This window comes from Paenibacillus sp. FSL H7-0942, assembly GCF_045040715.1.
Taxonomy (GTDB): domain Bacteria; phylum Bacillota; class Bacilli; order Paenibacillales; family Paenibacillaceae; genus Paenibacillus; species Paenibacillus amylolyticus.
In genome coordinates this window covers 1441782-1557124 of sequence record NZ_CP150279.1, presented here as the reverse complement: position 1 = coordinate 1557124, position 115343 = coordinate 1441782, and the positions used below count along the sequence as shown (strand labels likewise).

Here is a 115343-nt window from a genome sequence, read left to right as displayed (position 1 = left end):
CACTCTGCCAGGCACATGATGCTTTAAAGGTTTTTACACCTTTATTACATCATGCCGCCCATTCCACCCATACCGCCCATGTCAGGCATTCCGCCACCAGCACCTGCTGGTTCTGGTTTGTCAGCGATAACTGCTTCAGTAGTCAAGAACATTGCTGCTACGGAAGCCGCGTTTTGCAATGCATAACGAGTTACTTTCGCAGGGTCAACGATACCAGCTTCGATCATGTTAACCCACTCGCCAGTTGCAGCGTTGAAGCCTACGCCAGTTTGTTCTTTTTTCAGACGTTCCACGATTACGGAACCTTCTTCGCCAGCGTTAGCTGCGATTGTACGGATTGGTGCTTCCAGAGCACGTAGGACGATGTTTACGCCTGTTTGCTCGTCACCGGACAGAGCTACAGCCGCAACCGCGCTATATACGTTCATGAGCGCTGTACCACCACCGGATACGATACCTTCTTCAACCGCAGCGCGAGTTGCGTTCAGGGCATCTTCGATGCGAAGTTTGCGTTCTTTCAATTCTGTTTCAGTAGCCGCACCAACTTTGATTACTGCTACACCGCCGGACAATTTAGCCAGACGCTCTTGCAGTTTCTCTTTGTCGAACTCGGAAGTTGTTTCTTCCAATTGTGTACGGATTTGGCTAACACGTGCATCGATATCGGATTTGTTACCAGCACCGTCAACGATGATTGTGTTTTCTTTTGTTACACGGATTTGACGAGCTGTACCCAGTTGTTCCACAACAGCGGATTTCAGATCCAGACCCAGTTCTTCCGTGATCAATTGGCCACCAGTGAGGGCAGCGATGTCTTGCAGCATTGCTTTACGACGGTCACCGAATCCTGGAGCTTTAACAGCTACAGCATTGAATGTACCACGCAATTTGTTCACAACCAGCATAGCCAGTGCTTCGCCTTCGATATCTTCAGCGATCAATACCAGCGGTTTGCCTTGTTGAACGATTTTCTCAAGCAATGGCAAGATGTCTTGCGTGCTGGAGATTTTTTTGTCTGTGATCAAGATGTACGGATTGTCCAAAACAGCTTCCATTTTGTCCGTATCAGTGATCATGTAAGGAGAGATGTATCCACGGTCGAATTGCATACCTTCAACCACTTCAAGCTCTGTAGCGAATCCTTTGGATTCTTCTACAGTGATAACGCCATCTTTACCCACTTTTTCCATAGCTTCAGCGATCAGTTCGCCTACTTCTTCGTCAGCTGCAGAGATTGCTGCAACTTGTGCGATGGATTGTTTGGAATCAATTGGTTTGGAGATGGATTGCAATTCAGCAACCGCAGCTTTAACCGCTTTGTCGATCCCTTTACGGATACCGATTGGGCTAGCGCCTGCAGTTACATTTTTCAGACCTTCTGTGATCAGCGCTTGCGCCAATACAGTTGCTGTTGTAGTACCGTCACCGGCAACATCGTTGGTTTTTGTTGCTACTTCTTTAACCAGTTGTGCACCCATGTTCTCGAATGCATCTTCCAGTTCGATTTCTTTAGCAATGGTTACACCATCGTTAGTGATGAGCGGGCTTCCGAATTTTTTCTCCAGAACCACGTTGCGGCCTTTAGGACCGAGTGTTACTTTTACTGCATTAGCCAATGCGTCCACACCACGAAGCATGGAGCGACGAGCGTCTTCACTGAATTTAATGTCTTTAGCCATGTTAAGAAAACCTCCCTAGTTTTTGTTGAAAAATGGTAGTGCTATATGGTTCGGTTATCCGATTAAATTTGAATTAGTCGAGAATCGCGTGAATATCGCTTTCTTTCATAATCAAATATTCTTTACCTTCGAATTTGATTTCTGTACCGGCATATTTGGAGAAAATAACGCGATCTCCTTCTTTCACTTCCAGAGCTACACGTACGCCGTCTTTCAATACTCCAGCACCAACTGCAATGATTCTACCCTCTTGCGGTTTTTCTTTGGCGGAGTCCGGGAGTACGATCCCGAAAGAAGTTGTTTGTTCTTGCTCCAGTGGTTCTACCAATACGCGTTCACCTAAAGGTCTGATCATGAAAAATAGCCTCCTTTTGAAATTATATAACGTTACATTGTAGGTTGTAGCCATATGTATTAGCACTCGACAGTGTTCAGTGCTAACAACCAACTTTATGATACTCAACTTGAAGCATGATTTCAAGTCCTTTTGACGAATTCCTGCGAGAATTTACGTTGAATTTACACAAACATAGCCAAATTACACCCGCTGTGCCTGGTTCTATGTTGCAATTCACTAATCTTATTCTACGAAATTGTTTAACCCTTCTGCAACGTTAACAGACAGTCCCTTCCCCATTGTATCCATTGTTGAACATAATATGCCTGCTTGTCCTGTCGTGTTGGTCGACAGTCTACAGAAATAGCCCGGATAAGAACATACCGTCTTTTCCGGGCACATCACAGCTTATCCCATTCAGCCCGCATGTTTCTTATCCTCGGCACGAACGTAGCGGGATTCGATCTCTTCATCGGCTGCAAGCTGCTTGCGATATACGATTGCGGATAATAACACACTGATCTCATATAACAGGAGCAAAGGAATCATCACCAACAGATCGGAAATAAAGTCTGGAGGTGTAATGACCACTGCAATGAAGATCAGAACAAAGTAAGAGACTCTGCGCATCTTGCGAAGACGAATTGGATTCAGAATCCTCAGTCCTGTCAGAAACATAATAAGTAAAGGAAGTTCAAATAACAGGGACACAGGTAGCACAATGCCAAACAGGAAGCTGAAATACTGTTTCATCCCGTAGGTCTCCACAAGCCCCATCTTCTCCGTTATCGCTGTTGTGAAGGCAAGTGCCATCGGAAAAATAACATAATACGAGAAAGCCATACCTGTCAGAAATAAAAGAAACACATAGGGCACATACTTCAGCGTCGCTTTTCGCTCGCGCGGCTTTAGCCCTGGACTAACAAACTTCCAGATCTGATACACCGTAAACGGCAGCGTAATAATAAGTGAGAACAACCCTGCAATCTTCATATAGATGCCAATCCCGTCCCAGAACGAGAAGGCATGTAATACAAAACCTTTTGCCGACTCTGCCTTGGTCAGATATTGGTATACCGGGTCCGCCACAAAAAATCCTGCAATCAGTCCCAGCACAAAAATGCTTAGTACATAAATCAGCCGCTTCCGCAGCTCGCTCAGATGTTCCGTAATCGACATTTCTTCCATTTGCTGCGTCATGCCTGCCCCCCATTATTGCCAGCTTAAAATACAAAACCCTTCCGGCAGGAAGGGATTTCTCTTTCATTGCCGTCAAGATTATTCCGGCAGGCGTTTATCAGCAGGCTTGTCTGCAGGTGTGCTCTCAGCCGCCAGCGGTTTCGCTTTCTCCTGCTCTTTGCGATTGGATGAGTCATCCTCAGAGATAATCTCGCGAGCGCCCTCTTTGAATTCACGGAAGGTACGCCCAACTGCACGTCCCAGTTCCGGAAGTTTGTTGGGTCCAAACAACAACAATGCAATCACGGCCAGCAAAATAAAGCCCGTTGGTCCAATGGAACTAAACATTGATATTCCTCCTCGTCTCAAGCTTCGAAGATGCGCATACTCGGCCAGATGTTCATAGATGTCTCTGCTGCGTTCTTAATTTAAGCCCATCATACCATAGATGTAACCACTTACATAACCCGCAAAATTCACAAATAAGATAAGAGATGTCACTAGAACAATCTAACACCGGTTCATGGCTAATCGGATATCTTGCCCCAGAGTCCGTGCTCGATTATTGCTTGAACTGACCCGTAACCATCAGCAGCGCTTCCGGAAGCTGATCCATAATGGCCGCCAGATGTTCATGCACACCCTTTGGTGTACCTGGCAGATTAACAATCAGCGTGCGTCCACGAATGCCACATACCCCGCGGAACAGCATTGCAGAACGGTTTTTGCTCATTACACTGTACCGCATGGCCTCTGCCATCCCGGGAACTTCCCGCTCAATTACGCGCCGGGTCGCTTCCGGAGTAATATCACGAATGGCCAGCTCCGTGCCACCGGTAGTCAGCACCAGATCGGCGTGAAAATAATCCGTCATCTCAATCAAAGCCGCAATAATCTCATCGGGTTCATCCGGAACGATACGGTACTCCACGATTTGACCACCCAGCTCTTCTTCCACCAGCTCCCGAATGACTTGTGCACTCGTATCCTCACGTTCCCCGCGGGCTCCTTTGTCACTGGCTGTCAGGATTGCTGTTCTCCACACCATAAAGATCACCCTTCTCCTCTATGAAAATAAATATTGCCTATCGGCTGTAATCACCGTTTTTGCCACCACTCTTGGAATTCAACATGGTTGGACCGATAATCATATCTTTTTGCATGGCCTTGCACATGTCATAGACCGTCAGTGCTGCAGCTGAGGCAGCCGTGAGCGCCTCCATCTCAACACCCGTTTTGCCTTCGGTTTTGACAGTAACTTCAATGTGTAATTCATCCACTCCGTTATCATGAAAACGAATATCCACACCCGTCAGTGCCAGCGGATGGCACATCGGAATCCAGTCCGACGTTTTCTTCGCGCCTTGAATCCCGGCAATCTGAGCCACAGCCAGAACATCACCTTTGCCAATTCGGCCCTCCCGAATCGCTTCCAGTGTATCTGGATTCATCGTCACTTTGGTTACAGCCACAGCCGTACGTACGGTAATTTCCTTACCTGAGATATCAACCATCCGGGCCCGCCCCTGTTCATTAAAATGGGTCAGTTTACCACCGGAAGCCTGGCCGTTGTTCACTTCTGAACTCAATCACATCACAACCCTTTATTCGATATGTAATATACCTTCGGTTGTTATCAACAGATCAATCCGCAGATCGAGCAGGTCCATCGGGATCTCCTCCTGTAGCTGACCCGGCAATACCATCGCAGCCATCAACGGTTTCTTGCCCGTCATCACACAGGTTGCTGCAAGCGTCTCGGCAAAACGATCATAATAACCGCCACCATAACCAATACGCCCGCCATGGAGATCATAACCAAGCCCCGGTACCAATATGAGATCGATATCCGGCCAATCATCAGGCGTCAGGACTTCACAGGAATCCTTGGGTTCCGGTATCCCCCATATGCCTGGCTCCAGATCTTGTTCTCCAGTCACTCGCCGTAGCTCCATTCGAGGTGGATTCGCCAACACTTTTGGTGCAAACATCACATCTCCATGATTCCAGCCCTCTTGAAACAGAAAAGCTGTGGACGCTTCGCTTCCATAGGACAAATAACTGAATATGACGAGTGGTCTGTTCACAACCTTGCTCTTGGCCTGTCTAAGGCGCTCCAGCTCCCGCTTCACTCCAGCGTTAATCTTAGTCATCGCCTGCTGATGCATGCTTGCATCCATCAAATCACGGCTCTGTCTCAGTCTAGATCGAAGCTGACTTTTCAGTTCCGCATGATCCTGCATATCCTTGAATAACCTCCTGTTGATAGGGAAGGTAGAAAAAAGCTCTCATTAAAAACAATTTATATGTTATGACCAGTTGTCATCTTGTTGAATGGTTAAAATGATTCATTTTCTGCAAAATCCTCATGTAATAACATGCCTTCTTTCAGTTTATCATTGATTGATCAAAAAGACTACATGCCCCATGCGTTCCCAATCGGTGCAATTGCTCTGTATTTCATGTAAACTGGGATATAGTTGTCATATCAAGAACTGGACCTATGGAGGAACTTAATTTTATGCTGCTGCAAGTATCCGGAATTATCAAACGTTTTGGTGTCGATCCAATCCTGGACGGCGTGAACTTACAAATATTAGAACGCGAGCGCATCGGCCTCGTTGGTGTAAACGGTGCAGGGAAATCCACTTTGCTCAAAATTGTAGCCGGTGAAATGTCCTATGACGGAGGACAGATTTTCAAGTCCAAAGAAACGACGCTCGGTTACCTCGCTCAGAACAGCGGGCTACAATCCGACCGTAACATCTGGGAAGAAATGATGAACGTCTTCGCTCACCTGACACAGGCTGAAGCCGATTTGCGTCAGATGGAACGTGATATTGCCGACCCTGCCCAGATGGAAGATGAGAAAAAGTATGCTGACCTGCTGGAACGTTATGCGAAACGCTCCGACTGGTTCAAGGACCATGGCGGTTATGAGATGGAAACCCGCATTCGCAGCGTACTGCACGGAATGGGATTCGGCGAATTTTCGCCAGACACCCCCATTGCTACTCTGAGCGGCGGGCAGAAGACACGCCTTGCGCTTGCTCGTATTTTGCTTCAGGCACCCGATCTGCTCATGCTGGACGAGCCTACCAACTATCTCGATATCGCCACCCTCACTTGGTTGGAAGATTATCTGAGAGGTTATTCAGGCGCACTGCTCGTGGTATCCCATGACCGGTACTTCCTTGATCGACTTGTAACAACCATCGTTGAGATCGAACGTCACCGCTCCAAAAAATATACGGGCAATTACAGCCGTTATATGGAGCTCAAAGCTGCCGAATATGAAACTCAGATGAAGCAATATGAGAAACAGCAAGGCGAAATCTCCAAGATGGAAGATTTTGTTCAGAAAAACATTGTACGTGCTTCGACGACCAAACGGGCGCAAAGCCGGCGCAAAGCCCTCGACAAAATGGAGCGGCTTGATAAACCGATGGGAGATTTGAAAAAAGCCCATTTTTCCTTCGAAACCGCCGTTATGTCAGGCAAGGAAGTGCTTCGAGTGGATCAGCTGTCTGTCGCTTATGACGAGGCTTCTCCATTATTCCGCAATGTATCCTTCGATCTGCGGCGTGGGGAAACGGTTGCTTTGATTGGACCGAACGGTATTGGTAAATCCACCATGCTGAAGTGTCTTACAGGAAGTTTACGTCCGGTAACCGGAGAGATCCAATGGGGAACAAAAGTGCAGATCGGCTATTACGATCAGGAACAGACTGGGCTCAATCCATCCAACACGGTTCTGGAAGAACTGTGGAGTGCCTATCCCGGGATGGAAGAAGCACGCATTCGGACCGTACTGGGGAACTTTTTGTTCAGCGGTGACGATGTGCTCAAGAAAATCTCCTCCCTCAGCGGCGGTGAGAAGGCACGTGTGTCTCTCTCCAAGCTGATGCTGAAGGAAGCCAACATGCTCATTCTGGATGAGCCTACGAACCATCTCGACCTGTTTGCCAAAGAAGTGCTGGAAGCGGCATTAATGGATTATGAAGGCACCCTGCTGTTCATCTCCCATGACCGGTACTTCCTCAACAAAATGGCTGAACGCATTGTTGAACTTCATCCAGGCGGCACAGAGCAATATCTCGGTAATTACGATGATTATGTGGAGAAAAAACAGGAGCTTGAGGACATCGCACGTGAAGCTGCTGAGGCACGTCAGGCTTCGTCCAAGAACTCGTCCAAATCCGATCTGAACACAGCCACAACCGAAAAATCCGGAGCGGCTTCATTCGAAGCGGAAAAACAGGCGAAGCGTGAAGAGCGCAACCGACAACGCAAGCAGGAAGCTCTGGAACAACAGATTGCAGAGTTGGAAACGAAGATCACCGAACTTGAGGCACAGATGGCTCTGCCTGAAATCTATCAGGATTATATGAAGCTGCAAGAACTCCAGCAACAATCGGAGGAACACAAAGCAGAACTCACCAAAGCCTACGAGGACTGGGAAGAACTAGCTATGGAATAGTACGAATAGTACAGACTCAGACCATGGCTTGATCGCGTCATACAATTATAGTAGTACCACCGGCTGATTCCTTATTGGGATCAGCTTTTTGTTTGTTGAGGATGCGTATTGAAGCTAAGCACCCTATCTTCTTTATGTTCCTTGAGAATGAACTCTACTTAGGGGAGCTGTTTTGACTTTTGTCAAATTTACTCGAATGAAGAGAAATATTTTTATCCCCCTGTCCCTTACACTTATCCACAAGAAAGCAAGATAGCAAGCACATTAATAAGCTTAATTATACAGCGGTAGAATAGCCTTTTACACACAAAAACCATATTTATCCACCAAGTTATCCACTTTATCCACAACTTTGTGGATAGTAAGGAGTCATTCTATCCCCTAAACCCTTTTCGTTTCGAAAACTATGCTGGTTTGGCTTTGGGATAGTTACCCACAAATTACACTGGATATGTGGATAACTATAATAACACCTTGACAAATGCATCATTCCACTCATCAATGTACCTACATAATAAGACAAAAGCAGACCTTTGTCGTTCAAGGCCTGCCCGTCATTTATTTACTATATGCCATGCATATTTACAACGAATTGCAATTGCTACTATTGCCGCTGTAGATGCGATCTGGCAGAAGATATTTTACGCATGCGCTTCTTGTTCATGATGTTCGGAAGACTCGGCCTTCAGCCCAGCAGCATTACAAGCCGCTACATAAGCCAAACCGGCAGCCATGACGATATCATTATGTGTTGCTGTTCCCCGGAACTCACGTCCTGCACGCTCCACGGTAACTACAGCTTCTGCACTTGCACCCTCTCCACCACTCAAGGCATGCATCTCCATATCTACAAATGCAATATCATCGGAAATGCTCTGACCAATCGCACGGATGGTTGCATCCACGGGTCCCCCGCCAACAGCGGAGTAAGATTGTTCTCCAGCACTTGTGCGAATACGAACGGCAGCCATTCGATCCGTCATGCTGCCGGCCGTCACCTGCAATTCAACCAATTCATAATCCTGTGCAGGAATATTCATGGTCTGGCTAACCATCTGTAATAACTGGTCGTCACTGACCACTTTTTGCTGGTCTGCGGTTTCTTTGAACACCTCATACAATTGCTCCATCTGTTGCTCATCCGGCTCAAAACCGTATTTGCGAACCCGATCCTTCAGGGCGTGACGACCGGAGTGTTTGCCCAAAATAATCATGCTGCGTGGAATACCCAGCGCTTCCGGGTCCATAATTTCATAGGTGCTCCGATTCTTCAGCAGACCATCCTGATGGATGCCGGATTCATGCTGGAATGCATTACGTCCCACCACTGGTTTGTTGTACGCAATCGGGAAGTGCATCGCACGGCTAATCTGACGTGAAGTCTCATACAGCTGATTCAGCTTAATGTTCGTCGTTGCACCAATTGCGTCTCCCCGAGTCTCCAGCGCCATAATCAGCTCTTCCAGTGCACAGTTCCCTGTCCGTTCTCCGATACCATTAATGGTCACTTCAATCTGAGAAGCACCATTGGCAATCGCAGCCAAGCTATTGGCTACGGCCAGGCCAAGATCATTGTGACAGTGAGCACTATAACGAACCTGATCGCCACCTCTTGCACCCTCACGCACCCGGCGGAACATCTCGCCATACTCATGTGGCAGGGCATATCCGACCGTATCCGGCAGATTAATAATGGTCGCTCCAGCTTCAATGGCGACTTCAACCATTTCAATCAGATCGTCCATCTTGGTACGGGCAGCGTCCATCGCTGTGAACTCTACGATGTCCGTGAACTGGCGTGCATAAGATACCATCTCACGAGCGGTAGCCACCACTTCACTGCGCGGACGGCGTAGTTGATGCTCAATATGAATATCCGAAGAAGAGATAAACAGGTGAATTCGGCGACGTGCTGCATCCGCTGTTGCTTGAACTGCTGCATCGATATCACCTTTGACCGCACGCGCGAATCCACAGATCTCCACGTTCTGCAACTGTCTCGAAATCGCCTGAACCGCCGCGAACTCACCTGGACTGGAGATCGGGAATCCAGGCTCAATGACGTCGATACCCAGAGAAGCCAGTTGGTGTGCCAGTTCAATCTTTTGCTCGGGTTGCAGACTTGCTCCTGGTGCCTGTTCTCCATCACGCAGCGTTGTATCAAAAATCTCAATCATGCGTTTGTTATTAGTTGTTGTCATATCCATCAACCTCCATCAAATTTTTATAAATATTTTCGTTACGATCCACGTGCCACAGAACACCCGCTGATCGCCGTCCCTGTTGTTATATGTTTTGTTTGTAAACGTGTATGTTGTTTGTAGCTTAGTCCTTGGTGATCACTAATACCTGTTGAATGTTTAGTGCCTGTACTTGTTGTTCAATGTTCACTACTCGTTCGTTGTATATCCTGCTTACCTTCATGACAGAGTGTACGTCGACTTACACCCTGACCTTCTGATTTTTCAATCTCCATATGGTTCTTCCCATGCCCACCCTGCTGCCGGCAGCAAACACAAATAACCCGCCATCTCATATAAGAGACGGCGGGTTATTATCCCCTCCGCGGTACCACTCTCGCTTGATGGGCCAGGCTTGCGCCGGACTCCATCCACCTCGTCGTCTCCGATTCGCTGGATGTACGTACACGCACGACACCACTGGAATTCGGAGAAACACCCTATAACGGGGGTTAACCGTTGCTGTGTAACACATGTTGTTGTCCATCAGGACAACTGGGCGATTGATATCGTCCCCACGCTTCCACAGCTCCGTTCCCGGGCGAGATTCGAATGATTCCAGCCACTGCGTCGCACCACCCCGCAGCTCTCTGAGCGCTTTATCATTCTACTGCTCCCGTTCATCACATTTATAATATGACCTAACTTCATTCAGCCTTATTTTGAAAATCAAAAAAACCTGCCACCTCATGCAATAATGCAAGAGACGACAGGCTGTTCACCTTCGCGGTACCACTCTTGTTGACTTCCTTCCTGTTCATTCAAGACAACCCCTGAATGCTTTCGCATATCCGGATCACTTAAAGCAGCCTGAAAGCCCCCTCAGTTATCGTCAGTTGATCCTTGTAATAACGGTCCTACCGACAACGGCCCATTCACGGAGGCAACCCGTAACCATGTACTTTGGGCCATAATCGGCCTTCGGATTCTCCCAGGGAGTCACCGTGTTCCATCGTTCCGCTTCCAGGTGAGTTTCAGGTTTCCTTCGACTGCGTTGCACCATACCGCAGCTCTCTAAGACCGGGATTGACCTTACTATTCCTGTTCATCGCGTTTATCAGTTCAGGAATCTGAATTCCTGTTTAAATTTGTAACTAAATATACATTCTTTACATCCCAGCTGTCAACTCTTAATCTCAAACTGCCTTACTATACAGATTGAACGGACCATTCCTCCAGAGAAAGTCCCGGATCTGCCTTCGCATCAAATTCAGCAATTTCTCCCCGCTGCCATTTCAGATACGCAGCTGCTCCTATCATGGCCGCATTATCCGTACAATATTCCATTGGCGGGATTAACAGTTCAAGCCCTTCCTTCGTGCATCGCTCCTGTAATGCCGAGCGTAACCCCCGGTTAGCTGCAACACCACCGCATAATAACAGTTGACGTGAACCATATTCACGAACTGCTCTAACCGCTTTCTCCACCAGTACTTCAACAACAGCTTCCTGGAAACCACGTGCAACCGCAGACGGCTCCAAGGTTTCTCCGCGCATTTTGGCCTGGTTGAGCACATTCAGTACAGCAGACTTCAGACCACTGAGACTGAAATCGTACGAACCTGCTTCCAGCCATACCCGTGGTAATGGCACTACATCCTCCGCTTCAGACGCCATCCGGTCCACATGCGGGCCTCCCGGATAAGGACAACCCAGTGCCCGTGCTACTTTGTCATACGCTTCGCCTACAGCATCATCACGTGTACGACCAATCAGTTTGAATTTGCCCTCGGATTCCATATGCACGAGTTCTGTATGTCCACCAGATACGACCAGTGCCATCGCTGGATATTGCAGTTCATGAGTAAGTCGGTTGGCATAGATATGCCCCGCAATATGATGTGTGCCAATGAGCGGTTTGCCCAGTGCCATCGCCATCGTTTTGGCTGCAACGATACCCACCAGTAGTGCTCCGACCAGCCCCGGACCTTGCGTCACGGCGATAGCACTTAGATCACGTGGACGAATGCCGGACTGTTCGATCGCCTGTTCCAGCATCAACGTAATGACTTCAACGTGTTTGCGTGAAGCCACTTCAGGTACAACACCACCAAATGCCTTATGCGTCTCGATCTGACTTGAGATCAGATTGGACAGCACTTCCCGTCCATCTTTGACTACTGCTACCGATGTTTCATCACAGCTTGTCTCCACCGCCAAAATGTAGGATGGTGCAGAATTTATTTTTTCATTAAGTTCGTTCATGAATCCAGTACGCTTCCTTCCTCTTCGCCGCTCCGGCCTGCAGACGGCAAGTTCGCCCACATAATCATCGCATCTTCCCCGTTATCGGAGTAATACCCTTTACGAAGACCCGCCGATTCAAACCCTTTTTTCTGATATAAACGCTGAGCAATGCTGTTCGAGACTCTGACCTCCAGTGTCATTCGTTCCATCCCGAGATAAGCCGCTGTGCTCATTAATTCATCCAGTAACTTTTCGCCAAGCTTGCGTCCACGATACGCGCCTCTGACTGCAATATTGGTAATATGGGCTTCATCCATGATTGTCCACATACCTGCATAGCCAATGGCCTTGCCTTCCAATTCCATCACCATATATTTAGCAAAATGATTGTGTGTCAATTCATTTTGAAATGCTTCTTCCGTCCAGGGCAGGGTAAAGGCCTCATGTTCAATCTCCATCACATCGGGAATATCCGCGAGTGTCATGAACCTGAACTGAAGCGTTGCTTCCTGCTTATTATTCGCCACATTGTCCATCTGCTTCCCCTCCCCCTTTAGCCTTTGCGCAGCAGATTGGCTTCCGCTTCAGACAGCTGGGTGTAGTTTGGCACCAGCGCATGCACGTCATCACGCTGACCTGCAAGCAGCGCGGCGGCGCCAAGGCGCCCAACCCAGCGGCCTTCCAGCTCATAAGGTACGAGCTGGAGCGCCGTTCCTGCGGGGCAGCGAAGCTCCGCCGCTGCCGCAGCATGAGGGCCCGTCTCGCCGACGATCCAGACGGCTGCGGGCCGCTCTTCCGGCGCTGCCTCCGCCATACGGGCGGCGAGAGCTTCCAGCCATCCGTCCATCTTGCGGATGGCATCAGGCGCCAGACGCCGGGGCGCATCGCTCCCGGCGGAGGCAAACAGCGCGGTGCACGCTTGACCGCGCCGTGCATCCACAAGCGGAACGATCCAGTGGACAGGGGCAGCACAGGTGCTGCCCTGGTCCGCGGATGGCGTTCCGCCAGCCCCTGCTGCGGCATCCTCTGCCGCAGCTTCTGCCTTGGCGGCGAGGCCGCTGTGCCAGCCGCCCCAGGCGATGGCCTGAAGGCTGGACACCCCGGCTACGGGGATGTCCCACGCCCAGGCCAGTGTCTTCGCCGCGGTCACCGCAATGCGGATGCCCGTGTACGAGCCTGGGCCAACGCCAACGGCAATGCCGTCAAGTTGCCCAGGCTGTGTGTTGCTAGCGGCCAGCAGCTGCTCCATCACCGGTACAACGTGTACCGAATGGTTACGCTCAGCCCGTTCATTGCGTTCTTCCAGAAGCGCATGATCTTCCATCATCGCAGCTGCCATCACTGCGGTCGATGTATCCAACGCCAAAAACCGCTGACGCGGCTCTTTTTGTAAATCTTCCATCATCATTTGACCCCATTCTGTCTGAACTGTCGGCACATGGCTGCATAAGTCTCGCCGTACCCATCCAGTGTAATCGTTCGATCCTCCAGGCCCGTTGTTTCAATCTGCACATGCAAGTGCTCTTGCGGCAGCAATTCGGGAATGATACTCGACCACTCCACCAGACTGACTCCGGCTCCATAGAAATATTCATCAAGTCCAAGCTCATCCGCTTCTTCCAGCGATATGCGATATACATCCATGTGATATAAAGGCAGACGCCCTTCGTACTCCTTGATTAGCGTGAATGTGGGACTGCTTACCACATCACGTACACCCAAATGCCAGGCAAATTTCTGTGAAAATGCCGTTTTTCCCGCGCCCAGATCACCATCCAAAGCAATCACCATGCCGGCGTTTGCCTGACTGGCGAGTGCGGAAGCGAGTGCTTCTGTATCTGCAATGCCATGGGATTGATACACCCACTGCTCGTGCGTCTGATTCAATATTCGCCCCACCTTTGGCGGTCCAGCCGCCTGAGTTCACTTTGAACCTTATTATATCGGTCCCTTTCTTCCCCCGCAACATCCAAGGAGGCGAGCGGAAATTATAACATGCATTATTAGACGTGTCTCAAAACTCGCTTCCTTCGAAGTTTCAGACACCTACTGGGAAAAACCAAAAACCGGCACCTCTCGGTACCGGCCGTGTTATGCATATATTTCAGCTTTGATTCATTCTCGAATGCCTCAATAACTATATGCTACTTGTATCTACTCCTCCAAGCGATCCACACGAACCGTCTGGGTATTTCCCGGTCTGCTGCCAACCTGAACGGTTGCCATGCCATTGGCTTCATCTACATTCTCGATCCAGACTGGATCTCCCTCCAATGTAACGGCAATGGTATCCTTGGAATCATAGATCGCTTTGGCGCGCTTTGCATCCATCATCTTATTCATACTCCCCTTCCGGATCATCATGTGACTCTCGAACCATGCTATCTGTTGTACTTTCACCAATATAACCGTTATCTTCCGTAACCTGTCCCCCGCCTAACCCTTCATTCACCATCCGGTCAATGTCAAGCATGAACGACTCCCGATCAAGGGGCAATTCTTCCGAAGTGACCGCTTCCCAGTTTACAGCTGTAGCAGGTGTATAGAATTCTTCAGCACTTTCGACTTTGGCAAGAGGATACGGAGAAAATGCATGCTTGTGAGCTTCTTCCTCATCACGTTTGTTCTTCAATATTGCACCTCCCGGCATATGTGCTGCGAGAAAAACTATTTTACTTATCCCATGCTCATCTTCCTGTTGGAATCCGAAGCATGTTTCTGTTATCATCCCCGAGTCTCGCCGAACCATACGAATTCGTTCGGCTACAAGACGATTATCCCTCGCGCCAGATGCCCATACTATTAAATATAAATCCGTGTTCAAAAAGTCCGTTTTTCAGTACCGAGAAGATGGAATTTTTGAACAACCTTTTGAAAGGAGCCGATCTATGCATACCGTCTGGAAAGGTGCAATCAGTTTTGGCCTTGTGCATGTCCCTGTCAAAATGTTCTCGGCTACCGAAGACAAAGACATCTCCATGCGCTATATCCATAAAGTCTGCGGCAGCCCGCTCGCTTATGTTCGTCAATGTCCCTCCTGTGAAGTGGACGTGAAGTGGGAAGAGATCACCAAAGGTTATGAATATGAAAAAGGAAAGTTTGTACTCTTCGAGAAAGATGAATTGGAAGCGTTAAATGATTCCTCCAGCAAAACCATTACCATACTCGATTTTGTCGACTTGACCGAGATTGACCCGATCTATTTCCAGAAAACATATTACCTATCGCCCGATCAGGCTGGGGGAAATGCTTACCAGCTGTTGATGAACGCAATGCGGGATACCGGCAAAATTGGCATTGCCAAAATCTCCATCCGCTCGAAGAGCAGTCTGGCTGCCATACGTGTGCTGGAAGATTGCCTCTCCATGGAGACGATTTTCTATCCGGACGAGATTCGTCCTGTCTCCCAGGTGCCCAACTTGCCGGAAGTGCAGAACGTGAATGAAAAGGAACTCACGATGGCAAAGTTGCTGATTGATCAATTGTCCACGCCTTTTGAACCCGGTAAATACACCGATGACTATCGCAGCAAACTGCTGGACCTTATCCAGCACAAAGTGGCGGGCGAGGAAATCAAGATTGCTCCAGCCAAACCTGAAGCTAATGTGATGGATTTGATGGCTGCCTTGCAGGCAAGTATCGAGGCCGTGAAGCCTATTCCGGCTGACCCTGGGACAACAACGGCCAAGCCTAAGAAACGTGCACCGCGAAAAACGCCTGCTCAAGCGGTTGCCGGAGGAGAATCCGATACACCTGCTGCACCAGCCAAAAGAAAAAAGGCGACACCCAAACCAAAAGTTTGAATGTCGCTCAGGCAAGACCGATATCGTTATATGCGTGTGTAATGCGTTCAACTCAAGTCCGGCTTTACAGTCGGATTTTTTTGTTTTACAGAACTATTGAAGCAGTTCTTGTCAATAAAACTCCAGTTTTAATCGTAAAATACGATTGACGAAAGCTGATTTATATTTTATATTAACTTATGAAAAGTAACTTATTTATGAATATACAGTCACCCTGTAATTCTACTTCAACAGTATGCAATTAAATAATCCGTTTTCAACGCATATACACAATCAAACGAGAACCCATATTATCTATTAACAGGAGGAAACAATCATGAATACAACGTATCAAATCCCTGCCACAACCCATCTGGGTGAAGTGAGTCTGCGAATCATGAACCTGAACCGTTCAATTAAGTTCTATACCGAAGTGGTTGGATTGAAATTACTGAAGCGTAGTGACAAATTGGCCACGTTGACAGCCGACGGAAAACAGTCCCTGCTGCGATTGGAAGAGCTCACGGATGGAATTACCCTGCCAGAACGCTCACACGCTGGCTTGTATCATTTCGCCATCCTGTTGCCTGACCGCAAGTCCCTGGGTCTTGCTCTTCGTAATCTGGCTGCATCCGGCATCGATATCGGCCAAGGCGATCACTTGGTCAGCGAAGCCTTCTATATCTCCGATCCCGATCAAAACGGGATTGAGATCTATGCCGACCGTGCACGTGATACCTGGAAACGGGATAGCGACAATAACTACGTGATGGCAAGTGATCCTGTTGATGTGGAAAGCCTGTTTGCCATCTCGGAGAATGAACCTTGGCAAGGCCTGCCTACTGGCACCGTTATTGGTCATGTACATTTCCACGTCCGCAGCCTGGAAGAAGCACGCAACTATTACACCGGCATACTCGGTTTTGATATCGTGGGTAACTTCGCTAACATGTCAGCACTATTTGTATCCGCAGGCGGTTATCATCATCATCTGGGACTTAATATCTGGGCGGGAGTGAACGCACCTGTTAATCCAGATAACGCTACAGGAATTGACTACTTCACCATTGTGTACGCCACACAGGAACAATTGGATCAGGCACTTGAACAATTGCGTCAATCCGGTGCAGTCGTTACCCAAGTGGAGGGTACCTGGTTTACGGTAGACCCACAAAATATTCGTATACGTCTGACAACTGCGAACTGATTTTGTTTAGGCGTTACAATATGCTTGCTTAACCTCATTTTATTAAGCCCGGGTAACTGATTTCTCTACATCACAGAGAGATCAGTTACCCGGGCTTTTTGAGTTGGCTTTTATAAAACTGGCACAATTGGTGCATTCTAACCAATACATAGACAAGATATGTTAAGGAGATACCTCATGATCGAAAAGGGACGTTTGACAGTTAGACAGCTCGCTTCACTCATGTTCCTGTGCACAATTGGGGAGCAGATTCTGGTCTTCCCTTCCATGATCACATCCTACGCTCATCAGGATGCCTGGTTATCAGCCTTATTGGGAGTCGTAGGGGGCTTGGGAATACTCTTCATTATGCTAGTTGCCTACAAACTGCATCCCCGGTTAAATCTGATTCAAAATGCTCTTCGAACACTGGGACCCTGGATCGGAACCTTGTTTGGCTCTTTTTATCTCTTTTATTTCCTGATCAGTACCTCAACGTTCATTAGGGAGATTGGCGATTTTATGTCTACTCAGATCTTGCCGGAATCTCCATTACTGATTCTGCATTTGGTTTTTATGTGTGCGCTTGTCTGGGGGCTTCTGTCGGGTCTGGAGAGCATTGGTAAAACTGCTGAGGTCTTTCTTCCTCTGATCGTGTTGTTTCTGCTTATTCTGACGGTGTGTCTAATCCCCCATGTACGTTTGGCCAACATCCAACCTGTGCTGGCACAAGGGTTTCTTGATCCATTCAAAGGTTTTGTTGCTGTACTCACCTATCCCTACTGTGAGCTATGCATCTTCATGATGTTTTTTCCCTACACTAAAAATGAGCCCCATCTGGAGAAAGACATTCTGTTAGCAGGGATGATTGGCGGATTGTTACTCACACTGACGCTAAGTATGTGTCTGCTCGTTATGGGACCATGGATGACCCAGCATCACTGGTTCGCTTCATTCAACCTTTCACAGAAGATCAATATCGGAAACTTTATGCAACGCATCGAAGCTTTCATAGCATCGGTCTGGATTATTGCAGTTTTCTTCAAAGCCGCTCTGTTCTTCTACGGTTTTGTCCTGGGCATCGCTCATCTGTTTCGCTTGTCCAGTCACCGTTCTCTGATCCTGCCGGGTGCCATGCTTATTCTCGCCATGTCAATTCTAATCTCTCCAAACGAGAACTTTTATCTCAAGGTCGTTATTCCCTATTGGATTGATTGGGATCTGACCTGTGGTATAGCACTTCCATTACTGCTCATTCTGGTGCATCATATGAAGTCCCGCTTCAAAAAATATAGTAAAATTCCCAATTAACCTGAGCTAATTGGTGTACGAGAGAGGAGTTCCCCATGTTCAAACCGCTGATTCCGTTCGAACCCATATCCAGAGATACTTTGCCCACAGGGCCGCAATGGATTGCCCAGGTCAAGTGGGATGGAGTCCGCATGCTTGCCTATGAGGATGGGCATGAGCTGCGCCTGGTGAATCGCAGATTACATGATCGAACCGCACAGTATCCCGAACTGGTAACACCACGCAATCTGTGTTCAGGCTCCTCCTATATCTTGGATGGAGAAGTTATTGCGCTGGACCCGGATACCGGAAAACCTTCGTTTTATCACGTTCTGCGGCGGGATCGGATGAGCAGACCCGAAGGTATCGCCCAAGCCATACATCAGATTCCGGTCACATATATGGTATTTGATATCCTGTTCTATGAGGGGAAATGGGTGACGGATCAGCCTTTGGCAGATCGACAGCGCCTGTTGCACGAGGTGCTTAACACCGCTCCCCATGTTCAGGAGGTCACCAATACACTTGATGCCGCTTCCCTGCTTACGGTCATGAGACAACATCAGATGGAAGGCATTGTCTGCAAGGATCTCACCAGCAGTTATGGCATACAGGGCAAGGACCAGCGCTGGCAGAAGGTCAAAATCATGCATGACGTATATGCCATGATCGGGGGAGTCACGTACCGGAGCGGTATTGTGAATGCCGTCGCCGTCGGTGTATATGATGGGCCTGATTTTGTCTATATTGGTCATGTCGGGACTGGCAAATTGAACTCCAATATGTGGCGGGAACTCACACATCAAGTCGAGCCTCTGATCAGGCAGGACAGACCGTTCCATAATGTACCCGAGCGCAGTGCAGAGACCACCTGGGTGGAACCGCGAATAGGAGTCAAAGTGCAATATATGGAGCTGACTCATCATAACACTCTACGCCATCCCAGTATTCAAACCTTCGCGGATGTAACCCGCGAGGATTGCCTGGCGAACCAGCTTCTTCCATGATGAAGAGTTCGCTGCACTCGTGTTTCGGCCCATGTTTCAATAATTCATTAAGTATATAGGAGGTATTCCATATGACCCCCAAGATCCAGGGAACCATCATAATAGAAGGCACTGAGCTGACGGTCACCAACCCGGACAAGCTCTTATGGCCGGAAGCGGGCGTTACCAAAGCCATCTATCTGCAAAAGCTGGCCGCTCTGGCTCCTTATCTGCTCACGTATACGAGCAATCGACTTCTCACCACGATAAGATATCCCCACGGCGCTGGAGGAACATTTTTCTATCAAAAGAATGCCCCTGAGCCCGTACCAGATTATGTGCGCACTGAAGTTCACGACGGCATCCGCTATGTGGTCATGAATGGACTTCCCGAATTGTTATGGCTTGGTAATCTGGCTGCACTTGAATTTCATCCTTCTCTGCATACTGTGGGAAGCCATCTGCCCAGTGAATGGATGATTGATCTGGACCCCTCTCAGGAACATGAACCCCGGATCATGCAGGCCGCACTCATCGTTGGCGAAACCCTGACTTCCCTTGGTCTGAGGTCCATTCCCAAAACTTCGGGCGCAACAGGAGTTCAGATCATCGTTCCCATTGTGCAAGGGGTAACCTTTGATGAATTGAGAGAGGTTGGTTATTTTGTAGGCAAATATGTCACTCAGAAGCACCCGGATCTGTTCACACTGGAACGACTTAAAAAGGACCGTGGAGACCGCATTTATTTTGACTATCTCCAGCATTATGGAGGCAAGACCCTTGCCGCTCCCTATACACCACGTGCCAAATCCGGCGCCACTGTCTCTACACCCCTTACTTGGGATGAGGTTAGAAGCAACGTCTCCATCCAGGATTACCATCTGATGAACATTATTGAACGCTTGAACCAAACCGGTGATTTAATCGCAGCTGTTGAACCCCAACCGGTAGAGCTCATTCTCAAACATTTGAAGAAAAAATAGCCGACTCCCTCATCACAAGGGTGTCGGCTATTATCATTCATGTATATATCAATCGCTAATGGATACCTTTTTTCTTGAAACGTCCGCCCTTCACGTCATGAATGTTACCGATAGCCACAAAGGCTTGCGGGTCCCAATCTTCAACGATGGTCTTCAGCTTCGCTTCTTCCAAACGGGTAATCACGACAAAAATGATCTTTTTCTCGTCCCCGCTGAATCCGCCCTCTCCATCCAGGAAAGTTACACCACGACCAAGACGGTCTGTCAGGGCTGAACCGATATCACGATATTTCTCACTAATGATCCATACCGATTTGGACTGGTCAAGTCCTTCATTCACAATATCAATCATCTTCATCGCAATATAATATGCAATCATGGAATACAGGGCATTCGGCCAGCCGAATACAAATCCTGCACCTGCGAAAATAAACACGTTAATGAACAATACGATCTGTCCTACAGACAAAGGTGACTTCTCACTAAGCAAGATCGCCACAATCTCCGTACCATCCAGTGAACCGCCAGACCGAATGACAAGTCCAACACCCACACCCAGGATCAATCCGCCAAATACAGCTCCGAGCAAAGGCTCCCCTGGTGTTAATGCAGGTACATGGTGCAATAATGATGTCCCGATGGACATGACCACGATCCCCAGCAGCGTGGATAACGCAAATGTTTTACCAATCTGCTTGTAACCCAGAATCAGGAAAGGCAAGTTAAGCAAGGTCAGGAACACTCCGAGTGGCAGATGTGTAAGTTCTGACACCATAATTGATATCCCCGTAATCCCACCATCAATAACACCATTCGGTACGAGAAACACTTCAAGCGATACAGCCATTAGTGCAGCACCGATCAGAATCATCACAATACGTTGCAGCAACTTTAATGTAAACACCGAGCTTTTGACCCCGCGGTCAGCTTGCTTGGCTGTTAGTTCTTTCACCGTTACATTGGACATGGTATCCCCCCGTTAAATCAGTGTGTGAATCCATTTTATAAATCATTTAAATACTCAGGGTGAATCTACATATGGAGAACAGCAAACTGCGTTCTATATGTACCCTGGCTATACAGCGCAAGCATCTAAAGGCGATATAAAATGGATTCAAAATGTTATTCATCCCGGTTTGCACTTTCAAAAGAGAGCAAAAGGGAGCCTGTTTTCCCGCAGACTCCCCTCCTTCGCCAAGACATGATTTATATATCTATTATATCATAAAAGATCAAATTTGCGCAAAATACTTAGCAAAAAGAAGATAAATTCACAAAAAGTGAACTTATCTTCAGAAATCTGCCCTAAATCGGCTAAAGAAGCGGTGAAAGCATCCGAGAAAGCATTTCTGCGCCTTTTTGCCGTCGTGAACGCTTCTGAAATACCTCCCCATCGATCTGACTGCATTCCCCGAGATCACGTTCAAAATCAGTGATCAAACGACGAATCGGAGAGGACTCGAACAGGACAGCCGTTAACTCAAAATTGCAAAAAAAACTGCGCATATCCATATTGGCCGTGCCTACCGTTGCAAGCAACTCATCCACAATCATCACTTTGGCATGTACAAAACCTTTGCGATATTGGAAGAACTCAACACCTGCTCGCAGAAGTTCCTCTACATATGAAAGGGATGCCAAATGAACAAGCTTTGAATCGGATTGATACGGAATGATAATTTTCACATCAACGCCACTGACAGCAGCTGTTTTGAGTGCCTCATACAGGGCAGGATCAGGAATAAAATAAGGTGTGGTAATGTAAATTCGGTCACAGGCTACCGAAATCGCCCCAAAACACATTTCCTGAATGGCATCCCAGTCCTGATCCGGCCCACTGGCCAGAATCTGAATTCGTTCTTCCCCGCTACAGATATGGGGTGGAAACAATTCCGCAAGCTGGGGTTCGGTAATTCGCTCACCGGAAGCCAATTTCCAGTCGTTCAGGAACGTACTTTGCAGGAAGTACACGGCATCTCCCTCGATCTGCACATGTGTATCCCGCCAGAAACCCACCTCTGGATATTGTCCAAGGTAATCATCGCCTACATTAATGCCACCCACGAAGCCAACCTGTCCATCCACAACAACAATTTTACGGTGATTCCGGTAGTTGACTCTTCGGTCAATCGTTGCAATCAGTGGCGGTAGAAAATAATGAAATTCCACACCTGCATCCTGCAGTTTGCGAATAAAACTCCAGCTCATCTTGTGACTGCCGAGACCGTCACAAATAAACCGAACCTTCACGCCCTCCTGTGCCTTGCGAATCATGACATCCTGAAACTTCGTACTGATCACATCATCACGGAAAATGTAAAATTCCACATGCAGATGGTGCTTTGCTTTTTCCATTTCCCTCAGCATTGCGGCAAACGCCTCTTCACCATTTGTGAGTACCGTACTGTGGTTACAACCTGTAATCGGGCTCTCCGACAGATGGGATAATAGGTTAAACAATCGATGCTGGTGGCTGAAACGATCGCCAGGCATCTGTTCGACATCTCCAATGATGTGGGCTTGTTCCCAGATCGTTTCCTTCATTTCACGGAAGATGCGCGATCCACCCTTGCGGAGTTTTTTTCGTTTGTTATAATCCTGCGCCACGAAATAGTACACCACAAAACCGATCAAAGGCACGCAGAACAAAATAAACAGCCAAGCCACAGCTTTAGCCGGATTACGAAATTCCAGCAAAAGAATTGTGGCTGCCTGGAAAATAAATACGAGTAATATAATGACCAGCCAGAACATTCGGCTTCCTCCTCAAGTGGCAAGCTTCATGGCCTTGCCTTTCTCTCACCTACACATCTTTGACGATTATGTATACAGCTAATCATAGATACCCAATGTACCCCCTATTCGTAACGTTTGCTTAGATAAAACTTTACATAAGCAGACGGAATACTTGATTCTGGAAATTCAAATTTCTACTTCGTTCATTGTATATTCTGACTGTGTTACCTTCTACATATCAGTTTAATGATGGAGCAGATTCGCATTGTGACGCCAATCTGCTCATTTCACCTTCCAGACTCTTCCTCATTTCTTTGTCTGGAGGTGGTCTTCTTACGTAAAATTAGATATAATAATCGTTAAAAACTTATTACCTAAAGGAGAAGAGCAGTGAATGGAAAGTGAGAGGTATGCGTTAAATTTAGTATTGGTTGCTTTTTTGATAGGACTTTCGGCGTTTTTTGTCGCAGTGGAATTCGCTCTGGTACGGGTTCGTCCGAGCCGGATCGATCAAATGATTGCAGAAGGAAACAAGCGTGCGCTGGCTGTTAAACAAGCCGTTGCCAATCTGGACGGATATTTGTCTGCCTGCCAGCTTGGAATCACGATCACATCTCTGGGACTGGGCTGGCTGGGTGAACCAACGGTAGAGAAGATTCTCCACCCTGTGTTCGAAAGCTTGCAAATTCCTGAGGCGGTTTCTTCATTCTTATCGTTTGTAATCGCGTTTGCTTCCATCACGTATCTGCATGTTGTGGTTGGTGAACTCGCTCCAAAAACGATTGCAATCCGGAAAGCCGAGACTGTTGCACTGCTGACGTCTACACCTATCATCTGGTTTAACCGAATTATGTATCCTTTTATCTGGCTGTTAAACGGCTCAGCGAACCAACTGGTGAAACTGTTCGGAATCAAACCTGCTTCTGAACATGAAGATGCACACTCCGAAGAAGAGTTGCAGATCATCATTAATGAAAGCTTTGAAAGTGGTAAAATCAACCAAGCCGAGTTCGGTTACGTAAGCCGGATCTTTGCTTTTGATGAGATGTTAGCCAAAGAAATCATGGTACCCCGGACCGATATGGTCTGCCTTTATGTGAATAGAACAAACGAGGAAAACCTGGAGATCATCCGTGAAGAACAATATACACGTTTTCCAGTAGTGAATGAGAGTAAAGACGATATCATCGGTATCATTAATACGAAACAATTCTTCCTGGAACTTTACGGAAACGATGAACCTGTTGATCTATCCTCCCTGATTCAGCCTGTATCGGCTGTTCACGAAACAACTCCTGTGAAGGACTTGCTCAAGAAAATGCAGAAGGATGGCGTACATATCGCCGTACTTGTCGACGAATATGGAGGAACTTCCGGAATTGTAACCATCGAGGATGTGCTTGAGCAGATTGTTGGTGAGATTCGCGACGAGTTCGACGCAGACGAAGTGGAAGATATTCAAGTCATCAATGAGAACTATGTCATTATGGATGGCAAGGTTTCCTTATCGAAGGTGAACGACATGTTTATGTCCAGCCTGGATGCAGATGAGTGGGACACCATTGGTGGATGGCTCTACAGCCATCGTCCCGAGATGAACGAACAGGAAGAATATGAGTTCGAGAATCTAATCTTTGTTTTGCTGGAAAAAGACAAAAATCGGTTCTACAAAGTGGCCGTTGTTCCCAAGGAACCACTGACCATGTCTGATTATACCGATGAAGACGAGAAAGAGTCCAATTGGTCTAAATAAAGCAAATTTATAAATAAGAAGAGGAGCACTTGCCTATTTGGGTAAGTGCTCCTCTTCTTATTATATCTCGCCCCATGTGTCACTTCTCCAAGTTATCATTCAACCCAAGAATGGAACTCCCGTTTTTAGTTTGATTTTAATACCCACTTCACAATATCATCGATAATGGCTTTGGAGACATTAGATGGCTCAGCGTACTCTTGACCGATCGAAAGTCCATCATAGCTGGATAAAAGATGATTTACCTTTGGATAGCTATTGTACGTTACATTGGAATGACCTTGGAGAGACGATTTCCAGGTTTGGAATTGATTCATAGACACTTGCACATCGTTTTCGCCTTGTATAACAAACATAGGTGTATTTTGTGTTTTAGCCAGTTCCGCAGGCACATAATCTCTCTGCTCAAACCACCAATAAGCAGGTTGAAGTGGAAACGCCTCAGGAAGATGATCTACAGAATATTTTGGATCTTTAACCATCGCAGCCACATTTTTATAAAAATCAGCTTGCCCTTGAATGACATCCGTGTCTAAACCAAGCTGCTTCATCCGCTCTACCAATTCGTCCTGCTGCTCGGTAAGCACATCCGCAAAGCTACTACTTGGTGCAGCAAGTAGTATACTTCCTGCAATATCATGTTGTTTATCCTCAGCAATGATTAATGGCATTGCAAACCCGCCTTGACTATGTCCAGCTACAAAAATCGCTGTAGAATCAATATGTGCATTCTTTTTAAGCAATTCCACTGCATCGTTTACCTGATCTACGCTCTCTTGTTTTAATGTGAATTTAGGCTGTGAAGCCACCTTATAGGTATGCTCATACGTGACCTTATCGTATCTTAATACAGCAACTCCTTGTGAAGCTAAACCTACCGCAAGATCGCGAAACGGCTTTGCACCACCAATGGCAGCATCTTGATTGCTAGGCCCAGATCCGTGTACCAGAATGACAACCGGGAAAGGTCCCTCTCCCTTGGGCAAAGTTAATGTCCCTGGCAAAGCTAAATCACCCTGACCAACCGTAATGTCTTGTTCTGTATAGGCAGATGGGTCGTCGTAGCTTGGTTTTTGATACACATCGGGAGTAGCGGCGGCAATATGCAAATCATCCACAAGTCCGTTATCATTCATTCTGACCGTAATATTTAAACGAGTTAGCTCTGTTTTGAACGTATAGGTAACATTGCGATGCACTGTATTATTTTCTACATGCTTAGCTATAGCTTCACTTGTAATTTTGCCATTTTGTCCTTCTAAAGCTCCCCATAGCTGACTCAACAACGTGGGTGACAACACTCCACTCACAGAGGTATGAACATACTTGGCAGCCTCCTTGCCATCGCCCTCACTAATAAGGGAAATGAATATATCCTCAGGTGCTGCCTTCAGCGTCTCGGAAAGAAATGCCCCATCCATATAGGTAGTTCCTTTCGTTAACTGAACAGGATTGTCTAAGGATATGGCTTGCCCATTCACCATCGCCTGTTTCTCTCCTACCTTAACTACAATCGTAAGCTCACTTTTTCGTATTGTGATTTCTCCTGTCTTTTGTTGCCAAGATACCTCTGCCCCATTCTTTTCTGCAATCTCACGAATAGGAACAAGATTTTCACTACCAGCGGATTTTTCAGCAGCTTCTGAGATGGATGTTACCGGAAGGATGAGACCTACGAAAGTAAGAGAAAGTAATAGCTTTTTCCAATTGTTCATTGTAATAACTCCTCCTAATAATTAATTTCATCTATTATATGCATAGCATTATGAGCATTTATTGGCTCAGGACTATGCTTATAACAACAATAGCAATGATGAATAACAATAGGACCCAAGATAGTGGACGAGCGAAGTTAATTGTCCAGCCTATTCCATAACGCTTTTCTATGGTTAAAGAAGGATCATTGGCATTGAAGTAAATAAACCCAAGCTTCCAATGATCATCGTCATTCACAGGCTGCTCCTTAGATCGTTCGTGATCCTCTTGTTGATTACGAATTTTGCCACCGCCTTGTCTGCCTGTGAGAGACAGCCATACAACACCTAACACGATCACCACAGGAGTGATGAAGCTAATAGCTGTTAACAAGACCAGATTAGGGACGAACATATTGATCTGAATAAAGGCAAATAAAATGGTAAGAAGTAAGCCTGTTACAAGCGTAAATAGGGACCATTTACGGCGGAATTGAATATTTTCAGCAGCAAATTGGCCCGGATTAGACGTAGTAAGCTGTTGTTTGCTTGATTTAATACTCCAGTTAACCAACATCATAAGTGCAATGATTCCTAGCTGTACAAGATTAATAGCCAGTACCGAGAGGTAAGTTTTAGGCACACTGGAAGTAACATGGCCTTGAAGATCATATTTTATTGGAATGACGTTAGGTAGTGCCTTATAATTCAGGATCGAAATGATCGCAATGGCAACAATAATAGCAATGTGAATGAGAAACCAATAGTTGGAATAGGTGAGTTTATTTTGGCGAAAGGTGGTATCGATTTTAACTCTTTGAGGTGCTTCTACAGTTGTAAGTGTTCCTTTTATCTTTTTCATCTTGAAATGAAATAAGATGTGTAGCGCTGTCCAGTACACAATAAATATCATTGTGCTAACACCGGTAATCATTGCGGTAGCATCTTCATTAGCAGATCGGAGAAAATACAGACAGACAAGTATAACCATCCCGTTTCCGATCAGACTTACTGTAGCAAACGTACTTCTTAGCTTACGTAAGATGGGTGTGTAGTAATTATATTGACTTACCGTAACCCCAAAGCTAATGGTTTCCCTTGTCAGATATGGTGTAAAAGATAGAAGTAAGGCTAATGGAGCAAAGATTAAAATGATAGGTAATATACTAAATAGCTGCATACATAACACACTCCCTTGATTCTTTACTCTTTGTTGTGACCCATCTTCACATCATCATACATTTGGTCTAACACCGCAGATAATTCTTCTTTGGTCATTCCTCGACAGATCGCTTCCGCAATAATCGGTCTTAATTCTCTTTGCTGCTTTTTCAAAAAATCATCCGTTAAACCAGGCATTCCATCAGGGTTCACTACAACTCCCTTTTGTCTATGAACTAGAATGTATCCATCTTGCTTGAGTAGTGTATAAGCCTTATTGACGGTGTGAAGGTTAACACCGATATCTGCGGCCAAATTCCGAACCGAAGGTAACGCCTCACCTAGCTGTAACTCACCACCAGCAATGCCTTCAATAATTTGATAAACAAGTTGCGAATAGATGGGAAGTTCGGATTGCATATCCAGTTGAATAATCAAGGGTTCACCTTCTTTTGTTATCTGTTATATATCAAGTATAACAGATATAACATGAGTGAACAATATGTATGAAAAAAAGCCGCCTACCAATGGCGAGGGCAAACTTGCTTGCCCCTTCGCCATTGATATGCGGCTTATCCTGATGAGCTTATCGATGTGATTCAATAACAAACATTAGTAGTGGCACACATGATAGCGTTGTATTTCAAATTCCATTTAAGTTTCAGTCTTATCTTCGACAATCCGATAATGGATTTTGCGAACTATAATTTTCAGAATCATATATAGGGGAATCACGATGATCATACCCAAGATATTTCCCAGGTCAGCACCCACGAGCAAAAGGATAACGGTAGTCAGTGGATGAATATCGAGCTGTTTGCCATAGACATAAGGTGAGATCAGGTTATCCTGAATTTGCTGTGCGATTACAATGATGACCAGTGACCAGATCGCCATCGAAGGTGATTCGATAAACGCAACAATGACAACCGGAATAGCTGCCAGCAAAGCACCCACATAAGGGATGAAGTTCAGAATAATCGATACAACCGTCAGCAGCAATGCGTAAGGCAAACCTAAGATGAGAAAACCGATGTACATCAGAATCCCCAAGGCTACATTAACAATAACCCGGCCAACAATATAGTTGCTTAATGCTTCATCGATCTCATGGACGGTTTCTTCCCCATCCTTCCGATAATGTCTTGGCAACAATAAGGTCAGATTCGTTCCAAACTTGCTACCTTCCTTGAGCATGTAGTACAACATAATCGGGAACGTTGCCAGAATAATAACCAGATTGGATACCACGGAGAATAACCCGGAGACATAATTGGTTACCTGAGTGATCCCTTGGCTCAGAACATCGGATAATCGTGAGAATAGATTGGAATCATCAGGCAGGTATCTGGATACAACATTGCTCTTTTCAAGTGCATTCAACTGATCGCTGAGTGAAGTAACCAACGCTGGAGCATTCTCTACAAAATTCATCAATTGTTCACGCAGGGAAGGCCATACAAGCACACTAAAACCTGCAAGTATTAGTGCAATTACGACATAAATAATCAGAACTGACAATGCACGTTTGATCTTATGCCTTTCCATATAATCGACAAGCGGGCGCAGCAGATAATAGAAGAAACCAGCAATCAGCAGCGGAATGATGATGATGTGAATCAGTGAGGTCAGGGGGCTGAAAATAAAGTTCACTTTTTCCCCCAGATACACGATGAGCAGCAGCAGAATAATCGCTGTACATATGCGGTAGAACTTGTTATTTATCAAGAAACGTGATCCCTCCATGCGCTGCTCTGCCAAAGTGACTGCGGCGTTCATATGTATATCTAGTCATTTACTTATGATACTAAGTACCCTTAAATGACAGTCATGCCACAGGCGATGCTGAATATACACTTATTTTCTTTCCAAAACAAACATTGGAGCAAAAAAAAGAAGCAGGCGTTAGCCTGCCACATCTCTTTTGCTGAATACAACCCAGGAAATCACCATGAAAATAACGTAATACACCGCCAGAACTGCAATGGAGAAACCCAGTGTCATTCCTGCACTCGGGCCACCCATTAGCGCAAAATCCGCCCCGGAGGTCATGTATTTGCTAAGATCCATGTTGTTGAATAGAACATACTTGGCCCACTCATAACGGACCGGATTGAATATGAGTGAGAAGATACTCTGTGAGAACATAATGAACAGGGATAATCCAATCGCAAGTGCACCTGAACGAAATACGGAGGACACCATAAAGGCAATCGCAAGCGTAATGAACAGATCAACGTACAAATATCCCCATAACGTCAGAGCATTCGTAGCCGGACTACCGCTTCCTCCCGGAGCATCATGGGAGAAAAGGATATAAGACATCAGCATGGCCATCGCGATGACCAACAATGTACTGACAATACTGAAGCCAACGACGGTCAGATATTTGGAAGCAAGAACTTTGCTTCGTGACCATGGACGGATCAGCAATAGCTTAATGGTTCCCCAAGTAAATTCGCCTGCGACCGATTCCGCTGCAATCACGACACAAAAGATCGTGTTCAGGAAAAATGTAACCTGGATGGTCGTTACAGCCGCTTCCCAGTACAAAACTTCATTGGACCCCATGCCTTCTCGCAGTAACACTGGCATTAATAGCGAGATCAGCGCCAGAATTGATAACATGATCCAGGTACGGGGACGACGGAAAATTTTCATATTCTCGTTCAATATCAGATTACCAAAACTACCCAATGCCTCCACCCCCAGTGACTTGCAAGAATTGTTCTTCCAGGGTGTGAGTCACGTTACGAATACCGTACACCTGAAACCCTTCGCTAACCAGCTTGGCATTGATATCCGGAATCTGCTCACGAGACACCCGCATCACCAGGACATTGCCCTGTACGACAGCACCCTGAATCAGATCCGCAGCACGGTCTGCATCATTCAGCTCAAAAGCAACTTCGATTAATGCATCCGAACCGGCTTCAGCCCGAAGGTTTCTTACATCAATCAACTTGCCATTCTGGATGATGGCCACCGTATCACACATCAGCTCCATCTCCGACAATAAATGACTGGATACAAAGACCGTAATGCCTTCCTCTTGGGTGAGCTGACGCAAATAATCTCTCAGTTCCCGTATACCCTGTGGGTCCAAACCATTGGTCGGCTCATCCAGTACAAGCAGCTTCGGTTTATGTAATATCGCTTGCGCGACCCCCAGACGCTGGCGCATGCCAAGTGAATAGGTTTTGACCTTATCGTGAATACGGGCTGTGAGCCCCACACGCTCAATTGTTTCCGCAATACGTTCCTTCGTAACTCCCGGCGACATGCGGGCAAAGTGAACGAGATTTTGGTACCCGGTCAGAAACTTGTACATTTCCGGATTTTCCACAATAGCTCCTACCTGGGCTACCGCCTTCTCAAATTCATTCTTTACACTGTGTCCGGAAATGAAAATATCACCTTTACTGATGGACATCAGTCCAACCATCATTCGAATCGTCGTTGTTTTTCCCGCGCCATTGGGTCCTAAAAAACCAAAAACCTGCCCCGGAGAAATATCCAGAGTCAGGTCGCTGACCAATGATCGGGAGGATATGATCTTGCTGACGCCCTGAATCCGGACGACCGGCTCCTGCTGCATTCAATCCCCTCCTTCATGGACGAGCACATCATTCATGCCCGTTTCTCATATGCACATAGTGTATCATAATCTTTAGTATATTGTCCCGCAAACTGGGATTTCCCCTGACGTTTCGCTTCAACTACACACGCTTCACAGCATCCAAGCGGCATTTCACTCCGGTAGAATCCGGTGCGAAATACGTGATTGCCTCCATTGCCCTCTTCCTTCATTTCGACAGAGCTTCTAGTGACCGACACAATCATCCCACAACTGACACAGTAAAAGCGGCCCGTTTCGATCAATGATATTCCTTCCCCTCACAAGGAGCTTAGAAGTCCTTGTTATTTGTCGTTAGACGCTGAAAATTGATACATTTTGTATCTATCTCGTAATTTACTTGACACCGGGACTAATGTCAAGGCTTTAAAGCTATAAAAACAAGCAAAACACAAAAAAAGCTCCAAAAATGCGACAAAAGTCTCGCATTTATGGAGCCTCATGTTAGGTAAATGATACAATTCGGTTCAATGTATGGGTTAATACTATTTCCTGATCAGTCACTTTTGTCGACCTGCGAGGTATCCTCATTTTTCTGATTTGGATAATACCAGAGTAAGGTCCACTCATCGCCATCCTCTACCAGATAACAGGTCTGCACAATATCGAATTGGCCAAAGGTACCTGAGTACTTCTGCGTGACCCGGATTCTGTAGGCTTCAGAAAATGGCTTAACGCCATCAATCACGGTTACATCGAACTCGCGCTCCGGCTTTTCCATCTCCAGCTCAAACGTTTCCACGCCAAAATGCTGCATAAATATATGTGCTCTGTTCTGTACGTAAGCGCTCTTGGGAAACCGCTCTTTCATCAGGGGATGAAAGAGTTCCCACGAACTGCCGAAGTCACCCGTCTGCTCATATTTGTAAAACTCTTCGGCAACAGCAGCAGCTTCATCCGATGTATCTGCCTGAAACAAATACGGAATGGTTCTGGCAATCAACCACAGCAATAATACAATGATCGTGATGAACCCGATCTTTTTGAGCAAAGCATTCCGGTTCCTTCTTCGCAGCATGTCCAGTCCTCCTTGTCCTACTCCATACTTATGATGGATGGCAGACAAGTAGAAGTTGAACGATACATCTAATTTCCTGGGAAATCACTCGCTGTGAATGGAAGTACGCTTTCCTTTTCTGATCCTTCGGATCATGGACTGAAGTGCTGCATATATGGCAATCCCACAGCAGCCGCCGAGCAAGTCTACTCCAACATCACGTATCGAGCTTGTCCGATCCGGGCTGAACTGCTGAATATACTCATCAATGGAGGCTATAACAAACACCACAGCCAGAGCAGAAACGATACTGGTCACAAGGGAGGTTCTTCTGTACCGCATCCCGCCGTACACAAGCACGGCGAGCACAGCGTATACAAATAAGTGCGCACTCTTGCGAAAGATGAACTCTGCAAAATCATACGGCCGCTGCTTCAGCGAATACTCATACTCCCCGTAAGTGAATTGCACATCAGGAAGTGTAAAACCGATGTGCAATTTTTGAGACCATTTATGAAGCCAAGGCTGAATGTCTTGCTGTTGAGAGGATTGCGTGGACATGGACCAGATGACCAGAATCCAGATCACAATCAACAGCAGAGCAATGAGAAATCCGTATGTTCTTCGTACATGCTTTTGTCTCGTGCGCCCGGAGCCCTCCTCCATCATTTTGATCTTCACCACTTTCATATCTCTATCGTTATTCTATTGATCCAACATACATGCCTCTGCCATTTGTACCTACATATACCTGACCATAGATTTGACGGTCTGCCGCCATAATTTGCGGTTCATTGCCCAGCCCGATTCCATTACCTAAAGGACCTATATTGTTCCAGGTTATCCCCATATCATCGGAACGGAAGAATCCATGCACGTTATTTACGGTGCCATATACATAGACAGCCGGAACCAATCTGCCGGGCTGAGCTTTACCAAAGGCAAATAATTTGGAATTCTGTACACCCTGGATCTTGGAAAATGTATTTCCCGAATTCGTTGATGCATATAATCCATCGGTTCCCAGACTCACCCATACATTATTCGCCACGCCAGGTGCAGCCTCGACTTTAATGAAGCTTGTATTGATATCCGTATTAATCGGAAGGCGAACCGTATTCGCTTTGGACCAGTTGGCACCTGCATCCGTAGACCGATACAGATAACCAGCAGCATACATATAAAATTTATATCCATTGATGCGATCCGCAGCCAGTGGATGATTATAGGCAAAGACCATATTCCCCCCGATGGCCTGAAAAGGGGCACCATTCATATTTTGCCATGTTGCACCACGATTCGTGCTTCTGACCGGATTACCGGTCTGGGGGTAATAAACAATTACATTTGGATTAATAGCTGAATAGGCGACCCTCCCCAGTTTGGAGCCAGCCGGAACATTCATTGGAGTTACTGTAACTCCGTTATTGGAAGAGACAAATAAACGTGTGGTGGTACCATACCAGTCACTGCTTCCCAGAAATATCATGTAATTCGGATTTGCCTCGTGATAGTCAATACTCACAATTTCTCGCATACCTGAGAGCGGGATTTTATTAAGAGGAACATCGGTTACATTTTCATGTCTAAATCCGACTTGATCCGTTAAACCACTAAAAAATGAAACACCCTGAGGTGGTGTGGATGCCGTGAGTGCGACGACTTCTTCATGACCATCGGTAATGGCTTCCCAAGTACTCGCTGTATTGCCAGTCAATCCATTGGTACCATTGATATTTTCCGTCTTGTACACGCCAAACCAGTCTGTAGCGTATACGGTGCCCGGATTATGCGGATCAAACTTGATACTGGATGTGGCTGAGAAAAACATGTTGGGTGTCCACCAGGACGGTTTGGATACCAGCGTTTTGCTCACTGTTGTCCAACTCTGTCCGCCATTAACGGAACGATACAGTGGCAGATTATCTCCGCCTGTTCGAACGGCTGCCAGGATGTGATTATCATTATTGGGATCAATCGTGATTCCATAATAAGATGAGTAACTGGAGCTGGGTGTTATATTTGTCCACTGCACACCATTGAACTTGTAGACGCCCTGATTATCCGTGGTCACATACAACGTCCCGTTCTTCGCCACAGTCATACGTGCAGGATATTCGGGACTTCTCCCGGTAAGTTGCCAAGTGGTCTGCCCATTGCTTCTTGGTGCTTTGCTGTACACACCAATGCCGCGAACCCCCGCATACACAACTTGACCTTGCTTCGTCACGGGATTCAATCCATAAGCTACACTCCGAATTCCCTCACCGGACAGTCCGCTAGGTACATCCCATACCTTGCTCCATGTGGCTGCACCATCACTGGAAGTGTACAATCCATCATATCGTGTACCCACATGCAGGTAATTGGAGTTCGTGGGATTAACCGCGATGCTCTCTCCCATGGCTCGATGGATATTTCCATTTGATTCATTCCGAAGATTAAGTCCGGTTCGAGTCCAGGTCTCTCCCCGATCTGTGGATTTCAGAATATCACTCGGCCCCACGTTCCCGTACTTCCCAGCAGCGATATACACGACATTAGGGTTTTGCTGATCCAGCGCAATTCCATCCACGCCGTACAGATTGCTGTCCTCATCTCCAAAATGATCCAGTAGTGGAACCCAATCTCCTGAAGCTGTATCCAACCGATATACTCCTCCAACGTCAGTTCGAGCGTAAACCAGATCAGGCTCAGTCGGATGAATTACCACCCCTGTAACGTACCCCCCACCACCAATAGGTATATTATTCCATTGATAGTTTTGAGCTGATTGAACATAATTTGTACTTGCCGGTATCATGAGCATATACATTAGTAGCACAATCAGGGACAATTTCATTAGCCTGGAGATACGCATCTGGTTCACCGCCCTATCCGATCATTTTGAATGTTCTTCAATCATCTGATGTATCCTATCTCGTTCCGATTGTTCCACGATATAGTAATACACTCCGTCTATTTTCTTGCCCGTGCCTTTAATCTCAACGGATTCAATATGATCCAGTACCGAACGATAATTGGAGAACATCTGCTTCATCTCATCAAAGGTAACGTCGGTTCTGACGTGAGCACTGACTTCGTCCAGCAACGTCTCCAGTTGCAATACGTTGGATACCTGGACCGTATTCTTCAGCACTTGTTTGATGATCTCCCGCTGGCGGTCATTCCGCCCGAGATCTCCCTTCGGATCATCATAACGCATCCGCGAAAATCCCAAAGCAGCTTCACCATCCAGATGAATATTCCCTTGCTCGAACCGGTAACCCTCATAGTCAAATGCAAACGGGTTATTCACATCCACTCCACCCACCATGTCGATGACTTGTGCAAAGCCCTCCATATTCACTTTCATGTAGTAATGTATGGGAACGTTGAGCAATTGTTCCACGGTCTGCACAGACATGTTAACGCCCCCAAAAGCATAGGCATGGTTGATCTTATCCTCCGTGCCGTGACCAACAATATTCGTTCTGGTATCTCGAGGAATGTTAAACATAAGTGCGGATTTTTTCGCAGGATTAACACTTAATACAATCATGGTGTCGGAGCGCCCCCGATCATTGGAACGTTCATCCACACCCAGAATCAAAGCATTAAAAGGTTCTTCATTCTCCATATCCACAGGGAAATCTCCCCCACCCCGCTGGTCTACAATGGATACCTGCTTGATGGGTTCCCGGGGTTCATACATTTGATCCGCCGCTGATTTAACATGCGAATACAGATACACAGAATATCCAATCATGACAACTGCAACAAGGGAAATGGCACCTAATGTTATTTTGATCCCGCGTCTCATGTTATGGCCTCCGTTAGATGACTGCCGTTTTTCTACCATCGATATTGGTTAGACCTGGACGACCAACGGAGTAGTATTGGAAGGACGTATCTTTAATCTGATCTTCTCCGTAGATGTTTCTTCCATCAATCAGGATGGGTTGATTCATATGCGCTGCCAAATCAGTCAGATTAACCTCCATAAACTCTTTCCATTCCGTCAGAACACAGAGTGCATCAGCACCTTCCGCCGCTTTCATGGCACGCTCTTCCCACGTAATGGATGGGGAATCCACCTCTTTGCGGAAGTTCTCGGTAGCGATGGGGTCATATGCCCGAATCACTGCTCCCTGCTCAAGCAAACGCTGAATGATCTCAATCGCCGGAGCATCACGAACGTCATCGGTATCCGGTTTGAAAGCGAGCCCCCAGATGGCTATCTCCTTCCCTTCGAGTGAGCCTAGTGCGTCTTCCAGTTTACGAATGACGTTAAAGCGTTGATCTTTGTTCACTTCCACCACGGACTTCAGCAATTTGAAGTCATAATCCACATTACCTGCAATTTGAATCAGAGCTTGTGTATCCTTAGGGAAACAGGAACCTCCGTAACCAATGCCAGCCTTGAGAAAGGAAGCACCGATTCGTCTGTCATAGCCCATGCCTTCGGCAACACGGCTGACATCTGCTCCTACTTTTTCACAGATGTTAGAGATTTCGTTGATAAATGAGATCTTGGTTGCGAGGAAAGCGTTGGATGCATATTTAATCATTTCGGCCGAGCGAATATCCGTAACAATAATCTGATCGGTTAATGGCTGATGCAGCTCTTTCAACGTGGCGACTGCCCGCTCACTATGTGTCCCAATGACTATCCGGTCAGGATAGAGCGTATCCTGGACAGCGGTACCTTCTCGCAGGAACTCCGGTACCGATGCCATGTCGAATGGATGATTCGTCAAACTGCTGATCCATTCCTGAATACGATCGTTAGTTCCGACAGGAACAGTGCTTTTAGTCATTATTATTTTATAATTATCCATATAAGAACCTATTTCTCGAGCGACAAGCTCAATAAAGCTCAGATTTGCTTCGCCATTAGGCAGGGATGGCGTACCCACCGCGATAATGATGATATTCGAACGACTGATAGCATCCTGAATATTGGTGGTGAAGGACAGCCTTCCTGCTTTCATATTGGCATTCATGATATCCTTCAGACCCGGTTCATAGATCGGAACATGACCGTCCATTAACATATTCACTTTTTCCACATTGTTGTCGACACAGATCACGTTATTTCCCAGTTCCGAAAAACATACGCCCGATACCAAACCCACATACCCTGTGCCAATCACCGTAATATTCATTCCATAATCTCCCCCATGTTCTAATGTGTTGGTTACGCGTGCTTCACATATGTCTGAACAATGTCCTGCCATTCGGTAGACACTCTAACGATATCTTCCTCAATCAGCTGACTGCCGATCTGTACTTCAATGATCTCCAGTTCCGTAACGGCTCTGACGGAATGAAGCATACTCCGGTCAATGATCACCGTATCTCCTTGCCCAATCATTCGGCTCTGCCCATTCAGAATCAATTCCCCAGTTCCTGATACAACCGTCCATACCTCATTGCGAAGCAAATGGTATTGATAACTCAGGTTTTTCCCGGCACTGATGCAGATTCGTTTGGTGAGAACCTCGCCGCCAGCTTCGTTTCTTGTGTAATCCAGAACCCGGTAGCAACCCCACCTGCGCTCCTCATACATGGGGCGTTGATCCTCGTTCTTCAAGATTTCCTTGATCCGTGGGCTGGCTTCTTTGTCGCTGACCAGAATGCCATCCGGACTCACGGCGACCACCACATCCGACAAGCCCAATATGGCAACCGGAATGTTCAATTCATTGACCAGGTGGGTATTCAGGGAATCTCCCGTAATCCACCCTTTTCCTACAACCGAGCTTCCCATCTCTTCCGTGAGTGTGTTCCACGTGCCTAGATCTTTCCAGAAGCCGTTATACGGAATAGCAATAATCTGATTTGCCTTCTCGACAACCTGGTAATCAAAACTAATCTTGTTCAATCTTCCGTATTGCTTCAGCATCTCGTCATACTGGATCGGCAGTTCCATCTCAATGAGCAGATTAATCAAATAACCAAGTTTAAAAGCAAAAACCCCGCAATTCCATAATGCGGCCTGCTCAATCATGAGGACCGCATCGGATTCGCAGGGTTTCTCCTGGAACTTCGCTACATTCACGTATTCATTGTTATTTTCACTGGAAGATTGGGATTGCGGAATGATGTATCCGTACTTCTCTGACGGGTGCGTCGGCACAACTCCCATCAAGGCCAGATCAGCACCAGACTTATCAAGCATCTCCGGTAAGGTTGCCAGCACTTCGAAGAATTCTTTTTCAACAAAGGGATCTACAGGCAACACCGCAATCGTCTCATTCAGACTCACACTCTCTACGGAATACAGATAGGAGGCTGCCAGCGCAATCGCAGGAAACGTATCTCTGCGCTCAGGCTCCACAACCAGTCTCACATCGTCTCCCAGCTGAGAAGTCAGAATCTCCACCTGTGGCAAACTGGTCGCAATAAGTGCCTCTGATGCAAGTCCGGCATGATTCAGCTGTCGCCATACCCGCTGTACCATGGATTCCGGATTTCCCTCTGGCCCATGAAGAACTTTAAGAAATTGCTTGGATCTGGAATCGTTGGATAACGGCCAGAGACGCTTGCCAGAACCACCGGATAACAGAATACTTCTCATAGGGCTGCACCATCCGATAACACAACCGTACTTGCTCCCTTGCCGGTCTCGGTTGGTTTGTTATATGTGCTGGTCTGATTGGATTCCAGTCTGCCTGCCGGATTGCTCTTGGTCCAAGCTGCATAATAATTCGAGTTCTTGCCGTATGAATTATCCAGCAGGATGTTCGGTTGATCCAGGAGACAGGCCAGAATATGTCCATGCAGACGGGATGTCGTGATGGTTTGGTATTGATTGAATTCCTTAATGGCCGTATGTACCATCCGATCAGAGTATTTGTACCACAACCAGCGGGCGAAAGAGCTGCCTTTCCCTGACTTTAACCGGGATGTAATCATCCGAATGATCTTCCGGTCTACCCGGTTGTACAATGTCTCCCAGTCTTTAAACGTGGCCTTAGATCCACTGACGGATTCGTAATGCACCTGATTCTGAGTTTTCTCAATGTCTTTCCGGAAGAAATACAACATCTCTGCAGTAGGCTTGCTCTTGGACTTAAGAGGCCATAACTGATGCGCCATATCCGGAGATAGATACACATTGGTTTGTTGAAATTCTTTACTGGCTATCTCATAAGATAAGGTGTCCCGGACAAAAAAGTGCACATCCTTATGACGATTGAATACTTGGGCTGTCTTCTTCAATTCAATGTCACTCTTGTAAAACATCGTCTGTGGCAGAATGACAATCCGGTGATTCGGATGCTGGGCAATCATGCGCTCTCTCAATTTCTGATGGGCAGGGTACAGATCACCAAAGTTACCTCCCCCGTGCAACACAATCGTGATACCTTCCGGTACCTTGAGGGACAAAGGGCAATCCAGAATGCTGTATCTGGCACGTACATGAATATCATTGTCCCGGAAGAAAGCCTCAGTACCTTTCATAATCAACAAGTCGCCACCATTGCTATGCACCGGGTAATCCAAATAATAGATTTCGGTGCGCGGTGGAATGACCTTCAAAATCTGACGTAAATGTCCCTTCAACTCTTCCATTGGATGAATATTGTTAGTGCCCAGCATCTCCATCTCCTCCTTGGGTGACTCTTCTTCTTTTTTTGTTTAACCGTTCATAGAGAAACGTCAGATCTTCCTTGTCATAGAACATGGCGGCAAACTTCACCTTAAATACAATCTTCATCGCAGCCACAGTAACCACCATTCGTACAATGGACCCGATCAATAAGGCAATCGCAATTCCGTTGAGCCCCCACAACGGGGTGAATACAAAGAACAAAGCCACCGTTACCGAGAGTGCAATGAGCTGTCTGATCATCACAAGCCCTGGCCGACCAAGTGCATTAAATGCGGATGCCAGAATCCAGGAGCCACCACCAATGATGCATTCCACAGCCAAAATATAAAATGCTACGCTCGCCTCCAAAAATTCGGAGCCAAACAGAAGACCCATCAGGTAGTTCCCCACAAACATGGTGGGTATTACAATGATCATCATGACCATGAGCGAGATGCGGAAGGCTCTGCCAACTGTTCGAATAATCTGCTCTTGGGGCAATCCAGTCACTTTTGGGAAAACAACATTGCTAATCGCCGTCTGAACTGCGTTATAGATTCGGGATAACGCAAATACGACGGAATACAGTCCAAAATCACGCGGGGTGAGCAAAGCCAAAATAATGATTTTATCAAACTGGGTATACAGCGTTCCTAACAATTCAACACCATACACCTTGCTGCCATAACCAAAAAGCTTCTTCGCCGAACTCTGGTCCACCCGATCCTTGAACCATCTCAGTCTCAATTCATTACGGTTGGCATAGATAGCCCACGCCACCACGGAGAAGCTGGTTACAAAATAGATCGCAGCTGCGAGCTGAATGCTCAGCATGCCCAGGCCCCATAACACAAAAAGCCCGCCTACATTAAACAGGGGGATCATTAACCGGATACCATTATATACAGCGAATTTCTCCCGACTCTGTGAGAGCGCTGATATGAGATTGATGACAATAAGTACCGGAACGGTAGCAATCGTATACCATCTGGATATCTGCACGACCTCCGGCGGAAAGCTGGAGAGCCAGAATGGTAATCCAAACCAGGCCACAATACCAATGATGATGCACACCGGAACTTGAAAAAGAAAGCTTAACCGAACATACTGCGCACTCTTCTCGGTTACGCTCTGTTTGATGTTATAAATGATAGAAGTTGGTAGTCCAAATCCGACCAATCCGGTTAAGAGCGCTGGCCAGAACAGGATGGCCGAGAATGCGCCCTTTCCCTCTACGCCGAACATACGTGACGTCAAAATGGAAGACAACATCGTCAGTGTCATGACCAGCAGATTGGTTCCACTTGTCTGAAATATGGCACTCATTAAGCCGTTTCCTCTGAATACTTTGCGAAGTGCAACTTGCGCCATAGCGATCCTCATCCCTTACTGTTTTGACGAAGCGACCCAACAATCATGCCGTTTCGGTAACATACTTTGGCAAGCTGACGTGTGAACCGATCTGCATTATAAATGTAGATCAGTGAGGTTGTGATCCCCTGTGCAAGCTTGATGCCATGTTTGGCCGTACGCACAACACCACGATCCTGATCCCGAATGGCATCACTCACACCTTGCCAATAGATTCGGCGCAGAAACCAGTTCTTTGTCGTTCGCTCTTTGGCTACTTTATGTTGTACCGCGCCGTATGGCGTGTAATATACCTTGAACTTTGTCCGTATTCTTGCAATTAACTCACTCTCTTCACTGGAGAGAAGATTATTCCCCACTCTTCCAAGATCTTCACGGAAGGGAGCCAGTTGATCAAAGACAGATAAACGAAAAGCCACATTTGCACCAAATGGAATATAAGGACTTTTCATTTCAGTGACTTCATCTGCAAAATCCAGAATGGTGAACAGCGACCTGTTCTCCGGTGGAATCCACATTGGCTCAGGCACTTCCCAGATCGGGTCAATCTTGCCACCGACACAACCGATATTTTCATTCATCTCAAACACGCTAACGATCTGGCGAATCCAATCCCTGCAAGCAAAGGCATCATCGTCAAGGAACAGGATATACTCGCCACGTGCCTCGTGAATGGCCCGGTTACGTGCCACAGACAAGCCTTGCTTTTCTTCCAACACATAACGGATCGAATGGTTTTCATGCTGCAAGATGGTTTGGAGCACGATTTCCCGTGTGTTGTCTTTTGAATTGTTATCAATGAGTATGATCTCATAGTCATCGCTAAAGTAATTCTGTTGTATTGCACTTCGTATAGCCTCTACCGCATCATGAGCACGGTTATACGTACAGATCGCGACGGTTACTTTCATCATTTCATCCCCATATTTTTCAATTAGGTCCACCCGTTCATCTGCACTAACTGGAGTACAGGGTAAGTGTCCTTTGGGCAATCACTGGCCAATCCAGCCGCTCCAACGCTTTGACAAAACCACTGCCTTCCTGAAACTCCGATTGTTTTAACCGGATCATATTCATTGCCTTGAGCAATCCATCCGGATCCGAAGGTTCGTAGAGTACCGCACAATCTTCGGGCAGATATTCCTCCAACAAGCCAATCCGTGGTGCCACCACAGGTTTACAGAAGGTCAATGCCAGAATCGCACTGCCTGAAGTTGCAATTTGCTTGTATGGAAGAATGATCGAATCAACTGCATCAAAATAATCCGAATATTCATCATCTTCGATGAAATGAAAATGAGTATGAATATGTCCACTCTTGAGAAATTCATCTCCAAGGTCATAATCCTTTACCTTTTTACCGGCAATCAACAGATGGGCTTGTTCTGAATCCAGATCCTTGAATGCCTCCAGCAAATCATCCACGCCCTTGTAAGGCGACACCTGACCGAAGAACGCATACACATAACTATCCTCCGGGATGCCAAACCGGGAGCGGATATTCACGCCTTTACCCTGATACACTCCCTTGTAATGTCCATGCGGAATAACCTCGATCCGGCTGGAATCAATCCCAAACGTCGAACAGATCTCAGAGATCAAGGGTTTGCCCATGACAATCAGCTTGGAGCAATTTTGGACCAGTATTTTTCTCATCCAATAATCGAACCGCGTCTTGCCGCTGTTGTGTGGCCAGATGTTGTGCACCGTCCAGAACAATTTTGCCCCGCGCAAGCGTGCAAAACAAATCATCAATACATACAGAATGGACTTGATCACTGTTGTCAGCACGGATGAACCTCTGTAATAGAAGCTGGGCCAATGAAAATGCAGCACATCATTTTTTTTCAGTTTGATTAGATCTCTTTTGGTAAACTGTTTCACTTCCCATCCCTTGTTCTCAATGGAATCGGATAACAGCTCATTGAATTTATTGTTCTCAATCATCTTGGGCAGCATATACACCGTCGGATTTTCCATCCAGGCACCTCTTACTTTAGTTTCATTCGCACAGGTTCCTCTGTATACGTACCAACTGCGCGCCTTGCATGAAATCTCATTAGAAATCCTTGCAGCATAATTTTGGTATTACGCTTGAGCAGCACCCAATCTTTCCACCAAGGGTACAGCGACAGTGCTTTTTTCAAATAAACGTTATTGCGAAGTGTATTTCTCGACCATTCGAGCATTCGATAATGGTGTAACTGACGGCGCTTCTGTTCCTTGGACATGTCATTGTAGTATTTCAAAATAATCTTGCGTTGGCCCTTGTACTTGGCCGTTGTAGAGGTTGAAATTCGTGGACCACTATGGATGTTGATATCCACCAGCGGTTCTTTCACATTCACGGCGATGTAACCTCGTTTCAATATACGCAGATAAAAATCATAATCCTGAGCGGATGTCAGATTTTCATCAAATCGAACTTCACGGGCCAGTGAGGTAAGTACCATGATTTTGGAAGTTTCCCCAATCCAGTTGAATGTAAGCAGATCCTCATACCGGATAACATCGCGAGGTTCCACCGACAATTTCCGTTTGACCACCTGATGCTGCTCATTCGTGTATGCGAGATACTTGCTGCAAAAGGTGAATGATTCCTTTGTTCGTTCCAGCACTTCCGCCTGGGTTTTTATTTTGTCAGGTAGCCATTCATCATCATCATCCAGGAAGGCAATGTACTTGCCATTGGCTTGGGATATCCCTACATTCCGTGCATGGTTGGCTCCTTTGGGATATGGAACCCGGATGTACCGAATCCGTGAATCTTCCCGGGTCCAAGCCTGACAGATCTCTGGCGTCTGATCTTCTGAACCATCATCCACAATGAAAATCTCCAGATACGGATGTGTTTGCTCCCGTACACTTCTCAACGCATTTTTCAATAAATCGGCCCGGTTATGGGTCGTAATGATGCAAGATACCAAGGGGTTCATTTCATCACCTTTTCCTGTTCACTAGGATACCTTCACTTGAAGTGCATCATATATTCCTGATAATCTGCCCACGAGAAGATTCATATCGAACTTATCCGATATAATCTCTCTGTTATGTGAACCCATTCTTGCTCTAACCTCTTCATCCGTGATGAGATATTCCAGCGCTGATGTCAGCCCGTGCACATCTCCCGGCTCGATTAACAGCCCATTATGACCGGATGTAATCACTTCGGGGATGCCTCCGACGGTGGTCGATATAATGGGCAAGCCACAATTCATTGCTTCAAGTATGGCCATAGGTAATCCCTCATGATAAGAAGGCAGGACCAGTAGATCCGCTTCCCGCATCAGCTTTTCCTTTTGCTCTCCGTTAATCCAGCCGAGTACATTGACACGATCCTCTATTCCATACTGCTGCACGATTGCTTTGACTTCTTCGACTTCGCCATCCCCTGCCAGATTAAAGGTAGCTGTAACGCCCAGCTCCTTTAATTGCTGAATGGACTGAAGCAGATCGTAGACTCCTTTTCGCTCACCCAGTCTGCCCATGAAGAGAGCATTAACGGCTGTTTGTTGTTCTCTTACAAACGGTTCTTTGACAAAGACCCCGTTATAAAGAACCTCAATGGCTGTCTCCGGCACAATCGTAGCAAAGTATTCTTTCCACGTCTGGGACAAGACAATCAACTTGTCTGCCTGATTCAGAATGTAGTGACAATACTTGCGCTGCAGAGCAAATTGATTGTAGAAATCATCAAAGCTGGCCGCATGAATATGCAGAATAACTGACTTTCGAAACAACTTTCGTGCGGTTAGCAGAAATAGAGACTTCCGATAAAAGCTCCCGTTGTTTGCCATATGAATATGCACGATATCCGGCTTGAACGTGTACAACTTCATCCAGAATTGCATGAATCCCCGTATAAAAATAAGCAGCCGTGAGAACACGCTGCCCGTGATATACGTTTCGACCCGCTGCATGGCATACATTTCCGAGATGGAGGAATCCTCAATGTTTTTGATGACACTCACAATTCCACCCATATCCTTCAAGGATGATCCAACAACCAATACTTTTGGTTTCATGATAGACTCCTTTTTTTCATGGTTAATCTTCATACCTCTTACAGACTATTCACGTAATTTTTAATGGATGAGATCAGATCAGACTGTTTTCTCACATAAGGCTGGAACTTCAGCTCTTCTATGCAAGGAACCAACTTTTGCAATTCAGCCCGACTCTCCGCGACGGCCACATAGCCGTTATCCTGAAAAACTTTGGAGATCTCAAGCTGATGGTCATCCACATGTTCGCCCCATTCTTTCCGGCGTGGAATGACAATAACGGGCTTGCCACGTTCAAGACAATTTGTAATGGAGCCAACACCCGCATGAGAAATAATGCATCTGCTGCGCTCCACATATTCATTCATCTCTTCCTGGGTAAGGAAGGGAATCACAGTGAAATTCCGCGGCTGATACTCGGTATATCCGGATTGGGCAACAACCTCTTCTTCAATAATTCCTGCCTCAATCGCCTCATCAATAAGCTCAAACATCCGATTGAAGGGAAAACGCTGGGTTCCAACGATAGCAAATATCAAAATAAAGCCCCCCTGTACTTCGCATTGGGATAGCTATCCTGCAACGTTTCCCATTGAATGAAGAACTCATCCGAGATTTTGTACATCAATCTCCCGGTTGCGCTGGAGGAATAGATTTTGGCATAACTTTCGATATAAATCAGCTTGGCACCGAAGATTTTACCAATGAGGCAAAAAGGGTATGTGGCTCCCGCCCCTGTTGTAATGATCACCTTTGGACGCTCACGCAGATATAGAAAGAACGATTTGATAATATTAGCCACAAAGATTAGCAAGAACATCGCGTTTTTACGCTCTTGCTGCATTAAGAAGTATACTTTGCCCTGAGACGAATCTACTTTTCTGCTTTTATTTTTCTCGGTAATCAGGAAATAATCATGTTCTTCAACCGCAGGAATAATTTTGGTTAATTCATCAAAATGGCCGCCTGTAGAACTGATCAAACAGACCTTCATGTTCTAATCTCCTTTGAAAAGGATACGTCCTTGGCTCGCTGTATCTGTATATCCACTTCTGCTTCAGCCTCTGACTTGGAATGAACTCCATTTCCCGTAGCATATAACGCGTTCAGGAAGATACAGAATGGAGCAATCAGATGAACCGTGGACAGGGTATTGTCAAAAAAGGAATAGGTCAGGAAACCGATAATCATACCGGCAAAATACAACCGGATCATGCCGCCCAATCGGAAGTAAACAGCCCGAAACACCAGCAGCAGCGATAGAAACAACAGAATGGCTCCAACTAACCCGCCATCGTAATAAAAACGAATGTATTCATTATGCGGAACGACGAAGCCAGAAAAAATACTTCCATCATTCGCTACAAGAGTTGAGCCGAGCCCACGTCCAAATATCGGATACTCATTTGCTTTGCCAATAAAATAATTCCAGGCTACATCCCTTCCCGACAAGCCTTTGCTCTCTGACCTCATCTCATAATTGTCCCACTGCGCAATCACCATATAGGCCACAGCGACAACAAACAGAATGAGAGGAATAATGGCACTGACTCTGCCTTTGATGAAGGCTTTCAGTTGATCAAAAAGATAGACCAGAATAATCGGTATAAGCGCAATAAGTGGCCCCCTTGTTCCCGTCTGTACCAGAATGACCAGATGTGTCAAGGTAAGCATGTAATACAGAACAACCTGATGGCCTTGCTTGATCTGAATCAGACAGACGCAGATCGAGATAAAACACAACATGGCCAGATGCGCGGCGATGTTAGCACCCTGTAACCGGGTTACTCCCGACATCTCCAGGTTAGTAATGGACAATATGCCGGCGAGTTGCAGAATATAACCACCAGCAAGACTGAACAGCGGCAACCATGCAAGTACACGTATAATTCGTTGACTGATCTCTCTTGAAAAATGGGGCATCAGCAACAAAAAAGGAACAATGACTCCCAGAAAGGCCTTGAATGGATCGAGCGGACTAACCTTACTGGGCAGATCAGATAGAAAATAACTCTCCACAAATAAAAAACCAATCGCCAGTGCAGGATATATCAACTCTTTGCGAATACCAAAGCGTAGAAAAAGAGAGACGACAAAACCCAGAATCGCCAGCTTGTAGAAGGACAGCGAATCCAGTCCTGCCAGATGAATGCTAAATATTTTATCAATGGATAATGAAAAACTTACGATGAGAATCATAAAAATCCAGCTGGGCTGTTTAATATAAACGCCCAGCAGAATCACAGCTATGAGTGCAACAACCGAGACTAGCGGAAGATAGATTGCTGCGAAGACAATTACCAGCGAAAAAAGAATGATATTAAACGACTTCATATTTAATGCAGCAAGTATACCGGTCTTTTGCATATCTGCTATGCCACCTCAAAGCCAGAATCGTGTTTCAAAACGCATCCTTCGAACCTACCAGCACCTTGAACGTTCTGAAGATAATTTTGATATCCACCATCATGCTGCGCTCACGGGCATACGTCAGATCCAGCTCCACCATTTCCTCAAAACCAACACTATTTCGTCCGCTGACTTGCCATAATCCCGTACATCCCGGGATCATCTGAAGACGTTGTCTGTCATAGGAAGTGTAGTTCTTCACTTCTCTGGGCAGAGCCGGTCTGGGTCCAACGAGACTCATCTCTCCTCTGAACACGTTCCACAACTGTGGCAGCTCATCCAGACTGGTTTTCCGAATGAACTTGCCAATCCGGGTAATGCGGGGATCATTTTTCATTTTGAACATATTCCCGTTCACTTCATTCTGATCAATCAGCTGTTCCAGCAGATCTTCTGCATTCGCAACCATGGACCTGAATTTGTACATATGAAACTCTTTTCCATTCTGTCCGACCCGTACCTGACGAAAAAAAACAGACCCCTGCGGGGCCTCAATTTTGATCAGTAATCCGATGACCGCAAACAAGGGGCACAAAATGATCAAACCTATGAAAGAACCCAGCAAATCGAGCATTCTTTTCATAAATAGATACACTTTATCCGCATTTTGTCCTGACATCGTTGATGCATTGTACCCCAGACTTGGGTCCATAACGATCTCCGCTTCCTTCGTTTGGGGAGATGGACTCATTCAAACTCCCCCCCGGCTACATGTTCTACCGACTCTTTTTCCAGAATCTGTTGCAGAGCTTGCAGCATTGGAATTCTAAGTTCCTGTTTTTGCAGAGCGAAGTCGATGGTTGTCAAAATGAATCCCAGTTTCTCGCCCACGTCATAACGTACTCCCTCGAAATCGTAAGCATACACTCCTTGTGTCTCATTTAAGCGCTGAATCGCATCTGTTAATTGAATCTCTCCCCCTTGACCAATCTCTTGTTGCTCCAGATGTTCGAAAATCTCTGGACTCAGTACGTATCTCCCCATAATCGCCAGGTTGGAAGGCGCTGTGCCTTGGGCAGGTTTCTCTACGAACCTGAGAACCTCTGTCAAACGGCCATCCGATTGAAGCGGGTCTACAATGCCGTATCTGTCTGTTTGTTCAGCAAGTACGGTTTGTACGCCAACAATGGAATGTTGAACCTGATCATATTGATCAATCAATTGTTTGGTGCATGGAACTTCCGATACGACGATGTCATCTCCGAGCAACACGGCAAAAGGTTCGTCACCGATAAAGTTACGTGCACACCAGACAGCATGACCAAGTCCTTTGGCCTCTTTTTGTCTTATGTAGTGGATATCCACGTTAGAAGATTTGCGGACCTCTTCAAGCAAGCCCAGTTTCCCTTTTTCCAGCAAGTTATGTTCCAATTCAAAAGCGTTGTCGAAATGATCTTCAATTGCCCGCTTCCCTTTACCCGTTACGATGATGATGTCTTCAATTCCAGAGGCAATGGCTTCCTCAACGATATACTGTATGGTTGGTTTGTCCACAATAGGGAGCATTTCTTTGGGCATCGCTTTTGTGGCTGGCAAAAATCGTGTACCTAGTCCAGCTGCAGGAATGATTGCTTTTCTCACTTTTTTCATAAATACCACCCTATCCTCTTTTTTTTTAGTTTGATAAAAGTTGAACCAGGGCATCTAACCCGTCCTCACGTCATACCTTCGACGATTAACGTCTAAGGTTCATTGAACCCACAGCATGACCGAGTGCCTACAGTGATAAAGGTGCAGTAGACATTACCTGTTTACTTGGGAGCATTGGATGGAAGGTTTACTTCTCTCCGTAGCCCACCGGAACTGCAGCGTTTTTGATATTGTTCAGGATTGCGCCCAGAATTCGTGCATTCACATGCTCCAGAGCAGCCTTGGTCTTCTTCACCAGTTCCTTCTTGACCTTGCCCGAGTTCACGACCAGTAGCACACCATCACACAGCGAACTCACAATGAGTGCATCCGTTACCGCAAGCACCGGCGGTGTATCAAACATGATGACATCATATTGATCCTCTAACTTCTCAATCAGCCTTTTCATCCGGTTGGAACCGATCATCTCGGAAGGGTTCGGCGGAATTGGGCCAGAAGTGAATAATTGGAGATTGTCGATATAACTCTCTCTAAGCACGTCTTCCACACTGTACTGATTAGACAGCACACTACTCAGACCGATATGATTGGGTACGGAAAACACCTGGTGCAAGGAAGGATTACGCAGATCCGCATCGATCAGCAGAACTTTTTTGCCTTCCTGGGCATAGGTTACCGCCAGGTTGCTAATCGTTGTGGTCTTGCCTTCGCCGGATTCAGCGGAAGCCACCATGATTTTTTTGATATGACTGTCGATTGAGGAGAACTGGATGTTCGTCCGTAATTTACGGTATCCCTCCGAGATCTGAGATTTGGAGTTAAAATAGGTCACCAGATTGTTATTTTCATTGGTTAGCCGCGACATATTTGCCATCCCCCACTTTCTGTTGAGATACGTAATTTTTCGTATTTTTCAGATCGTCTTTTTTCATTTTGGATATCACGGTAAGCACAGGCAGGCCCAGCTCTTTTTCAAGCTCAGTTTCGGATTTGAATGTGTCATCCAGATAATCCATCAGGAATACGAGTGCAATCGCGAGCACAAGACCTGCGAACAGACTGACAATGATGCTTAATGTGGTTTTCATATTGATTGGAGATGCATTACTATCCACTTTTGCTTCACTGAGGATAGCCACATTATCGATTTTCATGATTAGGGGGATTTGAGATTGGAACACGTTGGAGATGGCATTGACCGTTTTTGCGGCTTTTTCGTAGGTAGTCCCTTGTACAGTTATGCTCATCACTTGGGATTCGCTGGCTGTAGAGACGGAAGTGCTATTCATGAGTTGAGCAGAGGTTAAGCCTAGGTCCGGATACGTGGTAGCGACTTTATCCATAATGGCGGAAGATTTAATAATTTCTCTGTATGAGTTAATGAGTTTGATATTGGTTTGAATCATGCTGAAGTCCATCATCGCTTGGCCTTGAACGTTAGAGGTCTGGTTCACGATCAGTTTGGAACTTGCCTCATAGATGGGCTGGGTGAAGAAAATGCTTTTGACCCCTGCACCCACACCGGCTATCAAAGCAATTGCAACAATCAACCACAGTTTCTTTTGTAAGAGTCGAAAATATCCTTTCAGTTCCACTTTCATTCCTCCTATACGTTGTGATCTATCCTATGTAACTACCAGATGGACAGTAGCCATTTGCGAGGTTTCCAGCGTTCTGTGACCAGACACGAATTCGATAGAATATGCGACGCATTCTCTGCCAGCCGCTTAACGGCTTCAGCTCCAAATCGACGCTCGATGGCCCGCTCTCCTTCACTTATGGCAAATGTCCTTTTGCACGTATCATGTGCATCTGATGAAATGAAATGAAACCCGTTTTCTTTGCAAAAATGAAAACACCACTGCCGAACTTTCCGTCCGAAAAGCCCAGTGAAAGATTGAGCTGTGAGCTGACATAGTCCGCCTTGACTCAAGTAATCAGCCAACAACCTTGGCTTCTTCAAAATGACACGATTACGTTCCGGATGAGCAATAATAGGGGTAATTCCCGCTATTCGTAATTCATGCAGTATCCTGGGGAACTGTGAGGGAATATGACCAAAGGGCAGTTCCAGCAACATGTAACGACTTCCGGCGAGTGTGCAGCACTTTCCTGCATATAAGTCTCCAATCAGGTTGTCATGCACCCTGATCTCCTGTCCGGGACGGATCTCCAGGCGAATGTTGCGTTTGCGAAGTTCTGCATGAAGCAGGTTCACGGCCTGATTGACCACCATCGGTTCATTGTTGTATTGCCCGTTCAGGTGATGCGGAGTAGCAATAATGGAGGTAATTCCTGAGGCTGCCGCCTTCTCAGCCATCGCAACGGACTGCTCCATTCGAACAGGACCATCATCTAGGCCGGATAATATGTGGCAGTGCATTTCAACCATATCCAAACTTCCTGAAATAGTATGAGCCCCCTCGCCCCTTTATTCATTGCGCAAATGCTTTTGGTGTTAAAGAACTAATGCATAACGCTATGAAATATAGTAAAATGGCGTTAAGTACATGTTTTGTTCAGAAAATGTTAAGAATCGACTTGGAATTATATGGTGAAATCAATGTAATGATAGGGTTCTTGCAGAGCCTTTTGTTCTGTTGCCTTTTCATACTGAAAACGGGAAACCGCGGGAAACTGAACTTCAGTAAGCATTGTGTTTAACTGTCCAGTTATATATAGTTTCTGTTCGTGCTGAATATGCAAGTTTGAATGATACATTGTGAGCTCTCCGAAGGGCTGTTTCCATTGCAACCTTGCGTGAAGTCGTACACATACATGTTGATCTTCAACATCCAAACCAATGAGCATTTCTGATGATACCGGCAAGTTCAGGTCGCTCAGGAAGGTGATTGCTTGAGTGTCCATTCCAAGTAACAGAACAGGGCGTCTTTTGCGGTCTACCATTTTCCCGTGAAACTCCTGAATGTACATATGGACATTTAATTTCATATCAGCCCATTCCTGAATTATTGAATACATGGTTTCATTCCTTTAGAATGGATTAGCCTACATGGACTGCCTCTACTTCCTTCTCACAGGTATATGGTCCAGGCAACCAGGAGATACTTAAAATATCCCAAATGATACATTTTGTAACTCCATACGTCCAATTTACGATACAATACGTATCATGTCAAGCGGTATTTGGACATGGTTCTTTTGATTTACGACAATTTGAGATGTCCTTAGACAGACCTATTTACAAATGGAAATGGGTTAAAGGAAACACATGAGGAGTTACTCTTTTGCAGGAAAGCTGCCCTGATCAAACACTTGGCTCAGGATTGTTTCAATATATATTTGATGTCGTTCAGGGGGAAATAGCTTATGAGCTACGGAAATCGCATTGCGGAATTACGGGAACAGCGGGGACTTACTCAAGAAGAACTTGCGAGCTCCATTCATATTACAAGAGCTGCTCTCTCCCACTACGAGAAGAATCGACGTAAACCGGATTTCGAAGTGTTAACGAGACTTGCTGACATCTTTGATGTGTCTATTGATTATCTTATAGGACGTACAAAGCAAAGTGATGTCGTGATGGATGAAGACGTACGTGATTTCGTGGATACCTTGGAGTTATCGGACAAAGAAGTGTTAGAACGCTTCGATCTGATGATTGATGGGAAGTCTTTAACCGAAGAAGAGGCACGTCGTTTTATTGCATTTGTCCGAATGGAACGCAGCATGGACTAAACCCGAAAAGAGGACCCAGTTCCCGAGAGATAACCTCTCTGGCTTCTGGGCTTTTTTTGTGTCTTAATTCTTTTTCATTCCATGCTTGTCTATTGTGTCAAGGACGCTTGTTGTTGACGGAGGATACGAAATGGTTCCAACGCTCCGGGTCGATTCCGCATTGCAGTAACACCTTCATGATGTCCATCTGGGTTGCTTCGACTTGTTTACCTGTCGGCCTACGATCGTCCCTGTTTGGATGCTTCATATTCATTCCGCTAACCTCTCTTATCTTTATACTTTCCCTGCCCTCCAAAACTAGCCTTATTATACTTGAGAAAGTTCCTCGATGTTGTCGTCTCATGGCGATAACGTTTTTTGATGGGGTTCTAATTTTGTCGAAAGCAAAATAGGAGCAATATGGTGCCGGAATGGCAACCATATTGCTCCTATTATTCTTAATACAACCTGTTCATGCACTTACACCTTGGAACAAGGAAGTTATTAACCTCCAGCACGTGCAAGTTCACGCATATTCGCTTCAAACGCTGCAAGCAGCGCTGCTTCTCCAGTCAAACCTGTTGCCTGAATCCGTTCGATCTGTTCTGTCATACGTTTGAAGTCCTTCGGAATAACCCGAACGAACTGATTCAGCGCATCTTGCCAGTTATCCAGAACGCGCTGACCGACAGCACTTCCTGTGTTGGCAACATGACGTTGAATCATGCCTCGCAGATCTGCACCTTCGGCCACATCTTCGATACGCTCCAAAAGAACCATTTCCAGATTACAACGTTTCAGGAATGTGCCTTCCGGATCATACACATAGGCAATACCTCCGGACATCCCTGCTGCAAAGTTACGACCTGTATCCCCCAGTACAACGACACGTCCACCTGTCATATACTCACAACCATGGTCGCCTACACCTTCAACAACTACTTTGGCGCCCGAGTTACGTACAGCAAATCGCTCACCCGCAATACCACGGATATACGCTTCGCCGCTTGTTGCTCCGTAGAGAGCCGTGTTACCGATAATGATGTTATCTTCCGCCTCAAACGTTGCTTTCGGAGAAGGCATCACGATCAGTTTACCTCCGGACAGTCCTTTACCTACGTAGTCATTGGAATCCCCTTCAACGGTCAAGGTCATACCTTTAGGTACAAAGGCCCCAAAGCTTTGTCCGGCAGAGCCGACAAATTTGAATTTAACCGTATCTTCAGGCAATCCTGCGAGTCCATATTTGCGTGTGATCTCACTACCCAAAATGGTACCTACTGCACGGTTAACGTTTGTAATTGGAAGCACCGCTTCAACCGGTTGACCGGATTCAATAGCAGACTGTGCCAGTGGCAACAATTGTTGCATATCCAGCGTTTCTTCCAATTGGTGATTCTGATGTTGTGTACGGTAACGTGCAGAGCCTTCCGGCATTTCAGGCACGTGCAACAATACAGACAGATCCACACCTTTTTTCTTCCAGTGATCTACGGCTTCTACCGTTTCGAGGCAATCTGTACGCCCGACCATCTCCTGAATAGTACGGAAACCAAGATCAGCCATGATCTCACGCACATCTTCAGCAACAAATCGCATGAAGTTAACCACATGAGCTGGATCACCCATATAATTTTTACGCAATTCCGGATTCTGTGTCGCTACACCAACCGGACAGGTATCCATCTGACAGACACGCATCATGATACAGCCAAGTGCAACGAGCGGTGCTGTAGAGAAACCATACTCTTCTGCTCCAAGCAAGGCTGCAATCGCTAGGTCACGGCCGTTAAGCATTTTGCCGTCTGTTTCGAGGACGACACGGTCACGCAGATTGTTCAGCATCAACGTTTGATGTGTCTCTGCAAGACCTAGTTCCCAAGGCATACCTGCGTGGCGAATCGAACCTTGCGGTGATGCACCTGTACCACCGTCATAACCGCTGACGAGGATAATATCAGCACGGCCTTTGGCTACACCAGCTGCGATGGTACCCACGCCCACTTCCGATACCAGCTTCACGTTAATCTCAGCACGCGGATTGGCATTTTTCAAGTCATAGATCAGCTCTGCCAGATCCTCGATCGAGTAGATATCGTGATGCGGTGGTGGCGAGATCAGACCTACACCTGGTGTTGAACCACGGACTTCAGCAACCCAAGGATACACTTTACGTCCTGGCAGCTGTCCGCCTTCACCTGGTTTAGCTCCCTGAGCCATTTTAATCTGAATCTCATCGGCATTAACCAAATAGTTGGATGTAACACCAAAACGTCCGGATGCTACCTGTTTAATCGCACTGCGACGGGAATCCCCGTTGCTATCTTTAATGAAGCGAGCCGGATCTTCTCCACCTTCACCGGTATTGGATTTACCTCCAACACGGTTCATTGCGATGGCAAGATCTTCATGCGCTTCTTTACTGATCGAACCGAAGGACATTGCACCTGTTTTGAAACGACGCATGATATCTTCTACGGATTCAACTTCTTCGAGTGGAATGGAAGCTCCCACCGGTTTCAGCTTCAGCATGGAACGAATGGTCAACAATTGATCATTCTCACCTTGCACAAGTTTGGAATATTTTTTATACAGCTTGTAATCCCCAGTGCGTACCGCGTGTTGCAGGGTATGAATGGTTTGCGGATTGAACAGATGCTCTTCTCCGTCGTTACGCCATTGATAATCCCCACCAGAATCCAATACTTTATCGTTACCGTCTTTTTCCGTAAAGGCACGGTTATGATGTGTCAACGCTTCGGCTGCCACTTCTTCCAACCCAATTCCACCGATACGGGAAGGTGTCCAGGTAAAGTAACGGTCAACGAAGTCTGATTTCAGACCTACCGCTTCGAAGATTTGAGCTCCACGATACGATTGAATCGTAGAAATCCCCATTTTGGACAACACTTTAGTAACGCCTTTGGTAGCTGCTTTAATGTAGTTTTTCACTGCTTTCTCATGCGAGATACCACGCAGCAATCCTTGCTGAATCATGTCATCCAGCGTTTCAAAGGCCAGATAAGGGTTCACCGCACTTACACCATAACCCAGCAGCAACGCGTAGTGGTGAATATCACGCGGTTCTGCCGATTCAAGCATAATGCTGACTTTGGTTCTGGTTCCCTGGCGAATCAGATGGTGATGCAGACCTGCTACAGCAAGCAATGCAGGAATGGCAGCATTCTCTGCGTCCACACCGCGGTCAGACAGGATCAGAATGTTATGACCTTTGTCGATGACACGATCTGCAGCTTCGAAGAGCAAATCCATCGCTTTGCGAAGTCCTTCTGCCCCTTCCGCAGCGGTGAAGAAGATTGGAATCGTCATGGAGCGGAAGCCTGGGCGACGCACATGGCGAATCTTCGCAAAGTCTTCATTAGACAATACCGGTGTATCCAGACGGATCTGGCGACAACTCTCCGGTTCAGGGTTCAGCAAGTTGCGCTCAGGACCAATGGTTGTTGCCGTAGACGTTACAATCTCTTCACGGATTGCATCGATTGGCGGGTTGGTTACCTGGGCGAACATCTGTTTAAAGTAGTTGTACAGACGCTGTGGACGATCGGACAGCACAGCCAGCGGTGCATCATAACCCATCGAACCCGTAGCTTCCATACCTGTTGTTGCCATCGGCTCCAGGATTTTACGTAGTTCTTCAAATGTATAACCATAAGCGAGCTGAAGCTGGGTCACGTTATCATGTTTTGGATCAGGAAGTTCCGGTGCGTCCGGCAACTCGCTCAGATCCATCAAATGCTCATCAAGCCAATCCTGATACGGATTCTCGGCTGCAATGATTGCTTTTACTTCCTCATCCGCGATGATGCGGCCTTCTTGTGTATCCACAAGCAACATCCGACCTGGACGCAGACGATCTTTGTACAGGATCTCTTCCGGCGCAATATCAAGTACTCCAACTTCGGAGGACAGGATAATACGGTCATCTTTGGTTACATAATAACGAGCTGGACGCAATCCATTACGGTCGAGTGTTGCACCAATCTGCAAACCATCTGTAAAGGCCATTGCTGCTGGTCCATCCCAAGGCTCCATCATCGTACTGTGATACTCATAAAATGCCTTTTTGGCAGGGTCCATTCCCTCATCCGTGCTCCAAGGTTCAGGAACCATCATCATGGCCACGTGTGGCAGGGAACGACCACTCAGATACAGGAACTCCAGCGTGTTATCAAACATGGCTGTATCCGAACCGTCCGGATTGATAACCGGTTTTACTTTCGCGATGTCGTTACCAAACAACTCGCTCTCGAACAAGGATTGCCGTGCATGCATCCAGTTCACGTTACCACGCATCGTATTGATCTCACCGTTGTGGATCATGAAACGATACGGGTGGGCACGTTCCCAGCTTGGGAAGGTGTTGGTACTGAAACGGGAATGCACAAGTCCAATGGCCGATTCCACGAGTTCTTCCTGCAGATCCAGATAGAACCCGCCAACTTGTTCAGTTGTCAGCATGCCTTTATATACAATTTTGCGACAAGACATGCTCGGAAGGTAGAACGAACCACCTTCTGCTTCATCTGCCGAATAACGAATAGCCAGCTCAGCGCGTCTGCGAATAACATACAGCTTACGCTCGAATCCAAGCTCATCCTTCACATCTGCGGATCTTCCAATAAACACCTGACGTACATAAGGTTTTGCTGCAAGCGCAGAACGGCCAAGCATTTCATCAAAAGTAGGAACATCCCGGAAACCCAGGAACGTCTGACCTTCTTCTTCAATAATCTTCTTAAGGCTCTCTTCATGCGCACTGCGAATGGCAGGGTCCTGGGAAAGGAACAACATCCCTACGCCATAGAATCCCTGTTCAGGCAATGCAAAACCAAGGCGTTTCGCTTCCTCTGCAAAAAAGCGATGTGGAATCTGAATCAGGATACCTGCTCCGTCACCGGAATTCGGCTCACTTCCCTGTCCTCCACGGTGTTCCATGTTACTAAGCATGGTCAGTGCCTGACTAACGATATCGTGTGAAGGTACTCCTTTGATGTTGGCAACAAAACCCATTCCGCATGCGTCTTTTTCGAACTGCGGGTCATACAGACCCTGTTTTGGAGGTAATCCGATGTGTCTCATGGAACGCAACCTTTCTATAATGAAGTATTTCGGAAAGATCAAGAACATAGGCAACAGGCAACAATGAAACGGGAGGAGCTGGCCTTTCGCTTGCGATAGAGCCTGCTAGATAGAAGAGGTGACAGCATGAGACTGTCAAAAATAATGCCTGCTATTGGGCAGAAGCCATTAAATGAGATGAGCTGATCCGGACGATCCGGCAAACAGCCTGTATAAATCAACACGCAGCCGCTGGCACGGCTACTGAAATGGAGCGACGTTTTTTTGATATAGTTCTATTATTTTAACACCGACCTAACATCAGCGCAATTTAAACTTTTTAATACCTCTGATAAGAAATGTTTTGCAGTACAGCATTACAGTAGTGACGTTTAAATTCATCTCTTTTTCGAATAATTATACACTTTTTAAGCCAGAGTACAACTGAATTAAATTGCTGACAGAAGAAAATCGTTCCATGTGCAGCCTAGGTTTATCCATAATTCCACCAAATTTTCACTGCTTAAGCCAGCGAAACTTTACTTCTCTATGCATTTGTATACAAAATAGCCTGCAACCCCTTTTTGGGGTCACAGGCTATTTGCACTATTTGACTACTATATTGCATAATTTCACTACAAGAAAATAAAGTTTTTTTCAAAAATATGACCCTGCTGAAGATCAGGTTCGACTTATGCCGTCACAACTTGACCAGAATCAGCCTGTTCGACTTCTTTTTTCGGACGTCTGCCATTCCAGAGGAAGTAAGCAAGCGTCAGCAGAATGGATACACCTGCATAGATGCTAAGAATACCTGCCTGATGCCACATCACATCCAGATTACCACTCGATACCACGGCTTTGAAGCCCATAATGCTGTGTGTCATTGGCAACCAAGGGCTAAATGCCTGAAGCCATGATGGAATCAGTTCTACAGGGAAGGTCCCTGCACTAGCCGCAAGCTGGAAGACCAGAAGCAGAATGACAACATAACGTCCAGGCAGATCCAGCCAGGTTACAAGTGCCTGAACAATCAACATGAAGGTCAGCCCCGTAATAATGGTAAACAGGTAGAACAGCCCTACGCTGTGCGTCTCCAGTCCAAGACCATATAACATGAAACTTGCCACGATAACCGATTGGAAAATACTCACGGACCCAAATACCAGTGTCCGGCTGACAAAACGATTCCAGCCTGTTGCACCAGGTACGGACGTTTCCCGCATTTTCAATACAATCGTGGAAATCAACGATCCCACAAACAGACCGATCGACAGGAAGAACGGTGTCAATCCTGTACCATAATTACTCACGTTCTCTGCTGTATTCTCCGAGGAGTTTACCGGTTCAGCGAACATGTTCACTACATCATCCGTTTTCTTAACTTCGGATGTTTTCTGTGCGGCATCATTCAGCTTGGTTTCCAATTCACTCGAGCCATCTTTTAGCTCAGTAAGGCCGTCAGCCAGTTTGCCCGCGCCATCACCCAATTGCTTGGAACCATCGGTTAGTGAACTAACGCCACCACTGAGTTTACCTACACCCGTTTGCAAAGCTGTTGTTCCTGAGCCCAGCTGCTTGGCACCATCTGCAAGCAATGTACCGCCACTTGCAGCATCACCCAATTTGCCGCTGAACTGCTTCAGACCATCGGAGAGTTTCGCTCCTCCTTGACTAAGCTGCCCTGCACCAGCCAGCAATTGTTTCTGACCATCCACCAGCTGGTTCGCACCAGCAAGAAGTTGCTCCTGACCTCCATGAAGCTCGGTTGCACCCGCAGCCAGTTGCTGGTTGCCCTGATGCAGCTGATCTGCACCTTGTGCCAGCTTCTGCTCGCTCTCATGCAGTTGTGCACTGCCATCAGCAACAGCTTCACTTGCTGCAAGCAGCTTCTGTACATCCGCATTTTCAGCCAGTTCGGGGTTCGATGCAGCAAGCTGTTTCAATCCGGCGGCTACACCCTGTGCACCATCAGCAACCTTGGAGCTGCCATCTACAGCCGATTGCAGGCCTGTTGCCAGAGTGCCACTGCCCTGAACAGCACTTTGCAGACCATCCGACAGCTTCGCACTGCCCTGTTCTGATGATTTCAGACCAGCCTGCAACTTACTTGTGCCATCCAGTGAAGACTGGAGTCCAGTTTCCAACTTGGCGCTACCATCCTTCAACTGATCTGCTCCGCTCTGAAGCTGGCTCGAAGCAGCTGCCTGAAGCTGTTGCAGACCGGATACAAGATTTGATGTTCCACTTTCAAGTTTGGTTGCCCCTGTGTGCAGCGCGTTAACACCATCACTTAATGGAGAAAGTCCTTCCTGAAGTTCAAGCGTTCCGGATGCAAGCTTCGCCAGGTTATCCTTGAGCTTAACAGCACCATCATCCAGTTTGCCTGCGCCAGTATTCAGTTCACCCGCCCCATCGCCTGCTTCAGCCAAGCCATCCGATACTTCGGAGAACTTGTCGAGCAATGTCTCTGCATAGGATTCCGTTACTTTGGCTGAGACTTTTGCTTTCAGGTCCTTAATAGCGGTCTTACCGATCTGTGCACCAACAAAGCTATAATTGCCATTCGGTTCATAGATCAGATCAGCCGGCTCCGGCTTGTCATCGAGCAATGTTGTTGCTTGGGATGAGAAGTTCTCCGGAATCGTAATTTGCATATAATATTTGTCATTATTCATGCCTTCTTTGGCTTGACTGGCACTGACAAAATCCCATTTAAAATCGGCATTTTTCTTCAACTCATCCACCAGATCACTACCTACATGGAGGGATTTGCCCTCCAACTCAGCGCCTTTGTCCAGATTAACAACGGCAACCGGCATCTCATCCACATGACCATACGGGTCCCAATAGGCCGCCAGATAGATGCCACTATACAGGATCGGTATAAACATAATTGCGATAACAGGGATCAACACCTTCGGGTTTCTCACGGCCGATCCCACATCCTTGAAAAACACGGATAAAGATTTCATGTCATTTTCTCCCCTTAATCTCTCTGCTCCATGAGCAGGAATAACCATAATGAAATACAATGTCGCATTCCAGAAAACATACTGAAACACGAAGTGACCACTTTCCTCAAACGGTCACTTCAGGACAAAAAAACAACCTGTCTTCCGACAAGCCTCCCTGCTTGATACACGTGAAAATCCTTATATTATAGTAGATTAAATTCGGATTACGTTACAGCAGCAATTCCTTCCATTAAGAAAAGGCGAAAGTAAGTCTTGATTTCCTCTTTGCTCAGCGGTTGATGTTGTTTGCTCCAGTCTGAGGTGAGTGCAATATACAGGCGAATCATCATAAATGCGACGACTTGCGGATCACAATCTCGAATCTCTCCATTGTCTTTTGCTTTCTCAAGCTCCTTAGCCAGAAAGTCGGAGATTACTTTCTCCACCTTGTCCAAACCTTCCTTGGCCTGCAGCGTTCCAAAGTCCTTCAGCTCCTGAGATAACTTAACGAGCAGATCGTGATCACGACGAAACTCCAACAAGGCATCCAGTACCCGAAACAGATTATCGAAAAATGCACTTTCCTGATGTACTTCACGATGTGCGATGTTTTTCATTTCCTGAATCACTTCTACCAGGATCTGATCAAACAATTGTTCCTTATTGGTGAAAAACGTATAGATCGTTCCTTTGCCAACGTTCGCAATCTTGGCGACCTGATCCATCGTCGTTGCTTTGTATCCAAACATGGCAAACGACTGGGCTGCTGCATGAATAACCTGCTGTCTCCTGTCAATCGGAGCCATCTAATCCCTCCTTTAATCACATTCATTGTTCAATCGCTCTACATAAATGACCAAAAATACAATTCAGTCATTCGGTCAAAAAATACAATACCACCTTCGAAAACAGATTGCAACCCTAACATTTTAAAAATTGTGTTAATATTTTTTAACCTAAATGCAGTGGAAACTCCTTCTTTCGTCGTCTATAGTGTAAGATGACTCAGATAATACGTGTATATAATGAAGTTTAGGTTGTCTCATTGTAAGATATATGGTGTAAATATTCATAGAAGAAACATGATTTTGCGCTTCAATGTATATTCATGTAGTAACGCATTCCATAGCTAGAATAAACAATGAATATCTTCATTTTGAATTAAAACTTATGAATAAAGGTGAACTCATGCGAAAACCAAGAGTGCTCTTATTATCGGAAGGTTTCGGTACCGGTCACACTCAGGCCGCTCATGCGCTGGCACATGGCATCAAAAAAGTCAGTCCACATGTTCACAGTCGTGTCATTGAACTAGGCAAATTTTTGAACCCAACGGTAGCTCCACTAATTTTCTCTGCATATCGAAAGACACTATCGGTTCAACCCAAACTGGTCAGCCTGTTGTACCGCACACAGTACAATAAATCATTAAATGGTTTTACCAAGCTGGCGTTGCACCGAATTTTCTATACACAGACGGCACAGGTCGTATCCCAACTGAAACCCGATGCGGTGATCTGTACCCATCCTTTTCCGAATGCTGTCATCTCCCGGCTTAAACGCCAGGGTCTGAATATCCCGCTCTATACGGTTGTGACGGATTATGACGTGCACGGAACATGGATTAATCCGGAAGTGAACAAATATCTGGTCTCTACCCCTCAGGTCAAAGCATTGCTTGAGATCCGGGGTGTTGATCCCTCCCATATTCAGATCACGGGAATCCCTGTGCATCCAGACTTCTGGGAAGCAGGAGATAAGGTGAAGCTACGGGAAGAGATGGGGCTTCAGAACATGCCTACAGCGCTACTTATGGGTGGTGGATGGGGACTTTCGTTTGATGAGGATCATATGAAAGCTCTCACGTCTTGGGCAGATCGTGTTCAATTGGTCTTCTGTCTAGGAAGCAATGAAAAAATGATCGCAAAAATGAAGGAAATGCCTTGCTTCCAGCATCCGAATATTCGTATTCTGGGATATACACGGGAAGTAAGTAAACTGATGGATGTATCCGATGTGCTGATTACGAAGCCAGGCGGCATGACATGCACTGAAGCGCTGGCCAAGGGTCTACCGATGTTGTTTATCCCTCCGATTGCAGGTCAAGAGGAAGAGAACTGTGAATACTTTGTACAAGCCGGATACGGCCAGGTCATTCACTCTGCCGACGTGATCACCAATCGTTTCAGACAACTAGTGGAGCAGGCATCTACTCAAACTGAAAGCCCGCTGAACGTAGCGCATCATTCAGGTAACCATTCGGTCTATGATCCGAAGTGCTGTGCTCAAGCTGTTCATGACTTATTGTTTCCGACTACAGCCGAAGTCACAACAACCTCCTTGGAGCGCTTCACAGCCGGAATTACTGCCACGTCCTTGTCAGGTACCAGAATACCATTCTGATGCCTCTACGGACCTATAGAACAGCTCTCACGAGGTGTTATTGGGGGCAAGACAATTGCTCACGATATACAAAGAAGGTTCCCTTCCGAATTTTTGGAAGGGAACCTTCTTTTATTTTCACTAATTCCACCGTATGATTTGGCAGAAAAAAGGGTAATTTAGAGTATAACGATATTTTTAAATAACGAAATAAAACTACGATTCAGGCTTTTTCAAGGGCCGTGTGAAGCACACACAGTTAACTACCCTGCCTGTTTGCAGAATTTACGGGTCGATTACTTGTAAAAAGTATGATGACCGATCGTTTTTACTTTTTTCTGCGAGCGGGCAACTGTCAGATCGTCAGCAAGCGTCAATGATAAGAAATAATACGTATCATCGGCAACTTCCTTCTTCCCATTCAACGCAGCATTCACTGCTTTGATGCTGTCCTCGTTGGGAACCACACGTTTCATACGTCCGTTCGCTACAGGACTAAACTGGGATTTCTGATGGATGACCTTGTAAATGGTATCGGGAAAATTGGCTGACCGCAGCCGGTTTAAGACAACATTGGCAACTGCCACTTTGCCTTCGTACGGTTCACCTTCCGCTTCTGCCATGACGATTTTTTGCAGCAGATGCAGTTCTTTATCGGACACACTGTATGACCAGGTTGCAAGTTTCGAGTCTTCCTGGTTCAGAAGTTTGGTCCGTGTAAAGTATAGTTTTTGGGGGGGAGTTGTTACAGCAGCGACTTCTTTGGCACGTTTCACTTTGGCCAATTTCAGTGCAGCTTCTTTTTTGGCTTTGGCCGCAGCTACCGCTCTAGCTTTGTTCTTGGCCTTGGCTTCTTGCAATTCCTGCTCTTCTTGAGCAGTCGTAAGCCAGTTCTTCGCTGGCAGAGATTCAGTCCACGCTACGGTTTGGGCAGACAGATTAGAGGACAGACTTGTCCCATCTTCCATCATGCGCCTCTCTTCTTGCGTAGATGTTTGGTTATTTTGCCCAGAAGCCGCAAGTTCGGTCATCTGTTTACTATCACTAGCTTCATTCCACTTCCCCGTCGCCTGAACGACATTTACCCCCACTATACATACAAGCAGCACTGATAACATCGGTGCTACCCAACGATTTTTGCTTATAATGTTCATTCGAAGATTCCTCCTGTCGAAACAATTCCCTTAACTAAGTAACCCAAAAAAAAGAATTTGAATAACGATGGCTAATATTACATAGGGATAAACGTTATGTCAATGTGATTTTATGGCATAAAAATGATTATCAGGAAAAAGTGAACGTATCCACGGCCTCATACATTGGCGATTGTCCCAGCCTTGTCACATAAAGTACAATGTCCTCCACCATCCATGAATTAACACCTGTGGAATGTTCCGGAAGCACTCCAGATATCCCTTTATTTTCATTACCTGGAAGCTGTCCCAGATATTTTCTGGCAATGGTAATGTGGGGAGCATAAGGTCTTAATTCAGCTTCATACCCCAGGGGCGAAGTTGCCTGCACGATTTGTTTTTGCAATGAAAACAAGTGCTCTATCTCTCCGCTAACACCTTTCCAAAGCACCTTAGGTGCTTCTTCAAGTCCAAATGTGCCCCAGTCGGAAAGCTGAAGTTCAAACGGCTGAAATCCGCTTGCTGCTGAGCGCAATGCTTTTCGCAGGTGCCCAATGTCACTAACTAACGTATCCCCCAGAAATTGCAAGGTTATATGATAATCTCTATGATCTGTCCATTTACGAAAATCTAGCTTGTTCTGTACAAGCCTCGCATCCATCTGAAGAGACTGCTGAACAGCAACAGGAAGACGAATGGCTACAAACAATCTTTCCCGTCGGGATGAATGATCCTGATGTGATTGGTTATTCATTGCATACACCTCTCTAAAGTTCGCTCTATTATTTCATAACTATACATATCGTTTCAAGTTGGGTAAGTATAGAGTGACACAAATATAACCATTTGCAAATAAGGCTAGATTCCTGCATTTCCCACCTTAATGCACATCCAACACCAAATCTGATACACTTTAATCATCAAACTCATCAAACTATTTATCTCAGGAGGACCACACATTATGGGTAAAATTGTATGTTTTCCATCTCTATCCGAAGAACAGCAACAACGAATTCAGAATACTGCACCAGGATACACCCTGAAATTCGGAAAAGCCAAGGAATTGGACCCCGCTGAGTTGAAAGAAGCTGAGATTATTCTCGGCTGGTCCCCACTCGTCACAGAACATGCATTGAAACAGGATAGCCTGTTGAAGTGGGTTCAGGTCTGGTCTGCTGGTGTGGACAATCTCCCCTTCGCAGATTTGCAACAAAAGAACGTTCAGGTCACCAGTGCAAATGGAGTTCACGCGATTCCAATCACCGAAATTATTCTGGGCATGATGTTATCCCACAGTCGCTGGCTGAGACAAGCTATGCTGCATCAACAGCAGGCCGAATGGAAAGCTCCTGCCAAACCACTGCCGGAACTGCATGGCAAAACAGCGGTCATCGTTGGTGTAGGTGAGATCGGTACGGAAACAGCCCGTATTCTTAAAGCACTCGGCATGCGCACGATCGGAGTTCGCCGCTCAGGTAAGGATGTCCCCAATGTGGACCAAATGTACGACATGACCGGTTTACATGAAGCCTTGAGCCAGGGCGATTATGTAATTAACATTTTACCGCTAACTGATGAAACCAAACATATATATGATCAAACTGCATTTGAGCAGTTCCGATCCGGTACCTGCTTCGTCAATGTAGGCCGTGGCCCCAGTGTGAAAACGGAAGCCTTGCTGAATGCACTCCAAAACGGCCAAGTTGCCTTCGCCGCACTGGACGTGTTCGAAGAAGAACCTCTTCCTGCAGACCACCCGCTATGGAGCATGGATAACGTGTTAATTACGCCCCATATCGCAGGAAGTACAGAGCAATACGCGGATCGAGCAGTTGATATTTTCATCAAAAATCTGGAAGCTTACGTCGCTGGCGATACCCTGCCGTTGAACCTTGTTGATTATAGTCATAAATATTAACACAAACACCCGTTCCCATGCAATATTGTGCAAATCAGATCAACGATATCAATTGATATGTACACAGTAAAAAACTCTACCTCTGGAAATTTCCTCAGAGGTAGAGTTTTTGTTTTTTCACGCTTACATACACAGCCAAATATGACGTATAAACGTGCCTTTGTGTACTGTTCGGTACTCTTTTACAGTCCATCCCGCTTCCAACAAGTGCTCTTCTACCCACTCTGTGGAAACAATCACCGCCCGTTTTGCCAATCTGCGCAAACTCTCCAGCATGGCTCGTTGCTCAGCATCCGGAAGTACAGAGCAGAGATTATAGGGCATGTCCAGAATTGCCGCATCATACAAATCTTGCAGTTCATTCATATCCCCCAGTGTGATTCGATCTGAATCATATCCATAATGCGGCAGATTGATTCGCGCACCTCGGACAGCCAGAGGATTGAGATCGTTACCTTTTGCATCAATTCCCATGGATAAAGCCTCAATCACAACCGTTCCCATACCACAGCATGGATCAAGCAACCGATGGTTTTCTACTCTCGGAACAGCAATGTTAACCAGCGCTCTCGCGAGCGTGATGCCAAATCCAGTTGAGTAATTTTGCGGCTTCTGCCGGTGAATCTGCCATGATCGATCCGCTTCTGTCCACTGGCCCAAGATCCATTTTTCTCCTGTTCGGATTAGGCCGAAAGTCACCTTAGGTTTTTTCATCTGTGCCTTGCCTTTAATGCACATGCCAACTTCTTTTTCCAGTTGACGAGACTGTGCATAATCAGGGGCTTGATCCCCTTCTTTTAGACAAACTACCTTGAATGTCTCATCTGGCAACAGGTGAATATTTTTGGCAAGAGGAAGCAGATCTGTCACGCTGCCCCCTTCGCCGATCACGTCCAGTCTGCCATGGATAAAAGGACTGCGTCCAGGTGGAATACATCGGTCAGACCACACATACGATCCCGTATCCATATGGATCTCCGAACTCGGCACAAGCAGCGTATTCAGCTCCAGCATGCATAATTCTTGCTCGTTCTCGTGGCAAGCAAAGGTATAGAGGTGTTTCCCAGAAGTAGCGTAAATACCAAGTGTTTCATCAGGCAAAATCCCCCTCTCCTTCCTTCATTAATCATGTTTCTTCTATATAAATAGTAAGCTCATTGAAGACATATCAAATACGACTCAAACGTTTGCTTCAGGTAGTCATTGTATACAATGTTAGACTGCTAGACAACTACCCATTTCCTTGCACGTATCTATTTGGACAGAAAAAAATAAGGTGTTCCCATTGTTGAGGAACGCCTTACTTTATTTTGAGATTATAACATTGGAAATCTAATCGTTCTTGCAGTATACGTTATAGGCCAACAGCTCATATATCATACTGATTTCTCACCATTAGCCGCCTACGTGATTCCAGCTTCTTCTATTATAAGAACAAGGTTATATTTTTAATTTTTCAATGGATGTAAGCAAATCTTCCGATAATTCTTTCAGACTTTGAATGTTGCCGCTAATCGTTTCCATGGAACTTACTTGCTCTTCCGCCGATGCAGAAACTTCTTCCACACTCGCTGCCGATTGTTCCGAAACAGCGGAAATCTGCTGACTGAAATCATTCATTCGTCCGCTTGCTTCCTGCATGCCTGCCAGTCCATCTGTCATAGTGCTGATGACACCAACCATGCCTTCCACCGATTCATTAATTGTACGGAAGAGTTGACCTGAAGTAAGCACATGTTCCTGCCCCAGTTCGGTCTCCTGAACGTTCGTACGTAATTCCGCAACCACCCCTTGTGACTCCTGCTGAATATCCTCGGTAATCGCCGTGATCTCTTCAACCGAAGTCTGCACAGCCTCAGATAACTTCCTCACTTCTGATGCCACTACGGCGAATCCGCGTCCACTCTCTCCCGCACGCGCTGCCTCAATGGAGGCATTTAATGCCAGCAAATTGGTTTGGCGTGCAATGTCATGAATGACCTGAACCAGCTTGGAAATATCTTCATTTTTACGATTCAACCGTTCCATCTTGTTCATGGAAGCAGAGACCGAACCGGAAATCTGTTGCATCTGCTGCACTGATTGTTCCATCACCTTGCGACCATTCAACCCTTGCTCCAGTACAAGATCCGACATGACGCGCAACTGGCTGCCTTGTTCCGTATGATTCTGAATGTGATCATTCAACACTTCAACCGTACGGGCTGATTCCACAGCTGTCTCTGCCTGGCTCTCTGCAGCCTTGGCTGACTCTTCCATGGTCACAGCAATCTGGCGACTACCAATCTTAACCTCTTCTGAGGATATTGCAAGTTCCCCGCTTTGTAGATTAACAGCTTCCGCAATTCGTCTGACGCTCAGAACCATGGAAGTCAGGTTACCTTTCATGTCATTCACCGCTTTGGCCAGAACACCAACTTCATCCTCATGTTTGGTATGTATGTCCTGAACATTCAATTGTCCTTCTGCAATCAGTTTCACCGCACTAATGACACGTAGCAGTGGTTTCACGACCTGTGAACGAATAATCGGAATGCTGATCGCTGTAATGGCAATCATGACAAGAACACCGATAATGATGATTAATCTACCATCCTGCACTGATCTGATCGTTTGGGCCGCCGCAAGATTGGACTGTTCCTGATTGTATTCCACAAGATAATCAAGATCGACTTGCATGGTGTCAAAGGAATCAGCACCTTTATCAGCTACTTCCTTCGCCAGCTGTGTCTGACCCTCATCACTTAGCTTGATCGATTGCGTATTAATCTTGAGATACGCTTCCCATTTGTTCTTGAACGCATTCCAGTGTTCGAGCTCTTCTGCAGACTTCTCCTGCTGATCATAGATTTTAATCGCCTGCGTCGTTTCACGAATATACTTGGTACGCTCTTCTGACAAAAATGCCTTGTCTGTTTCTTCCGCGTCAAAGTGACGATAACTTAGTGACAGGACATGCTCTGTGGTATAATTTAACCGGTTAATTTGCTGGATTGATGGCATCCAATTGTTCGTAATTTCATTAGTGTTGGTTTCAATTGAATTCATCCGGGTGACAATCGTGACACTCAAAATAATTAAACAGAGGATTAACAAGTAGAACGCGATGCTGATACGCAGACCGATACTCTTGATCTTGAATCTGCTGAACATATGATTTCCCCCTTGACCTCTTCGGTCATCCCGAATTCAGGTGCTTATGTCATCGTTTTCCCCTTCTTTTGACCTCTTGTCAAAAGAACTTCTCTATATTATATCGATAGGAAAATAGACGTAAAGTATTATAACATTATTTTGTCATTAAGATGCTTGGTTTTGTAAAAGATTGTTGAATCTTGACAAAGTCCAAACCGAAGAGCTGCAGCATACGGTAAAGTCCCGATCTGCAGCTCTTCGGTTTGTTCGGATTTCAACGGCTAACATCATAAAGCGATCAGCCTAGTTCAGTATTGCTGTCTTATGCTCAGCCAGCAATCGATATGAATCCAACCTGCGCTCATAATCTGGTCCCGCCGTAACCAGAAGCAAACTTTCCGTATCCAGCCTTCGACTCACCTCTTTTAATCGAGCCCATACCTGCTCAGGTGTACCTGCATAGTGCCGTACCGATTCATTTTGATCACTAACGGCTTCATCATTCGTATTAGAGACCGCGGTACCACTTGAATTCGGCTCAGTTGAATGTTCTTTCCCATCCAGCTTGCGCCTCTCCGCCATGTCACGACTCCAGTCCAAAGCATCCGTCTCTGACTCGGCACACAATACGCTGACTGCCACCATAACCTCAGGCTCCTTCATCGTTGCACTAGGCATAAATCCTTCTCGGTATCGCCTTACAGCCTCTGTACCATCGGCATCACTCATGAATTGACCAAAGACATATCCCATGCCAAACCGTGCCGCAAATTCTGCACTCTTCACGTTAGTTCCCAACATCCAGAGTGATAACGGGAGCTCGGGAATCGGACGAGCTGTCACGGAATGATCCTCGTACATGTAACGGTCTTCGAGCAGTTCTGTGAGTGCTGCGAGTGATTCAGGCAGCTTGGACACATGCTGCAAGTAATTGCCACTGAGTGCCATCGTGGCATGAGGTCCACCGCCAGGAGCACGTCCGAGCCCAAGCTCAATGCGCCCCGGATAGAGCGCAGCCAGCAGGCGGAACGACTCCGCAACCTTGAGCGGGCTATAATGCGGCAACAAGACCGCACCAGAGCCAAGTTGGATCGTTGTTGTCCTTGCTCCGATGTGCGATAACAGTACTTCGGGAGAGGCCGATGCCAGTTCAGCCATATCATGATGCTCTGACGTCCAGTATCGGGCGTATCCCCAAGCCTCGGCATGTTGCGCAAGTGTCACCGATTGTTGAAGCGCCTGTTCCGCTGTGACATCGTTTAACCTTGGAACAAGGTCAAGTACGCCCAGACTGAACGTCTCACTCATTCGCTTAGCCACGCGTCTCATCTCCCTTTATATCGGTTTATTTTAATCCAGATCGTAGATCGAACCCACCTTCAGACCGTAGAGTTCATTATATATTTTCTCGGCAAATGCATCCGTCATTCCTGCGATATAATCGATCACCATGTGTTCCCAAGTCCAGATCGGCTGGGCTTTGGCTTGATCCTTCTCATACCGCTGCAGCCAGTCGGATGGAATAATGGATTTGGACGTTTCCGGATCGAGGAATGCATCCCATAATCGCTTAATCATCCACTCACTGCGCTTTTGTAGCCGCTGTACACGTAGATCACGAATCATGGTCACCCAGGCAAAACTCTTGAGCACACTCACCGTACGCAGCATGTCGAGGTCTTCAGCCCCTTCACGGACAAAGGTTACCTTCTTCCAGTCACCGTCGTCAATAACGCCCAGACTGCCTACAAAAAAGCTCACCCAGTAGGCTTTCACCTCACGGCGGGTACGCGAGTAATCATGCTCGCAGAACGGCATCTTTTCATTCCAGATGCGCAGGAACGAAGCGAGGACCTCTTCTACCTTTTGCCCAATCGCTTCTCGGGTCCATCCGTTCCAGAACAGATCCTCCAGCGTTGTAATTTTATCCACAATCAGTCGATTCACATGCGGATCTTGCAGGAAATGCTCATGTACTTCAATTTTGCCTGCTTTGATGCCATCCTCCAAGTCATGTGAGGAGTACGCAATATCGTCGCAAAGGTCCATCAGCTGTGCTTCCAGCGTCTTCTTGCCCGCCGGTACGTTCCAGCGATCACGGATCTCCCGAATATATTGCCACTCATGATGATACATGCCTTTTTTGCTCTCTGTCCCAGGGTACGGATACTTGTTGATTCCTAGTAATACCGCATCAGACAGATTCAGTCCGTTGATATCTTCACGTTTCTCCAAGTGCATAATGAGACGGAAGTTGTGCGCATTGCCTTCAAAATGCTCGTATTTCCGTTTTAACTCGGCACGGACTTCAGACTCGACCTTGGGAACTTTGGCGCTGCGGCTTTTCTTCATGATTTTCTTAGCCTCGGTGTTGATGAGGTCATCCAGAATACCATCTAATACTTCTTCACCTTTATGTCCAAACGGCGGGTGACCAAAATCATGTGCGATTGCAGCGCACTCCACCACTTCTGAATCAATAATAAGGCCGGGGTTATCCGCGCGGTCCCAGTCTACCTCAGGAAAACGGCGAATCAAACTTCGGGCAGCCTCTCGTGCAATCTGTGCCACCTCCAGGGAATGGGTCAAACGAGTACGATAATAATCACCCGTTCCTGCGCCAAACACCTGCGATTTGCCCTGTAACCGACGGAAGGTCGGTGAATGAATGAGTCTCGAATAGTCCCGTTCATACGCTGCACGAGATCCATCCAATTTGGTTAATTCAGGATATTGTCTATGTTCTCTCAGATCGTTCCATTGCATGGGGATCACTCCTAGCCGACTGTCTCTATTTTGAGTGATTATACACAACATCTGTGGTTTCGAAAAGTAAAACCTGTCTGCGATTGTCATCTCTTCTTACATCAACTTGTAATGAACAGTCATCTTCTCTTATTATACCCTGCCAGACTATCATCCGTGCATCTAAATGACAATGATTCATATTGAACTCATTATTCACATATGCTCGCTCCATAGCAGAACAACCATAAGTACTTACTGTGCCACCAGGTGGCCGTTCCGGTTACGGATCGTTCTTCTGATCGCTGTTGTCTCCAGGTTTTCTGAATTCCCTTTATTAAGGGAAAAACCCGGAGACAAAGGCGAGCGCTTCGCTTCTTCAGAATCGATTCCGTCCCCTTCACTACTTTTGCGTCCTTAAAATACATAATGGTATTCATCATCCAGCTCGCTAAAATCGAGTGAAAATCAAGTTCAATTTAGAAAATATCATCATTTGTTTCAATGATAGTATGCCTCCCCTGCACCCTCCCCGTTGTGGGTAAAAAACAAAAACCGACAGGACGGAAATGCCCTGTCGGATGAATATGGTGGATGCAGCGTTGCGATTTAGCTACTAAACTTAATGTTCACGCAGTCTACTCTTGAAGCTACATGAACTTTTGCATCAAGGATATTATCGCACCCTTGTACGAAGGATTTTCACACCATAACCTTACAGATATCGTTGGTGAACTCTACTGGATCTTGAATTGGCAATCCTTCGATTAACAATGCCTGATGGTACAGCAGGCTAGTGTAGAGGTTCAGCTTTTCCTGATCCTGTGCGAAAGCGTCTTTCAACGATTTGAAGACATCGTGATTCACGTTGATTTCTAGCACTTTGTCGGCTTGTACGTTTTCGCTATTCGGCATAGCTTTCAGGATTTTCTCCATCTCAATCGTCAGCTCACCTTCAGTGGACAAACATACCGGGTGGCTTCTGAGACGTTTGGAAGCTTTAACAGCTTTGACTTTACCCGCCAATTGAGCTTGCATTGCTTCAAACAACTCTTTGTTGTCGTTGTCCTGAGCGTCCGTTTCTTCTTTGTCCGCGCTATCTTCGATACCCAGGTCACCACTGGAGATGGATTTGAATTCTTTCTCCTTGTAGTTCGTGATCATCTTGATTGCAAACTCGTCGATGTCATCGGTAAAGTACAATACTTCGTACCCTTTTTCAAGAACACCCTCGATCTGCGGCAGCTTCTCAATACGGCTAATGGACTCACCAGATGCATAGTAGATGTACTTCTGATCTTCCGGCATTCTGGAGACGTATTCGTCCAGGCTCACGAGTTTGCTCTCTTTGGAAGACGTGAACAACAGCAGATCCTGCAAAGTATCTTTGTTCACACCATAGTCGCTATATACGCCATATTTCAACTGACGGCCAAACGCTTGGTAGAACTTCTCGTAGTTCTCTCGCTCGTCCTTCAGCAGGCTTTGCAGTTGGCTCTTGATTTTGTTTTTAATGTTCTTCGCGATCAGGCTAAGCTGACGGTCATGTTGCAACATCTCACGGGAAATGTTCAGGGACAGGTCTTCCGAATCCACCATACCTTTAACAAATCCAAAGTAATCTGGCAACAGATCCCCGCATTTATCCATGATCAGTACACCGTTGGAGTATAGCTCAAGGCCTTTTTCATACTCTTTGGTATAGTAGTCAAACGGTGTGTTCTCCGGAATGAACAGGATTGCATTGTATACCACAGCGCCATCTGCGCTAATATGCAAGTGTTTAAGCGGTTTGTCAAAACCGTAGCGTTTTTCCATATAGAAGTTATTGTAGTCTTCTTCAGTCAATTCGCTTTTATTTTTACGCCAGATCGGCACCATGCTGTTCACGGTTTGTTCTTCTTGGTATTCCTCGAACTCGTTCTCCGTGCCCTCTTTTGGACGTTGACCCGTTACATCCATCTTGATCGGGTAGCGAATGAAGTCGGAGTATTTCTTGATGATGGATCTCAGGCGGTACTCTTCCAAAAATTCGTCATACGAATCTTCTTCGGTATTTTCTTTGATCGTCAGGACGATCTCTGTACCTACGGAGTCTTTCTCAGCTGGTGTGATTGTGTAACCATCCGCGCCTTCGGACTCCCATTTCCAAGCCTCGTCGCTGCCCAGCGTTTTACTTGTTACGCTCAGCTTGTCCGCCACCATAAATGCCGAGTAGAAACCAACCCCGAATTGTCCGATGATGTTGTGACCGTCTTTTGCTTCATTTTCTTTCTTGAACGCCAGGGAACCACTCTTCGCGATAACCCCCAGGTTGTTCTCCAGCTCTTCCTGCGTCATACCAATACCGGTATCTGTCAGTGTGAGTGTGCGGTTATCTTTGTCGATCGTGAGCTTGATGAAGTAGTCCTCTTTGTTGAAAACGAGTGTATCGTCCGTAAGTGCTCTGTAATAAATTTTATCAATGGCGTCACTGGAGTTGGAGATCAATTCTCTCAAAAAGATTTCTCTTTGCGTATAAATGGAGTTGATCATCATATCCAGCAAACGTTTGGATTCTGCCTGGAATTCTTTTTTAGCCATGAGTGGTTGGACTCCTTTCAAATTGGGATATCGAATGATTTGATTGAAAATAGAAAGTAACTGAGATAATCCTGCGGCCATTAGTAGACTCAAAAACCTTTGATCGCTCTAGTCCACAGATATTGTGCTTCACTTCTAACTGGCTCACTGTAAAAATAAGTGCACGACGTTCTGCAATGTAGCCGTTCCGGTTACGAATCGTTTTTCGGATCGCTGTTATCCCCGTATTTCTTTGATTCCCTTTTTAAAAGGGAGAAATCCGGTGATAGCATATGCTTCCGTAGCAGCTTTCTTTCAGAAAGCTTTTAGGCGAACGCTCCGCTTCCTCCAGATCGATTTCGTCCCCTGAACTACTTTTGCATTTGATCAGCGACTGATTTTTTAGGATAGAGAATATCAATGAAGTGATATTTCTTAGACGTGGAATGCAGCTTCAAGTCTGTTGCATACCTTGGCTTCGCATGTTCTACTCAGGTTCAATATCTATTTTCAAAAACAGAATCATTCCATATGTAAGCTTATAGTAAAAACATCATCTGTTAGCACTCTGATGATCGGAGTGCTAAACCCTTCCTTTTATATAACATATGGGAAAATTGGGTGTCAATACGTAGGCGGTTATTTTAACTAAAAGATCGAATAACTCTTTAACTTTTGCACATCACCAATTATTTTACCGTAATCCCGCAGGTAAAACAAAAGCCGACTCGAACCAGAGTTCGAATCGGCATGGGGAAAGATTTTATTATGTCTGTTGATATAGTAGATAGCGTTAAAACATATTCATTTAATGTACCTTGGAGTATCCTCGGTCTTACTGTGTTGAGACTGATGTAGGTTATATGGGTACTTTGGTACTTTGGTACTTTGGTACTTTGGTACTTTGGTACTTTGGTACTTTGGTATGTTGGTATCTTGGTATTGTGGTTGCTTGAATGTCTTGAGCAGCATGATAGTCACGCGCTAACGAATCTCAGAGGCGTTAATTGGCCTTTTTGGGATGACTTCATAATCTAACGAATCGTAGACATGGTATTTCTCGACTTTAGCCAACCTTTTGAGACTTTCCGCAGGTTTTCGCAAAATAACGCGTGTGAGGTTCGTTAGACTGGGAAATTGGCTGGAAATCGTAAAATAAGGGCTCCCGGGTTCTTTAGAGTTGAAGCAAATGTTGGCGTTACAGCTACAACTAGGCTTGCGATAAAAATTAGTGCTTACGGTTAGTGTTAACGTTGCCTTTGGCACGCATGCTGCGTTACAGAAGAAGTTAGGCTTGCAGAGCTAGAGTTTCAATCAAAATTGCAGTCTGAGTTCGAGCTTGGGTTACAAGTTACGGTTACGGTTACGGTTACGGTCACGGTCACGGTCACGGTCACGGTCACGGTCACGGTCACGGTCACGGTCACGGTCACGGTCACGGTCACGGTCACGGTCACGGTCACGGTCACGGTCACGGTCACGGTCACGGTCACGGTCACGGTCACGGTCAGAGTTACGGTTTGAGTTTGAGTTTGATAATTCTACTTTTTGGCCATTTTCGGATCAAGGGTGTCGCGCAGGCCATCGCCCATTAGGTTGAAGCCGAGAACGGTCAACATAATGGAAACGCCGGGGAAGATCAGTGTCCAGGGTGCTTTTTGTATAAACTGACGGGAGTCCGACAGCATTTTACCCCATTCCGGGTCGGGTGGCTGTGCACCCATGCCTAGAAATCCGAGTGCAGCAGCTTCGATGATCGCCGTTCCAATTCCCAATGTACCTTGCACGATCAGCGGAGTAAGGCTATTGGGCAAAATGTGGCGAAACAAGATTCGCCCATTGCTCGCTCCAAGTGTCCGTGCCGACGTAATGAATTCCTCCTGTCTCAAGCTGAGTACCCGTGAACGCACCAACCTTCCGTAGGTCGGGATATTCACGATGGCGATGGCGAGCAGTGCATTTTGCAACGAGGGGCCCAATATCGCCACAATGGCGATGGCCAGCAAAATCCCCGGAAAGGCAAGCAAGATATCAAATAGACGCGAGATGAGCATGTCCGCCCATTTTCCATAAAACCCGGCAATGAGACCAAGCAACGTACCCGCGATAATGGAACCAATGACGGAGAAAAAGCCCACCCACAAGGAAATACGCGCCCCATGCAGCACTCTGGAAAACACGTCACGCCCCAGATCATCGGTACCAAACCAATGCTCTGCCGAAGGGGACTGAAGCCGATCCACCAGCACCTGTTCCTTGTAATCGTAAGGTGCGATGTATGGCGCGAGGAAGGCCAACAGGATAAAAAATACGATAATAATCAGACCTGCAAGCGCAAGCCGATTTCTCCGAAACGTTCTCCACGCTTCCCGCCATGGACCGGATATGCTCGCCGACGCAGCGTCAATGGATGGTCCGGTATTGGTCGATAATTTGGCCATGCGGTGTCTCCTTTCTTGAACATGAATATAACAAAAGATCAACGCATTCTATTACACTCAAGCACTACGATTGCAGTATCATCTTCTGATCGCTGTTATCCCCAGATTATATTGATCCACCTATTTAAGGTGAAAATCTGGTGATAAACGCGCAGCCTATGCTTCCGATGTAGCTTTCTTTCAGAAAGCTTTTAGCTTCGATTCTGCAGATTGGTTCTTGATGAATTCCCTATTTATAACTAATACGAGGATCAAACACGGCGTAGAGCAAGTCCACAATCAGGTTAATCACCACGAAAAAGAACGCCACGATCAGAATGCCACTCTGGATCACCGGATAGTCCCGCGAACTAATCGCTTCATATATATAACGTCCCACGCCCGGCCAAGCAAAGATCGTTTCGGTCAACACCGCACCCCCGAGCAACGATCCGGTCTGGATGCCGATAACCGTGAGGACGGGAATAAACGCATTTTTGAGCGCATGTCCATATACGACAAAAAACGGACCCAATCCCTTCGCCTTTGCTGTACGAATGTAATCGGAACTCATCACTTCCAGCATGCTGGAACGGGTCATCCGGGCAATAACGGCCATCGGGATCGTACCAAGCGCAACACTTGGCAGGATCAAATGTTTCGTTACGGTCCACAACTGATTCCATTGTCCAGCAATCATCGTATCCAGCACATACAAGCCCGTAATGGCTTCCACCGGATCACGCGCATTCATGCGTCCAATGGATGGCAGCCACTGCAACTTGTTCGCGAACAACCATTGTTCCATCAGACCGAGCCAGAAAATCGGCATCGATACACCCACTAGAGCAATGACCATACAGCAATAATCAAACCAGGAGTTATGCTTCCATGCACTGACAATACCGGCATTCACCCCAATAATGACAGCAAACAACATACTTGCCATCGTTAATTCAAGGGTTGCTGTCAGATAAGGCACAATTTCCTGGGCAATAGGCACCTTGGTGCGGATGGATGTTCCCAGGTCACCTTTGAGCAAATCGCCCAAGTAGGCGAAATATTGCTGGAACCAAGGTTTATCCAGACCGAGCTGGTCACGAAGGGCCTGCTTGGATTGTTCGGTCGCCTTTTGCCCAAGTATGGTCTCAGCCGGGTCACCCGGAATGGCATGGATGATGGAAAAGACAATCAGGGTCATGCCCAGCAGTACGGGCAGCAACACAAGCACACGTTTGACAATATAGCTGTTCAATCCTGTTCACCTGCCTTCGACATATCGTGCAAAATAAAAAGCGCCGGCAAAAACGCATGCTTTGGATAGTTACGTCCGGATGTGGGTTCTGCCAAGCATTGCGTCTCACCAGCGCTTTGAAAGAAAGAATTAAAACGTAATCACTCCGAACTGTAGTGCCATCTTCAGATCGCAGTTATCCTGAAATGGATAAGTTCAGCTTACAGCTTACTCGAAATAAGCACCGGCATAGGATTCGGTGCCCAGTGGAGAAGGGACGAAACCTTTCAAGTTGGCTTTACCTGCCAGAATTGGCGTCGTGTGTACCAGAGGAATCCATGGTGCGTCTTCCTTGATCATCGCCTGCGCTTGTTTGTACAGTTCAGCACGCTTGTCCTGATCGGTTTCTTTCTGTGCACCCGTCAGCAATGTGTGTAATTCTTCGTTTACATAATAACTGCGGTTGTTGCTTGGAATGGCATCTTTATCCAGCAGTGTATACAGGAAGTTATCTGGGTCACCATTGTCACCTGTCCAGCCGAGCATGTAAATGTCGTCCTTCTCCCCGGCCTTTGTATCTTCGAGATACGTTGCCCACTCCGGTGATTCGATGGTGACAGTCACTCCGATTTTCTCAAAATCGGCCTGGATCGCCTCGGCCACCTTTTTGCCATCAGGCATATACGGGCGGGATACCGGCATCGCATAGAAAGTTACCGGATCAGGCAAACCGTCAGGGAAGCCAGCTTCGGCCAGTAAAGCTTTTGCTTTTTCCAGATCATATGGGTAATCCTCAAGGGTATCGTTGTATCCCCACAGCGTTGGAGGCATCGGGTTCACGGCAGGCTCAGCTTGTCCAGCAAAGAATGCATCAATAAGGGCCTGCTTGTTCACCGCATGATTGAGAGCTTGTCTGACTTTGACATTATCAAATGGTTTCTTCTTGAAGTTAAAACCGATATAGGCCACGTTGAACGGTGGACGCTCGATCTTCTGCAACTCGCTGTTGCCTTCAAGGATGGACAGATCGTCCGGGTTCAGGTCTTCCATGACATCAATCTCGCCGTTTTGCAGGGCATTGAAGCGAGCGGTATTATCCGGAATGGAACGCACGATTACTTTGTTCAGCTTTGGCAGTCCTTCTTTCCAATAATCCGCGTTTTTCTCCAGGGTGATGGAGTCGTTACGCTTCCATTCTTTGAATACAAATGGGCCGGTGCCCACAGGCTCGCTCTTAAAGTTCTCTTTTTTCTCCTGAATCGCGGTTGGGCTGGCAATGCCAAATGGCGTCATCGCAATATTTTGCAGGAAAGGCGCTTGTGGCTGGTTCAATGTGAACTCCACCGTAGTCTCGTCCGTCGCCGTCACTTCCTTGATCACACGTCCGTCCTCTGGACCAAACATGGAGTCGTAATAATCGAAGGAATCTCCCTCGAATTTATATTCACTCGCCGGATCGCCCCAGCGGTTGAAGTTGAACACAACAGCCTCTGCGTTGAAGTCAGTTCCATCATGGAATTTCACACCGGACTTCAGCTTAAACACATACTTTAGCCCATCCGCCGAAATCTCCCAGCTCTCTGCTAGTCCAGGAACGACCTCTGTTCCGCCTTCCTTGTAGTCCAGCAACGAATCAAACACCTGATGCCCAATCTTCAGCGACTCCCCATCGGTTACAATCGCCGGATCGAGTGCAACGGAATCCCCGCCACGCCCCATAATCATCGTATCTTGCGCTTCTGTCACCTCGGCTGGTGGCTCGCTGCCTTCCGCCGGAGCAGGTGAATTCCCAGCCCCCTCATTGCTCGAACAGCCTGACAACACCAAGACGGTACTCAAAGCCAGAGTCAAAAAACCGGACATCCATTTCTTTCTCATTCGCATACGTACAACACCCTTCCCTGTCTCATAATGTGTGTGATGCTGGCATGAAAGATCTCCAATGTTGGCAATTGGTTTGGTGCTATGTATCATATAAAAGGCTTTAGATGCCTGCGATACCTTAATTAAAGTTCTGGGAAAAGTACGGCATGTATATGAAATGTAAAAACAGCATGGGACACGTATGGAATACAGGTAAATTTCAGATCGTGCACATGGATTTAGGACGTCGTTTGATTACTTTTATAGAAAATGAAAAAGGTTCAACAACGGATCTTGTGAGATGAATCTATGAAAATGAATGAAATTGATGCGTTTTATTTGAACTTAGGTCAATAAGCAACAGCGAGTGGGTATGGACTGGTAAGAGCAAGTTTACGTTGGTAGATTAAAAATACTGATGGGCATATGGATACTACGCTGCTGGCTACGCAATAAAGTCTGTTCCTTGAGCATGGAGTGTGGAGACCGGATTAGGTATCGTTATCGTTCGTTAGCAATGAAAGAAACTCAACATAGGCTAGGTTGTTTGATGAATCGTGTAAGTTGTTAAATCGGTGGCTTTCTCTTGCAGATTGGATGTGTAAAATGTAAGAACGAGTCATCTTGAGATGTTGGATTGTACAACAGGGAGACATTACAATAACTTCATGTGTTATGGTTTTGTCATGATGAGGAGGATTGTGTAAATAAACTGTGGTGAAAAACAATTTCGTGTAACTTACTTTACATCACATTAATCAATTAGACAAGAGATTTACAGACATAAGTCTTTAACTTTATTATATGCGTTAATATTACTTACATAAAACACAAAAAAGGAACACAGTTCGACAAAAATCGTCCCATGTCCCTTCTCCACTCAATCCACATTCAGATAAAATCCACATTTAAATTTGCTAAGAATCAGCTCACTTTTTAAACAAACCTCTGCGATGCATCACGGTAATAAAACGGTAAAAATCATAACTCGCCCCATTATCGATGCTGAACAATGGATTTTTGGTGTCATATGCCAGTGCTGCATCCACAGCTGCCTTTGCCCATACTGGAACTTCCATTTGCTGACGCGCCTGTAGTTTGTCGACCTGGGATTTGAGCGCATCAAACGTTGCTTTCTCTTCGGCTGTCATCGGTTCGCCCCCTTTCGGTGGTTCAGTTGGTGGATTCGGATGACTTGGATTCGTTGGATTGGATGGCTCCGGTGGTTTCGGAGTTGCTGCTGCGTATCTTGCTCTGAGCTGTGCCGCTGTTCCCTCGAATTCATTCATATCCACGTTGCCACTAATACCATTCACCTTGCCCGAATCCGTATACTGCCAGAACGTCCAACGCTTCCATGCCAGCTGGTCGTCCGGTACACGGGTGTTGCTGTAACGTGCGATCCACAGATCGTATGAGCTGAGTGATGTATCAAAATTCCCGGCAAATGAATTGCCCGTGTATATGATCGGTTTCACACCTGTCAGACGTTGTAATTCGGTTAAAAAAGCTTTGGCAACTGTATTCATCTGCGCTTTGCTAAGGTTGCCGGGGTTGTTCTCGTAGTCCATGACGGGTGGCAGTTGTAACGCCTTGGCGCCCCCAACTTTGTTAAGTGTGTTGGCATAATGTGCCGCTTCTGCCTTGGCACCATCGGTAGATGTCGCGCGGAAGAAGTGATACGTTCCCACCATCAAGCCCGCCGCCAGTGCTCCTATTACATTTTTCTGGTAATTCGGATCGGTATATGTCTGTCCCTCAGTTGCCTTGATGAATACAAATGTCATGCCACTTGCCTTCACCTTCGCCCAGTCAATATTGCCCTGGTAACGAGAGACGTCAATGCCCTGTGTGTTGCCCGAACTTCTCGTTTGCATGTTTCTCACACCCTTTATGCGGCAAATTGCCGTTTGTATCAGCATTTTACATCATTCGATTCAAGCGTTCCCGGGTACAAGTATAGACAGATTAGAGCATTCTGATCTATACATTGCTGATTGGATGTCACTCTCTGGATTGATGCAAAATGCTCCTATAGTTAATGCGGTTGGATTAGGGGTTGCTTGTGTGCGTGTCCCTGATGTGTTGGAAATGAACTGAGCCTTGTTCACACGGACACTCCGATGACAGAATAACCTTCCAATCGCTGTTATCCCCGGATTTTTTTGATTCTCTTTATAAAGGGGAAAATCCGGAGGATAAAGGCGAGATTATGCTTACGAAGTAGCTTTCTTTCAGAAAGCTTTTAGCTTCGCTTTTTCAGGTTTTTTCTGTCCTCTCCGTTATTGTGTGAAAATGTTAAGTTCAATCTGTATAGATGTATATAGTTCAAAAAAACTACACTTGCGATGTTCAGCAACGCTATAGTAAAGAAGACACTAAAAATATTTCAAACTATTTAACGTTATCTTGAGTTTCAGAAGGTTCAACATCCTCTGTTTCTAGATTGGAAAAAGAATCTTTGCTCTTCGGGGAGAAGTTACCGGGAAGTTCCCCGGTTCCCCCTTTGCCCTTGAGCACTTCAATGGCTTGCCGAATCACTGGCGGAATTGGAGCGCCCAACTTACCCCCGTTTTCGATAATGGACAACAACTCATTTGCGATATAAAAAAAGGCGACCGCATCCCTGAACAAATGTCCGTCTCCCAGAACACCGTCCACCAGATGAGCCACCGATACCATTGCAAATATAAATACCTTTCGTGCGATGCCGAACATGCCGATGTTGCTTTCTAGCTTGCCACTCATACCCGCCGCCGCGATACCCGTTAGGTAATCGAGGATGACAAACACGAGTAGTACACCCAGGACGCCTGACCAACCTCCGAAGAAGTAGGTTACTGAGCTGCTCATGAGTGCAATTCCCCATTTCCATAGGTTGTCCCATCGTTCCATGGTTTCACCTCCTCTTATTTTATAATAGAATTCTTGAATTGTAGGATGTTTAATTTCACCTTGAAAGTAAACAAAAGCCATGACTAAAAGGTTTACACTATTGCTATAACAGTCTCATAATTTGTTTTATTTCATTTTGTTTACCATCTTCAACTGCATACCCTATACCCATTTCGTCACCTTTCATATCAGAGACGCTTCTCAATAACGATACCTTACTATTGGTATTAATGCGATCAAATTGTTCAATAGTTCGTCTATTACCATCTAATAAATATATATATTTACCATCAGGGCTAAATTTCACATCATGAATGTAACGTGCATGAATATCTGGTATGTTAATGTATGAAACGATAGAAGCACCATCATCAAAAATACTCATTAGGTACGAGTTGTTAAACGTTACCCCCCAGTCAGTGAAGGCAATTATTTTTCCATCCGGTGACATGTGAGCACTGTAGTATATGTCGGAAGGTACTGACAGCCCCTTCGCGTATTTAACCTTGCCAGTTGGAGTGAAAGTATCATCCCCATTAATTTTCCAAACAAGCGGACCACTCTTAAGGGAAAGACTTGAAAATACAATATACCTTGAGTCGGGGGTGATACACATTTCGCGCTGCTGTATTGATAACGGTTCAAATGTTGCTGATAGTTTAGTGAATATTTCTCCGCTAATTTTAAATACAGAGACTCCTGCTGTCGTCACCGTTGGCATAAATACATACTTGCCGTCGGGGGTAAACGCAACATGCACATCTGTAGATTCTCTGGGTATTCCTGTAAAATTGTTAAGTTTAGTGAATGTATCTCCGCTACGTCTATACACCAACCATGACGTTGCCTGCTGAGTGACAACTAGGAATTTTCCGTCTGGAGAAAACGTCACACCATGTACGATAGTTGATGGTTTTATTTGCGGATCTGGTAATCTATTAAATGATATTCCATCCCATTTAAAAATACGAAGAAAAGAACCACTAGCACTTGTACCTATCGCAATGAAATCACCATATATCGACACGGAAAGTATACTCTCACTACCTGAAGCTACGGAGATTAGTTGTTTAAAAGCTGGAGTTCCATTGGAATTGATCAAATAAATTGTTGCTCTATTACCACCATACCCCACCAAGAATCTACCATCTTGACTGATTTCAATATGCGAACCAACTGCGATTTCAGTTACCTCGACAAACCGCATGTAATCAACAATTGAGACCATTTCACCTTTAGATATGTTCTCTGTAAATAATGCTGTAGACTTAATTGATCCTTTTATCACCTCCCGTTCCCCACTAACTGCTAAAAAATCTGATCCTACACGTCTAAAACTGTAAGGCTTCCCAGCCAAAAGATCACCTGCAGAGTATGCTGTACCATCTTGTTTTTTTAGCGGTATAGCACCTAATCCATTCACATTTAGCGTAGGAGCAACTCCATTTGTTACATGTGGTACAATGGTGATGCCAAACCCATCAGCAAAATTTGCAGGAATAGGGATTAGCTTTGCCGCATAAGCTGAGCTCGTACCAGTTGTCCTAGCGTAACCTGGTTGGCGTACATAATTTGATATTATCTCCATACTAACATCCCTTACCGCCTTCTCCGTCGCAGCCACTGTTTCGGACAATCCGTCCGTCTTACTAGACAATTGTACCTTCCCCTTCTGCGTCAAAGACGCATCGGGAACATCTATCTCACCCACCGCTTCAAGAAGTTCCTCTAAATCTTGCTTAGTCGCTACACCCTCATCAACCTTCTCCCAGTTCTGATCCAAATACTTATCCAGATCAAAATAGGTTGTCGATGGTGAGGAACGATCAATCTTATTCAACCCCAAATTTTGTGTTTTTGGTTCATTCATTTAAGCTCCACCTCCTGCAAATTTATCCTGCCGAGTCTGTTCAATCTCATCCCGCGTCATGCTTTCAACCTCCGCAATCGTCAAATACCGTAGACGGTAGTCCACGGTCATATGTGCCGGTTTTATATCCTCAATCGCGGCCTTCAGATCGTCCAGATTGGGCGGTAAGCCCCATGTGTCGATAAAGCGAATTCGGATCAAGTATTCCTCAGGTGACACGGATACATCAATCCCGCCACTTTCGTACGCCTGCGCCACGTTCTTGAGCATCGAACCGGAAACCTTACCACTTCCGCGCATTTTGGAAATGATTACGGATCTCCGCTGGTCATCCGGCTTGGCTTGATTGGTAGGAATCTGCAAATCCCGCTCATAACGTTCCAATGCCCAGGTCGCAGACTCCGGGTAGAATTGGTCCAGTACACTTTCCAAACCTAACGTAAGCTTGTCCAGCTCAACACCTTCGGACTCTGTAAGAAGCTGCATCTCAAGCACATTTTCATACAATGGGGGCAAAAGAGTCATTAACACCTCTGCTTTACTCATGTCACCTTCACCGTCCCAAGAACAGCTACTGCGCCGGGGGCGATCTCCAGATTGGACATACCACCATTCACTAGCAGATCGCTATAATCGATCACGGGCGGGATATCCAGAATGACATTGGCAATACGTGTCCAACGAACCAACGGATCGGCAAAAGCCAGTTCTTTCAGATACGTCGTAACTCCCGTTTCAATCAGTGTCTTCACGCCGTCGTACGTTGAACCGGAAGCAAGCGTGACCTGCACCTCCACATCAATAGGTACTTCTTCTGCTCCCACCACCGTAACCACAGGTCCGATTGGAGCAGCACCTTCGCCCATTCCATCCTGGGTTGGATCGATATACTCCTGCACCGCCTCAATAACCGCCTCAGCGGGTGTTTGCATTTCATTATTCAACAACGCCACTTTGACTGTACCGGGGCCGTCCCACAGTGGAAAAGCCTTCGCTTTGCCCACACCGGAGTTTTCCCGTGCCCATAACTCATACTGATATTTGTTGGCACTCGTAACCGGACGGGAAACTTTGTCCTGATAACGATCATATAAGGCCTGATCCGTTTCCTCGTCTTCGCCAGGAACCAGCAACTGTGTTAGTTCAGCTGTCGTCAGGCCAGCAATATAATCGATGGGCAGCAGGGCCCCCGTATATTCATTACCTTCCGCTCCCGCGACTTCACATTCCAACACATATCGCCCTGCTGCGATGCGCTCCACTATAACGTACACCCGATCCCCCGTGGAAAAACGACTCTCCAAAGGAACCTCAACAGGCTTACCTTCGTTATCCCGAAAACTCCCAACCCAACGTGCCTTCGTGGCCGCTTTCCGACTAATGCCAGACCAAGCCACCGCACGATCCAGATACTCTCCAGATGCTGTATCCGCAAACTTCAGATTGGCGTTCACATCCAATTCGATATACATCTGAGCCATTTCCACAGCCGCTGGCGCAAGCGCATCATAGATAATGCTGCCTTCACGTTTATCCACACCATCTGGCACCCTGTCCAGCATTCGGTTTATAATAACTTCAAACGTCTGCTCTTCATACATCCATGTTCACCTCCGTCTCTTCCCTGAAGCTGCCAAAATCCGTTTCCACGGTAAAAGAAACACGTACCCCGTCAGCCTTGTGGACAAACTCGAACTCGGTTACATCCGAAATGCGATCATCCGGAAGCAACGCTTCGCGAATCCAGCGTTCCAGTTCCGATTCAACCATGGATCTCCCGGCCATTCCTTCCCAGGACCATTCCATGCCGTAATCCGAGGAATAGATTAGATGCTCGTAGCGGCGTGTAGACAACGCTTTGTACACCGCCTGTTTTACCGCATCTTTTCCATCCAGTTGCAGTCTTCCAATTCGCTGTCCAGAAGCTTGAAACACATACGTCAGACTTGGAAGCACAGCAGCTTCTTCCTGATCTTCTGCGCTAATCTGCGCACCCTTTGGAATCATGGATTCACCAGCCGATCCAGCACAACAAAGCTGTCTCCACCTTGAACACGTAACAACAAGACATGGTCACCCTCGGTCCAAGCTTTGTTCACTACGGATTCCGGCAGTACCAGAAAAGGTTCAGCCAATGCCAGCCGTTGTTCAACGGTGATCTCCAGAGGCTGGGTGTTTGTCACGCTTCCGTACATTACCTGAACGGGAGACTTGGCATCTACAGCGGCCACCGCCGCCTTTTTAATCACGTCCAGCATCATTTATCGTTACACCACCTTCAAATCCAGTGACATCGTATGCACGCCCCCCTGTACCTTATGCGTACATTCGTCTACCAGAAAATATTGATTAATCTTGAGTTCATTGATCTGGATGTTGACAAAACTGCCTGCCCTCACCTTGAAATCACCAAGCGCATCCACTTTCAACGTCTGCGTCTCGCGGTTACGGAGGGTCATCAGGGTCTTCAGCATGGCATCAATCTGCCCTTCATTCAGGCCGTCATCCGCTTTTTGGTACAAAAAAAGCAGCCCCCATTGACGGATGCTGCCTGAGTCCTGATGAACAAACGTTTCTCTTTTTCCCGTATCCTTGTTATCCCGATACAGCTTGATCTTGTTATACGTCTGGTCGTCAATCGACCTTGTATAACTGTAATCCGTGAGCAGACTGTTATCCCCAATAACAAAGCCGTAAGGCATCTCTTCCACATCCCGAAGCACAAGCTTGCCGAAATCATCGTAGAAGATGTAGTTTTTACCGCCATAAATCAACGTTCGGTCGAGCGCCTCACAGATCATGTCAATCAGCTTTTTGTTATCAAATAACATGCGTGGAATCACATATTTCGGCTGAATCAGATCATCCGTTTTCAACAGGAAATCCTTTGCAATTCGTTTAATTACATCCGCAGCAGTGGCATTAACGAACTTGTACGTCTGATTCGCGGTTAGATAACGAGTCTGGTCGTATGCCTTGATTTTGACACTTTCGTCCTTGCCACTATCCACCGAGAAGATATATCCGTAAAATATGCCTACCTCGTTGCTGATATATTTCACGACATATCCATTCTCATAGGTAAATTTCTTATTTTGGTACAGACTGCCCTTGATCAACGTGAATTCCAGAGAGGAAGGCTTGCCGATACGGGAGGTTTTGTACGTAATGTCACCGGCAATTTCGCTAATGTCCCAGATGTTGCCCTGCTTGTCATCCAGCAATAACCGTTCCTTCATGTTTGCCAGCTTATCATCCAGCCTGATCTGCTCTTGCATATTCCCTCTCCTTTCACGGAAGCTTGATTACAAGTCCAATCGGCAGCTTCTTCAGTTGTGCATCTTTGATGCCATTCAGCTTTTGCAGCTCTTTCCAGCGAGATCCATCTCCCAAATGGGCTTTGGCTACAGACCACAAGGAGTCTCCGGCTTTGAGTGTGACGGTCTTGGGCTGGATTTTTTCATTGGGCCGGGAGGCTTTGGTTTTTGTTTTCGAAGCAGCCGTATCCTTGCTGTCCTTGAGTGGCACTACTTTTTTGGCGGCATAAAAAATGAACTGCTTCAGCTTGATATCATACTGAATATCCCCCACCGTACCCGCTGTCTCCTTCCAGTCGAAACTCTCAATGGAAACCGCCATATTAATAGTGTACCTTGCACTGGAAAAGAACAGTCTGACGGGTCTGCCCGTCTGCATCCAGCGGATGATCTTTTTCACATATTCATAGGGATCACGGTAAAACTGCTTCTGAATTGCCGGATGTCGCGCATCGTAATTCAGATGATACGGGCTGTAGTCTGCCGGAAAAATCCCGCTGAAACTGACTTCACGCAACTTCGGCGACTTAATCACGTTAATTTCACCCAAAGCGCTAACATTAAACGTACTGCCGTCTCCCGAATCCGAAAACTCAATGCTCTCTGGTGTCACCGGGAAAAACATGTATTCGGAGCGATTATTGAAGCTTAGTTGAATATAATATTCCACTTATCCATACACCCCCTGAGCACTGGAGACGATCTGACTGTTCAGTCCATCGGTGATTTTGCTGATGATGCTGTCCACGTCATGTCCGCTGTTGATATCCCCTGTGGTGACCTGAACGGTTGGAGTAAGGCTGACAAATCGCTGAATCGCCTGCATCTCTGCAAGCTCACGCATCAATTTCAAGTCCTCGCTGGTTACATCGACTGTTCCATCCACGTCACCGATCTTGTCCACCTGTCCGATATTGTTGATTTTGTTGATGTTACTCATGTTGCTATTGGGAACAACGGTGGGAGCAGGTGCAGTTGGCATCGATGGTATGGGAGGTGTTTTGGGAGTTGAACCGCCGAATTTCCCGGGTAATTTATCAGAGCCGTTGGGAAATAGGCCTTTGGTGGTATCCATCAAATCATTCCCCTGGCCAAATCCCTTATCAAATGCATCCTTATAATCCGCAGAAGCATCCATTCTCCACAGACTAACAACGTCCTTTTGGCTCTCAGGAGCACTCGCTTCAAGGTCACTCATTAAACCCTGTATCTTACCACTCATTGAATGAATGTTAGCATCATCCACTAGTTTAATACCGCCCCAATTGGTACCGAAAATTTTATTCAGATAGGGTATTAATTTGTTTATACCACCGATCATCCAGTTGATCTGATCTTTGAAACCACCTGCGAAATCCTCAATTCCCTTTGTAATGTTGAACAGAATTTGGAGTACAATGAGTCCCATGTCAACAAACAACTTTTGGAATGCATATGCTGGATCTCTGAATACATTGATGACAAATTCAGCCCAAGACATGAAATAATTCAGAATGGATGCAAAAATTGATTTCATATGCTCGTAAACCATATAAAAATAACCTATAATCGCTCCCACCATATCCCCAGCTGTAACTCCACATAATTGCAAAATAAAGATGAGTCCTGCAATGGCAACAATTACAAGCAAGATAGGCCAGTTAGCTACCAACCATGCCGCTGCCAGTAAATAAACCTGCGCGATTACAACTCCGAGCGTAATAATTATATTGGCTAGGAGCACTAAAGCAATGGCTGTTAATATAGGTCCGATGATAGCCCAATTTTCTTGCACAACTGTAGCAAAATTGATGAACCCATCCACGATAAATGCCACCACTTGAGCAATAATTGCGAAGGCCCCACCAATCCATTCGATGAAAACACTGAACTGACCTGAGCTTATGGCTTCGTTTAATCGGTCAAGTACAGGAGATAAAACTTCCAAAGCTCTTGTCCCGATTTCAGATAGTATTCCATTGAACTGATTCACGAGAGCCGTCCATTTTTGCAATGGAGAATCCAGCATCGTATCAAAGGCTTCTTGTGTGTAACCTTGCATTTCAAGAACCGTCTGCAAACCTTGTATAAAACCGTCAAGGTCTTTAGTCTGTATAAATTCACCCAATCCAGCCCCGGTCAATGCACTTTCCGGTATGTTGAATTGACTCGCCAAATCAGTATTCTTTCCATTCATGGCACTAACAATAGCCTTGGATGCATCTGACAGACTTTTATTATCCGGTGATAACATACTCAATCTTTGAGTCATTTCATTTAACTGATCTACCTGCCCTGTATTTTGTGCCAACGGCAAGAAGCCTAGAGAAGATTTAAGCGAATCATTAACATCCTGACCACTCTTGGAGGCTTGATCTCGATACTTATTATAGATGCTTTCCCCGAGTACCGGATCTTCTGCGGCAACCATGTAACGATATTTGAAGTCTTCTTGTTCAGCAGCAGCTTTTAACACAACACTTCCAGCGGACTTTACCATTTGCACCCACTTGGAGAGTTTGCTCAGATTATCACCCAAAGCATTGCTTGTATCATCAGCCGTATCCTCCAACTTTTCCATCAGATTAATCGTTACATTCAGTTGTTGATTTACTTCATTAAAATGGTTGGATATATTCGTCTGGTTGAATTGGTTCAGATTAATCCGGTTAATCTGGTTGAAATTATTAAGGATCTCGGTTGTTCTTACTTGAACCAGATTTAGATTATTGATCAGGGTATTCATGGACGGAGGATTAATTACATCGATACTTGTATCGGACATCTATTTCTCCCTCCTTTCCTTTTTATTTCTTCCGGGCGCGATTTTTGGACCGTTCTTTCTTCTCTTCCTCCACCCGGATGGAGATCATCGCATAGATCGCTGCTCGTTCTCGCATGGAGAAAGCCATTAATTCATGCGGCAAAATGTTTAATTCGTGGAGAGCGTAATAAGCCAGATTGGCTTCGGAATCGCCCTCTTTAATTAGTTTTTTACGTCATCCACCAGTTCGTTCATATCCTGATTGAAGCCGTTCAGCTTCTGAACTTGTTCACCGAGCGAAGCAAATTCCCCAGGCAGCAGCATTTTCCGCAAAAGCGATTCCGCCCCCATCACGCCATATGAACGCTGGAGTTCTGCGTTTTTCAGATCGGGGTACACGACACTTGCGCTCATCAGGCGAGCCATGTAATCATTCGCATCGATGTCGGGTGTGTAGACACCGTTCTTGCCCTTGATTTTGCGAGTAGCTGCCTTGCGGCATTCCTGATTTTCGTCCTCGGTCATGCTACGCAGTTTCCAAGCAACCGGCTCGCCTTTCTCATCTTTAAATCGGGGGGATACGGTAAACTCCTCCGTTGTATCTGTTGCTGCATTTTGGGCAAAAAACATACTCAATCCACTCATGTATTGTTCCTCCTCTAAAGTTAGGTCCCCCGCCGCACGAAGCGGCGAAGAACAGTATTTTGGCACGCCAAATAGCCCATAACACAGGCAAGTTGAACAGGTTTCTTTTACAAACCCGCTGTAAATTTATACTCTTTATAAATCTCAAATCATTATGCTTTCTACGCTACATTACTTCGGTAAATTGAACGATACAGGCATATCGACATCTTCAAAGGTAAAGCTCACTTCTTCCTCCAACGCCTCCGCCTCGGTATCCAGGGATGCCATGATCACACTGTCGAGATTGACACCTTTGAGGGTTACCGTCTGTTTACCAATCGTGGACGAAGGATCTTCGTTGGTCACTTCAATGTCGAAGTACGTGTCCACACCATTCTGCATGTACTGGAGCATCAGCTCGCGGAAACGTGAAGTGGTATAAAAGATTGTCATGGAACCCGAACCGGACCAACCGGTTGCTTTGTGCTGTACACCGCGACGGCCCAAGGTTTTGACCTCTGCTTTTTGTTTCTCCACTGTTGCTTCCAGCGTCTTCACATAGAACATTTCTTCCGTCTGTCCGTTAATCGTTGCGTATGCGCGGCCTTCCTGGCCGGAGATTGTGTCGCTTGCTTTCAAAAATGCCATCTTAAACCACCTTCACTTTCATATATACTTTTTCAACGGAATCCACAGGTTGGACCTGAATCTCGATCAGAATGCTGTCGGTTTCATTGCCCGGAGCAACAGTAATATCTGTTTTGGAATCAAAATTTTGAATCGCCCCAATATCCTGAAGCTGCTTCAGGTAAGTGACACATTGGGAACGGAACAGGCTGCGCCCATCTTCGTTGTTGTTCACTTTTCCGATGTAATAGGACTCAAAAATCCGTTTCATATCGTTAGCGATACCATCAAGTACACGGACTACACGGTTTTTGGCAAAATGACGTGCCTTATCCGGTGTAATGGAACGGAATGTATTCACATCCTGCTCCACCACTGCACGGTTGCTGCTCGCGGTAAAGACAAACTCGCCATTACGCAATGCTACTTCTGTCTCGCTATGTGTCAATCTGCCATTCACATCCACGGCATCATCATACGCACGGAACGTCAGGGATTCATTCAGGTTAGCACCCGCTGTTGCACCGGCAGTCCATGCTACGGTTTGTTTTGGTGACAGGACCGTACCATCTGCGAGCACAACACCATTTTTGATACTGATAATGCCTTCATGATCTGCAGCAGGATAATCGGACAGAACGAGTTGCACTTTCTTGCCCTCGGTATCACGCAAACGCTTGATGTAAGCTGTGTAGACTGACTTGAGTGTGGCATCGTCTGAGACTAGACCGACCGTGTTAAAATCCAGCACCTCTAGCTTGGTCAGAAAATCGGCATGCTCTTGGTTGGTTGCTGTACCATCCAATCCACCTGTTAGTGGAAGTGAAGCTGTAGCTGTGAGTGCACCTTCACCAGTAAATGTGACGTATGCGTTGGATTCCAAAGCTTCGATGGTAGACGCGGTTTGTTTGTCCACTTCTTTACCAGCAAGCAAAGTGGAGACATCCAATTGTTCTGGTTCATTGATATTTGCGGAGATTACAACAGACAGATCATTACCACGTACACCACCGTGATGGGCTGTCACTGTCAGTTTGTCCAAGGTTGCCTTGGCTTTGGTCCCAGCATTGAGTCGGTAAAGAAGTAAGGTCTGCGCCCGTTTCAATGCCTCGCGGATCAGTAGTAATTGCGGTGCTGTCCAGTCATAGCCCAATTTGGCTTGTACATCTTCACCTGCTTGTACGGTCAAGATGGTGCCAGCTTGTCCCCATGACAATGGCAATGCCAAAGCCACCGTTCCTCGCTCTCCTACCGTACCCGGCAATGTGCCCTCTGATGCAAAATTCATATATACGCCGGGGCGTACCTTGTTTTGTGTAGTCCATGTTCCTCCAGCCATTATTGTGCCTCCCCATTCATAAATTGTTGGATGTGTTGCTGTGCTTCTTGTAAGGTATATGTTTGTTGTTCCAGCAGAACTGCTGCCAAAATATCTTTCTCGATCCGGCTGAGTTGCCGGGATTCGGCGAACTGTGCTTTGCTGTATTTTTGGTTGTTTTTCTGTTGAGCTTCCAGATTTTTAGGTTCCGGTTCTTTTTTCGTAAACATTGCCAATGCGCCTCCTATTCCTTTCATGTTGATCCCCTCATTTGGTTGTTTAAGTTCATTTAAAGAAAAATTACACTAGCCACTCCAATTGCAGAACAACCTTCGTTACATTGAACTTATATAGTTATTCTCTCGTAGCTTTAAGTGCGGTAGGTCGCTGTTCCAATTGTCGCATGGTAGCGGCGGACTCCGACACTTTGGTGGTTCGCATGGTATAGTACACCAGCATTCGCGGCATATCGGTTTCCGTTTCCCAACGCATTTCCGTTGCACGATAGGGAGTGCCCTCCACGTCGATGGTTTCCAATGCTTCGAACAGCTGGTCTGGTAGGGTACCCGGGATATTGTCTGCTCCTAGCCAGCGAATTTCATAGGCGTGATATTGCACGAAGCGATCGCTGCGTTCCCGGGTGAGTTGGGCGTACAGCAGGCGGTAGGAGATGCCCGGGGTGGAACTAGTGCCCGTTTGCGGGAGGATCGGGATTTTCGGAAAGTGCTGCGTGAGTGTTGTAGCGATAGAGTCGGTTAATTGGTTTGTTGTCATGGTTCACCTCCTTTTTATTGGTGAGATTGAGATTAGTTAAGTTTTTCCTATCTACCAAGATTCGATATCCAGACTAACGGCTTTAAATGTAAGTTCACATGCCATATGAAAGACGTAATTGGCGCCACCCCCGTTTTCATCATCTACAATTAATACCCGTGTATGTGAACTCGTCGCTGACTTTACTTCTCCGTCTTGGGCACCGGATATCAATCTCACAGCGTTACCGGTTTCCTTGGGTATTGCACATAATTATAATCAGACATGATCATGCCTCCTTATTAAGAGTAAGAACCGCCCACACTGGCGTTCCAAATCTCTTTGTTATCCAGCAAGATCCGGTAAAGGCGAACGCATTTCCATGTGGCTACGCCGCTGTTGTTTGAAGCGTGCGCCCGCAAATAGTAGGACCCGGACAGGTTGGAAACACTCAAGCTGATTGTGGTCCTTGTCGTCAGTGAACCCCGATATGTTCGGGCGTTATATGTACCGCCGCCTCCCATTTGGTCCGTTGACGCTATGAAAATCCCATCTGATTGGATGTGGGATGAACCTTCCAATGCAAAATCAAATACAACGTTAGTTACGTTGGTCAGATCCACTGGTGTGCTTGTCACTACGGCCGCCTCACCGCCGCCTGTGCTTGGGTTGTATGCGTAACATTCCACATGGTCCGATTGTTTGGCCACATATGAATTGCTGCCCCATACGGAACCTTTCCGCATAGTCTGTACAGTGGACCAAATGGGACGCCATACTCCCCCGACTCTCGCATAAATTTGTTGGACACCCCGCCAAGTCCCCGAAACCTTGACAGACACTCTATTGGGCATTTTCCACGTGCCACCCACCTTAGCGCCTAAAGCCATGCGTTATTCTCCTCCCCTTTATCATGAGTATTGATACCAGATGTCGCCATCGTTTCCGCCAGAAGGTGCAGCAGATGAAATAATGTGCCTGTTCTTAGCATCAAGTAAAGATTGAAAAAGGTCTTGTGACCATGCTGTCCAAGTTCCATTGCTTTTAATTCGCATTCTGAATGATCCTGCACTAAATAAATCATAGGCTTTTTGAATAACCCAACTATCAGAAGACATTGCCTGAACTTCGATATACCACCATGCACCACTCGCGGTTGTTGGTGCATGGGCAATATTCTCACCAACATAGAACCCTGCAGCGACTAAATTATTGGCATTCCCATTACTGACGTTGATTGAAAGACCATTATCTTCAGTTAACTTACGCTTTTGCCACGGTGCACCTTGATCAACAATCTGCATCCACGGCCCCCAGGTATCGTTAGCAGTCGTACCAGTACGATGGTACATTCCTCCTGTCGTTCCGCCAGAAGCATATTCGTGAGTGACACCTCCGCTGTCATCATTCCAGCCCTTTAATCCATGTAATACGACATAGAGTTCGGCGGGTAAGCCAATCATTGAGCCTGATTTAAATGAGTATGCGATGTTTTTACGATAATCGCTCGGCTTTGTAGCTACTCCACGAGTATCTGGAATCAGTCTTGGAATGGCACTGTCCACAGCCGCTTTCACTGCCTTTTCCGTCGCAGCCACCGTCTCGGACGTACCGTCCGTCTTGCTTGACAACTGCACCTTCCCTTTTTGCGTCAACGACGCATCAGGAATATCCATATGACTCACCGCTTCACGGAGCGCATCCAAATCCTCTTGCGTTGCAACACCAGCATCAATCTTTTCGAAAATCATACTAATACTATCCCGGGTCACTCTTTCGTTCCCCAAAGGAAGAGGTAATTTCAATCGATCGGTTTCTTGTGGCATTACGCCCACACCTCCAGTTCATTCCACGTCAAGGACGCGGTGTCCAGTTCATCCCAAGTCATCTGTTTGTCGTCCAGATCGTCCCAGATCAGATAACGATACTCATATTCCACGGCCATATGGGCCGGTTTCAACTCTTCAATCGCACGTTTGAGATCGTCGATATTGGGCGGGATACCCATCGTATCCACAAAGCTCACCGTAAAACTCCATGCTCCCGGCTGAAAAGTTACATCCACCTTGCCCCCGGCATATGCCTCAGCCACATTCGAAACCAACCTGCCAGAGAACTTCCCGGCACCACGCAGCTTCGACTCCACTACGGCACGCCTCTGTTCCACAGGTTTGAGACGATCCGTCTCAATGCCAAGCTCTTCTTCCCAGAAGTCCAGCCCCCACGTCGCCGTGCGGACAAAAAACTGCTCCAGCGTCTCATCCAGCGCCTTGTACAGCAGATCCATTTCACTGCCTTTGGCCTGCATATCGGCCTGCATGACACGCGAAGTCTCGTAATACCTTGGCAAATACGAGAACAGCTCCCGCCCTTTCTCACTCGTCAGTCCAACATCTACAATAGAAGGAGCACTCATGCCCTGTCCCCTCCCTTCCTTGCACATCATCATGAAACGTCTCGCTCACCAGCTCTAACTCAGATCGGCGTACTTCTCCCAATCTTCCTTGGTCTCCGCACTCCAAAACTACTTCTTCGTCCACCATCTGCCCAACACTACTCATGCACATCCACCGTCCCCAGAACCGCCACCTGACTCGCGGTTATCTCAATATTCTGGTCGTTCACACCGTTCACGGTAAGCTCCGAATAGTCGATAATGGGCGGAATGTCCAGCAGGATCGCAGCAATGCGAGTGTAACGAACGAGTGGATCGGCAAAAGCCAACTGTTTCAGATACGCGGTCACCCCGCGTTCGATCAATGCTCGTACATCGGCGAGTGTCGCATCACTTGCCAGAGTCAGTTTCACCTGAATATTCATCGGCACTTCCACCGCCGACATCACAGACACTACTGGCCCCGCCGGTGCAACGCCTTCACCCTGTCCATCCTGCGTGGGGTCAACGTACTTCTGCACAGCCGCCACCAGATCGGTACCCGCAGCACGTTTGTCCGTGTCTAACAGATACAATCCCACCGTGCCTGGCCCCTGCCATAAAGGAATGACACGCGTTGCGCCTACACCTGGTACTTCACTGGCCCATTGCACATATTGCGACTTGTTGCCACTGGTCCCCTGATTGCGGACTTTGGCATAAAAGCGTTCCAGCAACGCCGTGTCTGCCTCAATATCTGCACCGCCTTTGATCACATCAACGTTCGTGACAGAAGTCACGCCACTTACAGGTGTAGACAGCACAGTTACCGTGCCCGCAGGCACATTGCTCTCTTTTCCGGCAACAAGCGCTCGCACACCTACCACCCCGGAGCCCTCTGCATCCAATTCCAAACGCCCCACCGTTTCATATTCGAGCGAAGCTTCAGCAGATACTTCATCCGCGAGTGTAGCCACGACCGTTCCCGCAGGAATCACCTTGCCCGGCGTACCCACGAATCTAACCGAACCTTGTGCAACTACCGCAGCCCGCCGCGTAATGCCATGCTCTCCTGCCCGCAGATCCAGCTCTTCCGAACGAAAATTCGGATCACTGCTCGCAGCCGTACTTGCAAACCCCCGCCGAAGTAACTCCTGTGCCCACAATGCAGCCTCAGACAGCATAAACGCAACCGGAGCCTCCGCATCCCACAGAAACGATCCTTCCGACTTATCCAGATCCGCGGGCAGACGATCCAGCATACGCTGCATAATCTGTTCCTCCGTCTGGTCCTCCAAATAACGCGGAATCTCAGCCATCCCGTCAGATCACCTCACTTTCCAGAATAAACATCTCTTCCTGCACACTCGCCACCCGGCACGAGAACATGCACTGCTCCCGATTCCAATCAAACGTGAACTGGTCTACCGATTCCGTGCGCGGATCAGCCAGCAACGTTTCCGTCACCATCCGGGTAATCTCACTTTCCATCACACCCCGGCTGTCACCCTGACCCACCAGATCCTCCAGCTCCGAACCGTAGTTTCGGGAATAGATCACATGTCTGTATCTTGGCGTTTTCACGGCCTTAATGCACCACTGTACCCAGGCTTCATGCCCACCAGCCGCAGCGACTTTACCACTTGGGGTCAGTACAAAATCCCCTGCATCGTAATCGAATCGCCAGCTCCGTCCAAAGCGTACCTCTTCCGAAACCGCCCCCGACAGATCCTCCTCATCTCCCCAGACCACACCCGTTTCCGGGAACAAACTAGGCATGCGCACTCACCACCTTACACAGCACCACAATGTCGTTACCGCCATTCACTCGCATCGCCAGTACGCGATCTCCGGCTTTCAGACCTTTGCCAAGAGACAACACCGTTTCTTCCACTTCCTCTTCTTGCAATAGAAACCGTCCCGTGCCCGTTGTTCCGCCGTTTGCCACGTCAGGTATACCCGAAATCGCGCCAGCAGCCTCGCGCTCCGGCAGTCCAAGCGTGCCCGGCAACTCGGCCACGAGATAGTCCTGCACTTCGTGCTTGAAATCATCCAGCTTCACGCCGGACGAGGTCATCGTACCCAATACCGCGCCCAGCCCGCTCACAGCCTGACGAGAATGTGTACTCATCGCACCCCGCATGACGTCGGCAAAATGCCCATACGGATCATCTTTATTCAAGGTAATACCTCCTTTTCACCAGCTCAGCCGTCCCCAGTTCCAACGTCATCGTTCCAGGTCCGGCAGACAGATCACGGCTAACCGACATGACGATTAGCTTCAGCCCTTTTAACAACACTGCGTCCCCGGCGCGAATCGTATTGATATCCGGTGCTGATATCGTAAAGGTCTCCTGAATACCCGTCAGATGACTTTTAGCCAGTTTTTTCGCGGCGGTTGTGGATTTCACCTGATCGTCCTCGATCAGCTTTTGCAATGTGCCCAGTTCTTCCACATTATCCTGCTCAATCGCGAGCACTTTGGAAGGAACTTCTTTGCCACTGCCAGACTCCGACGCTGCCATCACCTTAACCTTGGTGACCGCCCCTTCGAGCGTACGCATCTGGGTCAGATCAATTAGTCGATCAAGTTCATACACCTTTGCATTACTTCCAACCTGGAAGAGCTGCAACCCACCGGGCGTCATCCGTGGATGGTACATTTCCCCGCCGGACTTCGCCGTTTCTTTCAGATCGGCAAACATCATCGAGAAGATCGTCTGTGACCGATACACGGCTTTTCCCAGCTTTGTCTTGGTTTCTGGCAATGTAGCGTATGGAATCTTCCACTCTTTGGCGTAGGTTTTGAGTCGTTGCGTAGCGGTCTGATCCTTAGGCAACAGGAACTCGTCCTCTGATTTTTCCAGATATATCATTCGGTCGTACACCGTGAGAGATAGCCGCTTAGTGCCGCTGTTCGAGCTTTCCACCTCCCAGATGACCGCAGGATGCAGCAGATGAACCATGGATTTTTCGCCAAAAGGAACCCCGCTAATCCGCACCGCCATGCCCGGTGAGATCGAAGGCAGACCGGAAGATGCAGACACCGCCAGCCGGATGTTAGCCTGATAGGCAATCTGGTCAAGCGAGTCCTTCAGCGTAATCGTCTCCACCAACTTGGTGATGTCGTATTTGTCGTCGACAATGACCTTGTAGGTCATGGCATCACCAGCTTTTGTCCGGGCTTGATCCGGTTCGGATCACTCCCGATGATCTTTGCGTTGAGCTTGTAGATCTCGTTCCATTTGGAACTGCTACCCAGCTCAAGCTTTGCTATTTTGGACAGGGAGTCGCCAGATTTGACGGTGTAGGTCTTGCTGTTCTTTTTCAAATCGGTACGCGAACCTGACTTGCTCGCGGATGCCGCAGAGCCCACCTTCTCCACCTTGGAATCCCGCCATGTGCGTAGGGTCAGGTCGAAATAAATATCCCCTGTCTCCCCCCCACGAAAGCTCGAATTAAGCGAAACAATAAAAACAGGCACGTTCACGCCCGTCTCTGAAATGATGAAACGCAGCGGCTTTTTGGAGATGAGAAAAGTGTTCAACACATTCATCGCCACGCGTGGATCCAGAAAATATTTTTCATCCATGCAATAGGACGGATCATATCGTTTCGGAAAAAAAGAAGAGAAGGTGATCTCCTTCACCTTCTCCCCTTGTGCAAAATCAAACTCGCCATGCTCCAACATATTGACCGTTTCATATCCCTTAGATCTGGAAATATTAACTTCTTCAGGGTTTACCGGAAATTGAAATGGAGTATTGCCATCCTTCAACGTAAATGACATTTTGTTAGGACCAACTTTATCTTCAAGTACAGACATATCTGCGGCCTCCTTTCTGCTTAGGCCATAATTGTTTTGCGATTTTGCATCGCGCGGCGGAACTCATCAGAGATACGTTGCCCCACCTGATGAGAAACTGCGTCATAATCAATAGCGTTCTCCCGAACGGTCACTTGTACCGTACCCGGTGCAATATTCACAGCAATCTGGTTCGTCGTTTCCGTTTTGAAATCCTTAAGGTAACCTGCCAGACTGCTCATCTGTTCTTCGGAAATACGCACTGTGAGCGGCGAAGCTTTCTCATTGGGTTGACCCGCGTTATTCATTGCTACCGCTTGGGATTGCATCACACTTGTTCCCATAAGACCCGCAGCCGTCGGTGAACCAAATCGATTGTTCATGTAGGCTTCTGGACCGGTGATCGATAGAACTGCCGGCCTGTATGGAGGCGGCATCTGAGGTGCTATCGGTGGAGGGGGTGGTGTCTGCGTTGCTACAGGTGTTGAGGGTGACGTTATGACCGCTGCGGCTGGGGCGGTCTGCTCTTCCTTTTTAGAACCGAAACCAAAAAAACCTGCAACCCCATTGAACAAATTCGTCGTTTTCTCCGCCACGTAACTCGCTCCCTCAGAAGCAAATTTTGCTACTTTTGAGATGTCTTCCGCGTTGTTTTTTAGGAATCCACCTACCTTGTCACCAAGCCAACCGCCTGCCTTTTCACCCAGCCAACCGCCTATTGAACCGCCCAGCATGTTCCCAACCACCGGAATTGGAATTACACTGCCAAGTACGGTACCAATAGCTGTTCCTACTGCGTTACCAGCAACCGAACCCACAGCACGGGCACGATCCTCAGGTGGGGCGCTTGCAAGTTCTTTAATATTGTTATACATACGGAGTGGTGCGAACAATTTTCCCGCTCCTTTAACGAGGTTGCCACCAAGCTTGCTTATGATGCCAGACCCACCACTGCCTCCTGCCCCACTTCCGCTTCCACCTCCACCAAAGAGACCTTTTACATCGCCCCACAATCCATCGAATCCACCGATCAAATCGGACCCTGCGGACGAGAAATCATTCACAAATTTTGCCCCACGTTTTGTAACCTTGAACGCCTTTTTCAATTTATTCCCCGGTGTGGCAGGTGTTGTGATTTCTTTCCATAGCTTCTTCCCACTATTTCTTGCATCAAAGACTTTCCCCACACCAGATGAGATTGATTTCCCACGATCAAACATACCTTTCATCTTCTGCAAAAAAGTTTTAGGTTTCGCTTCGGCCGCTGGTGCCGCTCCAATATTGATAGAGTCTAGCTTGGTACTCAGCATATTAATAGATTGGGTATTTGTATTCAAAGCATCGATCAGTGGCTGTGAATTCACATTAACGGATACATCTGAAATCTGGTGGCTGACTTTGAGCTGCACACTAGCTGTAGCATTCAACATCTTAGATCGGATTTGCTTCATTTTTCTCAACAAACCATTTAATGCCGGAGTAGCACGGTCAACCAGATCAACCGTCGGTGTAATACGCAGCCTGCTGATTCGCACAGCCATACTATAAATATGCTCTAACCTGCGTCCAGTCGTTCTCAGTTCATTGTTCACCTTAATCAGACTCTGATAACGAACTCTGCCCAGACGTTCCGTAGAACGCTGAATCTGATCCAGATAACGAAGGGTTGTCCGCATTTCTGCATTAGATTTGGATAGACCTACAATCATTTCTGCCATTTCTTCACCTCCTGCCCTTTTTCGTTATCGATTCATTTGCGAAGTTATCGCTGACATTTCCTCTTCTGAGAACGCAATTAACAGCGAGCGCTCCCCGCGTGGCAAAGACCAGAACTCTCCGGGCCGGAGATGATGACGTACCCACATGTGATACAGGAACGTGGTCATCCCGCCGGAGTGAATCAGTTTTTTAGGTCTTCAATCTCCACACCAAAGCCGGACAGCTCCAGCACTTTATCACCTACGGCATCCAATTCACCAGCCAGTAACATACGACGTACTGCCTGTTCGCCACCGGACAACTTCATGCGGCCGGTAATGCGTGTGTCACCCCAGCCGGACAATTCCAGGCTGCGGACTTTCAATTTCACGGTCGCTTCGGAAATGAGCAGCGCGTTAAATGTTTCGGTATCCACCTTTTCCTCGGTGCGACCTTTGGTCGTTTTACGAATCGTACAGCGTTCACGAATGTGATCCACTTTGGAAGACGTCAGTCCACGCAAGGTCAACAGCAGATCCAGACGCTGAATGCGTACATTCTCCTCTGGCAAACGTTCTGCTGCTTCAAACAACTGATCCAAAATCTGTTCTTCGGACATATTTTCATTCATACTCATTGGGTGTTATCTCCTTCTTATTTCACATATGGGTTTATCTATGCCATCTTCCAAGCCTGTAGAGACAACAAAGAGACCGAGATCATCTCGGCCTGCAATGGTGCCCTTATTATTAATGAAGTAACTATGCAATCACGCTTGAGCAAACTAGCTCAATCACTTGCCTATTTGAAAGTTTAGTTCGCCACAATCGGATTCAGCAATTCAAATCCTTCAAACGTAAAGCCCGTTTCCTCAGGTACTTCCTCACCCGCTGTCCAGTTGGCAAGCTGGATTTTGTCCACCATGCAACCTCTAAGCAATACACTCTCATGTCCATACGATTCAGGGTCGTTTAGCTTGGAAATAATCTCGAATTTGGTGAAGCCGCGCTGGATCATATCCGAAGTGACTTTGTAGCCCGTCATCGTGCCTGTTCCTTTTTTCGCGCCGTTTTTGTGCACCTTCCAGTCGTTACCGACCAGGTTCAGCTCACGCTTTTCAATCTCCACACTCGCTTCCAACTTGTTAATGTTTGTCTGCCACACACCATCGATATGCAACTGACCATGGGTACCGAGAATTACTCTTGACGCATCCAACATATATTTTCCTCCTTGGGTTCGTTGAACTAATAAATATTACACGGTATAACTCCGCAGTCAGAACAATCTTCCGATCGCTGTTATCCCCAGATTTTTTTGATTCCTTTTCAAAAAGGGAAAATCCGGTGATAAAGGCGAGCGCTTCGCTTCTTCAGATTTTTTCTGCCCTCTCCGTTATCGTGTAAACCATCAGTTCAACATATAGTAATTATTCTAGAAACCTTATTGCACGTAAAATGTACCAAACAACTGCTCCATCACATCCGTCAGCTTTACATTCCATTGCAGGAATACCTGATCCGCTTCCGGCTTAAGAACTGGTGCTGCACCATAATACGCCGGGTCGAGAATGACATCATAACCGTCAGCTTCAATCACATTACTCTGTGCGAGCAACGCCAAATAGGCCTTCATGGCACTAATCAGTGCCTGACGACCCTCTTCGGTATTGTTCACTTTACCGATATACGTATCTTCCGCGGAGCGCTGCAAATCCGTGTTGATCGCGTCCAACACACGAATGGAACGGATTTTTTTCCACGCATTATTCTGTCCAGCGGCCGGAGTTACCAGGGTGTTTACACCGCGAAGTGCTTTTACCTGACGTCCATCATGAAAGAAAATAAATACGCCATTCTGTACCGCCTGCTCCTGTTCTGCACGCGTCCAGCGACGTGTCACATCATCGAACGGAGTAGCTGCATAGGTTGTGGATTGGTTCAGACGTTGTCCGGCAATCAGTCCCGCAACATAGGCGGACGTTTCCGCCGAGCTGTAGAATGCATCTCCAAGGCGAACGCCTGTACCGACATTAATCACACCTTCATGGTTGAGCGCAAGCGAACGTGCTGCTGCTTTTTGTGCTGCTGTAGCAGAAGTGTCATCCGCTGCGGAACCGCCAAATATAGCCACCACCGGTTTTCCTTCACTACGCACACGTTTCACCCATGCCGCAAAACTCGCAAGCAGAGGTGCATCGGCCGCCTGATCCAAAGCCAAGACGTCGAATTGCTCCCCTTCCAGCGCACCCTGTACAGCAATGTATTCTGCATTGGTCAGGTCATCGTTGCCACTTACGCCGCCTTTGAATGCCGCACCCGCAATTGTTGCAACTACACCTGCACCATCGCCAATCGCCTGAGCCGTTACCCAGACATTTTGTTCATCCGCGTTAATCTCTTTTGCCAGAGAAGCTGCTGTAATATCCGCTGTCAGGAGCGCATACAACATCCGATTACCTTCGAAGAGACGCACTTCATGCTTCGTATTATCAATCACACCTGGCTGGATGGTGACGTAGAATCCATTTGCACGATCCCCCGGATACTTCGCGTCCAGTTGCAGCACATTGGCATCACTGCTATCCTTCAAGGTAAGCGTAGCTACTTTGGCCGCAGCACTTGCTACCCGATAAGCGAGCAACTTCTTCGGCCCACCCAACAGGGCGAGCTTCAAGGAAGTATAAGCCGTACCGTTATCCAGCACATTCGCCGCATAAATACGTTCAATCGCCGCTTCGCTCCCTACTTCAACAAAAGTCCCTACCGGACCCCAGTTGGCCTTGATCGGCACAACGACGGTTCCCCGCGTACCCGCTTGAATGGCCGAAGATGCTGCCGCCTGAAAATTCATATATAAGCCCGGAAGGACCGGACGATTTGTTTGCTCCCAATTTCCACCTGCCATTATCCCTTCACCTTCGCTTTCATAAATTGGTTAAATCGTTCCTGCGTTTCTTCAATGGAAAACGTCTCTTGCGCCGCTTCGTACAGCGCACCGTACAGCACCTCTGCCTTAACGGCAAAGAGGGCTTCTGCATGATTCATCAGCTCGGCCCGTGTATACCGCGGGGCTGTCTGTTTGCTTTTTTTCACCGAGCTTGCCATTGCCATCTCACCTCATTTGTTGGAGTACTAATTTCGTGAAACGATGATCTTTAAGCTTGATCTATGAATTTTTGATCCTATGAATATGAAGCTATAATGTTAAAGCTACATCTATCATCTCAAAGCTATAATCTGGAACCACTCTTAAAAGTGCATGTTCAAAAAGATCGGTTTTCAGTACCCAGAAGATGGGATGAAGTTAGAAATGGAGTAGCAGAGCGTAGGGAAAACTACGTGAGCAACTACAATGTTTCCAAAGGAAACATACTTCGTAAGCTTATGCTTATTCGGCTGAATTCCATATTCGATGCTGATGATGCCGTTAGGCATCCTTTGTAATCAAAAGCGGGCTTTTTGAACAACCTCTAATAGAAGGTTCCTCTCGACTAACATTTACTCCATCCCTTTGCTATGGTGAATCTCACGGATCAAAGGTACATTCGTACCCGGACGACGAATCCGCTGTTGCAACGTCAGCCGAATCTGACCATTCAGATAGGCATCTGCCTGTAAATCTGCCGTGACTTCATCCACTGTGATATATCGCGTGTTACCTTCGTGCTCTTCGCCACCCGTTTCAGTGACGGCAAGACGAGATTGCACTGCAAGTTGCTCTACCAACCGAGTAACGGTCTGCCGTGTTAGCACCGGATGATCGGTGAGAACATGCCCAATCCACTGTTGTCGAACCTCCAATGCCGAAGTGCCCGCCACAGACGTGCTGCATCCAGCCAATCTCCACAAAACAGACGGCTTCTCGTACCCACCAGGCCAGATATCCCCATATACCGACCAGTTAGAGCCAAGTTCCTGATGTGTCCAGCCTTGAAGCGCAGCTAACCACGCGTCCCCTGTTTCAGCGAGGACAGCTCCCGAGTCTTCGGGAACATACACTCCGAACCGCAGACTGCGCGTAAGCATGCCAGACCCTGCATCCACCCGGTCACTATCTGAAGAACCCAGATAGATACAGGTGAATGCCCCACCTGCTTCATCCACCAGCCTTACCTGGTGCAACCCTTCGATTAGATGGGCTGACCAAGCTTCCACCTGTTCAGCGCCACCATCTTCTGGACGAGCGTATGGGGAGATTTTGATGATCCGTCGGTATCCCGCCCAGGCAGACTTCGGCACTTCTTCGGCAAACGCAACCACGGCACAAGGCCAAGCCAATACTTCGCCTGACGCAGGTACATCCAGCACACGACCGTCCCAATCTGGAACAAGTACCGCGAGCTTCTGTTTCAGCGTTTTTTTAATGAGCGTACTCATTTTACTGTTGCTCACGGCAGTGCTAATTTCATTTCTCATAGACACATTCATTTCGCCCCCTTTAGCTGCAAGTTTGAGATCTGCCCACACCGTGCAGCGACAATGCAGCAGCAGTAGACTCCCCCTTTTAACTCAGAGTCTGTATTCCGACCGAACCAATACCGGGACTACATTCACCGCATCAAAAAGACCGGCCACCTGGCCGGTCTGTACATTAGCGTATGTGCTTTCGGTGCGTCCCTTGTTATTGATCCGATAATACAATCTTACACCCTTTCATTCCTAGCGCGGATGGTGTTCCGTACGACTTCGGTGCGATTAAGGGAGTCGTTCGGGTGGAAAAAAGACGATTTCTGGAATCATCATTTTAAAGAATACCTAAGTAAGCTTTAAGATTAAATAATTGATAAATTTATCCAAATATATTAATATTTTATTATCAAATTCATTGTCTCTTACGTAAAAGAAGGAGAAATACCTATGAGTAAAACATTCAAGATCACTTCACTTGTCATCTTAGCATTTATACTCGGGATATCCTGCTGGGCTTACTTCGGACTGCTTGGTAATCCGCTCAAGAAAAATGATGCTGAACAACAGGTAACCACTTACCTGATTGAACAGAAAGGTTACTCACCGGAACAGCTTATCGAAGTACAAGGTACTTACTCCTCAAAAAGTTCTGAAGCACCTTACGGTGCCTCAGTAACATTCGCGGATGAACTCGAAGCGAAGTACCAATATATCATTTTTAACAACAGCGAGATTAAGCAGTACAGTCATACCAGTGATGATCCCAAACATGAGGAGCCCATGGTAAAATAACAGTTTAGTTCAACGTAACTTGCGGGTTCAACGTAATCTCAAATGCACGGCCCCAGATGAAATCAGGATTCCCATATTCCAGCAGCGCACTGCTATACGTCGCATAGGACAATTCGTCATTACAGATCTGCTTAATCGCCACATTGCCTGTCTGGAAGGCTGTTTTATTCGCAAGTGCCGTTGTGTAAGTTTGCATCAAGTCACGGAGCAATGTTTGCAAATGGGCATAGTCTTCCTCCGAGTTGAACAGCAACATATTTTGATCCGAAAGGGTAGCCACGTTGGTATACAGCGCATGGGCTCGGGAATATGTGCGGATGTCCGCAATCGCTACCGCTTTGTAGTAATAATCCTTCAGAAAACGCTTAAACAACAGCGAGCCATGCGCATTCATAGCATCTCGCAACTTATGCTCATGCTTCTCTGTTGTGATCAATGCGTACCTCGACTGCCCCATACCTACAGCAATACCGATCTTGTTACCTGGTGTATTCCATGCACTATAACCCAGAACCCGTCCGGTATATGGACTGCTCAGCAATGCTTCGGCAACATCAACATTGGCTGGTCCTTTACCCACAAAATCAATCAACACCGAAGGCAGACCTTGCTCACTATTCAGCGTCAATTGCTCCAACGCAACCTGCACCTGATCCAGAGCCGTAATGGCGATAATCTCAATGTCGATGCCCGTGTTCTCCCCGGAATTTCCCGGATGCCCCTTCGTCATACGATCCAGTTCGGAGGTCATGTCAAACGGGACAACTTGATCGGCTGCTACAGCCACTAGCTGTTCATTTTCCAAGCCAGCACCCACATCCGTCACCACTTCCGGTTCAGGATATGCCGAATCCGCTACAAGCACACCACCTACAATATCCACATGACGAACCACATTCTCGTGTACATCCATGTATTCATACGTGTTAATGATGGTATTGCCGTGAGGACCAAAATATTTCACTGCGTAACGTGTCCTCGCCCCGCCTCGGAACAACTGGTTAGCCATGCGAGCGACCAAAGCGTGCCCCAAACCATCTGCATCCGGCAAGATGATAGCACGATCCGGATTTTGCCCATTGGTTCCAACCAGCCATTCATTGATCCGCGCTTCTACATATTTGATTTCATTGATCTGAACACCCTGCGTGTTAGCATCGTCGACTCCAACTGCAAGGAAATCGATATAACCTGTGCGAGCCAGCTGATCTAAAATGTACAGATTTGTTTTGAATTTATGCTGTCTTGTATTGTAATACTGTTCTTTATCAAAATAGGTCGTTGTCCCATATTCCACTCCATCCGGGGACAGGTTATAACCCTCGATAATATCCTCAAACTCGGTGTATGTCTGACGTGGCTGCTGCATCAACGCACGGGACTCATTATATGCATCGAGCGCCAAGCCATCTGCAAACGAGGTCGTAGCCAAACGCATGATGGTGTCCATTACAAATACGGGTTTGCGTGGGTATTTCTGCTTGATCACGCGGATCACATCCAGCAAACGAGTGGTTTCATCATCGTATTCTGGATAGGCGCCTCCTCCATCTTCGCGGAGCTGACGACTGCCAATCAGACCGCCATAAGCGAGCATATCGGATGAGATTATGAATCCGTCGACCTTAGCAGCATGTTTCAGAATAAAGTCGTGAATCTTGGACGGTTTGCCATAAACCGGCGTGGAGGTGCCGAGCAGCGTTGTGCCATCTACGGTTTTCTCCGAGTCCAGACGATTCTTAATATCACTCAGGTTCGGTGTAACGATATGGATACCGGCTGCTTTCCCTTGCACAATCACATCATCCAGATTCGCTGGACGATCATCGAGTGGAACATACAATACTGTTTTCATATCACGTAGCCTCCTGTTATCTGTTTAGTCTTTAATACCCGATCAGGGCAAGGATGCAATCACCGAATTAAAAAACCGGCCCCCTAGCCGGCTGTACGTTAGCGTATGAGCTGTCGGTGTGTCTTCCTTGCTGCTGATCCGATAATACCATTTTACCGCCTTTCCCCACTCGTGCTGATGGTAATTGGGATGAATTACGCATGAATGTAGTCGTGTCCGGGGTGGTTAATTGGCGGTTTCTCGCGAGAAAATCCTATCGACAATCCAACCAAACCTATCCTGATGATGTTTATATGACATAAGTAGCTTTCAAATCCTACGAACAATAAAGGATGGATATGACCATGAAGAAAAGGTATTTCTTCTATCTTTGGATTGCTGTCACCAGTTATATGGCGGGCCCTGCTATGTATGCGTTGGGAATGTACATCTTATATCAAGAAACAGATGTTATAACAACATCTCTCATTGGATGGACCGCGGCAACATTCTTATCCGTTGGTATCCTGTTTATCCTGATCACAGTCATCATGCTACGAGTGTTCAACATCTATTATTTCTGGCTGCAAACCCTGCTCTTCGAGTTGTTTTTCCTTGTCCTCGTCTATATGACCACTGTTCTTCTTGGGGCTGGCAACAGGGGACTGCCCAAGCTGTCCTTTCTATTTACACCCGAAGGCATCTCCTTATGGATGTTCTGGGGGAGTATTGCACTTATGAGTTCCTGGGGAATATGGGCAGCGCGTCAGCCCGTACAAAAATCACCATACATGCTGGTGTCCAGAGTCATGCTGATCCTTTTTATCCTTGAAATTTGGCCCCGTTAAAAAGGTGCAGGCTGCCCACGATTCGGTAAACTAGAATAATGCCTAGAAGGGTGTCCGTCATGACGGACACCCCTTCTGAAATGAATGTTTATCTCACGCGATGATATAACGAAAGTTCTCCCATGTTTCCGGTACGGGCTCCCCGTTCTTGGCGTGGTGATAGAAGCTGAACGGGAATTTGAATACATGACCTCCGTTCCAGTCACGGGAACGTCTGTCGGTGAGCCAATATTCCAGTTCATGAGGGAGCGCCACTGATCGTTCCGCTCGTTCCAGTGGCAGCAGGTCTACGGGTGATTGCAATGTCGGCATCTCCTGTTCAATATCCACATCTCGGCTTAAGCGTAGTGCCTTCACCATGGTAAGGAAAGGCGGAATGCCTTTGTGGAATAATGCCGGATAACCCAATTCATATAATATGTTAAGCGCATGTCCATAGGTCAGCATATGACCGATCAGATCATGATGCGCTTCCGCGTGATATATGGTCTGGAACGCACCAAGCTCATCCAGAATCAGGCGTGACAACTGCGTTGGATCTTCGATCTCGGGGAAACCATCGCTGTTTTCCAGCTTCAGACTGCGAATTTCTTTCATCGTTGTGTTCATCCAAGATCTTCCCGGGATGGTTCGATCGAATGAATCGATCAGTTCAACCAGCCGACCAATATCCTCTGCAGTGCCCCATCCATCCAGTTCGCGAATAGCTTTCAGACTGATTGCCCCGTAGATGGCCTGGTGTCCAACCCAGTGCAACTCTCCAATCGTTCGATCCAATGCGTCCGTAATACGCGCTTCAGCATCTTCCCTGGGCATCATCTCACCAATCGGAGAGGTCTGACCAGGGCTGATTCCATGCTGGCGAAGCATGGCTTTTGCTTCGGCGGTAACACTGCCGGCGGCAAGGGCAGTGAGACGATTTTCCCGCAACCAAAAATATGCCGCAATCGCACCCGCCCCATAATGGGCGTGCCACAGATCTCCTGTACGTTCCCGACTGGAAACGATAATCGCTAGTCCATCTTCCAACAAACGTCGATCCAAGCTTGCCACCACCCTTCATCATCTGTAAGCCTGACAGAACAACCTTCCAATCACTGTTATCCCCAGATTTTTTTTCGATCCCCTTTCCTAAGGGAAAATCCGGTGATAAATGTGAGATTATGCTTACGAAGTAGCTTTCTTTCAGAAAGCTTTCAGCTTCGTTTTTTCAGGTTTTTTCTGTCCTCTCCGTTATCTTGTAAATTTAGTTCAACTTATATATCCTAATTAATAAATAAAGCGTTTACTTCTATAACATGATGGAAATGCTCCACATATGCCCGTTTTGCCCCGGAATACAAAGTTTAGCCAATTCGAAGCTTGCCCACGCCACGGATGGATACTTCCAGGGGATAGATCTTTGCTTTTTGCTTGGAGAAAAACCATGTTCGATCCTTCTTCACCACAATAAATAAACCATGTACATCTCCTACAGGAGCAAAGGTATCACTAACCTCACCCCATCGCGTGAGTCCAATCTGCTGAAGCTCATTCACCGTAGACAGAACATCCTCCGTCACCAGTCCAACTTCACACACCTGTAATATATCTTGAGTCGAGAAGTCATGGTCACTCTCGTTCTGAATACGATGATGAGCAATCAGCTCGATAATATTGCCTGCTGGATCTTCGAAATAGAGAGAATGAGAGTCCCAATTAGCAGAGTATGTCTCATCCTGATTTTCCTCCCTGCTTAAAACAACACGTGATGCAGCCCACTGCTTCGCTTCCTTGAACCGATTCGTCGGAATCGACCAGGCCACATGATAAAAGGGCTCACGATCTGTTTCACACGGTTTGAAAATCATCTTTGTCCTTCCAACCTGCAGGTTGAAGGCCTGATCCGTCGCATTGGACACCTCCATTCCCAACGTATCACGATAAAAATGCTTGAGGTCCTCCATCCGTGTTGTATATAACTGTAATTCTTCAATCATCATACGGTCTTCTCCTGCATCTCCTCCCACTGACTCCACGGCACCATGCCGAGTTCAGGCTTCGCTTCATCCGGGAGCATGGCGATGAATTCAAGCAAATGACCATCTGGATCCTTAAAATATACAGATACCGCAGGCATCCAGCCGAAGACGTACAGTTCACCGATATCATCATTCAGGAAGTTCTGTGTCTTGATCCCTTTGTTCTCCAAGTGAGCCACCGCGTGTTTCATATCCTCCAGAGATACATGAAAAGCAAAGTGCTGACGTTTCACCTCGGAAGATTCCTTTTGCCACAATCCCAGCATGGCATTGCCTTTTCCACCAATCCAGTAGAAGGAGTTCCCACGTTCTTTCTGCCCGTAGGCATGAGGTAAACCAAGGACCATTTCATAGAAATGATGGGATCTCTCCAGATCCGTCACGTTTAGATGTGTTTCAAATATGCCTGTAATCATAATGCTCAACCTCTTTTCCTTTTCCGATTTTTCATCTTCCTTGGTTCTCAACTCATGGTTGAATTCCGCGCATTCGTTAACGTCTGTGCCAGATTTAAAAACGATCCAATAACCCGCTGCACCCGGTCCTCTATATCCTGACTGCCTTCGTACTCTTCATATCCGTCAAATGTCGCTTCGAATCGTCTGCGCTGCGCACCACCAATGGATATCCACTCCTGGGCATTGATGCCATGCAGATTGCGAACAATCGCTTGCAGTTGTAAAAGCGAACTTACCCCCACCGCTCCGCCAGAGGAGCTGATGGACAGGACGGTCTTGCCGCTGAAATGAGCCTGACTCAGGTGATCCAGTGCATTTTTGAGCACACCGCTAATACTGCCGTGATACTCTGGTGTAGACAGGATGATCGCATCAGCCGCGAGCATACGTGTATTCAGGTCTGCCAGATGTTCATGATCCGCTTGTTTTTCATCTGGTGCGTAGAATGGGAGTGGTGTCTGATACAGATCAAACAGGCTGGCCTGATGTCCCTGACCGCGAATAATCTCCACAGCATACTCTCCCAGACGTGTACTGGTTGCATTGTTCCGATTGCTTCCTGCCAAAATAACAATATTCATTCATGTCACTCTCCTTGGTTTTTTAATAATTCAAACTCTCATGTTTCAACCGATCTGTTATTTCTACTCTTATCTTACCTTTCTTTTGCATCCAAATCGTCAGCAGATAGACTTAACTTGAAATACCAAAAAACTCAACCTTTAGGTTGAGTTTATACGACTTAAGTATGAACATATGTCGGAATTGGTCACACGACCCAGCCATTTCTTACGGCATGAAGAGCCGCTTGCGTCCGATCTGCTAGTCCCAGTTTGTCGAGCAGATGACTGACATGGGTTTTGACCGTTTTTTCGGTGATGACCAATTGAACTGCAATTTCCTTGTTGCTCAATCCTTGAGCAATCAGCCCCAAGACTTCTTGTTCACGGCGAGTGAGCATATCCAGTCCGCCAAGAGACGCTTCAGTTGATTTCCCCTTCTGCTTTGGCTCCTGATGTTGACTGTCTGCTGACTGATCTGTCGGTATATGCTGTGGTTGCTGTTCATTTATAGACCAATCGGATGAAGCCATCACATGCATCAATTGACCTGCTGCGGCAGGATGCAATTCCACCTGACCTGTATGCACATTGCGAATGGCTACAGCCAGATCCTCCGGTTCAATATCCTTGAGTAGATATCCTTTAACTCCTGCGCGAACAGCAGGAACGACATGATCCTGATCCGAAAACGAGGTGAGCACAATGATTCGCGTTGCTGGCAATAACGTGCGCAGCCTTCTGGCTGTTTCGATTCCGTCCATGACCGGCATATGCAGATCCATTAATACCACGTCAGGTTTTAACGCTTCCGCCTGAGCCAGTGCTTCCTGTCCGTTCGATGCTTCGCCCACAACCTTCATGTCTTGCTGTGTCGTCAAAAAAACGTGCAGCCCCCGTCTCACCATCGCATGATCATCTGCGAGCAAAATCGTAATCGGCATCTCTTCTTCCCCCTGACTTTATACAGATTCGAACGGAAGTGGAATGACTGCCGTTACTGTCGTTCCCTTGCGGGAAGAACTCACTATTTCTAAGTTGCCTCCGAGCGATTGAGCCCGTTCCTTCATAATGGACAGGCCAAGGGAGCTTCCAGACGACGCTTTTGGCCTGTTCGCACCACCTTTTCCCTGATCTGTGACAGTGAGCACCACTTCATGATTACTTAACTTGAGGGTGACCTCAGCAGAAGGAACATCCGCGTGTTTCCGTACATTATTCAGCGCTTCCTGTCCGATTCGCCACAATGCTTCTTCTATATTACGTGGTAAAGACCGCATTCCCGTCCGATTCGTCACCACTTGAAGCCCCTGGCTTGTGCCGTATTCCTGTAGTGCATGGAGCAGCCCTGCTTCCAGTCCCGCGGGACGGAGTTGCATAATCAATGCGCGCATTTCCTTGAGAGCCTCCTGAGACAAAGCCCGAATATCCTTCAACGCTTCCGTTGCCGGGAGCAACTGCTCGGCGCCGGATAACATACTTTCCGCGCCTTTAGCCGTTAACGATAGTGAAAATAAAATCTGATTAACCGAATCATGCAGATCGCGAGCCAACCGGTTTCTCTCTTCCATTCGTGCAAGTTCGCGGCGATTCTCCGTCAGCTTCAGACTCTCCCATGAGGCCGCAATATGTTCGGCCAATGCCTCCAGCACTTCACGGTCCGCCTGTGCAGGACCTGATGTTCCTATTCCGATCACCAGAATTCCCGTTTCTCCCGGCGTATGGTACGGAAGTGGAGCAGCAATTCCCGAGGCAATGGAATTCGTAGTCTGGTCAGGCTTGCACAGGGTAAATATCTCAGCGATCTCTGTCCCAGACAGAGATGTTACACGATGACTATTGATTACATGGTTAATGTGGCTCGTCACTTCGGAAGATAACGGAGTACCTGATAACGTTCGAACCGTATCATTTGCATAGGCTGCCTGCAAAACGAACATTCCGCTTTTCTGCTGAATGATTGTAGCAAAAGGCCAATCATAATGCTGCCCAAGCAGCTGTACAACTTTTAAACAAAAAGCC

Annotated in this window: 108 protein-coding genes and 2 other annotated features (1 of these 110 only partly in view); of the genes, 12 read left to right on the top strand and 96 right to left on the bottom strand. The window is 46.7% G+C overall.

Features of this window, described 5'->3' with window-relative positions:
- Positions 1-44: 44 nt before the first annotated feature.
- The 7 genes from groL to MHI48_RS06855 all read right to left on the bottom strand — a co-directional run bounded on the left by groL (position 45) and on the right by MHI48_RS06855 (position 5438).
- The gene (gene groL / locus MHI48_RS06885) at positions 45-1679 is read right to left on the bottom strand and encodes a chaperonin GroEL (RefSeq protein ID WP_017690076.1); all 1635 of its coding nucleotides are present in this window, start codon (positions 1677-1679) and stop codon (positions 45-47) included.
- A gap of 73 nt (positions 1680-1752) precedes the next feature.
- Positions 1753-2034 carry a co-chaperone GroES gene (gene groES, locus MHI48_RS06880; RefSeq protein ID WP_017690077.1) on the bottom strand — a complete coding sequence of 94 codons (282 nt, stop codon included), beginning with the start codon at positions 2032-2034 and terminating at the stop codon, positions 1753-1755.
- Between the two features lie 399 nt (positions 2035-2433).
- Positions 2434-3216, bottom strand: coding sequence for a twin-arginine translocase subunit TatC (tatC, locus tag MHI48_RS06875; protein ID WP_017690078.1), 783 nt, complete (start codon positions 3214-3216; stop codon positions 2434-2436).
- 78 nt (positions 3217-3294) lie between these two features.
- Positions 3295-3543 (bottom strand): twin-arginine translocase TatA/TatE family subunit, encoded by a 249-nt coding sequence (gene tatA, locus MHI48_RS06870; RefSeq protein ID WP_036668966.1) that lies wholly within the window; start codon positions 3541-3543, stop codon positions 3295-3297.
- Between the two features lie 214 nt (positions 3544-3757).
- Positions 3758-4243 (bottom strand): molybdenum cofactor biosynthesis protein B, encoded by a 486-nt coding sequence (locus MHI48_RS06865; protein WP_017690080.1) that lies wholly within the window; start codon positions 4241-4243, stop codon positions 3758-3760.
- Between the two features lie 37 nt (positions 4244-4280).
- Positions 4281-4784, bottom strand: a complete 504-nt coding sequence (gene moaC / locus MHI48_RS06860) for a cyclic pyranopterin monophosphate synthase MoaC (RefSeq protein ID WP_223869015.1) — start codon at positions 4782-4784, stop codon at positions 4281-4283.
- A gap of 15 nt (positions 4785-4799) precedes the next feature.
- Positions 4800-5438, bottom strand: coding sequence for a 5-formyltetrahydrofolate cyclo-ligase (locus tag MHI48_RS06855; RefSeq protein ID WP_076209635.1), 639 nt, complete (start codon positions 5436-5438; stop codon positions 4800-4802).
- 278 nt (positions 5439-5716) lie between these two features.
- Between MHI48_RS06855 and MHI48_RS06850 the strand changes: the two genes are divergently transcribed.
- Positions 5717-7675 (top strand): ABC-F family ATP-binding cassette domain-containing protein, encoded by a 1959-nt coding sequence (locus tag MHI48_RS06850; protein WP_036611268.1) that lies wholly within the window; start codon positions 5717-5719, stop codon positions 7673-7675.
- A gap of 641 nt (positions 7676-8316) precedes the next feature.
- On the opposite strand, the gene MHI48_RS06845 is transcribed toward MHI48_RS06850, so the two are convergent.
- The 7 genes from MHI48_RS06845 to MHI48_RS06815 form a co-directional block, all read right to left on the bottom strand.
- Entirely contained in the window at positions 8317-9876 is a 1560-nt protein-coding gene (locus MHI48_RS06845) for a 2-isopropylmalate synthase (protein ID WP_036611270.1), read from the bottom strand.
- A 335-nt stretch (positions 9877-10211) separates the two neighbouring features.
- Positions 10212-10548, bottom strand: a binding site (T-box leader).
- Between the two features lie 66 nt (positions 10549-10614).
- Positions 10615-10973 (bottom strand) — a binding site (T-box leader).
- 91 nt (positions 10974-11064) lie between these two features.
- The gene (gene tsaD, locus MHI48_RS06840; protein ID WP_017690086.1) at positions 11065-12120 is read right to left on the bottom strand and encodes a tRNA (adenosine(37)-N6)-threonylcarbamoyltransferase complex transferase subunit TsaD; all 1056 of its coding nucleotides are present in this window, start codon (positions 12118-12120) and stop codon (positions 11065-11067) included.
- Positions 12117-12638 carry a ribosomal protein S18-alanine N-acetyltransferase gene (gene rimI, locus MHI48_RS06835; RefSeq protein ID WP_036668955.1) on the bottom strand — a complete coding sequence of 174 codons (522 nt, stop codon included), beginning with the start codon at positions 12636-12638 and terminating at the stop codon, positions 12117-12119. The genes tsaD and rimI overlap by 4 nt, the downstream gene beginning before the upstream one ends.
- 17 nt (positions 12639-12655) lie before the next feature.
- The gene (tsaB, locus tag MHI48_RS06830) at positions 12656-13504 is read right to left on the bottom strand and encodes a tRNA (adenosine(37)-N6)-threonylcarbamoyltransferase complex dimerization subunit type 1 TsaB (protein WP_405144606.1); all 849 of its coding nucleotides are present in this window, start codon (positions 13502-13504) and stop codon (positions 12656-12658) included.
- Between the two features lie 2 nt (positions 13505-13506).
- Positions 13507-13989, bottom strand: coding sequence for a tRNA (adenosine(37)-N6)-threonylcarbamoyltransferase complex ATPase subunit type 1 TsaE (gene tsaE, locus MHI48_RS06825; protein ID WP_282319102.1), 483 nt, complete (start codon positions 13987-13989; stop codon positions 13507-13509).
- Positions 13990-14256: 267 nt separating this feature from the next.
- Positions 14257-14433: an H-type small acid-soluble spore protein gene (locus MHI48_RS06820; protein WP_026081228.1), complete on the bottom strand. Its 177-nt coding sequence runs from the start codon at positions 14431-14433 to the stop codon at positions 14257-14259.
- A 4-nt stretch (positions 14434-14437) separates the two neighbouring features.
- A complete protein-coding gene (locus tag MHI48_RS06815) occupies positions 14438-14734 on the bottom strand; it encodes a hypothetical protein (RefSeq protein WP_405143518.1) in 297 nt (98 codons plus the stop codon).
- 256 nt (positions 14735-14990) lie between these two features.
- Here MHI48_RS06815 and MHI48_RS06810 point away from each other — a divergent pair, with 256 nt between their 5' ends.
- The 5 genes from MHI48_RS06810 (at position 14991) to ligD (ending at position 20329) form a co-directional block, all read left to right on the top strand.
- Positions 14991-15905 carry a Ku protein gene (locus MHI48_RS06810; RefSeq protein ID WP_405143516.1) on the top strand — a complete coding sequence of 305 codons (915 nt, stop codon included), beginning with the start codon at positions 14991-14993 and terminating at the stop codon, positions 15903-15905.
- A gap of 316 nt (positions 15906-16221) precedes the next feature.
- A complete protein-coding gene (locus MHI48_RS06805) occupies positions 16222-17091 on the top strand; it encodes a VOC family protein (protein WP_405143514.1) in 870 nt (289 codons plus the stop codon).
- Positions 17092-17268: 177 nt separating this feature from the next.
- A complete protein-coding gene (locus MHI48_RS06800) occupies positions 17269-18381 on the top strand; it encodes an endospore germination permease (RefSeq protein ID WP_339285978.1) in 1113 nt (370 codons plus the stop codon).
- Positions 18382-18416: 35 nt separating this feature from the next.
- Complete coding sequence (locus MHI48_RS06795) at positions 18417-19367, top strand: RNA ligase family protein (RefSeq protein ID WP_405143512.1); 951 nt, start codon at positions 18417-18419, stop codon at positions 19365-19367.
- Between the two features lie 71 nt (positions 19368-19438).
- Positions 19439-20329, top strand: coding sequence for a non-homologous end-joining DNA ligase (gene ligD / locus MHI48_RS06790; protein WP_315372681.1), 891 nt, complete (start codon positions 19439-19441; stop codon positions 20327-20329).
- A 55-nt stretch (positions 20330-20384) separates the two neighbouring features.
- On the opposite strand, the gene MHI48_RS06785 is transcribed toward ligD, so the two are convergent.
- Complete coding sequence (locus MHI48_RS06785) at positions 20385-21296, bottom strand: YitT family protein (protein ID WP_036668942.1); 912 nt, start codon at positions 21294-21296, stop codon at positions 20385-20387.
- 347 nt (positions 21297-21643) lie between these two features.
- Positions 21644-23083 carry a cardiolipin synthase gene (gene cls / locus MHI48_RS06780; protein WP_047841979.1) on the bottom strand — a complete coding sequence of 480 codons (1440 nt, stop codon included), beginning with the start codon at positions 23081-23083 and terminating at the stop codon, positions 21644-21646.
- 376 nt (positions 23084-23459) lie between these two features.
- Between cls and MHI48_RS06775 the strand changes: the two genes are divergently transcribed.
- The gene (locus MHI48_RS06775) at positions 23460-24818 is read left to right on the top strand and encodes a hemolysin family protein (protein WP_036668939.1); all 1359 of its coding nucleotides are present in this window, start codon (positions 23460-23462) and stop codon (positions 24816-24818) included.
- A gap of 125 nt (positions 24819-24943) precedes the next feature.
- Here the strand turns inward: MHI48_RS06775 and MHI48_RS06770 are convergent, their stop codons facing one another.
- From MHI48_RS06770 to MHI48_RS06635, 28 genes are all read right to left on the bottom strand, one after another.
- Complete coding sequence (locus tag MHI48_RS06770; protein ID WP_076319078.1) at positions 24944-26533, bottom strand: stalk domain-containing protein; 1590 nt, start codon at positions 26531-26533, stop codon at positions 24944-24946.
- 58 nt (positions 26534-26591) lie between these two features.
- Positions 26592-27692 carry a DUF1648 domain-containing protein gene (locus MHI48_RS06765; protein WP_076319077.1) on the bottom strand — a complete coding sequence of 367 codons (1101 nt, stop codon included), beginning with the start codon at positions 27690-27692 and terminating at the stop codon, positions 26592-26594.
- Between the two features lie 23 nt (positions 27693-27715).
- Positions 27716-28111, bottom strand: a complete 396-nt coding sequence (locus MHI48_RS06760) for a GntR family transcriptional regulator (RefSeq protein ID WP_076319076.1) — start codon at positions 28109-28111, stop codon at positions 27716-27718.
- Between the two features lie 216 nt (positions 28112-28327).
- The gene (locus tag MHI48_RS06755) at positions 28328-29401 is read right to left on the bottom strand and encodes an AI-2E family transporter (RefSeq protein ID WP_081745953.1); all 1074 of its coding nucleotides are present in this window, start codon (positions 29399-29401) and stop codon (positions 28328-28330) included.
- Between the two features lie 177 nt (positions 29402-29578).
- Positions 29579-30370: an ABC transporter permease gene (locus tag MHI48_RS06750; RefSeq protein ID WP_076319075.1), complete on the bottom strand. Its 792-nt coding sequence runs from the start codon at positions 30368-30370 to the stop codon at positions 29579-29581.
- Positions 30363-31271 (bottom strand): ABC transporter ATP-binding protein, encoded by a 909-nt coding sequence (locus MHI48_RS06745; protein WP_047841976.1) that lies wholly within the window; start codon positions 31269-31271, stop codon positions 30363-30365. The genes MHI48_RS06750 and MHI48_RS06745 overlap by 8 nt, the downstream gene beginning before the upstream one ends.
- A gap of 32 nt (positions 31272-31303) precedes the next feature.
- Positions 31304-31555: a hypothetical protein gene (locus MHI48_RS06740; RefSeq protein ID WP_127551208.1), complete on the bottom strand. Its 252-nt coding sequence runs from the start codon at positions 31553-31555 to the stop codon at positions 31304-31306.
- Positions 31556-31806: 251 nt separating this feature from the next.
- Positions 31807-32328, bottom strand: coding sequence for a hypothetical protein (locus MHI48_RS06735; protein WP_017690106.1), 522 nt, complete (start codon positions 32326-32328; stop codon positions 31807-31809).
- 84 nt (positions 32329-32412) lie between these two features.
- On the bottom strand, positions 32413-32997 hold the full coding sequence (locus MHI48_RS06730; protein ID WP_047841975.1) for a VanZ family protein: 585 nt from the start codon (positions 32995-32997) through the stop codon (positions 32413-32415).
- 10 nt (positions 32998-33007) lie between these two features.
- Positions 33008-35149: a hypothetical protein gene (locus tag MHI48_RS06725; protein ID WP_143781081.1), complete on the bottom strand. Its 2142-nt coding sequence runs from the start codon at positions 35147-35149 to the stop codon at positions 33008-33010.
- Between the two features lie 39 nt (positions 35150-35188).
- On the bottom strand, positions 35189-36109 hold the full coding sequence (locus MHI48_RS06720) for an LCP family protein (RefSeq protein ID WP_036668922.1): 921 nt from the start codon (positions 36107-36109) through the stop codon (positions 35189-35191).
- A 13-nt stretch (positions 36110-36122) separates the two neighbouring features.
- Entirely contained in the window at positions 36123-37454 is a 1332-nt protein-coding gene (locus MHI48_RS06715; RefSeq protein WP_076319071.1) for a UDP-glucose/GDP-mannose dehydrogenase family protein, read from the bottom strand.
- Positions 37455-37486: 32 nt separating this feature from the next.
- Complete coding sequence (locus MHI48_RS06710; RefSeq protein WP_076319070.1) at positions 37487-38869, bottom strand: sugar phosphate nucleotidyltransferase; 1383 nt, start codon at positions 38867-38869, stop codon at positions 37487-37489.
- Complete coding sequence (locus tag MHI48_RS06705) at positions 38866-39894, bottom strand: polysaccharide pyruvyl transferase family protein (protein ID WP_047841970.1); 1029 nt, start codon at positions 39892-39894, stop codon at positions 38866-38868. Before MHI48_RS06705 ends, MHI48_RS06710 begins: the two co-directional genes overlap by 4 nt.
- A complete protein-coding gene (locus MHI48_RS06700; protein ID WP_076319069.1) occupies positions 39881-41257 on the bottom strand; it encodes a lipopolysaccharide biosynthesis protein in 1377 nt (458 codons plus the stop codon). Before MHI48_RS06700 ends, MHI48_RS06705 begins: the two co-directional genes overlap by 14 nt.
- Before the next feature lie 8 nt (positions 41258-41265).
- Complete coding sequence (locus MHI48_RS06695; RefSeq protein WP_405143504.1) at positions 41266-42171, bottom strand: glycosyltransferase; 906 nt, start codon at positions 42169-42171, stop codon at positions 41266-41268.
- 43 nt (positions 42172-42214) lie between these two features.
- Positions 42215-43237 carry a glycosyltransferase gene (locus tag MHI48_RS06690; protein WP_076209611.1) on the bottom strand — a complete coding sequence of 341 codons (1023 nt, stop codon included), beginning with the start codon at positions 43235-43237 and terminating at the stop codon, positions 42215-42217.
- Positions 43238-43248: 11 nt separating this feature from the next.
- On the bottom strand, positions 43249-44193 hold the full coding sequence (locus MHI48_RS06685; RefSeq protein WP_405143502.1) for a glycosyltransferase family 2 protein: 945 nt from the start codon (positions 44191-44193) through the stop codon (positions 43249-43251).
- Positions 44194-44214: 21 nt separating this feature from the next.
- Positions 44215-45282 (bottom strand): glycosyltransferase family 4 protein, encoded by a 1068-nt coding sequence (locus tag MHI48_RS06680; protein WP_338707985.1) that lies wholly within the window; start codon positions 45280-45282, stop codon positions 44215-44217.
- A 38-nt stretch (positions 45283-45320) separates the two neighbouring features.
- Entirely contained in the window at positions 45321-45800 is a 480-nt protein-coding gene (pssE, locus tag MHI48_RS06675; RefSeq protein WP_036668909.1) for a PssE/Cps14G family polysaccharide biosynthesis glycosyltransferase, read from the bottom strand.
- Complete coding sequence (gene pssD / locus MHI48_RS06670; protein ID WP_091033847.1) at positions 45797-46255, bottom strand: PssD/Cps14F family polysaccharide biosynthesis glycosyltransferase; 459 nt, start codon at positions 46253-46255, stop codon at positions 45797-45799. The genes pssE and pssD overlap by 4 nt, the downstream gene beginning before the upstream one ends.
- The gene (locus MHI48_RS06665; protein ID WP_338707984.1) at positions 46252-47628 is read right to left on the bottom strand and encodes an O-antigen ligase family protein; all 1377 of its coding nucleotides are present in this window, start codon (positions 47626-47628) and stop codon (positions 46252-46254) included. Before MHI48_RS06665 ends, pssD begins: the two co-directional genes overlap by 4 nt.
- A gap of 34 nt (positions 47629-47662) precedes the next feature.
- Positions 47663-48361 carry a sugar transferase gene (locus MHI48_RS06660; protein WP_036668903.1) on the bottom strand — a complete coding sequence of 233 codons (699 nt, stop codon included), beginning with the start codon at positions 48359-48361 and terminating at the stop codon, positions 47663-47665.
- A complete protein-coding gene (gene galU, locus MHI48_RS06655) occupies positions 48358-49260 on the bottom strand; it encodes a UTP--glucose-1-phosphate uridylyltransferase GalU (protein WP_036611572.1) in 903 nt (300 codons plus the stop codon). The genes MHI48_RS06660 and galU overlap by 4 nt, the downstream gene beginning before the upstream one ends.
- 187 nt (positions 49261-49447) lie before the next feature.
- The gene (locus MHI48_RS06650; protein WP_405143498.1) at positions 49448-50125 is read right to left on the bottom strand and encodes a CpsD/CapB family tyrosine-protein kinase; all 678 of its coding nucleotides are present in this window, start codon (positions 50123-50125) and stop codon (positions 49448-49450) included.
- On the bottom strand, positions 50106-50861 hold the full coding sequence (locus tag MHI48_RS06645) for a YveK family protein (protein WP_235193748.1): 756 nt from the start codon (positions 50859-50861) through the stop codon (positions 50106-50108). The genes MHI48_RS06650 and MHI48_RS06645 overlap by 20 nt, the downstream gene beginning before the upstream one ends.
- A gap of 32 nt (positions 50862-50893) precedes the next feature.
- Positions 50894-51652, bottom strand: a complete 759-nt coding sequence (locus tag MHI48_RS06640) for a tyrosine-protein phosphatase (RefSeq protein ID WP_105597655.1) — start codon at positions 51650-51652, stop codon at positions 50894-50896.
- Between the two features lie 155 nt (positions 51653-51807).
- Positions 51808-52212 carry a hypothetical protein gene (locus MHI48_RS06635; RefSeq protein WP_127551237.1) on the bottom strand — a complete coding sequence of 135 codons (405 nt, stop codon included), beginning with the start codon at positions 52210-52212 and terminating at the stop codon, positions 51808-51810.
- Positions 52213-52590: 378 nt separating this feature from the next.
- Between MHI48_RS06635 and MHI48_RS06630 the strand changes: the two genes are divergently transcribed.
- The gene (locus MHI48_RS06630; RefSeq protein ID WP_036668894.1) at positions 52591-52959 is read left to right on the top strand and encodes a helix-turn-helix domain-containing protein; all 369 of its coding nucleotides are present in this window, start codon (positions 52591-52593) and stop codon (positions 52957-52959) included.
- 97 nt (positions 52960-53056) lie between these two features.
- Here MHI48_RS06630 and MHI48_RS06625 read toward each other — a convergent pair whose 3' ends face one another.
- From MHI48_RS06625 to MHI48_RS06610, 4 genes are all read right to left on the bottom strand, one after another.
- Positions 53057-53212 (bottom strand): hypothetical protein, encoded by a 156-nt coding sequence (locus MHI48_RS06625; protein WP_017690128.1) that lies wholly within the window; start codon positions 53210-53212, stop codon positions 53057-53059.
- 230 nt (positions 53213-53442) lie between these two features.
- A complete protein-coding gene (gene gltB / locus MHI48_RS06620) occupies positions 53443-58041 on the bottom strand; it encodes a glutamate synthase large subunit (RefSeq protein ID WP_076319062.1) in 4599 nt (1532 codons plus the stop codon).
- A gap of 671 nt (positions 58042-58712) precedes the next feature.
- Entirely contained in the window at positions 58713-60995 is a 2283-nt protein-coding gene (locus MHI48_RS06615) for a YhgE/Pip domain-containing protein (protein WP_076319160.1), read from the bottom strand.
- A 206-nt stretch (positions 60996-61201) separates the two neighbouring features.
- On the bottom strand, positions 61202-61783 hold the full coding sequence (locus MHI48_RS06610) for a TetR/AcrR family transcriptional regulator (RefSeq protein WP_036611349.1): 582 nt from the start codon (positions 61781-61783) through the stop codon (positions 61202-61204).
- A 382-nt stretch (positions 61784-62165) separates the two neighbouring features.
- Here MHI48_RS06610 and MHI48_RS06605 point away from each other — a divergent pair, with 382 nt between their 5' ends.
- On the top strand, positions 62166-63380 hold the full coding sequence (locus MHI48_RS06605) for a UDP-N-acetylglucosamine--LPS N-acetylglucosamine transferase (RefSeq protein WP_036611351.1): 1215 nt from the start codon (positions 62166-62168) through the stop codon (positions 63378-63380).
- A 275-nt stretch (positions 63381-63655) separates the two neighbouring features.
- On the opposite strand, the gene MHI48_RS06600 is transcribed toward MHI48_RS06605, so the two are convergent.
- Both MHI48_RS06600 and thpR read right to left on the bottom strand, forming a co-directional pair.
- Complete coding sequence (locus MHI48_RS06600; RefSeq protein ID WP_047841962.1) at positions 63656-64513, bottom strand: cell wall hydrolase; 858 nt, start codon at positions 64511-64513, stop codon at positions 63656-63658.
- Between the two features lie 130 nt (positions 64514-64643).
- Positions 64644-65246 (bottom strand): RNA 2',3'-cyclic phosphodiesterase, encoded by a 603-nt coding sequence (gene thpR, locus MHI48_RS06595; protein WP_047841961.1) that lies wholly within the window; start codon positions 65244-65246, stop codon positions 64644-64646.
- Between the two features lie 207 nt (positions 65247-65453).
- Here thpR and MHI48_RS06590 point away from each other — a divergent pair, with 207 nt between their 5' ends.
- Complete coding sequence (locus tag MHI48_RS06590) at positions 65454-66410, top strand: D-2-hydroxyacid dehydrogenase (RefSeq protein ID WP_405143494.1); 957 nt, start codon at positions 65454-65456, stop codon at positions 66408-66410.
- A gap of 123 nt (positions 66411-66533) precedes the next feature.
- On the opposite strand, the gene MHI48_RS06585 is transcribed toward MHI48_RS06590, so the two are convergent.
- From MHI48_RS06585 to MHI48_RS06395, 39 genes are all read right to left on the bottom strand, one after another.
- Positions 66534-67511 carry a TRM11 family SAM-dependent methyltransferase gene (locus MHI48_RS06585; protein WP_405143492.1) on the bottom strand — a complete coding sequence of 326 codons (978 nt, stop codon included), beginning with the start codon at positions 67509-67511 and terminating at the stop codon, positions 66534-66536.
- A 339-nt stretch (positions 67512-67850) separates the two neighbouring features.
- Positions 67851-69563, bottom strand: coding sequence for a methyl-accepting chemotaxis protein (locus MHI48_RS06580; protein ID WP_405143490.1), 1713 nt, complete (start codon positions 69561-69563; stop codon positions 67851-67853).
- Between the two features lie 285 nt (positions 69564-69848).
- Complete coding sequence (locus MHI48_RS06575; RefSeq protein WP_405143488.1) at positions 69849-70874, bottom strand: MsnO8 family LLM class oxidoreductase; 1026 nt, start codon at positions 70872-70874, stop codon at positions 69849-69851.
- A 21-nt stretch (positions 70875-70895) separates the two neighbouring features.
- The gene (locus tag MHI48_RS06570; RefSeq protein WP_405143486.1) at positions 70896-72311 is read right to left on the bottom strand and encodes a deoxyguanosinetriphosphate triphosphohydrolase family protein; all 1416 of its coding nucleotides are present in this window, start codon (positions 72309-72311) and stop codon (positions 70896-70898) included.
- Positions 72312-72992: 681 nt separating this feature from the next.
- Positions 72993-74873, bottom strand: coding sequence for a molecular chaperone HtpG (gene htpG, locus MHI48_RS06565; RefSeq protein WP_405143484.1), 1881 nt, complete (start codon positions 74871-74873; stop codon positions 72993-72995).
- A 1289-nt stretch (positions 74874-76162) separates the two neighbouring features.
- Positions 76163-76303, bottom strand: a complete 141-nt coding sequence (locus MHI48_RS06560; RefSeq protein WP_405143482.1) for a hypothetical protein — start codon at positions 76301-76303, stop codon at positions 76163-76165.
- 90 nt (positions 76304-76393) lie between these two features.
- Complete coding sequence (gene nikC / locus MHI48_RS06555; protein ID WP_405143480.1) at positions 76394-77293, bottom strand: nickel transporter permease; 900 nt, start codon at positions 77291-77293, stop codon at positions 76394-76396.
- A gap of 229 nt (positions 77294-77522) precedes the next feature.
- The gene (locus tag MHI48_RS06550; protein WP_017690144.1) at positions 77523-78527 is read right to left on the bottom strand and encodes an ABC transporter permease; all 1005 of its coding nucleotides are present in this window, start codon (positions 78525-78527) and stop codon (positions 77523-77525) included.
- Between the two features lie 207 nt (positions 78528-78734).
- Positions 78735-80384: an ABC transporter substrate-binding protein gene (locus MHI48_RS06545; RefSeq protein ID WP_405143478.1), complete on the bottom strand. Its 1650-nt coding sequence runs from the start codon at positions 80382-80384 to the stop codon at positions 78735-78737.
- A 914-nt stretch (positions 80385-81298) separates the two neighbouring features.
- Entirely contained in the window at positions 81299-82246 is a 948-nt protein-coding gene (locus MHI48_RS06540) for a glycoside hydrolase family 25 protein (protein WP_340032139.1), read from the bottom strand.
- A 517-nt stretch (positions 82247-82763) separates the two neighbouring features.
- Positions 82764-83264 (bottom strand): holin family protein, encoded by a 501-nt coding sequence (locus tag MHI48_RS06535; RefSeq protein WP_405143476.1) that lies wholly within the window; start codon positions 83262-83264, stop codon positions 82764-82766.
- A 103-nt stretch (positions 83265-83367) separates the two neighbouring features.
- A complete protein-coding gene (locus tag MHI48_RS06530) occupies positions 83368-85134 on the bottom strand; it encodes a tail fiber protein (RefSeq protein ID WP_036668872.1) in 1767 nt (588 codons plus the stop codon).
- Positions 85135-85680: a putative phage tail protein gene (locus MHI48_RS06525; protein WP_036668870.1), complete on the bottom strand. Its 546-nt coding sequence runs from the start codon at positions 85678-85680 to the stop codon at positions 85135-85137. It abuts the gene before it with no gap.
- Positions 85677-86735 carry a baseplate J/gp47 family protein gene (locus tag MHI48_RS06520; protein ID WP_340936710.1) on the bottom strand — a complete coding sequence of 353 codons (1059 nt, stop codon included), beginning with the start codon at positions 86733-86735 and terminating at the stop codon, positions 85677-85679. Before MHI48_RS06520 ends, MHI48_RS06525 begins: the two co-directional genes overlap by 4 nt.
- A complete protein-coding gene (locus MHI48_RS06515; protein WP_340936712.1) occupies positions 86728-87141 on the bottom strand; it encodes a DUF2634 domain-containing protein in 414 nt (137 codons plus the stop codon). Before MHI48_RS06515 ends, MHI48_RS06520 begins: the two co-directional genes overlap by 8 nt.
- Positions 87138-87392: a DUF2577 family protein gene (locus MHI48_RS06510; protein WP_340936714.1), complete on the bottom strand. Its 255-nt coding sequence runs from the start codon at positions 87390-87392 to the stop codon at positions 87138-87140. Before MHI48_RS06510 ends, MHI48_RS06515 begins: the two co-directional genes overlap by 4 nt.
- A gap of 9 nt (positions 87393-87401) precedes the next feature.
- On the bottom strand, positions 87402-88412 hold the full coding sequence (locus MHI48_RS06505; RefSeq protein ID WP_340936715.1) for a hypothetical protein: 1011 nt from the start codon (positions 88410-88412) through the stop codon (positions 87402-87404).
- 13 nt (positions 88413-88425) lie between these two features.
- Positions 88426-89121, bottom strand: a complete 696-nt coding sequence (locus tag MHI48_RS06500; RefSeq protein ID WP_074093888.1) for a LysM peptidoglycan-binding domain-containing protein — start codon at positions 89119-89121, stop codon at positions 88426-88428.
- Entirely contained in the window at positions 89122-91215 is a 2094-nt protein-coding gene (locus MHI48_RS06495; RefSeq protein ID WP_036668860.1) for a hypothetical protein, read from the bottom strand.
- Positions 91216-91416: 201 nt separating this feature from the next.
- Complete coding sequence (locus MHI48_RS06490; RefSeq protein WP_036668857.1) at positions 91417-91839, bottom strand: phage tail assembly chaperone; 423 nt, start codon at positions 91837-91839, stop codon at positions 91417-91419.
- A gap of 171 nt (positions 91840-92010) precedes the next feature.
- Positions 92011-92469 carry a phage tail tube protein gene (locus MHI48_RS06485; protein WP_017690162.1) on the bottom strand — a complete coding sequence of 153 codons (459 nt, stop codon included), beginning with the start codon at positions 92467-92469 and terminating at the stop codon, positions 92011-92013.
- Position 92470: 1 nt separating this feature from the next.
- Complete coding sequence (locus tag MHI48_RS06480; RefSeq protein WP_036668855.1) at positions 92471-93787, bottom strand: phage tail sheath family protein; 1317 nt, start codon at positions 93785-93787, stop codon at positions 92471-92473.
- Positions 93787-93996 (bottom strand): hypothetical protein, encoded by a 210-nt coding sequence (locus tag MHI48_RS06475; protein WP_036668853.1) that lies wholly within the window; start codon positions 93994-93996, stop codon positions 93787-93789. The genes MHI48_RS06480 and MHI48_RS06475 overlap by 1 nt, the downstream gene beginning before the upstream one ends.
- 124 nt (positions 93997-94120) lie before the next feature.
- Positions 94121-94540 carry a DUF6838 family protein gene (locus MHI48_RS06470; protein WP_036668849.1) on the bottom strand — a complete coding sequence of 140 codons (420 nt, stop codon included), beginning with the start codon at positions 94538-94540 and terminating at the stop codon, positions 94121-94123.
- Between the two features lie 281 nt (positions 94541-94821).
- Positions 94822-95265, bottom strand: a complete 444-nt coding sequence (locus tag MHI48_RS06465) for a hypothetical protein (protein WP_339299705.1) — start codon at positions 95263-95265, stop codon at positions 94822-94824.
- A gap of 165 nt (positions 95266-95430) precedes the next feature.
- A complete protein-coding gene (locus MHI48_RS06460; RefSeq protein WP_051449610.1) occupies positions 95431-96345 on the bottom strand; it encodes a pyocin knob domain-containing protein in 915 nt (304 codons plus the stop codon).
- Positions 96345-96935 (bottom strand): YmfQ family protein, encoded by a 591-nt coding sequence (locus MHI48_RS06455; protein WP_036668845.1) that lies wholly within the window; start codon positions 96933-96935, stop codon positions 96345-96347. The genes MHI48_RS06460 and MHI48_RS06455 overlap by 1 nt, the downstream gene beginning before the upstream one ends.
- A gap of 137 nt (positions 96936-97072) precedes the next feature.
- The gene (locus MHI48_RS06450) at positions 97073-98212 is read right to left on the bottom strand and encodes a baseplate J/gp47 family protein (RefSeq protein WP_036668843.1); all 1140 of its coding nucleotides are present in this window, start codon (positions 98210-98212) and stop codon (positions 97073-97075) included.
- 4 nt (positions 98213-98216) lie between these two features.
- Complete coding sequence (locus MHI48_RS06445) at positions 98217-98672, bottom strand: DUF2634 domain-containing protein (protein ID WP_036668842.1); 456 nt, start codon at positions 98670-98672, stop codon at positions 98217-98219.
- Positions 98665-99075, bottom strand: coding sequence for a hypothetical protein (locus MHI48_RS06440; RefSeq protein WP_036668841.1), 411 nt, complete (start codon positions 99073-99075; stop codon positions 98665-98667). The genes MHI48_RS06445 and MHI48_RS06440 overlap by 8 nt, the downstream gene beginning before the upstream one ends.
- The gene (locus MHI48_RS06435) at positions 99068-100054 is read right to left on the bottom strand and encodes a hypothetical protein (RefSeq protein WP_036668838.1); all 987 of its coding nucleotides are present in this window, start codon (positions 100052-100054) and stop codon (positions 99068-99070) included. The genes MHI48_RS06440 and MHI48_RS06435 overlap by 8 nt, the downstream gene beginning before the upstream one ends.
- A complete protein-coding gene (locus MHI48_RS06430; RefSeq protein WP_036611596.1) occupies positions 100051-100683 on the bottom strand; it encodes a LysM peptidoglycan-binding domain-containing protein in 633 nt (210 codons plus the stop codon). The genes MHI48_RS06435 and MHI48_RS06430 overlap by 4 nt, the downstream gene beginning before the upstream one ends.
- Before the next feature lie 56 nt (positions 100684-100739).
- Complete coding sequence (locus MHI48_RS06425; protein ID WP_036668835.1) at positions 100740-102416, bottom strand: hypothetical protein; 1677 nt, start codon at positions 102414-102416, stop codon at positions 100740-100742.
- 24 nt (positions 102417-102440) lie between these two features.
- The gene (locus MHI48_RS06420) at positions 102441-102584 is read right to left on the bottom strand and encodes a hypothetical protein (protein ID WP_181151033.1); all 144 of its coding nucleotides are present in this window, start codon (positions 102582-102584) and stop codon (positions 102441-102443) included.
- A gap of 14 nt (positions 102585-102598) precedes the next feature.
- Positions 102599-103033, bottom strand: coding sequence for a phage tail assembly chaperone (locus MHI48_RS06415; RefSeq protein ID WP_017690174.1), 435 nt, complete (start codon positions 103031-103033; stop codon positions 102599-102601).
- A gap of 176 nt (positions 103034-103209) precedes the next feature.
- Complete coding sequence (locus tag MHI48_RS06410) at positions 103210-103617, bottom strand: phage tail tube protein (protein ID WP_036611426.1); 408 nt, start codon at positions 103615-103617, stop codon at positions 103210-103212.
- Positions 103618-103839: 222 nt separating this feature from the next.
- Positions 103840-105303, bottom strand: coding sequence for a phage tail sheath subtilisin-like domain-containing protein (locus MHI48_RS06405; protein WP_405143467.1), 1464 nt, complete (start codon positions 105301-105303; stop codon positions 103840-103842).
- Positions 105303-105509: a hypothetical protein gene (locus MHI48_RS06400; protein WP_405143465.1), complete on the bottom strand. Its 207-nt coding sequence runs from the start codon at positions 105507-105509 to the stop codon at positions 105303-105305. The genes MHI48_RS06405 and MHI48_RS06400 overlap by 1 nt, the downstream gene beginning before the upstream one ends.
- A gap of 387 nt (positions 105510-105896) precedes the next feature.
- Positions 105897-106820, bottom strand: a complete 924-nt coding sequence (locus tag MHI48_RS06395; RefSeq protein ID WP_405143463.1) for a hypothetical protein — start codon at positions 106818-106820, stop codon at positions 105897-105899.
- 435 nt (positions 106821-107255) lie between these two features.
- On the opposite strand from MHI48_RS06395, the gene MHI48_RS06390 reads away from it, so the two are divergent.
- Entirely contained in the window at positions 107256-107600 is a 345-nt protein-coding gene (locus MHI48_RS06390; RefSeq protein ID WP_036668830.1) for a DUF3139 domain-containing protein, read from the top strand.
- 4 nt (positions 107601-107604) lie between these two features.
- On the opposite strand, the gene MHI48_RS06385 is transcribed toward MHI48_RS06390, so the two are convergent.
- On the bottom strand, positions 107605-109455 hold the full coding sequence (locus tag MHI48_RS06385) for a DUF4127 family protein (protein WP_405143461.1): 1851 nt from the start codon (positions 109453-109455) through the stop codon (positions 107605-107607).
- Positions 109456-109799: 344 nt separating this feature from the next.
- Here MHI48_RS06385 and MHI48_RS06380 point away from each other — a divergent pair, with 344 nt between their 5' ends.
- The gene (locus MHI48_RS06380) at positions 109800-110282 is read left to right on the top strand and encodes a hypothetical protein (protein ID WP_405143459.1); all 483 of its coding nucleotides are present in this window, start codon (positions 109800-109802) and stop codon (positions 110280-110282) included.
- Between the two features lie 93 nt (positions 110283-110375).
- Here the strand turns inward: MHI48_RS06380 and MHI48_RS06375 are convergent, their stop codons facing one another.
- The 6 genes from MHI48_RS06375 to MHI48_RS06350 form a co-directional block, all read right to left on the bottom strand.
- Positions 110376-111335: a hypothetical protein gene (locus MHI48_RS06375; RefSeq protein WP_405143457.1), complete on the bottom strand. Its 960-nt coding sequence runs from the start codon at positions 111333-111335 to the stop codon at positions 110376-110378.
- 293 nt (positions 111336-111628) lie between these two features.
- Positions 111629-112264, bottom strand: a complete 636-nt coding sequence (locus MHI48_RS06370) for a VOC family protein (protein ID WP_405143455.1) — start codon at positions 112262-112264, stop codon at positions 111629-111631.
- Complete coding sequence (locus MHI48_RS06365) at positions 112261-112719, bottom strand: VOC family protein (RefSeq protein ID WP_405143453.1); 459 nt, start codon at positions 112717-112719, stop codon at positions 112261-112263. The genes MHI48_RS06370 and MHI48_RS06365 overlap by 4 nt, the downstream gene beginning before the upstream one ends.
- 47 nt (positions 112720-112766) lie before the next feature.
- Complete coding sequence (locus MHI48_RS06360; RefSeq protein ID WP_076319051.1) at positions 112767-113342, bottom strand: NADPH-dependent FMN reductase; 576 nt, start codon at positions 113340-113342, stop codon at positions 112767-112769.
- 188 nt (positions 113343-113530) lie between these two features.
- A complete protein-coding gene (locus MHI48_RS06355) occupies positions 113531-114265 on the bottom strand; it encodes a response regulator (protein ID WP_405143451.1) in 735 nt (244 codons plus the stop codon).
- Positions 114266-114283: 18 nt separating this feature from the next.
- Positions 114284-115343 carry the 3' portion of a GAF domain-containing sensor histidine kinase gene (locus MHI48_RS06350; RefSeq protein ID WP_405143449.1) on the bottom strand. The gene runs 665 nt beyond the window's last position, so 1060 of the gene's 1725 nt are visible here — the last part of the coding sequence; its start codon lies off the right edge, out of view; it ends in the stop codon at positions 114284-114286.

Excerpts from the sequence above, each read along its gene's own strand:
- tatC (WP_017690078.1), bottom strand. The coding sequence starts at position 3,216 with ATGACGCAGCAAATGGAAGAAATGTCGATTACGGAACATCTGAGCGAG.
- MHI48_RS06445 (WP_036668842.1), bottom strand. The coding sequence starts at position 98,672 with ATGCCTAGTTTGTTCCCGGAAACGGGTGTGGTCTGGGGAGATGAGGAG.
- MHI48_RS06640 (WP_105597655.1), bottom strand. The coding sequence starts at position 51,652 with ATGGTTGAAATGCACTGCCACATATTATCCGGCCTAGATGATGGTCCT.
- groL (WP_017690076.1), bottom strand. The coding sequence starts at position 1,679 with ATGGCTAAAGACATTAAATTCAGTGAAGACGCTCGTCGCTCCATGCTT.
- MHI48_RS06415 (WP_017690174.1), bottom strand. The coding sequence starts at position 103,033 with ATGAGTATGAATGAAAATATGTCCGAAGAACAGATTTTGGATCAGTTG.
- MHI48_RS06390 (WP_036668830.1), top strand. The coding sequence starts at position 107,256 with ATGAGTAAAACATTCAAGATCACTTCACTTGTCATCTTAGCATTTATA.
- MHI48_RS06515 (WP_340936712.1), bottom strand. The coding sequence starts at position 87,141 with ATGATTCCAAAGGGTGCGCAGATTAGCGCAGAAGATCAGGAAGAAGCT.
- gltB (WP_076319062.1), bottom strand. The coding sequence starts at position 58,041 with ATGAGACACATCGGATTACCTCCAAAACAGGGTCTGTATGACCCGCAG.
- MHI48_RS06700 (WP_076319069.1), bottom strand. The coding sequence starts at position 41,257 with ATGGCGCAAGTTGCACTTCGCAAAGTATTCAGAGGAAACGGCTTAATG.
- thpR (WP_047841961.1), bottom strand. The coding sequence starts at position 65,246 with ATGAATAACCAATCACATCAGGATCATTCATCCCGACGGGAAAGATTG.
- MHI48_RS06405 (WP_405143467.1), bottom strand. The coding sequence starts at position 105,303 with ATGGCAGGTGGAAATTGGGAGCAAACAAATCGTCCGGTCCTTCCGGGC.
- MHI48_RS06850 (WP_036611268.1), top strand. The coding sequence starts at position 5,717 with ATGCTGCTGCAAGTATCCGGAATTATCAAACGTTTTGGTGTCGATCCA.
- MHI48_RS06360 (WP_076319051.1), bottom strand. The coding sequence starts at position 113,342 with ATGAATATTGTTATTTTGGCAGGAAGCAATCGGAACAATGCAACCAGT.
- MHI48_RS06530 (WP_036668872.1), bottom strand. The coding sequence starts at position 85,134 with ATGAATGAACCAAAAACACAAAATTTGGGGTTGAATAAGATTGATCGT.
- MHI48_RS06730 (WP_047841975.1), bottom strand. The coding sequence starts at position 32,997 with ATGAAAGTGGTGAAGATCAAAATGATGGAGGAGGGCTCCGGGCGCACG.
- MHI48_RS06475 (WP_036668853.1), bottom strand. The coding sequence starts at position 93,996 with ATGTTTACGAAAAAAGAACCGGAACCTAAAAATCTGGAAGCTCAACAG.
- MHI48_RS06470 (WP_036668849.1), bottom strand. The coding sequence starts at position 94,540 with ATGACAACAAACCAATTAACCGACTCTATCGCTACAACACTCACGCAG.
- tatA (WP_036668966.1), bottom strand. The coding sequence starts at position 3,543 with ATGTTTAGTTCCATTGGACCAACGGGCTTTATTTTGCTGGCCGTGATT.
- MHI48_RS06400 (WP_405143465.1), bottom strand. The coding sequence starts at position 105,509 with ATGGCAATGGCAAGCTCGGTGAAAAAAAGCAAACAGACAGCCCCGCGG.
- pssD (WP_091033847.1), bottom strand. The coding sequence starts at position 46,255 with ATGAAGGTCTGTTTGATCAGTTCTACAGGCGGCCATTTTGATGAATTA.
- MHI48_RS06410 (WP_036611426.1), bottom strand. The coding sequence starts at position 103,617 with ATGTTGGATGCGTCAAGAGTAATTCTCGGTACCCATGGTCAGTTGCAT.
- nikC (WP_405143480.1), bottom strand. The coding sequence starts at position 77,293 with ATGGCCAAATTATCGACCAATACCGGACCATCCATTGACGCTGCGTCG.
- MHI48_RS06545 (WP_405143478.1), bottom strand. The coding sequence starts at position 80,384 with ATGAGAAAGAAATGGATGTCCGGTTTTTTGACTCTGGCTTTGAGTACC.
- MHI48_RS06845 (WP_036611270.1), bottom strand. The coding sequence starts at position 9,876 with ATGACAACAACTAATAACAAACGCATGATTGAGATTTTTGATACAACG.
- MHI48_RS06800 (WP_339285978.1), top strand. The coding sequence starts at position 17,269 with ATGATCGAAAAGGGACGTTTGACAGTTAGACAGCTCGCTTCACTCATG.
- MHI48_RS06570 (WP_405143486.1), bottom strand. The coding sequence starts at position 72,311 with ATGCAATGGAACGATCTGAGAGAACATAGACAATATCCTGAATTAACC.
- MHI48_RS06645 (WP_235193748.1), bottom strand. The coding sequence starts at position 50,861 with ATGAAAGTGGAACTGAAAGGATATTTTCGACTCTTACAAAAGAAACTG.
- MHI48_RS06370 (WP_405143455.1), bottom strand. The coding sequence starts at position 112,264 with ATGATGATTGAAGAATTACAGTTATATACAACACGGATGGAGGACCTC.
- MHI48_RS06820 (WP_026081228.1), bottom strand. The coding sequence starts at position 14,433 with ATGGATGCAAAGCGCGCCAAAGCGATCTATGATTCCAAGGATACCATT.
- MHI48_RS06735 (WP_017690106.1), bottom strand. The coding sequence starts at position 32,328 with ATGCTGCGAAGAAGGAACCGGAATGCTTTGCTCAAAAAGATCGGGTTC.
- MHI48_RS06705 (WP_047841970.1), bottom strand. The coding sequence starts at position 39,894 with ATGCTGGGCACTAACAATATTCATCCAATGGAAGAGTTGAAGGGACAT.
- MHI48_RS06575 (WP_405143488.1), bottom strand. The coding sequence starts at position 70,874 with ATGAGACGCGTGGCTAAGCGAATGAGTGAGACGTTCAGTCTGGGCGTA.
- MHI48_RS06510 (WP_340936714.1), bottom strand. The coding sequence starts at position 87,392 with ATGCTGGACGTGATTAAAAAGGCGGCGGTGGCCGCTGTAGATGCCAAG.
- MHI48_RS06690 (WP_076209611.1), bottom strand. The coding sequence starts at position 43,237 with ATGGAAAATCCGACGGTGTATATGCTGCCCAAGATGATTGAGAACAAT.
- MHI48_RS06480 (WP_036668855.1), bottom strand. The coding sequence starts at position 93,787 with ATGGCTGGAGGAACATGGACTACACAAAACAAGGTACGCCCCGGCGTA.
- groES (WP_017690077.1), bottom strand. The coding sequence starts at position 2,034 with ATGATCAGACCTTTAGGTGAACGCGTATTGGTAGAACCACTGGAGCAA.
- htpG (WP_405143484.1), bottom strand. The coding sequence starts at position 74,873 with ATGGCTAAAAAAGAATTCCAGGCAGAATCCAAACGTTTGCTGGATATG.
- ligD (WP_315372681.1), top strand. The coding sequence starts at position 19,439 with ATGACCCCCAAGATCCAGGGAACCATCATAATAGAAGGCACTGAGCTG.
- MHI48_RS06605 (WP_036611351.1), top strand. The coding sequence starts at position 62,166 with ATGCGAAAACCAAGAGTGCTCTTATTATCGGAAGGTTTCGGTACCGGT.
- MHI48_RS06425 (WP_036668835.1), bottom strand. The coding sequence starts at position 102,416 with ATGGCAGAAATGATTGTAGGTCTATCCAAATCTAATGCAGAAATGCGG.
- MHI48_RS06725 (WP_143781081.1), bottom strand. The coding sequence starts at position 35,149 with ATGAAATTGTCCCTGATTGTGCTACTAATGTATATGCTCATGATACCG.
- MHI48_RS06495 (WP_036668860.1), bottom strand. The coding sequence starts at position 91,215 with ATGTCCGATACAAGTATCGATGTAATTAATCCTCCGTCCATGAATACC.
- MHI48_RS06355 (WP_405143451.1), bottom strand. The coding sequence starts at position 114,265 with ATGCCGATTACGATTTTGCTCGCAGATGATCATGCGATGGTGAGACGG.
- MHI48_RS06770 (WP_076319078.1), bottom strand. The coding sequence starts at position 26,533 with ATGAACAATTGGAAAAAGCTATTACTTTCTCTTACTTTCGTAGGTCTC.
- MHI48_RS06695 (WP_405143504.1), bottom strand. The coding sequence starts at position 42,171 with ATGATGAAAGTAACCGTCGCGATCTGTACGTATAACCGTGCTCATGAT.
- MHI48_RS06450 (WP_036668843.1), bottom strand. The coding sequence starts at position 98,212 with ATGGCTGAGATTCCGCGTTATTTGGAGGACCAGACGGAGGAACAGATT.
- MHI48_RS06505 (WP_340936715.1), bottom strand. The coding sequence starts at position 88,412 with ATGCAAGAGCAGATCAGGCTGGATGATAAGCTGGCAAACATGAAGGAA.
- MHI48_RS06460 (WP_051449610.1), bottom strand. The coding sequence starts at position 96,345 with ATGCCACAAGAAACCGATCGATTGAAATTACCTCTTCCTTTGGGGAAC.
- MHI48_RS06680 (WP_338707985.1), bottom strand. The coding sequence starts at position 45,282 with ATGAAACCAAAAGTATTGGTTGTTGGATCATCCTTGAAGGATATGGGT.
- MHI48_RS06485 (WP_017690162.1), bottom strand. The coding sequence starts at position 92,469 with ATGGCATTTTTGAAAGCAAGCGACACAATCTCCGGCCAGGAAGGCCGC.
- MHI48_RS06590 (WP_405143494.1), top strand. The coding sequence starts at position 65,454 with ATGGGTAAAATTGTATGTTTTCCATCTCTATCCGAAGAACAGCAACAA.
- MHI48_RS06765 (WP_076319077.1), bottom strand. The coding sequence starts at position 27,692 with ATGCAGCTATTTAGTATATTACCTATCATTTTAATCTTTGCTCCATTA.
- MHI48_RS06745 (WP_047841976.1), bottom strand. The coding sequence starts at position 31,271 with ATGCAGCAGGAGCCGGTCGTCCGGATTCAGGGCGTCAGCAAGATCATA.
- MHI48_RS06420 (WP_181151033.1), bottom strand. The coding sequence starts at position 102,584 with ATGACCACGTTCCTGTATCACATGTGGGTACGTCATCATCTCCGGCCC.
- MHI48_RS06710 (WP_076319070.1), bottom strand. The coding sequence starts at position 38,869 with ATGAGAAGTATTCTGTTATCCGGTGGTTCTGGCAAGCGTCTCTGGCCG.
- rimI (WP_036668955.1), bottom strand. The coding sequence starts at position 12,638 with ATGGACAATGTGGCGAATAATAAGCAGGAAGCAACGCTTCAGTTCAGG.
- MHI48_RS06610 (WP_036611349.1), bottom strand. The coding sequence starts at position 61,783 with ATGGCTCCGATTGACAGGAGACAGCAGGTTATTCATGCAGCAGCCCAG.
- MHI48_RS06650 (WP_405143498.1), bottom strand. The coding sequence starts at position 50,125 with ATGTCGCGGCTAACCAATGAAAATAACAATCTGGTGACCTATTTTAAC.
- MHI48_RS06600 (WP_047841962.1), bottom strand. The coding sequence starts at position 64,513 with ATGAACATTATAAGCAAAAATCGTTGGGTAGCACCGATGTTATCAGTG.
- MHI48_RS06715 (WP_076319071.1), bottom strand. The coding sequence starts at position 37,454 with ATGAATATTACGGTGATTGGCACAGGGTATGTGGGTTTGGTATCGGGC.
- tsaB (WP_405144606.1), bottom strand. The coding sequence starts at position 13,504 with ATGGAAGATTTACAAAAAGAGCCGCGTCAGCGGTTTTTGGCGTTGGAT.
- MHI48_RS06490 (WP_036668857.1), bottom strand. The coding sequence starts at position 91,839 with ATGAGTGGATTGAGTATGTTTTTTGCCCAAAATGCAGCAACAGATACA.
- MHI48_RS06540 (WP_340032139.1), bottom strand. The coding sequence starts at position 82,246 with ATGCAAACGAGAAGTTCGGGCAACACACAGGGCATTGACGTCTCTCGT.
- MHI48_RS06685 (WP_405143502.1), bottom strand. The coding sequence starts at position 44,193 with ATGAACCCCTTGGTATCTTGCATCATTACGACCCATAACCGGGCCGAT.
- MHI48_RS06805 (WP_405143514.1), top strand. The coding sequence starts at position 16,222 with ATGAATACAACGTATCAAATCCCTGCCACAACCCATCTGGGTGAAGTG.
- MHI48_RS06535 (WP_405143476.1), bottom strand. The coding sequence starts at position 83,264 with ATGGAACGATGGGACAACCTATGGAAATGGGGAATTGCACTCATGAGC.
- MHI48_RS06635 (WP_127551237.1), bottom strand. The coding sequence starts at position 52,212 with ATGAAATTAAATGTCCATATGTACATTCAGGAGTTTCACGGGAAAATG.
- MHI48_RS06865 (WP_017690080.1), bottom strand. The coding sequence starts at position 4,243 with ATGGTGTGGAGAACAGCAATCCTGACAGCCAGTGACAAAGGAGCCCGC.
- MHI48_RS06630 (WP_036668894.1), top strand. The coding sequence starts at position 52,591 with ATGAGCTACGGAAATCGCATTGCGGAATTACGGGAACAGCGGGGACTT.
- galU (WP_036611572.1), bottom strand. The coding sequence starts at position 49,260 with ATGAAAAAAGTGAGAAAAGCAATCATTCCTGCAGCTGGACTAGGTACA.
- MHI48_RS06660 (WP_036668903.1), bottom strand. The coding sequence starts at position 48,361 with ATGAGTCCATCTCCCCAAACGAAGGAAGCGGAGATCGTTATGGACCCA.
- cls (WP_047841979.1), bottom strand. The coding sequence starts at position 23,083 with ATGTTCTGGCTGGTCATTATATTACTCGTATTTATTTTCCAGGCAGCC.
- MHI48_RS06435 (WP_036668838.1), bottom strand. The coding sequence starts at position 100,054 with ATGACCTACAAGGTCATTGTCGACGACAAATACGACATCACCAAGTTG.
- MHI48_RS06455 (WP_036668845.1), bottom strand. The coding sequence starts at position 96,935 with ATGAGTGCTCCTTCTATTGTAGATGTTGGACTGACGAGTGAGAAAGGG.
- MHI48_RS06615 (WP_076319160.1), bottom strand. The coding sequence starts at position 60,995 with ATGAAATCTTTATCCGTGTTTTTCAAGGATGTGGGATCGGCCGTGAGA.
- MHI48_RS06580 (WP_405143490.1), bottom strand. The coding sequence starts at position 69,563 with ATGTTCAGCAGATTCAAGATCAAGAGTATCGGTCTGCGTATCAGCATC.
- MHI48_RS06525 (WP_036668870.1), bottom strand. The coding sequence starts at position 85,680 with ATGAGTAAAGCAGAGGTGTTAATGACTCTTTTGCCCCCATTGTATGAA.
- MHI48_RS06385 (WP_405143461.1), bottom strand. The coding sequence starts at position 109,455 with ATGAAAACAGTATTGTATGTTCCACTCGATGATCGTCCAGCGAATCTG.
- MHI48_RS06855 (WP_076209635.1), bottom strand. The coding sequence starts at position 5,438 with ATGCAGGATCATGCGGAACTGAAAAGTCAGCTTCGATCTAGACTGAGA.
- MHI48_RS06720 (WP_036668922.1), bottom strand. The coding sequence starts at position 36,109 with ATGAGACGCGGGATCAAAATAACATTAGGTGCCATTTCCCTTGTTGCA.
- tsaD (WP_017690086.1), bottom strand. The coding sequence starts at position 12,120 with ATGAACGAACTTAATGAAAAAATAAATTCTGCACCATCCTACATTTTG.
- MHI48_RS06365 (WP_405143453.1), bottom strand. The coding sequence starts at position 112,719 with ATGATTACAGGCATATTTGAAACACATCTAAACGTGACGGATCTGGAG.
- MHI48_RS06465 (WP_339299705.1), bottom strand. The coding sequence starts at position 95,265 with ATGCGGAAAGGTTCCGTATGGGGCAGCAATTCATATGTGGCCAAACAA.
- MHI48_RS06380 (WP_405143459.1), top strand. The coding sequence starts at position 109,800 with ATGAAGAAAAGGTATTTCTTCTATCTTTGGATTGCTGTCACCAGTTAT.
- MHI48_RS06810 (WP_405143516.1), top strand. The coding sequence starts at position 14,991 with ATGCATACCGTCTGGAAAGGTGCAATCAGTTTTGGCCTTGTGCATGTC.
- MHI48_RS06430 (WP_036611596.1), bottom strand. The coding sequence starts at position 100,683 with ATGTCATTTACGTTGAAGGATGGCAATACTCCATTTCAATTTCCGGTA.
- MHI48_RS06625 (WP_017690128.1), bottom strand. The coding sequence starts at position 53,212 with ATGAATATGAAGCATCCAAACAGGGACGATCGTAGGCCGACAGGTAAA.
- MHI48_RS06785 (WP_036668942.1), bottom strand. The coding sequence starts at position 21,296 with ATGTCCAATGTAACGGTGAAAGAACTAACAGCCAAGCAAGCTGACCGC.
- MHI48_RS06665 (WP_338707984.1), bottom strand. The coding sequence starts at position 47,628 with ATGCAAAAGACCGGTATACTTGCTGCATTAAATATGAAGTCGTTTAAT.
- MHI48_RS06775 (WP_036668939.1), top strand. The coding sequence starts at position 23,460 with ATGGAAAGTGAGAGGTATGCGTTAAATTTAGTATTGGTTGCTTTTTTG.
- MHI48_RS06520 (WP_340936710.1), bottom strand. The coding sequence starts at position 86,735 with ATGTATGAAGAGCAGACGTTTGAAGTTATTATAAACCGAATGCTGGAC.
- MHI48_RS06795 (WP_405143512.1), top strand. The coding sequence starts at position 18,417 with ATGTTCAAACCGCTGATTCCGTTCGAACCCATATCCAGAGATACTTTG.